The 82,107-nt window shown below is 71.3% G+C and carries 75 protein-coding genes and 1 tRNA gene; 65 read left to right on the top strand and 11 right to left on the bottom strand.

All coding sequences use genetic code 11. The annotated features are described in order from the left end of the window. Together SOM11_RS12995 and SOM11_RS13000 are read right to left on the bottom strand one after the other, a co-directional pair. On the bottom strand, positions 1–2,081 hold a 2,081-nt coding region (locus tag SOM11_RS12995), incomplete at its 3' end, for a TPM domain-containing protein (protein WP_320478297.1). Positions 2,082–2,187: 106 nt separating this feature from the next. Beyond that, positions 2,188–2,595, bottom strand: a complete 408-nt coding sequence (locus SOM11_RS13000; RefSeq protein ID WP_192058155.1) for a hypothetical protein — start codon at positions 2,593–2,595, stop codon at positions 2,188–2,190. A 70-nt stretch (positions 2,596–2,665) separates the two neighbouring features. Here SOM11_RS13000 and SOM11_RS13005 point away from each other — a divergent pair, with 70 nt between their 5' ends. The 3 genes from SOM11_RS13005 (at position 2,666) to SOM11_RS13015 (ending at position 4,514) form a co-directional block, all read left to right on the top strand. Then, positions 2,666–3,550 carry an EamA family transporter gene (locus tag SOM11_RS13005; protein ID WP_320478298.1) on the top strand — a complete coding sequence of 295 codons (885 nt, stop codon included), beginning with the start codon at positions 2,666–2,668 and terminating at the stop codon, positions 3,548–3,550. Positions 3,551–3,645: 95 nt separating this feature from the next. Further along, a complete protein-coding gene (locus tag SOM11_RS13010; RefSeq protein WP_192058151.1) occupies positions 3,646–3,861 on the top strand; it encodes a hypothetical protein in 216 nt (71 codons plus the stop codon). 86 nt (positions 3,862–3,947) lie between these two features. Then, positions 3,948–4,514, top strand: coding sequence for a recombinase family protein (locus tag SOM11_RS13015; protein ID WP_192058148.1), 567 nt, complete (start codon positions 3,948–3,950; stop codon positions 4,512–4,514). 17 nt (positions 4,515–4,531) lie between these two features. On the opposite strand, the gene SOM11_RS13020 is transcribed toward SOM11_RS13015, so the two are convergent. Next, positions 4,532–4,606: transfer RNA gene (locus SOM11_RS13020), tRNA-Arg, on the bottom strand. An 89-nt stretch (positions 4,607–4,695) separates the two neighbouring features. Here SOM11_RS13020 and SOM11_RS13025 point away from each other — a divergent pair. Together SOM11_RS13025 and SOM11_RS13030 are read left to right on the top strand one after the other, a co-directional pair. Next, a complete protein-coding gene (locus SOM11_RS13025; RefSeq protein WP_320478299.1) occupies positions 4,696–5,364 on the top strand; it encodes a pyridoxal 5'-phosphate synthase in 669 nt (222 codons plus the stop codon). 74 nt (positions 5,365–5,438) lie between these two features. Further along, positions 5,439–6,197: a gamma-glutamyl-gamma-aminobutyrate hydrolase family protein gene (locus SOM11_RS13030; protein WP_320478300.1), complete on the top strand. Its 759-nt coding sequence runs from the start codon at positions 5,439–5,441 to the stop codon at positions 6,195–6,197. Between the two features lie 37 nt (positions 6,198–6,234). On the opposite strand, the gene SOM11_RS13035 is transcribed toward SOM11_RS13030, so the two are convergent. Continuing rightward, positions 6,235–6,888, bottom strand: a complete 654-nt coding sequence (locus SOM11_RS13035; protein WP_320478301.1) for a hypothetical protein — start codon at positions 6,886–6,888, stop codon at positions 6,235–6,237. 144 nt (positions 6,889–7,032) lie between these two features. On the opposite strand from SOM11_RS13035, the gene argS reads away from it, so the two are divergent. The 21 genes from argS to SOM11_RS13140 all read left to right on the top strand — a co-directional run bounded on the left by argS (position 7,033) and on the right by SOM11_RS13140 (position 29,249). After that, on the top strand, positions 7,033–8,697 hold the full coding sequence (gene argS / locus SOM11_RS13040) for an arginine--tRNA ligase (RefSeq protein WP_320478302.1): 1,665 nt from the start codon (positions 7,033–7,035) through the stop codon (positions 8,695–8,697). Next, on the top strand, positions 8,694–9,446 hold the full coding sequence (locus tag SOM11_RS13045; protein WP_320478303.1) for an LmeA family phospholipid-binding protein: 753 nt from the start codon (positions 8,694–8,696) through the stop codon (positions 9,444–9,446). Before argS ends, SOM11_RS13045 begins: the two co-directional genes overlap by 4 nt. Positions 9,447–9,526: 80 nt before the next feature. Next, the gene (gene lysA, locus SOM11_RS13050) at positions 9,527–10,930 is read left to right on the top strand and encodes a diaminopimelate decarboxylase (protein ID WP_320478304.1); all 1,404 of its coding nucleotides are present in this window, start codon (positions 9,527–9,529) and stop codon (positions 10,928–10,930) included. Positions 10,931–11,021: 91 nt separating this feature from the next. Further along, complete coding sequence (locus SOM11_RS13055; RefSeq protein ID WP_192058133.1) at positions 11,022–12,356, top strand: homoserine dehydrogenase; 1,335 nt, start codon at positions 11,022–11,024, stop codon at positions 12,354–12,356. Further along, positions 12,356–13,438: a threonine synthase gene (thrC, locus tag SOM11_RS13060; RefSeq protein WP_192058130.1), complete on the top strand. Its 1,083-nt coding sequence runs from the start codon at positions 12,356–12,358 to the stop codon at positions 13,436–13,438. The genes SOM11_RS13055 and thrC overlap by 1 nt, the downstream gene beginning before the upstream one ends. Then, the gene (gene thrB, locus SOM11_RS13065) at positions 13,435–14,388 is read left to right on the top strand and encodes a homoserine kinase (RefSeq protein ID WP_320478305.1); all 954 of its coding nucleotides are present in this window, start codon (positions 13,435–13,437) and stop codon (positions 14,386–14,388) included. Before thrC ends, thrB begins: the two co-directional genes overlap by 4 nt. Before the next feature lie 255 nt (positions 14,389–14,643). Further along, entirely contained in the window at positions 14,644–16,965 is a 2,322-nt protein-coding gene (rho, locus tag SOM11_RS13070; RefSeq protein ID WP_320478306.1) for a transcription termination factor Rho, read from the top strand. Positions 16,966–16,967: 2 nt separating this feature from the next. Further along, on the top strand, positions 16,968–18,050 hold the full coding sequence (prfA, locus tag SOM11_RS13075) for a peptide chain release factor 1 (protein ID WP_192058124.1): 1,083 nt from the start codon (positions 16,968–16,970) through the stop codon (positions 18,048–18,050). Continuing rightward, on the top strand, positions 18,047–18,937 hold the full coding sequence (gene prmC / locus SOM11_RS13080) for a peptide chain release factor N(5)-glutamine methyltransferase (protein WP_414655466.1): 891 nt from the start codon (positions 18,047–18,049) through the stop codon (positions 18,935–18,937). Before prfA ends, prmC begins: the two co-directional genes overlap by 4 nt. Before the next feature lie 38 nt (positions 18,938–18,975). Next, on the top strand, positions 18,976–19,653 hold the full coding sequence (locus SOM11_RS13085; protein WP_192058122.1) for an L-threonylcarbamoyladenylate synthase: 678 nt from the start codon (positions 18,976–18,978) through the stop codon (positions 19,651–19,653). After that, positions 19,650–20,930 (top strand): MraY family glycosyltransferase, encoded by a 1,281-nt coding sequence (locus SOM11_RS13090; RefSeq protein WP_320478307.1) that lies wholly within the window; start codon positions 19,650–19,652, stop codon positions 20,928–20,930. The genes SOM11_RS13085 and SOM11_RS13090 overlap by 4 nt, the downstream gene beginning before the upstream one ends. Then, complete coding sequence (locus SOM11_RS13095; protein WP_192058120.1) at positions 20,927–21,355, top strand: hypothetical protein; 429 nt, start codon at positions 20,927–20,929, stop codon at positions 21,353–21,355. The genes SOM11_RS13090 and SOM11_RS13095 overlap by 4 nt, the downstream gene beginning before the upstream one ends. Positions 21,356–21,561: 206 nt before the next feature. Further along, positions 21,562–22,368, top strand: a complete 807-nt coding sequence (gene atpB / locus SOM11_RS13100) for a F0F1 ATP synthase subunit A (protein WP_192058118.1) — start codon at positions 21,562–21,564, stop codon at positions 22,366–22,368. Positions 22,369–22,424: 56 nt separating this feature from the next. Further along, positions 22,425–22,658, top strand: a complete 234-nt coding sequence (gene atpE / locus SOM11_RS13105) for an ATP synthase F0 subunit C (RefSeq protein ID WP_043594505.1) — start codon at positions 22,425–22,427, stop codon at positions 22,656–22,658. 20 nt (positions 22,659–22,678) lie between these two features. Continuing rightward, positions 22,679–23,239, top strand: coding sequence for a F0F1 ATP synthase subunit B (locus SOM11_RS13110; protein WP_192058115.1), 561 nt, complete (start codon positions 22,679–22,681; stop codon positions 23,237–23,239). 2 nt (positions 23,240–23,241) lie between these two features. Beyond that, positions 23,242–24,036 (top strand): F0F1 ATP synthase subunit delta, encoded by a 795-nt coding sequence (locus tag SOM11_RS13115; RefSeq protein ID WP_192058113.1) that lies wholly within the window; start codon positions 23,242–23,244, stop codon positions 24,034–24,036. A 61-nt stretch (positions 24,037–24,097) separates the two neighbouring features. Then, on the top strand, positions 24,098–25,735 hold the full coding sequence (gene atpA, locus SOM11_RS13120; RefSeq protein WP_320478308.1) for a F0F1 ATP synthase subunit alpha: 1,638 nt from the start codon (positions 24,098–24,100) through the stop codon (positions 25,733–25,735). A 43-nt stretch (positions 25,736–25,778) separates the two neighbouring features. Beyond that, the gene (locus SOM11_RS13125; RefSeq protein WP_192058110.1) at positions 25,779–26,678 is read left to right on the top strand and encodes a F0F1 ATP synthase subunit gamma; all 900 of its coding nucleotides are present in this window, start codon (positions 25,779–25,781) and stop codon (positions 26,676–26,678) included. Between the two features lie 39 nt (positions 26,679–26,717). After that, the gene (atpD, locus tag SOM11_RS13130; protein ID WP_192058108.1) at positions 26,718–28,178 is read left to right on the top strand and encodes a F0F1 ATP synthase subunit beta; all 1,461 of its coding nucleotides are present in this window, start codon (positions 26,718–26,720) and stop codon (positions 28,176–28,178) included. 2 nt (positions 28,179–28,180) lie between these two features. Beyond that, on the top strand, positions 28,181–28,441 hold the full coding sequence (locus SOM11_RS13135) for a F0F1 ATP synthase subunit epsilon (protein ID WP_192058106.1): 261 nt from the start codon (positions 28,181–28,183) through the stop codon (positions 28,439–28,441). A gap of 22 nt (positions 28,442–28,463) precedes the next feature. Next, positions 28,464–29,249, top strand: a complete 786-nt coding sequence (locus SOM11_RS13140; protein ID WP_320478309.1) for a YaaA family protein — start codon at positions 28,464–28,466, stop codon at positions 29,247–29,249. Here the strand turns inward: SOM11_RS13140 and SOM11_RS13145 are convergent. Further along, the gene (locus SOM11_RS13145) at positions 29,219–29,779 is read right to left on the bottom strand and encodes a methylated-DNA--[protein]-cysteine S-methyltransferase (protein ID WP_192058103.1); all 561 of its coding nucleotides are present in this window, start codon (positions 29,777–29,779) and stop codon (positions 29,219–29,221) included. The two genes, SOM11_RS13140 and SOM11_RS13145, sit on opposite strands and share 31 nt — an antisense overlap. A gap of 169 nt (positions 29,780–29,948) precedes the next feature. Between SOM11_RS13145 and SOM11_RS13150 the strand changes: the two genes are divergently transcribed. The 9 genes from SOM11_RS13150 to SOM11_RS13190 all read left to right on the top strand — a co-directional run bounded on the left by SOM11_RS13150 (position 29,949) and on the right by SOM11_RS13190 (position 46,271). Next, positions 29,949–30,455: an FHA domain-containing protein gene (locus tag SOM11_RS13150; RefSeq protein ID WP_320478310.1), complete on the top strand. Its 507-nt coding sequence runs from the start codon at positions 29,949–29,951 to the stop codon at positions 30,453–30,455. Beyond that, on the top strand, positions 30,452–31,252 hold the full coding sequence (locus tag SOM11_RS13155) for a PP2C family protein-serine/threonine phosphatase (protein WP_192058099.1): 801 nt from the start codon (positions 30,452–30,454) through the stop codon (positions 31,250–31,252). Before SOM11_RS13150 ends, SOM11_RS13155 begins: the two co-directional genes overlap by 4 nt. A 100-nt stretch (positions 31,253–31,352) precedes the next feature. Beyond that, a complete protein-coding gene (locus SOM11_RS13160) occupies positions 31,353–32,876 on the top strand; it encodes a serine/threonine-protein kinase (RefSeq protein WP_320478311.1) in 1,524 nt (507 codons plus the stop codon). Further along, positions 32,873–38,725, top strand: a complete 5,853-nt coding sequence (locus SOM11_RS13165; RefSeq protein ID WP_320478312.1) for an Ig-like domain-containing protein — start codon at positions 32,873–32,875, stop codon at positions 38,723–38,725. Before SOM11_RS13160 ends, SOM11_RS13165 begins: the two co-directional genes overlap by 4 nt. A gap of 19 nt (positions 38,726–38,744) precedes the next feature. Continuing rightward, entirely contained in the window at positions 38,745–39,716 is a 972-nt protein-coding gene (locus SOM11_RS13170) for an AAA family ATPase (RefSeq protein WP_192058093.1), read from the top strand. Then, positions 39,713–41,107, top strand: coding sequence for a DUF58 domain-containing protein (locus SOM11_RS13175; protein WP_320478313.1), 1,395 nt, complete (start codon positions 39,713–39,715; stop codon positions 41,105–41,107). The genes SOM11_RS13170 and SOM11_RS13175 overlap by 4 nt, the downstream gene beginning before the upstream one ends. Beyond that, positions 41,104–43,458, top strand: a complete 2,355-nt coding sequence (locus tag SOM11_RS13180) for a DUF3488 and transglutaminase-like domain-containing protein (RefSeq protein WP_320478314.1) — start codon at positions 41,104–41,106, stop codon at positions 43,456–43,458. Before SOM11_RS13175 ends, SOM11_RS13180 begins: the two co-directional genes overlap by 4 nt. Positions 43,459–43,517: 59 nt before the next feature. Then, the gene (locus tag SOM11_RS13185) at positions 43,518–45,281 is read left to right on the top strand and encodes an FHA domain-containing protein (RefSeq protein WP_320478315.1); all 1,764 of its coding nucleotides are present in this window, start codon (positions 43,518–43,520) and stop codon (positions 45,279–45,281) included. 105 nt (positions 45,282–45,386) lie between these two features. Continuing rightward, positions 45,387–46,271 carry a hypothetical protein gene (locus SOM11_RS13190; RefSeq protein WP_320478316.1) on the top strand — a complete coding sequence of 295 codons (885 nt, stop codon included), beginning with the start codon at positions 45,387–45,389 and terminating at the stop codon, positions 46,269–46,271. A 3-nt stretch (positions 46,272–46,274) separates the two neighbouring features. Here the strand turns inward: SOM11_RS13190 and SOM11_RS13195 are convergent, their stop codons facing one another. Beyond that, positions 46,275–47,327, bottom strand: a complete 1,053-nt coding sequence (locus SOM11_RS13195; protein WP_320478317.1) for an asparaginase — start codon at positions 47,325–47,327, stop codon at positions 46,275–46,277. Positions 47,328–47,372: 45 nt separating this feature from the next. Here SOM11_RS13195 and SOM11_RS13200 point away from each other — a divergent pair, with 45 nt between their 5' ends. The 20 genes from SOM11_RS13200 (at position 47,373) to rbfA (ending at position 68,667) form a co-directional block, all read left to right on the top strand. Beyond that, complete coding sequence (locus SOM11_RS13200) at positions 47,373–47,852, top strand: OsmC family protein (protein WP_192058082.1); 480 nt, start codon at positions 47,373–47,375, stop codon at positions 47,850–47,852. 202 nt (positions 47,853–48,054) lie between these two features. After that, positions 48,055–48,621 carry an FKBP-type peptidyl-prolyl cis-trans isomerase gene (locus SOM11_RS13205; RefSeq protein ID WP_192058080.1) on the top strand — a complete coding sequence of 189 codons (567 nt, stop codon included), beginning with the start codon at positions 48,055–48,057 and terminating at the stop codon, positions 48,619–48,621. Between the two features lie 31 nt (positions 48,622–48,652). Further along, positions 48,653–49,666 carry an FKBP-type peptidyl-prolyl cis-trans isomerase gene (locus tag SOM11_RS13210; protein WP_320478318.1) on the top strand — a complete coding sequence of 338 codons (1,014 nt, stop codon included), beginning with the start codon at positions 48,653–48,655 and terminating at the stop codon, positions 49,664–49,666. 106 nt (positions 49,667–49,772) lie between these two features. Then, positions 49,773–50,849 carry a 1-deoxy-D-xylulose-5-phosphate reductoisomerase gene (dxr, locus tag SOM11_RS13215; RefSeq protein WP_192058076.1) on the top strand — a complete coding sequence of 359 codons (1,077 nt, stop codon included), beginning with the start codon at positions 49,773–49,775 and terminating at the stop codon, positions 50,847–50,849. A 138-nt stretch (positions 50,850–50,987) separates the two neighbouring features. After that, entirely contained in the window at positions 50,988–52,322 is a 1,335-nt protein-coding gene (locus SOM11_RS13220; protein WP_243215118.1) for a M50 family metallopeptidase, read from the top strand. Between the two features lie 41 nt (positions 52,323–52,363). After that, positions 52,364–53,512: a flavodoxin-dependent (E)-4-hydroxy-3-methylbut-2-enyl-diphosphate synthase gene (ispG, locus tag SOM11_RS13225; protein WP_182501110.1), complete on the top strand. Its 1,149-nt coding sequence runs from the start codon at positions 52,364–52,366 to the stop codon at positions 53,510–53,512. A 230-nt stretch (positions 53,513–53,742) separates the two neighbouring features. After that, positions 53,743–54,666, top strand: coding sequence for a MetQ/NlpA family ABC transporter substrate-binding protein (locus SOM11_RS13230; protein ID WP_243215117.1), 924 nt, complete (start codon positions 53,743–53,745; stop codon positions 54,664–54,666). 79 nt (positions 54,667–54,745) lie between these two features. Continuing rightward, positions 54,746–55,783: a methionine ABC transporter ATP-binding protein gene (locus tag SOM11_RS13235; protein WP_320478319.1), complete on the top strand. Its 1,038-nt coding sequence runs from the start codon at positions 54,746–54,748 to the stop codon at positions 55,781–55,783. Between the two features lies 1 nt (position 55,784). Then, complete coding sequence (locus SOM11_RS13240; protein ID WP_192058070.1) at positions 55,785–56,444, top strand: methionine ABC transporter permease; 660 nt, start codon at positions 55,785–55,787, stop codon at positions 56,442–56,444. Between the two features lie 91 nt (positions 56,445–56,535). Next, positions 56,536–57,567 (top strand): MoxR family ATPase, encoded by a 1,032-nt coding sequence (locus SOM11_RS13245; RefSeq protein WP_320478320.1) that lies wholly within the window; start codon positions 56,536–56,538, stop codon positions 57,565–57,567. 5 nt (positions 57,568–57,572) lie between these two features. After that, positions 57,573–58,460, top strand: a complete 888-nt coding sequence (locus SOM11_RS13250; protein ID WP_243215116.1) for a DUF58 domain-containing protein — start codon at positions 57,573–57,575, stop codon at positions 58,458–58,460. After that, positions 58,447–58,929, top strand: a complete 483-nt coding sequence (locus SOM11_RS13255) for a hypothetical protein (protein WP_320478321.1) — start codon at positions 58,447–58,449, stop codon at positions 58,927–58,929. The genes SOM11_RS13250 and SOM11_RS13255 overlap by 14 nt, the downstream gene beginning before the upstream one ends. Further along, on the top strand, positions 58,920–59,921 hold the full coding sequence (locus tag SOM11_RS13260; RefSeq protein ID WP_243215114.1) for a vWA domain-containing protein: 1,002 nt from the start codon (positions 58,920–58,922) through the stop codon (positions 59,919–59,921). The genes SOM11_RS13255 and SOM11_RS13260 overlap by 10 nt, the downstream gene beginning before the upstream one ends. Continuing rightward, positions 59,918–60,982, top strand: a complete 1,065-nt coding sequence (locus SOM11_RS13265; protein WP_320478322.1) for a VWA domain-containing protein — start codon at positions 59,918–59,920, stop codon at positions 60,980–60,982. The genes SOM11_RS13260 and SOM11_RS13265 overlap by 4 nt, the downstream gene beginning before the upstream one ends. Then, positions 60,979–61,803, top strand: a complete 825-nt coding sequence (locus SOM11_RS13270) for a hypothetical protein (RefSeq protein ID WP_320478323.1) — start codon at positions 60,979–60,981, stop codon at positions 61,801–61,803. The genes SOM11_RS13265 and SOM11_RS13270 overlap by 4 nt, the downstream gene beginning before the upstream one ends. Before the next feature lie 44 nt (positions 61,804–61,847). After that, positions 61,848–63,611 carry a proline--tRNA ligase gene (locus tag SOM11_RS13275; RefSeq protein WP_320478324.1) on the top strand — a complete coding sequence of 588 codons (1,764 nt, stop codon included), beginning with the start codon at positions 61,848–61,850 and terminating at the stop codon, positions 63,609–63,611. A 156-nt stretch (positions 63,612–63,767) separates the two neighbouring features. Continuing rightward, entirely contained in the window at positions 63,768–64,757 is a 990-nt protein-coding gene (gene nusA / locus SOM11_RS13280) for a transcription termination factor NusA (RefSeq protein WP_192058055.1), read from the top strand. A 110-nt stretch (positions 64,758–64,867) separates the two neighbouring features. Further along, a complete protein-coding gene (locus tag SOM11_RS13285; protein ID WP_192058053.1) occupies positions 64,868–65,170 on the top strand; it encodes a YlxR family protein in 303 nt (100 codons plus the stop codon). A 75-nt stretch (positions 65,171–65,245) separates the two neighbouring features. Then, on the top strand, positions 65,246–68,047 hold the full coding sequence (infB, locus tag SOM11_RS13290; protein WP_192058051.1) for a translation initiation factor IF-2: 2,802 nt from the start codon (positions 65,246–65,248) through the stop codon (positions 68,045–68,047). A gap of 101 nt (positions 68,048–68,148) precedes the next feature. Continuing rightward, a complete protein-coding gene (gene rbfA / locus SOM11_RS13295; protein ID WP_320478325.1) occupies positions 68,149–68,667 on the top strand; it encodes a 30S ribosome-binding factor RbfA in 519 nt (172 codons plus the stop codon). Here the strand turns inward: rbfA and SOM11_RS13300 are convergent. Further along, on the bottom strand, positions 68,664–69,533 hold the full coding sequence (locus SOM11_RS13300; RefSeq protein WP_320478326.1) for an A/G-specific adenine glycosylase: 870 nt from the start codon (positions 69,531–69,533) through the stop codon (positions 68,664–68,666). The genes rbfA and SOM11_RS13300 overlap by 4 nt on opposite strands. Before the next feature lie 71 nt (positions 69,534–69,604). On the opposite strand from SOM11_RS13300, the gene SOM11_RS13305 reads away from it, so the two are divergent. The 9 genes from SOM11_RS13305 (at position 69,605) to SOM11_RS13345 (ending at position 77,519) form a co-directional block, all read left to right on the top strand. Then, a complete protein-coding gene (locus SOM11_RS13305) occupies positions 69,605–70,165 on the top strand; it encodes a hypothetical protein (protein WP_192058043.1) in 561 nt (186 codons plus the stop codon). A gap of 43 nt (positions 70,166–70,208) precedes the next feature. After that, positions 70,209–71,111 (top strand): tRNA pseudouridine(55) synthase TruB, encoded by a 903-nt coding sequence (gene truB, locus SOM11_RS13310; RefSeq protein WP_192059191.1) that lies wholly within the window; start codon positions 70,209–70,211, stop codon positions 71,109–71,111. Beyond that, a complete protein-coding gene (locus tag SOM11_RS13315; RefSeq protein WP_192058041.1) occupies positions 71,108–71,476 on the top strand; it encodes a hypothetical protein in 369 nt (122 codons plus the stop codon). Before truB ends, SOM11_RS13315 begins: the two co-directional genes overlap by 4 nt. Before the next feature lie 58 nt (positions 71,477–71,534). Continuing rightward, complete coding sequence (locus SOM11_RS13320; protein ID WP_192058039.1) at positions 71,535–71,948, top strand: hypothetical protein; 414 nt, start codon at positions 71,535–71,537, stop codon at positions 71,946–71,948. Further along, complete coding sequence (locus tag SOM11_RS13325; RefSeq protein WP_320478327.1) at positions 71,948–72,892, top strand: bifunctional riboflavin kinase/FAD synthetase; 945 nt, start codon at positions 71,948–71,950, stop codon at positions 72,890–72,892. The genes SOM11_RS13320 and SOM11_RS13325 overlap by 1 nt, the downstream gene beginning before the upstream one ends. 109 nt (positions 72,893–73,001) lie before the next feature. Continuing rightward, on the top strand, positions 73,002–74,669 hold the full coding sequence (locus tag SOM11_RS13330) for an SDR family oxidoreductase (protein WP_414655467.1): 1,668 nt from the start codon (positions 73,002–73,004) through the stop codon (positions 74,667–74,669). A gap of 78 nt (positions 74,670–74,747) precedes the next feature. Beyond that, on the top strand, positions 74,748–75,332 hold the full coding sequence (locus SOM11_RS13335) for a GDSL-type esterase/lipase family protein (RefSeq protein ID WP_192058033.1): 585 nt from the start codon (positions 74,748–74,750) through the stop codon (positions 75,330–75,332). A 74-nt stretch (positions 75,333–75,406) separates the two neighbouring features. Beyond that, positions 75,407–75,772, top strand: a complete 366-nt coding sequence (locus SOM11_RS13340) for a DUF6804 family protein (RefSeq protein ID WP_243215195.1) — start codon at positions 75,407–75,409, stop codon at positions 75,770–75,772. 115 nt (positions 75,773–75,887) lie between these two features. Continuing rightward, a complete protein-coding gene (locus SOM11_RS13345; RefSeq protein WP_192058030.1) occupies positions 75,888–77,519 on the top strand; it encodes a stealth conserved region 3 domain-containing protein in 1,632 nt (543 codons plus the stop codon). Between the two features lie 105 nt (positions 77,520–77,624). Here the strand turns inward: SOM11_RS13345 and SOM11_RS13350 are convergent, their stop codons facing one another. Then, positions 77,625–78,101: an NUDIX hydrolase gene (locus SOM11_RS13350; RefSeq protein WP_320478328.1), complete on the bottom strand. Its 477-nt coding sequence runs from the start codon at positions 78,099–78,101 to the stop codon at positions 77,625–77,627. Between the two features lie 38 nt (positions 78,102–78,139). Here SOM11_RS13350 and SOM11_RS13355 point away from each other — a divergent pair, with 38 nt between their 5' ends. Continuing rightward, positions 78,140–78,964, top strand: coding sequence for an oxygenase MpaB family protein (locus SOM11_RS13355; RefSeq protein WP_320478329.1), 825 nt, complete (start codon positions 78,140–78,142; stop codon positions 78,962–78,964). 517 nt (positions 78,965–79,481) lie between these two features. Here the strand turns inward: SOM11_RS13355 and SOM11_RS13360 are convergent. From SOM11_RS13360 to SOM11_RS13370, 3 genes are all read right to left on the bottom strand, one after another. Next, positions 79,482–80,465, bottom strand: a complete 984-nt coding sequence (locus SOM11_RS13360) for a phosphodiesterase (protein ID WP_192058024.1) — start codon at positions 80,463–80,465, stop codon at positions 79,482–79,484. 226 nt (positions 80,466–80,691) lie between these two features. Next, positions 80,692–81,867, bottom strand: coding sequence for an alcohol dehydrogenase catalytic domain-containing protein (locus SOM11_RS13365; protein WP_320478330.1), 1,176 nt, complete (start codon positions 81,865–81,867; stop codon positions 80,692–80,694). 131 nt (positions 81,868–81,998) lie between these two features. Continuing rightward, positions 81,999–82,107 (bottom strand): 50S ribosomal protein L27 (locus SOM11_RS13370; RefSeq protein ID WP_320478333.1); only part of this gene is annotated, 109 nt, incomplete at its 5' end.

Here is an 82,107-nt window from a genome sequence, read left to right on the forward strand (position 1 = left end):
CCGGGCCAAACCCGCCCCCCGCCGGACCGCCTCCCCCCACCGCCGCCACCGCCGCCGCCGGCACCGCCTCCGCCGAAGCCGCCGCCACCGCCTCCGCCGAAGCCGCCGCTGCGGCCGCCGAAGCCCCCGCCGCCGCCGAAGCCGCGGCCCCCGCCGCCCCCGCCGCTGAAGAGCCCGCCGATGATCAGTCCGGTGACGATGCCGCCGAGATCCGCTCCGCCCGACCCGCGGCCCCCGCCGCCGCCGTAGCCGCCACCCCCGCCGAACGGCGAACCCTGCTGGTACGACGAGACGTCGGACGCGGCCTCGCTCGAGGCCGCCTCGGCGGCCTGGTTGGCCAGGTGGGCCTCGCCGAGGGCGGCGTCGCGGTCGACGGTGGCGAGCGAGACGGCGGTGGCCAGGTGCCGCTCGGCCTCCGACAGGCGCGTCCGGGCGCCGGGCCCCACGGCACCGCGGCGGGTCTCGATGAAGTCGCGGGCGGCGCTGATCCGACTGCGCCCGGACAGCAGGGCCTGATCGAGCGCCGCCTGGGCCCGACGCCGAGCGGTCTCGGCGTCGCGGACGGCCGCGAGGGCCGCATCGACCCGGGTGTCGGCGTCGTCGAGCCGGGCGAGCACGGCCAAGGGGTCGGCGGGGTTCTCCGCGGCGAAGCGGAGGGCGGCGTCGACCGTCGTGACCGTCGCCGCGAGGTCCACCCCGCGGGGAGCGGCCGAGGGCTCGAGGGCACGGGCCGTGTCGAGATCGGTGCGGAGCTCGGCGGTCAGAGCGCCGATCCGGCTCTGAGCCGTCGCCAGCGAGTCTCCTGCACGATCGACGGCGTCGGCGAGCTGGTCGACCTGCCCGAGCGCCTGTCGTCCGGCTCGGATCCGGGCGACGGCCTGGCCGGTCTCGCCCGCCGAGAGATGGGTGCGGGCGGCCTCGGCGCACTCGTCGACGAACTCGAGCAGACGCTCGGCCTGATCGACGTTGCCGGTGATGGTGGCCACCGCTGTGGGGGAGTAGGTGCGCGACAACGCGGCGAGCGTCGCACGCGTCTCGCCCAGCCGGGACCGGCGCTCGTCGCGTGCTCCGGTCAACGCGGCGGCGTCGGCGGGCGCGTCGTCCTCGGCACGTCGCATCTCGTCGAAGGCGTCGGACTGCGCGTCGAGCGCCGTGCCGGCCGACTCGCAGAGCTCGACGATCCGCAGCGTCCACTCGCGACGCTGCTCGGGGCTGTCGGGGACGTGGTCGTCCAGTCGCTGACGGAGCTCGAAGGCCTCCCGCGCACTCGATCGGGCCGATTCGAGGGCCTCGGCGAACGGCCGGGCCGCCTGGTCGCCGAACTGGGCGGCGGCGAAGCCGACCTCCTGGGCCCCGGCGGTGATCTCGTCGTCGAGGGCGACGAGCAGGCCCGCCGCCCGACGCTCGATGTCGTCCTGCTCGGCACGGGCCGCGGCGAGGGCGCGGTTGCGCCGGCGGCGGCGGGCGATCGCGACGGCGACGACCACGGCGATCACGACGAGGGCCAGCACCCCCAGGGTCCAGAGCAGCCACGTCGCGTCGCCGCCCCCGGACGAGCCGTCGTCGCCGCCCGACCCCGACCCCGAGCCGTCCGCCGCGATGGCGTCGGCGAGCGAGGTCGCCGCCCCGGCCCAGTCGCCGTCGCGCAGCTCGGGCACGAGCACGTCGGTCTCGAGGGCGGACTGGTCCGCGGCGGTGATCGACGAGCCGTCGGCGACCGAGAGGTCGTACAGGCGGTCGTCGATCGCCACGGAGAGCAGCACGTCGTTGACGCCCAGCTGATTCTGCTCGGCCGTCGCCCGACCCCAGGCGGCGCGGTCGGAGGGTGACGTGAACGAGTCGACGTACACGACGAAGAGGTTCGTGCCGTTCTCGGCCGCGAGCGAGTCGAGCGACTGCTCGACCCGCTGCTCGTCGGCGTCGGTCAGCACGTCGGCCTGGTCGACGACGTACGCGCCGGCGAGATCCACCGGCGCCACCGCCTGCGCGGCCGTGGCGCCGACGAGCGTCCCTCCGAGCGCCAGAGCACCCGCCAGAGCGATGCCCGTCATGATCCGACCACTCCGTGCGACGACGCCCACGACTCTCCCCTCGATGATGGGGCCGAGTCTAGTGACGGGCACCGACACGTCGCCCGGGCGACGGCCGGGGGCGGTCACGCCGTGTCGAGTGCGCGCCGCGCCGAGATCACTCGACGAAGAGCAGGGCGACCGAGGCGACGGCGCACACGGCGCCGACCGAGAGCAGCACGCCCCCGGCCAGACGGAACGCGTGTCCGTCCTCATGCGGGGTGTCCGTTCGCACCGAGGAGGGGCGGCGAGGGTCGTAATGGACCGTCAACTCGGTCTCCACGGGCGTCTCGATGGCGTAGTCGGCGAACTGGGTCTCGTGCAGGTCGCCCCACGAGTCCATCCAGCGCGCCGTCGCGACCCGCGCGTAGTCCGGAGCGGGGATGACGACGGCGACGGTCTTCTCGTACCGACGGGCCCGGCGTCTCGAGACCGCGGCGGCGATCGAGAACGGCGTCCCCGCGATGAACCCCAGCCAGCCGAACATCTCGACGACCGACGAGATCACGGGCAGGGCGTCGGACATGCCACGATCGTAGTGCCGCACCGCGGCGCAGGCCCCCGAGGCCCCCGTCCGTCCGTGAGGAACCCCCGCCGTGAGTCGATCCCCCCTCGACGTCGTCCCCGCCCCGATCCTGGCGGTCGGGGCCATCGTCTCGGTGCAGTTCGGCGCCGCCCTCGCGCGGACCCACTTCGACGCCGTCGGCCCTCTCGGCGCGGCGGCCCTCCGCCTCGCCTTCGGCGCCGTCATCCTGCTCGCCGTCTTCCGCCCCCGCGTCCGCGGCTGGGACACCCGCACGTGGCTGGGCGTCGTCCTGCTCGGTCTCGCGCTCGCCGGCATGAACTCGCTCATCTACCTCGCCATCGACGTCGTCCCGCTCGGCGTCGCCGTCACGCTCGAGTTCCTCGGCCCGCTCGTCGTGGCCCTCGTGCAGACGCGACGCTGGCTCGACGCCGGCTGGGCGGTGCTCGCCCTCGGCGGGGTCGTGGTGCTCGGCTCCGATTCGAGCGGCGCGATCCCCGCGCTGGGCGTCGTGCTCGCGCTCGGCGCCGGGGCCTTCTGGGCGGGCTACATCGTCGCCAACGCGAACCTCGGGCGCCGCGCCGACTCGCTCTCCGGGCTGGCCGTCTCGATGCTGGTCGCCGCCGTCGTGGTGGTGCCGTTCGGCGCGGCCGACGCGACCGCCGCCGTGATGGCCGACCCGCGCCTCCTCGGCGTCTTCCTCGTCGTGGCTGTCGCGACGTCGGCCGTCCCCTACGCGCTCGAGATGGTCGCGCTGCGGCGACTGCCCACCCGGGTCTTCGGCGTGCTGTCGAGTCTCGGGCCCGCGATGGCCGCGCTGGCCGGGCTGGTCGTGCTCGGTCAGGGGCTCGGCGCCCGCGAGCTGATCGCCCTGTCTCTGGTGACGGCGGCGAGCGTCGGGGTCACCGTCACGGCGCGTCGACGGGTGGTCGTGGTGGCCGAGCCGCCACCCGCATGACGTTTTCCGGATGATCTGTACCCCACTCACGGGGTACGGGCGTACTCTCGCCTCATCGGACCAGAGTCGGTCCGAGGCAAGCGAGGAGGAACACCATGGGAGCCGTTCTCGAGAAGACGTCCCGGGCAGAGGTCGTGCCCCTGGGCGACGGGTATCACCGTGTGTCCACACCCACCGCCGGCGTGATCGGCTTCGTGCACGAGTCCGAGGGTCGCTTCGAGGTCCTGCGGGGTCGGGTCCGCACGGCGACCCGTGCCGAGGGCGTGTACCGCACGCTCGACGTCGCGGTCATCGCGCTCACCTACTCCTGATCCGCACGTCGGCGGTGCCCACCGGCACCGCGTCCGAACCACGGCCCCGCCTCGGCGGGGCCGTTCGTCTCTGAGAGGGGTCCGTCATGGCGGTGATCGGCTACGCCCGCATCTCGGACGACGACCCGGCCCCCGACCGGCAGCAGGCGGTGCTCGAGGCGGCGGCGTGCGAGCGCATCTACATCGACCGGGCCACGGGGCGTCGCGAGCGCCAGCCCTATCTGGTCGACGCGCTGGCCTCGCTCCGTGACGGCGACGTCTTCGTCGTCACGCGGCTCGACCGGCTGGGCGGCTCGGTGGCGGCGCTGCTCGATCTCGTGGCGGGGCTCGACGACCGCGGTGTCGCCTTCCGATCGCTCGACGACGGCATCGACGAGATCGGCCCCTGGGGTCGGTTCTTCTTCCGCACGGCGTCGGCGCTGGCCGGTCACGAGCGGTCGCTCGACGCCGAGGCGGGTCTGGCGGCGACGAGGCGCCGTCGGGAGGCGCGCGAGGCGATGTCCCGCAGCCGTCAGACCCTGAGCAGTCGCCGGCTGCGGATCGCCCGGGTGCTGCTCGCCGACGACATGCCGATGCGCGACGTCGCCCGCCATCTCGACGTGCCCGAGCGCGTTCTCCGGCGCGGACTCGACGATCACGAGGCGGATCAGTAGTCGACCGTGCGGTTCTGTGGTGCCCCCAGAAGGATTCGAACCTTCGCCCCTGCCTCCGGAGGGCAGTGCTCTATCCCCTGAGCTATGGGGGCTCGGGACGTCGTCCAGGTTAGCAGCCATTCCGTGCGCCTCCCGACGCCGCTCCCGGTCGCGCCGCATCCCCGGGGAGCACGCTGGTGCCATGAGCACCGACGAGTCCGCCCCGACCCTCCGCGACCGGCTGCGCGAGGCGAAGCCGCCCCACCCCGACGTCCCGGCCCTCGACCCCGGGGCCGCGCCGGACGACCCCCGCGAGCTCGTGGTCGAGTGGCTCGTCGACGCCGTCGAGGCCGGTGTCTCGCAGCCGCAGGCGATGACGCTCGCGACGGTCGACGCCGACGGCGCGCCGGAGTCCCGCGTGGTGCTGCTGAAGGACGTCGACAGCGCCTTCTGGTTCGCGTCGTCCTCGCTCAGCCCGAAGGGGCGGCAGATCGAGGCGGAGCCCCGCGTCGCCCTCTCGTTCTTCTGGTCCGAGCGGGGTCGGCAGATCCGGGTGGGCGGCCGTGCCGTCGCCGGGCCGCGCGAGGTGAGCGAGTCCGACTTCACCTCGCGGCACCCCGCCTCGAGGGCCGGCGCCATCGCCCTCCCGCAGAGCAGCGTGATCGACGATCCCGAGGAGGCGCGGCGCGCGCTCGACGCCGCCCGTGCACGCATCGACGAGAACCCCGATTTCGCCCCCGACGACTGGACGGCCTACCGGGTCGAACCCGAGTCCGTCGAGTTCTGGCAGGCCACGAGCGGCCGCGATCAGGTGCGTCTGCGGTACGACCGCGACGGCGACGGCTGGACCCGCGCCTCCTTGTGGCCCTGATCCGGCCGGGTTCGAGGGCGTAACGCGGCGACACGGAGCTCGCACCCCGGCCGGGCGGCGACGACGATGGGTGCATGCCCTCCGAGCCCCTCCGCCTCGCCGTCGTCGAGGTGACCCGCCACCGCCCGCACGCTCCGCGCTACGACGCGTACGTGCAGACGATGGTGGCCCGCGCGCTCGGCGACGCGGCCCGCGGCGGGTGGGTGGCAGAACGGCTCGCCGCCCGCGATCTCGGGGCGGACGCCCTCCTCCGCGAGACGTCGCGGGCCGACGCCGTCGTCGTCCTCGGCGGGGAGGACGTCTCGCCCCACCTCTACGGCGCGCAGGGCGGCTACCCCGGCGAGGGGCCGCACGACATCGTCGCCGACGAGGCGCAGATCGCCCTCGTGCGGCGGTCCCTCGAGACGCTGACGCCGGTGCTCGGCATCTGCCGCGGCCACCAGATCGTCTCCGTCGCCCTCGGGGGCACGCTCGTCCAGCACCTGCACGACGAGAGCGGACTGCATCGCACCGGGGGAGTCCCCGCCGATCTGTCGATGACCGACCACGCCGTCGCGATCGAGCCGACGAGCCGGCTCGCGGGCGTCCTGGGCACGACCGCCGTCGTCCGCAGCTCGCATCACCAGGCCATCGGTCGACCCGGCGACGGTCTCGTCGTCGTGGCGCGTTCGGCCGACGGCACTATCGAGGCCGCCGAGCACGAGCATGCGCCGATCACCGGGGTCCAGTGGCATCCGGAGGACCCGGGCGCCGATCGGGCCCAGCTGCCCGCCCTGCTCGCACGGCTGCGGCACGAGGCCCTGGCGAACCGCACGTCCGTCCGCGCCGCCTAGGCCGCCCCCCGCGGGGTCCGAGCCGAGGAGGCGCGGGTCAGCCGGTCGCGCCGGTCGCCTCGAGCGCCGCCACCACCTGCGCGGCCATCGGCTCGGCCGAGCCCGGCTCGACGAACGCGGTCGACTCGAGCACGACGTCGTAGGGGAGGGGGAACAGCTCCGCGCGGCCGACGCCCCGCTCGACGTCGAAGTAGCCCTCGACGCCGTAGGTCGGCACGGAGTTGCTCGAGGCGACGAGGTCGTTCGCCAACGAGGTGAGCCCGGCGTCGTCGTACTGCGCGACCCCGAGGGTGATGGTCTCGTTCGCGGCGTCCGTCCAGGCGCAGAGGGTGCCGTCGGCCGCGGCGATGCGTCCGAGCGGGGGTGTCGTGGCGCTGTCGGCTGCGTCGGCGTCGTCGGCGGCGGGCTCCGGTGCCTCCGCGGCGGTGAGCCCCGGGTAGAGCGCGGACAGGGAGGCGGGGTCGACGAGACTCGCGCAGTCCAGATCGACCGGCGTGCTCACCAGCGTCGGGGGCGTGGCGGTCGGGGACTCCTCGGGTGCCGGGTCGGCGGACGCGGCGGCGGACGACTCGGAGGTCGGGGCCCCCGTCGGCGGGGCCGCCGAGGTGCAGGCCGCGAGCGGCAGGGCGGCTGCTCCGACGACGGCGGTGAGGGCCAGGCCCCGCAGGAAGCGGTGATGGGTCGACGTCATGACCACCATCCTCTCCGACGCAGGCTATGGATGCCATCGGACGCCGTGGGGCACGGCCGGGCGACGCCGTGTGCCGTCGGATGCCGTCCGATGCCGGACGGCGCCCGGCTCCCCGTCCGTCGTCTGACGGTAAGATCGTCGCTCGTGACTCCCGCCGAACTCTCCTCGTCCCTCCTCGCCGTCGTCTCGGGTGTCCTCGAGCGTCGCGGCCTCGCCGACGAGGTCGAGGTGACCCCGGCCGACGTCGTGCTCGAGCGCCCGCGCAATCTCGACCACGGCGACTGGACGAGCAACGTCGCCATGAAGTTCGCCAAGCGCGTCGGGACGAACCCCCGCGAGCTGGCGACCGAGATCGCCGGCGAGCTCGCCGAGGTCGACGGTGTCGCCGACGTCGACGTCGCCGGCCCGGGCTTCGTCAACATCCGTCTCGACGCCGCGGCCGCGGGTGCTCTCGCCAAGGTCATCGTCGAGCAGGGCGACTCGTTCGGCCGGGGCGACTACTACGAGGGCGTCACCATCGACCTCGAGTTCGTCTCCGCAAACCCGACCGGCCCGATCCACCTCGGCGGGGTGCGCTGGGCGGCGGTCGGCGACAGCCTCGCCCGCGTCTTCCAGGCCCAGGGGGCGCTCGTCACCCGCGAGTACTACTTCAACGACCACGGCGGTCAGATCGACCGGTTCGCCCGCAGCCTCCTGGCCAGCGCACTCGGCGAGCCCACCCCCGAAGACGGCTACGGCGGTCTCTACATCGGCGACATCGCCGCCCGCGTCATGGCCACCCACGACGGCGACGTCCGCGAGCTCCCGCGCGCCGAGGCACAAGAGGTCTTCCGCTCGGTCGGCGTCGACTTCATGTTCGCCGACATCAAGAAGTCCCTGCACGACTTCGGCGTCGACTTCGACGTCTACTTCCACGAGAACTCCCTGCACGAGTCGAAGGCCGTCGAGCGGGCGGTCGCGCGCCTCCGCGAGCTCGGTCACATCTACGAGGCCGAGGGCGCCACCTGGCTGAAGACCAGCGACTTCGGCGACGACCGCGACCGGGTCGTCATCAAGACCGACGGCGAGGCGGCCTACATCGCCGGCGACCTGGCCTACTACCTCGACAAGCGCGAGCGGGGCTTCGAGCGCAACCTGATCATGCTGGGCGCCGACCACCACGGCTACGTGGGTCGCATGATGGCGATGTGCGCCGCCTTCGGCGACGAGCCGGGCGTCAACCTCGAGATCCTCATCGGGCAGATGGTCAACCTGCTCCGCGACGGCGAGCCCCTCCGCATGTCGAAGCGCAACGGCACCGTCGTCACGATGGAGGACCTCGTCGACGCCGTCGGGGTCGACGCCGGTCGTTACTCGCTCGTCCGCAGCCCGGTCAACAGCTCGATCGACATCGACCTCGATCTGCTGACCCGACGCAGCAACGACAACCCGGTCTTCTACGTCCAGTACGCCCACGCCCGCACCCGTGCGGTGGCCCGCAACGCCGAGGCCGCCGGCGTCACCCGCGAGGCCTTCGACGCGTCGCTCCTCTCGCACCCGACCGAGGCCGCCCTGCTCGGCGCGCTCGCCGAACTGCCCCGCGTGGTCCGCCAGGCCGCCGAGCTCCGCGAGCCGCACCGCGTCGCGCGCTACGTCGAAGAGCTGGCGGGCACGTACCACCGCTGGTACGACTCGTGCCGGGTGACGCCGCTCGGCGACGAAGAGGTCACCGATCTGCACCGCACCCGGCTCTGGCTCAACGAGGCCGCCGGTCAGGTCATCCGCAACGGCCTCGGGCTGCTCGGCGTCTCCGCTCCGGACCGCATGTGACCGCCTCCGACGGTGCGGCGGCAGCGCGACCGGGGCGTCGCCGCGGTCGCGTCGTCGTGATCGTCGCCCTCGTCCTGGCGGTGCTCGTCGGGCTCGTCGTCGTGGCCGACGTCGTCACCCGCGACGTCATCGAAGACCGCGCCTCGGCCGAGATCGAGACGACCTCGGGCATCGCGGGCGTAGAGGTCGACATCCACGGCACGTCGATGCTCTGGCAGCTCGTGTGGGGCAGCCTCGACTCCGTGACGCTGTCGTCGGGCTCCGAGTCCGAGCCCCTCCGATTCCGGGTCGACGTCGTCGACGTCCCGACCGATCTCGTCGGAGCGACCGGCGCGGCGACGGGCACGGTCTCGGCCGACGCCGCGACGGTCAACCGTCTCGACGGCATCCGCGATTCAGGAGGCGCGGTGACGTTCGGCGACCGCGAGGTCACGTACACGAAGAGCTTCGCGGTGCCGATCATCGGGGACGTGCCCGTCGACGTCTCCGCCTCCGCCGCCGTCGCCGACGCGGGGCGGGCGATCGCGTTCACGCCGACCGCGGCCTCGCTGCCCGACACGTCGCTCCGACTCGACCTCTCGAGGTTCCTCGGCGACTTCGCCACCACGGTGTGCGTGGCCGAGTACCTGCCGACCGGTGCCGCGATCACGGCGGTCGACGTCGCACCCGGTCGTGCGTCGATCGACCTGTCGAGCCCCGGTCTCGACCTGTCCGAGCCGGTGCTCGACGACGAGGCCACCTGCTCGTGACCGACCGAGCCAGCCTCGCGCCGCCCCCGCGGTCGGTAGGCTCTGACCACATCCCGCCGTCCCCGAACACCGAGGTGCCCGTGTCGTCGAATCCCCTCGCCCCCGCCTGGCTCCAGGTCCCGGCCGAGCCCAACGCCCTCGACGCGTCCGTCTGGTCGCGCACGGCGGCCCGCGACGAGTCCTCGGGCGAGATCACCCTCGGCGGCGTGACCGTCGGCGAGCTCGCCGCCCGCTACGGCACCCCCCTCTACGTCGTCGACGAGGCCGACGCCCGAGGCCGTGCCGCCGAGGCCGTCGAGTCGTTCGGTCGCGAGTTCGGGCGCATCGGCACCACGGTGTCGGTGTACTACGCGGCGAAGGCCTTCCTGTCGGTGGAGATCGCCCGCTGGGTGGCCGCGGCAGGCATGCGCGTCGACATCTGCACCGGCGGCGAGTTCGCCGTCGCCCGAGCGGCCGGGGTCGACCCGGCGCTGATGGGATTCCACGGCAACAACAAGTCGCTCGGCGAGATCGACCGCACGGTCGCGGCGGGCATCGGCGTCATCGTGCTCGACAACGCCGACGAGGTCGTCCGCGTTGCCGACGCCGCCGATCGCCACGGGGTGGTGCAGGCCGTCCGGCTGCGCGTCAACTCCGGCGTGCACGCGTCGACCCACGAGTACCTCGCGACGGCGAGGGAGGACCAGAAGTTCGGGGTGCCCCTCGCCGACGCCCCCGAGGTCGTCGCCGCCGTCCGAGGGCGCGCGTCGCTGAGGTTCCTCGGTCTGCACTCGCACATCGGCTCGCAGATCTTCGGCAGCGACGGCTTCGCCGAGGCCGCGTCGCGCCTGCTCGGCGTCCACGCCGACCTGCTGCGCGACGGCGACGTGCCCGAGCTGAACCTCGGCGGTGGGTTCGGCATCGCCTACACGAGCGCCGACGACGCCCGTCCTCTCACCGAGCTGGCCGCGGCGCTGGCCGACATCGTCGACCAGGAGTGCCGCCGACTCGGCATCCCCGTCCCGGTGATGGCCGTCGAGCCGGGTCGCTCGATCATCGGGCCGTCGGGCACGACCCTGTACGAGGTCGGCACCGTCAAGGACGTCCTCGTCACCGCGGACGACGGCTCCGGTCAGGCCGTGCGGCGCTACGTCAGCGTCGACGGGGGGATGAGCGACAACGCCCGGACGGCCCTCTACGCGGCCGACTACTCCGTCGCGATCGCGAACCGCGCCTCCTCGGCCGACCCGGTGCTCGTCCGCGTGGCCGGCAAGCACTGCGAGAGCGGCGACCTCGTCGTCCTGGCCGACTACCTGCCGGGCGACGTCGCCCCCGGTGACCTGGTGGGCGTGCCCGCGACGGGCGCCTACTGCTGGAGTCTCGCGAGCAACTACAACCACGTCGGGCGACCGCCCGTGGTGGCCGTCGTCGACGGGGAGTCGCGGGTCATCGTCCGCGGCGAGACCGAGGCCGACCTCCTCGCCCGAGACGCCGGTCTCTCCTGAGACGCCCGTCGGGCCAGTCCGCCGACGCCACCGCACCTCCCGCACCGAACCGGGCCCGCCGATGCGGGCCCACCCATGAGAACGGAACGCCATGATCGAATACCGCAACGTGAGGGTCGCCCTGCTGGGAGCCGGCTCGGTGGGGTCCCAGGTGGCCCGGTTGCTCCTCGAGCAGGCGGACGACCTCGCCGGGCGCGCGGGTGCGGGGCTCGAGCTCGTCGGCATCGGCGTGCGCGACGTCGACGCCCGCCGCGACGTCGATCTGCCGCGGGAGCTGCTGACCACCGACATCGACTCGCTGATCCTCGGCGCCGACATCGTCGTCGAGCTCATGGGGGGCATCGAGCCGGCGCGGACCCACATCCTCAAGGCGCTCGGCTCGGGCGCCGACGTCGTGACGGGCAACAAGGCGCTGCTGGCGAGTCACGGCCCGGAGCTCTTCGAGGCGGCCGAGCAGGTCGGCGCGCAGCTGTACTACGAGGCGGCCGTGGCGGGTGCCATCCCGATCATCCGACCCCTCCGCGACAGCCTGGCCGGCGACCGGATCGTGCGGATCATGGGCATCGTCAACGGCACGACGAACTTCATCCTCGACCGCATGGACACCGACGGCGACACGCTCGAGGCCGCTCTCGCCACGGCCACCGAGCTCGGCTACGCGGAGGCGGACCCCACCGCCGACATCGAGGGCTACGACGCGGCGCAGAAGGCCGCCATCCTCGCCAGCCTCGCGTTCCACACGACGGTGCCGCTCGATGCCGTGCACCGCGAGGGCATCACGCGCGTCACCCACGAGCAGGTCGTCGCCGCGCGCAAGGCCGGCTACGTCGTGAAGATCCTGGCGATCTGCGAGCGTCTCGTCGACACCGACGGGGTCGAGGGTGTCAGCGCGCGCGTCTATCCCGCGCTCGTGCCGCTCGGGCACCCGCTCGCCGCGGTGCACGGCGCGAAGAACGCCGTCTTCGTCGAGGCCGAGGCCGCCGGAGACCTCATGTTCTACGGTGCGGGCGCCGGCGGCGTCGAGACGGCGTCGGCCGTGCTGGGCGACCTCGTGTCGGCCGCTCGCCGCCACGTCATCGGCGGCCCGGGCGTCGCCGAGTCCACCCACGCGAACCTCCGGGTGCTGCCCATCGGCCACGTGACCACGCGCTACCAGATCACACTCGACGTGGCCGACCAGCCCGGTGTGCTCGCCGAGGTCGCCGGCGTGCTCAGTCAGCACGGGGTCAGCGTCCACAGCGTGGAGCAGACCGGGGGAGTCCGGCCGGAGGCGGCACCCGGCGACGACGACACCCCGGCCACCGCTACTCTGATCATCGGCACGCACCGTGCGCTCGAGTCCTCTCTCGCCGCGACGGTCGAGGCCTTGGAGGAATCACCGGTCGTGAACACCGTCACGAGCGTCCTGAGAGTCGAAGGAGCCTGATGGCCCACCAGTGGCAGGGTGTCCTGCGCGAATACGCCGACCGTCTCGACATCAGCGAGTCCACCCCGATCGTGACCCTGGGCGAGGGCGGCACTCCGCTCATCCCGGCCCCCGCGCTGTCGCACCGCACGGGCGCGAAGGTCTACGTCAAGTACGAGGGCATGAACCCCACGGGCTCGTTCAAAGACCGCGGCATGACCATGGCCATCTCGAAGGCTGTCGAGCACGGCGCCAAGGCCGTCATCTGCGCCTCGACCGGCAACACGTCGGCGTCGGCCGCCGCTTACGCGGCGCACGCCGGCATCACGGCGGCCGTGCTGGTGCCCGAGGGCAAGATCGCCATGGGCAAGCTGAGCCAGGCCGTCGCGCACGACGGTCAGCTGCTGCAGATCCAGGGCAACTTCGACGACTGCCTCGACATCGCCCGCGATCTCGCCGAGAACTACCCCGTGCACCTGGTGAACTCGGTCAACAACGACCGCATCGAAGGCCAGAAGACCGCGGCCTTCGAGGTCGTCGACGTGCTGGGCGACGCACCCGACTTCCACTTCATCCCCGTCGGCAACGCCGGCAACTACACCGCGTACACGCGCGGCTACCGTGAAGACCTCGAGGCGGGTCGCGCCACGCGTCTGCCGCGCATGTTCGGCTTCCAGGCCGCGGGCTCCGCGCCGATCGTCGCCGGCGAGGTCGTCAGGTCGCCCGAGACGATCGCGAGCGCGATCCGCATCGGCAACCCCGCCTCCTGGCAGCTGGCGCTCGAGGCGCGCGACCTCACGAACGGCTGGTTCGGGGCGATCACCGACGAGGGCATCCTCGCGGCCCAGAAGATCCTCAGCGCCGAGGTCGGCGTCTTCGTCGAGCCCGCCTCGGCTATCAGCGTCGCCGGTCTGCTCGAGCGCGCCGACGCCGGGGTCGTCCCGGCGGGGTCGACGGTCGTGCTCACGGTCACCGGTCACGGGCTGAAAGATCCGCAGTGGGCCCTCCGTCGGGCCGACGGGTCGACCGTCGAGCCGACGGTCGTCGCGAGCGACACGGCCCGTGTGGCCGAGGTGCTCGGGCTCGTCCCGGCCTCTGCATGAGCTCCGCCCCGGCCGAGAGGTCGGTCCTCGTCAGGGTGCCGGCGACGTCGGCCAACCTCGGCCCCGGCTTCGACACCCTCGGGCTGGCGCTGTCGCTCTACGACGAGCTGATCGTCACGACGACCGCCGGCAGCGGAGTCGATGTCAGGGTGACCGGAGTGGGCGCGGGCGAGGTCCCGACCGACGCCTCGCACCTGGTCGTCCGCGCGATCGCGGCGACCTACGCGTCCGTCGGGCGCGACCTGCCGGGTCTCCGACTCGACGCCCGCAACGTCATCCCGCACGGCCGGGGGCTCGGGTCGTCCGCCGCAGCCATCGTGGCCGGCATCATGGCGGCGAAGGGCCTCCTCGAGGGCGAGGTCGAGTTCTCGTCGTCCGACCTCCTCGCGTTGGCGGCCGAGCTCGAGGGGCATCCCGACAACGTCGCGCCCGCCCTCTTCGGTGGTCTCACGATCGCGTGGACGACGTCGACGGGCCCCGCTCACAAGCGACTCCTGGTGCATCGAGGCGTCTCGCCGGTCGTGTTCGTGCCCGAGACCACTCTCTCGACGAAGCTCGCGCGCAGTCTGCAGCCCGCCTCGGTGCCCCACGAGGACGCCACCTTCAACGTCTCCCGGTCGGCCCTGCTCGTCGCGGCCCTCGTGCAGAGCCCGGAGCTCCTGCACGCCGCCACCGAAGACCGCCTCCACCAGAGCTACCGGGCGAGCGCCATGCCCGAGACCGACGCCCTCATCCGTCTGCTCCGCGACGCGGGGCTGGCGGCCGTCGTGTCCGGCGCCGGGCCGTCCCTCCTCGTGCTCGGCAGCGACCCGGCCCAGCGCCTGTTCGCCAGTGATCTGGTGGCCGAGCACGGCGTGTCCGAGTGGCGCGCGTTGATGCTGGCCGTCGATCTCAAAGGTGCTACAGTCGTAGCGCACCCGGTAGAAAACTCAGATTTCCTGGGCATCTAGCACCGTTCGAACCTCCTCCCATCGACCTCGGGTCGATGCGATCCGATTCGGGCCGCATGGGGTTCCACGTCTTCGAGTCCCCGGGTCGCAACCATCCCGTAGTGCACATCTAGCAGTGTCCGCCTGCCGATCCGGCAGTCGTGCACCGCACCTCCGAGATCCTCTCCTGCAGCGATTCTGCGCAGGCGAGAGGCAGCGGGGTGTGAGCAGCTCTGCCCCGCCGTTCCGAGCGGGGGAGCGAAAGGAAACCATCCAGTGACCGACGTCAGCAACTCCGCGTCCACCGACCGCACCACCGAGCTCGGCGCCATGCGCCTGCCCCAGCTGCAGGCACTCGCCTCGTCGCTCGGCATCAGCGGTCTCTCCAAGCTCCGCAAGGGCGACCTCGTGGCCGCCATCGCCGCGACCGAGGCCAGCGCCTCGACCGGCACCGTCGAGGCCCCCGCCGTCAGCGAGACCGAGATCCCCGCGGCCGCCGAGAGCATCGACACCGTCGACCCCACGACCGAGGCGGCTCAGCCGACCCTCGACGTGGCACCCGCCGCCGAGGCGCCCGCCGTCGAGGCTCCGTCGTCCGTCGCCGTCGAGGCTCCGGCCGCTCAGGCACCCGCCGCCAAGCGTCGCGGTTCGCGTCGTGCGTCGTCAGCCGCCGGCGCCCCCGCTCAGCGCGGGGCCGTCGACCACGTGAACGCCACCGAGACCGGCACCGAGCCGATCGTCGAGAGCACCGAGGCTCCCGTCGAGACCGCCCCCGCCGTCTCGGGCGCCGACCAGGCATCGTCCGCGACCGCAGCCGCGGCGACCACCGCCGAGTCGAGCGCGGCGCCCGCCGTCGCAGCCGACGAGACCCCCGCCGAGCGCCCCACGCGCAGCCGCCGCGGCTCGCGTCGCGCGACCGACGCCAGCGTGGCCGCCGCGCAGGCCCCCCAGCAGGACGACGCAGCGCAGGCTCCCGGCAGCGCCCCCGAGGCCGGCACCGCCGCGCAGGGCGTCACGGACGGCGCCGAGCAGCAGAGCGGTGCCGAGCAGCAGGGCTCCGACGAGCAGGGCGGCGACCAGCAGAACGGTCAGCAGGGCGGCGGGCGTCGCAGCCGCAACCGCAACCGCGGCGACCGGAAGAACGGCCAGAACGGCCAGCAGAACGGTCAGAACGCTCAGGGTGGTCAGCAGAACGGCCAGAACGGCCAGGCCGACGCCCCTCGCGTCGACGAGCAGCCCAAGCAGAACGGCGCCGACAAGAACGACGGTGCACGGGGCGACCAGCAGTCCGCGGGCGCTCAGGGCAACGGGCCCCAGGGCAACGGCCAGCAGAACGACGAGGGCGGCCGTCAGGGCCGTGGTCGTCAGCGTGATCGCAAGCGCGGTCGCGGCGCCACGCAGAACGACGAGTTCGAGCCCGAGATCACCGAGGACGACGTCCTGATCCCCGTCGCGGGCATCCTCGACGTCCTCGAGAACTACGCGTTCGTCCGCACGACGGGCTACCTGCCCGGCGCCAGCGACGTCTACGTGTCGCTCGGTCAGGTCAAGAAGTACTTCCTCCGCAAGGGCGACGCGGTCGTCGGCGCCATCCGCCAGCCCCGTGAGGGCGAGCAGGGTCAGGGCCGTCAGAAGTACAACGCCATCGTGCGCATCGACTCGATCAACGGCCAGCCCGTCGAGGAGGCCGCCAAGCGCGTCGAGTTCAACAAGCTGACGCCGCTCTACCCGCAGGAGCGCCTCCGTCTCGAGACCGAGCCGCAGAAGCTGTCGACGCGCATCATCGACCTCGTCGCGCCCATCGGCAAGGGTCAGCGCGGTCTGATCGTCTCGCCGCCCAAGGCCGGCAAGACGCTCGTGCTGCAGGCGATCGCCAACTCGATCGCGAAGAACAACCCCGAGGTCCACCTCATGGTCGTGCTCGTCGACGAGCGCCCCGAAGAGGTCACCGACATGCAGCGGACGGTCAAGGGCGAGGTCATCGCGTCGACGTTCGACCGACCCGCCGAAGACCACACGACGGTCGCCGAGCTGGCCATCGAGCGTGCCAAGCGCCTCGTCGAGCTGGGTCACGACGTGGTCGTGCTCCTCGACTCGATCACGCGTCTGGGTCGTGCCTACAACCTGTCGGCCCCGGCCTCTGGTCGCGTTCTCTCGGGCGGCGTCGACTCGTCGGCCCTCTACCCGCCGAAGCGCTTCTTCGGTGCCGCTCGCAACATCGAGAACGGCGGCTCGCTCACCATCCTCGCGACCGCGCTCGTCGAGACCGGTTCCAAGATGGACGAGGTGATCTTCGAGGAGTTCAAGGGCACCGGCAACATGGAGCTCCGCCTGTCGCGTCACCTGGCCGACAAGCGCATCTTCCCGGCCGTCGACGTCAACGCGTCCGGCACCCGCCGTGAAGAGATGCTCCTCAGCCCCGAGGAGGTCAAGATCACCTGGCGTCTGCGCCGCGCCCTCGCCGGTCTCGACCAGCAGAAGGCCCTCGAGATCGTGCTCGGCAACCTCCGCGAGACGCAGAGCAACGTCGAGTTCCTCGTGCAGGTCCAGAAGTCGGTCCCGGCGAACGGCCACGACAACGGCCACAAGGAGCACTAACAGTGTTCGAGTCGGTGGCGGTGCTGCTGGCCGAGCACGACGCTCTGCAGACCCAGCTCAGTGATCCCGCCGTCCACGCCGATGCGGCGCGGGCCAAGAAGATCAACCGGCGCTACGCCGAGCTCAGTCGGATCGTGGCGGCGCACACGGCCTGGCAGCAGGCCGGCGACGACCTCGAGGCGGCGCGCGAGCTCGCCAAAGAGGACGCCGCCTTCGCGGACGAGGTGCCGGCCCTCGAGCAGGGGCTCGACGAGGCTCAAGAGCGCTTGAGGCGCCTCCTGATCCCTCGCGACCCCGACGACGGTCGCGACGTGATCATGGAGATCAAGGGCGGCGAAGGAGGCGCGGAGAGCGCTCTGTTCGCCGCCGACCTCCTGCGCATGTACCTGCACTTCGCCGAATCGCGCGGTTGGAAGACCGAGATGATCCAGAGCGACGACTCCGACCTGGGCGGCTACAAGAACGTGCAGATCGCGATCAAGTCGAACGCGAGCGACCCCTCGCAGGGCGTGTGGGCGCACCTGAAGTACGAAGGCGGCGTGCACCGCGTCCAGCGCGTGCCGGCCACCGAGTCTCAGGGCCGCATCCACACGTCGACCACGGGTGTCCTCGTGTTCCCCGAGGTCGATGCGCCCGAAGAGGTCGACATCAACCAGAACGACCTCAAGATCGACGTGTACCGCTCGAGCGGCCCCGGCGGGCAGTCGGTCAACACGACCGACTCCGCCGTCCGCATCACCCACCTGCCGACGGGCATCGTCGTGGCGATGCAGAACGAGAAGAGCCAGCTGCAGAACCGCGAGGCCGGCATGCGCGTCCTCCGGGCCCGCATCCTGGCGCGCCAGCAGGAGGAGCAGGCGGCGATCGCCTCCGACGCCCGCAAGAGCCAGATCCGGGGGATGGACCGCTCCGAGCGGATCCGCACCTACAACTTCCCCGAGAACCGCATCGCCGATCACCGCACCGGGTACAAGGCCTACAACCTCGACGCCGTCATGGACGGCGCTCTCGGGGCGGTCGTCGACTCGTGCATCCAGGCCGACGAGGAGGCCCGACTGGCCGAGATCGGCGACACCGCGTCGTGAGCGACACCGTCTCGGGCGCCTTCGCGACCGTGAGCACCGTCGACGCGGCCCTGGCGGCCGCCGAGACGGTCCTCACGGCGGCGGGTGTCCCGAGCCCCGCCGTCGACGCCGAGCTGCTCGTCGCTCACGTCATGGATCTGGGTCGCGGGGTCGTCCGGGCCAAGGCGGTGACACGGGCGCCCCTGGCGGAGGACGTCGTCGACGCACTCGCCGCGCTCGTCGGGCGCCGCGCCTCCCGCGAGCCCCTGCAGCACATCACGGGCACCGCCGCGTTCCGGGGGATGACCCTCGCGGTCGGGCCCGGCGTGTTCGTTCCCCGCCCCGAGACGGAGGGCGTCGCGCAGATCGCCATCGACGCGCTCCGCGCGGTCGCGTCCCCCCAGCCGATCGCCGTCGATCTCGGCACCGGCAGCGGGGCGCTCGCTCTCGCGCTCGCCACCGAGGTGCCGCACTCCCTCGTCTCGGCGGTCGAGCTGTCGCCCGAGGCAGCCGTCTGGACCCGCCGCAACATCGCCTCCGTCGGCGCCGAGAACATCCGACTCGTGGAGGGGGATCTCGCCGACGCGCTGCCCGAGCTCGACGGCTCGGTCGACGTCGTGGTCTCCAACCCGCCCTATGTGCCGCTCGGCATGATCCCGCGCGACCCCGAGGTGCGCCTGCACGATCCGGCGCTCGCGCTCTACGGGGGCGACGACGGGCTCGTCGTGGTCCGCTCGCTCTCGCTCACGGCACGTCGCCTGCTGCGACCCGGGGGAGTCCTCGTGATCGAGCACGGCGAACTCCAAGGAGGCGCGATCCGGGCGATCCTGCAGGCCGACGGATGGCGCGGGGCCACCACCACGACCGACCTCACGGGGCGCGACCGCGCGACCACGGCGGTGCGCTGAGCGGGCTCTGCGGTCCGTCGCACTACTATCGACAGGTCATGGCCTCTCTCTACGACTGCTCCGTCGACTCCGAACTGCTCGCCGGCATGCGCTTCGCGCGCGCCGCCATCGGGCGCGGTGAGCTCGTCGTCCTGCCCACCGACACGGTCTACGGCGTCGGCGCCGACGCGTTCGACCCCGCCGCGGTCCAGCGCCTGCTCGACGCGAAGGGTCGCGGGCGTCAGTCGCCGCCGCCCGTGCTGATCAAGGGGCTCGACACGCTCGCGGCCCTCACCGAGTCCGTCCCCGACGTCGTGCGGCCGCTGCTCGACGAGTTCTGGCCCGGGCCGCTGACGGTCATCTTCCGCGCGCAGCCCTCCCTCACCTGGGACCTCGGCGAGACCCGAGGCACCGTCGCCCTGCGCATGCCGAGTCACCCGCTGGCCCTCGAGCTGCTCGAAGAGACCGGCCCGCTGGCCGTCTCGAGCGCGAACCTCACGGGTCGGCCCGCGGCGACGACGGCGGCCGATGCCCGCGACATGCTCGGCGACTCGGTCTCCGTCTACCTCGACGCCGCCACCGTCGGATCGGACTACGAGCGGCGCCCGGGGGCGAACACCGGCTCGACGATCGTCGATGCGACCGCCGCCGAAGACGGCGTCCTCCGGATCGTCCGGCACGGCGTGCTCGCCGACACCGAGATCACGCGCGTCGTCGGAGTCGACGCGATCGCGTGAGGTACTACCTGCTCGCGATGGCCATCGCGGCGGCGGTCAGCTTCGTCATGTCGGTGGTGGCCTGGCGGGTCGGCCTCAAGTACAAGATCTATCCCACCATCCGCGAACGCGACGTCCACAAGACGCCGACCCCTCGACTCGGCGGCGTCGCGATGTACGCCGGCGTGGTCGTGGCGCTGCTCTCCGCCTGGCTGATCTTCCCGCTCATCTCCGGTGTCGACTACTTCCGCCTCGTGTTCGCCGACGCCGGTCCGCCGCTGGCGATCATCGCGGCGGCGACGATCATCGTCGTCATCGGCGTGGTCGACGACCTCTACGACCTCGACTGGATGACGAAGCTCGCCGGGCAGATCATCGCAGCGGGGGTCCTGGCCTGGCAGGGCGTCCAGCTGGTCTCGCTTCCCCTCGGCGGCAGCCTGGCCATCGGCTCGCCCTACATGTCGCTCATCCTCACCATCCTCGCGGTGGTGCTCGTGATGAACGCCGTCAACTTCATCGACGGACTCGACGGTCTGGTCGCCGGGGTGGCCATCGTCGCCAACGGCGTGTTCTTCGTCTACAGCTTCGTCATCTCGATCACCATCGGTCAGACCGAGTACTTCAACCTGGCGGCGCTGATCTCCGCCGTGCTGATCGGCGCCTGCCTCGGCTTCCTGCCGCTGAACTGGCACCCCGCCCGACTCTTCATGGGCGACGCGGGCGCCCTGCTGACGGGGCTCCTCATGGCGACGAGCGCCATCTCGGTGACGGGTCAGATCGACCCGGCGCAGATCTCACGGACGGCGCTCCTGCCGGCCTTCATCCCGATCCTGCTCCCGTTCGCCATCCTCATCGTGCCGCTGCTCGACTTCGGGCTCGCGGTCCTCCGCCGGGTGAGCGCCGGCAAGTCTCCCTTCAGCGCCGATCGGAAGCATCTGCACCACCGCCTCCTCGACATGGGCCACTCGCATTTCCAGGCCGTCCTGATCTTCTACGCCTGGACGGTCGTCGTCGCCGTCGGCTGCCTGATGTTCCTCTTCGTCAAGCCCACGTACTTCGTCATCGTGTTCCTCTGCGTCGGGCTCGTGGCCTGCACCGCCGCGACGCTCGCGCCGCTCAGCCGACGCAAGCGCGTCGAGATGGCCGTCCAGACGACCCCGCGTGACGATCTCGAGGTCAGCGCATCCGGTCGCTTCGACCCGCTCGACGAAGCGGCCTCCGCGCTCGACCCCGCCGACACCGACACGGCCGCACAGGCCGCCGTCCCGGAACTCTCACCCCCGAAGGAACGACCATGAACGACGCCCGATCGATCTTCGTGCAGGTGCTGCGCTACACGGCCGTGCTGGCCCTCGTCATCGCCGTCGTCGGAGGAGGCGCGGGTTACCTCGCCGCCGGCACCGACGGCCTGTACAGCGCCCTGCTCGGAACAGCCCTCGCCGTGCTCTTCGCGGGCATCACGGCCGCCAGCATGCTCGTGGCGATCCGCTTCGAGCTCGCCGCCTTCTTCGGCATCGTGATGGGCGCGTGGCTCCTCAAGCTCGTCATCTTCATCGTCCTCCTCGTGCTCGTGCGCGATCAGCCGTTCGTGGACGACGTGGTGCTGTTCCTGTCGCTCGTCGTCTCGATCATCGGGACGCTCGCGATCGACGCCCTGGTGGTCGTGAGAGGGCGTCTGTCGCACGTGAGCGACGCGTCGCTGCCCCCGGCGCCACGCGACTGACAGCAGACCCTTGCAGACCTGCCAGCGAACACTGCAGCGGGTGAAATAAGCTCAGCCGATTCGTCTCTGCGGTCCATACCTTGGTAGGGTTATCTCCGTTCCCCGGCCGCGATTCTCTGCGGGTCATCGGATGACAAACCCACCAATCGTCGCGACACTTCAGGGTGCTCGCCCCGACACAGGAGATAGCGCTGATAGCGAACGCTGTGAACCTGCTCTCCGCCGCCGATGCCGGCCACGGAGACGGGGGATTCCACGCCCCGACTCTTGACGAGTTCTTCCCGCCCGCCATCTTCTTCGAGGGCACGCCCTTCGAACTGAACCGCATCATGCTGGTCCGCCTCTTCGCGATCGCCGTCATGCTGCTGCTGTTCTGGCTGGCTCTCCGCAAGGGCCGGCTCATCCCGTCCCGTGGGCAGAGCATCGCCGAACTGGGCCTCGACTTCGTCCGCATCCAGATCGTCGAGGAGATCCTCGGCGAACGACTCGGTCGCAAGTACCTGCCGATCCTGGCCGCGATGTTCTTCGGCATCTTCGCCATGAACATCACCGGCATCATCCCGGGGCTCAACATCGCCGGCACGTCCGTCGTCGCCATGCCGCTGCTGCTGGCCGTCGTCGCGTACATCATGTTCATCTACGCCGGCATCCGCGAGGCGGGTACGGGCACGTTCTTCCGCAACGCGCTCTTCCCGCCCGGTGTCCCGTGGCCGATGTACATCCTGCTGACGCCGATCGAGTTCATCAACATCTTCATCGTGCGTCCGATCTCGCTCGCCCTCCGACTCCTGTTGAACATGATGGTCGGACACCTCCTGCTGGTGCTCTGCTTCGCGGCGACGCACTTCTTCTTCTTCAGCATGAGCGGCGGGTTCATGGCCTTCGGCGCCCTGACCCTCATCGGCGGCTTCGTGATGACCATCGTCGAGATGGCCGTCGCGATCCTGCAGGCCTACGTCTTCACACTCCTCGCCTCGGTCTACATCCAACAGGCTGCGGCGAAAGAACACTAAGAACGACGACGGCGTCCGTCGACCGACGGACACCGCCCAACCGGAAGGAAACACAAGTGGACACCACCACGATCCTCGCTGAGATCAACGGCAACATCGCGACCGTCGGCTACGGCCTCGCTGCGATCGGCCCCGGTATCGGTATCGGCATCGTCGCGGGCAAGACCGTCGAAGCCATGGCTCGTCAGCCCGAGCTCGCCGGCCGCCTCCAGGTCACCATGTTCCTGGGTATCGCATTCACCGAGCTGCTGGGCTTCATCGGCCTCGCCGCCGGCTTCATCTTCTCCTGATCAGTTAGGACGACACACCGATGATCGAGACGATCCTCGCGGCCGAAGGCGGCGCGCCCGAAGGGGCTGCCATCTTCTTCCCCGCCGATTACGACATCCTCTGGTCCCTCGTCGTCTTCGTGGTCATCGCTGCGTTCTTCGGGATCTTCGCGATCCCCAGGTTCCGCAAGATCCTCGACGAGCGCGCCGAGAAGATCGAGGGTGGCATCAAGCACGCCGAGGCCGCTCAGGCCGAGGCCGCCGTGGCCCTCGACGAGTACAAGAAGCAGCTCGCGGACGCTCGGGCCGAGGCTGCGCGCATCCGTGAGGCGGCGCGTGCCGAGGGCAACGAGATCCTCGCCGAGATCAAGCAGCAGGCTCAGGCCGACGCCGATCGCATCACAGCATCTGCACACGCCCAGATCGAGGCCGAGCGCCAGGCCGCCGTGGCCTCCCTCCGGGCCGAGGTCGGATCGCTCGCGATCGACCTCGCGTCGGGTGTCATCGGCGAGTCGCTCAACGACGACGCCAAGGCGTCGGCAGTCGTCGACCGCTTCCTGGCCGACCTCGAAGCCGACCAGAACGCTAAGGCGGGCAGCTGACGATGGGTTCCATGTCCCGAGAGGCCCTCGGGTCGGCACGGTCCGTCCTCTCCGATCTGGGTGGGGCGGCCGACCTGGCCACCGGCGAGCAGCTGCTCGACGCTGGCCGGGTCATCGGCGGCTCGGTGCAGCTGCAGGCCTACTTCGCCGATCCGTCGACAGACGTCGTCGTCAAGAAGCAGCTCGTGGACCGGCTCTTCGGCTCGTTCTCCGAGGCGGCAAGGGCCCTGCTCGTGTCGGTCGTCGGCAGCCGGTGGTCGTCGTCCCGCGATCTGCTCGCCGGCATCGAAGAACTCGGGTTCCGGGTGATCGCACTCAGCGCCCCCGGCGACAGCGGCATCGAGAACGAGCTCTTCGCGTTCGACGCCGTCGTCCGATCCGACGCTCAGCTCGAGCTGGCCATCGGAACCAAGCTCAGCGACGCGTCGTCGAAGGCGGGCCTCGTCCAGCGTCTGCTGGGCGACAAGGCGAGTCCTCAGACGCTCGCCATCGTGTCGCACCTCGTGCGCCAGCCTCGCGGTCGGCGCATCGGCGAGCTGCTCCGCACGGCCGCCGACATCGTCGCCGACCAGTCCGACCAGCTCGTGGCCACCGTGACGAGTGCGACCCGGCTCGACTCGTCGCACGTCGCTCGTCTCGAGGCGGGGCTCGCGCGCCAGTTCGGGCGTAATCTCCGCATCAACCAGGTCATCGACCCGGCCATCATCGGCGGTCTGCGTGTGCAGGTCGGCGACGAGGTCATCGACGGGACCGTCGCTACGAAGCTGAGTCTCCTCCGACTCCAGCTCGCCGGTTAGACGCGACCTCCCCCACACAGACTCGAGGCCTCCTGAAGCCTCGCTACGAATAGGAATCACAATGGCAGACATCAAGATCAGCCCCGATGAGATTCGCGACGCGCTGAAGGACTTCGTCTCGTCGTACGACCCGTCGAAGGCCTCCACCACGGAGGTCGGCCACGTCACGGACGCCGCCGACGGCATCGCGCACGTCGAGGGTCTCCCGGGCGTCATGGCGAACGAGCTCATCCGCTTCGCGGACGGCACCCAGGGCCTCGCCCAGAACCTCGACGAAGACGAGATCGGCGCGATCGTCCTCGGCGAGTTCTCCGGCATCGAAGAGGGCATGGAGGTCACCCGCACGGGAGAGGTCCTCTCGGTCCCCGTCGGTGATGGTTACCTCGGCCGCGTCGTCGACCCGCTCGGCGCCCCGATCGACGGACTCGGCGACATCGCGACCGAGGGTCGTCGTGCTCTCGAGCTCCAGGCTCCCGGCGTCATGCAGCGCAAGTCGGTCCACGAGCCCATGCAGACCGGCATCAAGGCCATCGACGCCATGATCCCCGTCGGCCGCGGCCAGCGTCAGCTGATCATCGGCGACCGCCAGACCGGCAAGACCGCCATCGCCATCGACACCATCATCAACCAGAAGGCGAACTGGGAGTCCGGCGACGAGACCAAGCAGGTGCGCTGCATCTACGTGGCCATCGGTCAGAAGGGCTCGACGATCGCCTCCGTCAAGGGTGCGCTCGAAGAGGCCGGCGCCATGGAGTACACGACCATCGTCGCCGCTCCCGCGTCCGACCCCGCCGGCTTCAAGTACCTGGCGCCGTACACGGGCTCGGCCATCGGTCAGCACTGGATGTACAGCGGCAAGCACGTCCTCATCATCTTCGACGACCTGTCGAAGCAGGCCGAGGCGTACCGCGCCGTGTCGCTCCTGCTGCGTCGCCCGCCGGGCCGCGAGGCGTACCCCGGCGACGTCTTCTACCTGCACTCGCGTCTGCTCGAGCGTTGCGCGAAGCTCTCCGACGAGCTGGGTGCCGGTTCGATGACGGGTCTGCCCATCATCGAGACCAAGGCGAACGATGTGTCGGCGTACATCCCGACCAACGTGATCTCGATCACCGACGGTCAGATCTTCCTGCAGTCCGACCTGTTCAACGCGAACCAGCGCCCCGCCGTCGACGTCGGCATCTCGGTGTCGCGTGTCGGTGGTGACGCTCAGGTCAAGTCGATCAAGAAGGTCTCGGGCACGCTGAAGCTCGAACTGGCGCAGTACCGGTCGCTCGAGGCGTTCGCGATGTTCGCATCCGACCTCGACGCTGCCAGCCGTCGCCAGCTCGCCCGTGGCGCGCGTCTGACCGAGCTGCTCAAGCAGCCGCAGTACTCGCCCTACCCCGTCGAAGAGCAGGTCGTCTCGATCTGGGCCGGTACCAACGGCAAGCTCGACGAGGTCCCCGTCCCCGACATCCTCCGGTTCGAGCGCGAGCTGCTCGACTACATGGGTCGCAACACCGACGTGCTGAGCAGGCTGCGCGACACGAACGTGCTGAGCGACGACATCGTCTCGGCCCTCGACTCGGGCATCGACTCGTTCAAGCAGGAGTTCCAGACGGGTGAGGGCAAGCCCCTCGCCTCCGTCGGGCGCGAAGAGTTCACGGCCACCGACGCCGACGACGTCAACCAGGAGAAGATCGTCAAGACGAAGCGCTGACGCGCTCTTCGACGATCACGACTGACGAGACAACAGGAGAACAATGGGAGCCCAACTCAGGGTCTACCGACAGAGGATCCGCTCGGCGCAGACGACCAAGAAGGTCACGCGCGCCATGGAGCTCATCTCCGCGTCGCGCATCCAGAAGGCGCAGGCGCGGATGAAGTCCTCGGGTCCGTATTCGCGGGCCATCACGCGGGCGGTGTCGGCCGTGGCGACGTTCTCGGACGTCGATCACATCCTCACCACCGAGCCCGCGACGATCGAGCGCGCTGCGATCGTCGTCTTCACGTCCGACCGTGGTCTCAACGGCGCGTTCAGCTCGAACACGCTGAAGGAGAGCGAGCAGCTCGCCGAGCTGCTGCGCAGCCAGGGCAAGGACGTCGTCTTCTACATCGTCGGTCGGAAGGCTCAGAACTATTTCGCCTTCCGCAAGCGCGATGCGGAGCAGATCTGGACGGGCAACACCGACCAGCCCGAGTTCGCGACGGCGAAGGAGATCGGCGACGCGGTCGTCGGCAAGTTCCTCACCGAGGCGGCCGAGGGCGGTGTCGACGAGATCCACATCGTCTACAACCGCTTCGTGAACATGGTCAGCCAGGTCCCCGAGGTCGTCCGGCTCCTTCCCCTGGAGGTCGTGGAGGGCATCGAAGAGCCTGCTGACGACGAGGTGCTCCCGCTCTACGACTTCGAGCCGGATCCGACGGAGGTGCTGGACGCGCTTCTGCCCGTCTACATCGAGAGCCGCATCTTCAACGCCATGCTGCAGTCCGCGGCTTCCGAGCACGCGGCGCGTCAGAAGGCCATGAAGGCGGCGAGCGACAACGCCGACACCCTCATCCGCGACTTCACCCGTCTGGCGAACAACGCCCGACAGGCCGAGATCACGCAGCAGATCTCCGAGATCGTGGGCGGCGCCGACGCCCTCAGCTCGGCCAAGTAGATCTGCACCCCAGTTTCATCATCCGAAGAGAGAGAAGCCATGACTGACACCGCAACCGCGCCGGTCGCGACCGAGTCGGCTCCCGGCGTCGGGCGAATCGCCCGGGTCACGGGCCCCGTCGTCGACATCGAGTTCCCGCACGACGCCATCCCGGGCGTCTACAACGCGCTCAAGACCACGATCACCATCGGCGACACGACCAGCGAGCTGACGCTCGAGGTCGCGCAGCACCTCGGTGACGACCTCGTCCGCGCCATCGCGCTGAAGCCCACCGACGGTCTCGTCCGTGGCCAGGACGTCACCGACACGGGCGGCCCCATCTCCGTTCCCGTCGGCGACGTCACCAAGGGCAAGGTCTTCAGCGTCACGGGCGACATCCTGAACCTCGAGGGCGACGAGCAGATCGAGATCACGGAGCGCTGGCCGATCCACCGCAAGCCCCCGGCCTTCGACCAGCTCGAGTCGAAGACGCAGCTCTTCGAGACCGGCATCAAGTCCATCGACCTCCTGACCCCGTACGTCCAGGGTGGGAAGATCGGCCTCTTCGGTGGGGCCGGCGTCGGCAAGACCGTCCTCATCCAGGAGATGATCCAGCGCGTCGCACAGGACCACGGTGGAGTCTCCGTGTTCGCCGGTGTCGGTGAGCGGACCCGCGAGGGCAACGACCTCATCGCCGAGATGGAAGAAGCGGGTGTCTTCGACAAGACGGCCCTCGTCTTCGGCCAGATGGACGAGCCGCCGGGAACGCGCCTCCGTGTCGCCCTGTCGGCGCTGACGATGGCGGAGTACTTCCGCGACGTGCAGAAGCAGGACGTCCTGCTCTTCATCGACAACATCTTCCGCTTCACGCAGGCCGGCTCCGAGGTGTCGACCCTCCTCGGTCGCATGCCCTCCGCCGTGGGCTACCAGCCGAACCTCGCCGATGAGATGGGCGTCCTCCAGGAGCGCATCACCTCGACCCGTGGACACTCGATCACGTCGCTGCAGGCCATCTACGTGCCTGCGGACGACTACACCGACCCGGCCCCGGCGACGACCTTCGCGCACCTCGACGCCACGACCGAGCTCTCCCGTGAGATCGCATCGCAGGGTCTGTACCCCGCGATCGACCCGCTGACCTCGACCAGCCGCATCCTCGACCCCCGCTACCTGGGCGATGCTCACTACAACACGGCCATCCGCGTGAAGGCGATCCTCCAGAAGAACAAGGAGCTCCAGGAGATCATCGCGATCCTCGGTGTCGACGAGCTCTCCGAAGAGGACAAGATCACCGTCTCGCGCGCCCGTCGCATCCAGCAGTTCCTCTCGCAGAACACGTACATGGCGAAGAAGTTCACGGGTGTCGAAGGCTCCACCGTGCCTCTGAAAGAGACCATCGAGTCGTTCACGGCCATCGCCGACGGCGAGTTCGACCACGTGGCGACCCAGGCGTTCTTCAACGTCGGCTCGATCTCCGACGTCGAAGAGAAGTGGGCTCAGATCCAGAAGGAGAACGGCTGATCGTGGCTGCTCTCTCAGTGAGCGTCGTCTCGGCCGACCACGAAGTGTGGTCGGGCGAGGCGTCGTCGATCGTCGCTCGCACCGCCGAGGGTGAGATCGGGATCCTCCCGGGTCACGAGCCCATCCTCGCCATCCTGGCCACGGGTCAGGTGCGCGTCCGGTTGTCCGACGGCACGACCGTCGAGGCCACCGCCGACGACGGGTTCCTGTCCGTCGAGAACGACACGGTCACCGTCGTCGCGCGCAACGCGCAGCTCGTCTGACCCGTTCGTCCTCCGCTACACCGTGCTGTTCCTGCTGCCCCCGTCCGAGACGAAACTCGACGGGGGCAGCAGTGCGTCCAGGCTCGAACTCGACGGCCTCGCCTACCCCGGCCTGACCGGCGTGCGTCGTGACGTGATCGGGCGCCTGTCGCTGTTGGCATCCGACGACGTCGCGGCCCTCTCCGCTCTCAAACTCGGCCCCCGGCAGCTTCACGAAGTCGTCCGCGATCGCGAGATCGAGACCTCTCCGACCATGCGCGCACTGAGCCGATACACGGGTGTGCTGTTCGACCCTCTCGATGCCGCGCGCCTGTCTCCGGCCGCCTGGCAATGGGCCCACCGCCACATCCTCGTGCACTCGGCGCTCTTCGGACCGGTGCGTGCCACCGATCTCATCCCCGCGTACCGGCTGTCGCACGACTCCCGACTGCCCGGTGCGTCGCTCCGATCGACCTGGCGCCGACCCGTCTCGGAGGTGCTCGACGACGCCGGCGAATTCGTCGTCGACCTGCGCTCCGAGGGGTACGTCGGGCTCGGGCCCGCGGGCGACCGATCCACCTACATCCGGGTCGTCTCCGACGCAGGCGGTCGTCGGCGGGCGCTGAACCACTTCAACAAGAAGTCGAAGGGGCTTCTCATGGCGGCGCTCCTCGCCAATCGACCGACGCTCGAGACCGCCGTCGACTTCTTCGACTGGTGCCAAGACAACGAGATCGTCGTCGAACCCGGCCACGAGACCCTGCTCGTCGCCGAGACGCTGCTCGAGCGGGAGTCCGTTCAGGTGACCGGCACCGGGCCCTCCCGATAGACGATCCCCTCATGACGGAGCAGCCACTGCTTCGTCTCGACTCCGCTCCCCACCGTGTATCCCGTGACGCCGCCGGTGCGCCCGAGGACGCGATGGCAGGGGATCAGCAGGGGCAGGGGGTTCGCCGCGACGGCCCCGCCGACGGCGCGACCGGCCTGCGGGCTGCCGATCACACCGCCCAGGCGGCCGTAGGTCGTCGTCTCGCCCCACGTGACGTCCGTCAGCGCCGACCATATCGAGCGCTGGAACATCGTGCCGGTCATCCGCAACGGCAGATCGAACCGCCGACGGTGACCGGTGAAGTAGTCGCCGAGCTGACGTCGGGCAGCATGCAGCAGAGCGTCCGGTCGTTCGTCGAGATGATCGTGGGGGAGCGGCCCCGTTCCGGCGACGACGACGCGTTCGACGGCGAAGTGCCGGGTGACGATCTCGATGCGGCCGATGGGGCTGTCCAGTCGGACGAAGCCGACGTCGTCCTCCACGCGGTCGTCGTCCGGTGGGAGCGGAGGCACGAGGACGAGGTCAGGCATGGCGTCACCGTAGGAGGCGCACGAGCTCGCGGGGCGGGACGCGGGCGGGGGTGTGGACGGATCGCGTCGATCGGCGTCGGTGGAGGAGACGACCCGGGGCGCGACCGGCGCTAGCGTGTCTGACGAGGCGACCCGCGCCTCCTCGGCTGCCCGACGGAAGGACGACCGCGTGCGATCCGACGATCCCGACCGGGGCGAGCGCCTCGACGACACCGTGCTGTCCCGGCTCGACGACACGGTGCTCCGACGCACCGACCGTCGAGGGTCCGCGGCGGTCGGTGCCGAGACGCGGGCGCCGGCGCCACGCCGCCTGTCGGGCGTCGTGATCGGGGACAGCGTCTTCCGGCTGGACGGACCCGTGATCGTGGGCCGCCGCCCCACGGCTCCCCGGGTGGTGCGCGGAGCCGCACCCCGGCTGGTGTCCGTCCCGTCTCCGACGCACGAGGTGTCGGGCAGTCACGTGGAGTTCCGGCAGGACGGCGACGTGGTGGTGGTCACCGATCTGCGGTCGACCAACGGCACGACCGTGAGGTCGCCGGCGCGGCTTCCGGTGAGACTTCGGCAAGGCGAGTCGACCGTGGCGGTTCCAGGCACGATAGTTGACCTAGGCGACGGGAACTCCCTCGAGATCGTCGCCCCTCTCAGATCAACCGCTCAGGAAGAACCCCACACGTGACAGAGCTCGGCCGCCCGACGACCGCCCACACCGTGACCGTCGGCGACGACTCGGTCGTCCTCGACTGGGCCGGTGCGACCGACGTGGGGCGCAGGCGGGCCCACAACGAAGACAGTCTTCTCGCGGAGTCGCCGTTCTTCGTCGTCGCGGACGGCATGGGCGGGCACAGCGCCGGCGACGTGGCGAGCGACGCCGTCGTGCGCCGCATGCTCGAGGTGTCCGAGGGCGCGACGGCCTCGACCGACGACGTCGAGGAGGCGCTGCGCCGTGCGACGGCGGACATCGCTGTCGCGGCGGAGGAGACCGAGCTCGGCGTCGGGACGACCGCGACGGGCGCCGTGCTGACGCACGGCGACGAGGGCTTCGAGTTCACCGTCTTCAACGTCGGCGACTCGCGCGTGTACCTCCTGCACGAGGGACGGCTCCACCAGGTCACCGTCGACCACTCCGTGGTCCAGGAGATGGTGAACGCCGGTCTGCTCAAGGCGGAGGACGCCGAGGGCCACCCCGACAGCAACGTCATCACCCGCGCCGTCGGGTTCGACACCGACCAGGAGCCGGACTACTGGCGGGTGCCCGCCCGACCCGGCCTGCGCCTCCTCGCCTGCTCGGACGGGTTGACGAAGGAGCTGTCCGGTCAGCGCATCGAGGAGATCCTGGTCGACGTGAGCGATTCGCTCGCGGCGGCCGGCGCACTCGTCGATGCCGCCGTCGAGGCCGGTGGGCGCGACAACGTCACAGCGGTGGTCATCGACGTCCGTGCCGCGAGCGAGGCCGTCGGCGCGACCGACGAGTGACCCGGGTCGCGGTCCACCGCGTCGAGGTTCATCGATCCCTCCCCAGAAGTGGGGGAGGGCGCGGCACCCCACGGAGTCGCCGCTCGTGGCGAGAGGCCCGGTGGCGACACCTACAATCGATCGCGCCGACCCGACGTCGGCCCACCTGACCGAACGACCGACCTTCGAGGAGGCCGACGTGGCGCGACGACTGCCGTCCCAGCCCCCTGTGCTGCCCGGTTTCACGCCGGTGCGGGTGCTCGGCTCGGGCGGCTTCGCCGACGTGTTCCTGTACGAGCAGAACATGCCGCGTCGTCAGGTCGCGGTGAAGGTCATGCTCAGCGAGGTCGTCGACGACCGCGTGCGTCAGATGTTCCAGGCCGAGGCCAACCTCATGGCGCAGCTCAGCGCGCATCCGTCGATCCTCACCGTCCACCAGGCGAGCGTGTCCGCCGACGGTCGGCCCTATCTCGTGATGGAGCTCTGCTCCTCCTCGCTCAGCGATCGCTACCGAAAAGACCGCATCCCGGTGGCGGACGTCCTCCGCATCGGCGTCAAGATCGGCAGCGCCGTCGAGACCGCGCATCGACAGGGTGTGCTGCATCGCGACCTCAAACCGTCCAACATCCTGACCACCGCCTACGGGCATCCCGTCCTGTCCGACTTCGGCATCGCCGCGTCGCTCGGCGAGAGCGAGCCGAACGACGTCGTCGGCATGTCCATCCCCTGGTCGGCACCCGAGGTCCTCCTGGACGAGACGGGCGGCACCATCGAGTCCGAGGTCTGGTCGCTCGGGGCGACCGTCTACTCGCTCCTGGCCGGACGCAGCCCCTTCGAGATCCTCGGCGGGGAGAAGAACACCGCGTCCGATCTGATCGCGCGGATCGACAAGGCCCGCCTCGCGCCCACCGGTCGGACGGACGTGCCGGCGAGCCTCGAGCGCGTCCTCGCGACGGCGATGTCGAGACGCCCCCAGCAGAGGCCGTCGAGCGTGCTCGAGCTGATCCGGGAGCTGCAGCGGATCGAGAGCGAGATCGGCGTCGCGCAGACCCCGATCGAGGTCGCCGTCGACGACTGGGCGCTCGCGACCGTGGCGGACCTCGAAGGCCGGACGCGCCTCCGGGGGGCCGCCCCGGCGGTGTCGGCGAGTCGTCGCCGCCGACGACGGCGCGTGACCGAGGCTCAGGCCCGGGCTGTCCACGGTGGCGACACGGTCGGGGACCGCGCCGTCTCCCGAGGGGTCGCGACGAGGACGGGCCGCGAGGGGCGCAGCAGGACGAGGGGCGCGATGGTGGGGCTGCTGGTGGCCGTCGCGGTCGGCGTCATCGCTCTGGGGGCGGCCGCCACGCTGGTGCTGGTGCGATCCGACCCGGACAGCATCCCGCGGGTGGTCGACGTCGAGGCGGAACGGGACGGCGAGACCGTGACCTTCCGCTGGGACGATCCGGGCCTGCGGGCCGGCGACCTGTACGTCATCGAGACCGACACCGCCGGGAGGGCCGACACCAGCCAGCAGGCGGGCGCGAGCTTCATCGTCGGCGACGCGGCCGACCGTTCCGAGGTCTGCGTGACGGTGAGCGTCAATCGCGCCGGCCGCACGGGCCAGCCGAGCGCGGAGACGTGCGCGTCGGGGGAGGGCGGATGAGTCGTCTCGGCGCCTGGATGCGATCGCATCGATCGGCGGTGGCCACGGGTGTCAGCGGGCTCGTCATCGTGGGACTCGTTGCGGGCGTGGCCCTCGTCGGGCCGGGGTACGAGCAGCAGCGCCTCGACCTGGACGACGGCACCGTCTGGGTGGCGAACGGCTCGCGGACGGCGATCGGCCGCGCCAACCCCGACGTGGGGGAGCTGAACTCCGCCGTCCGGAGTCAGGGTTCGGATCTCTCGGTCGTGCAGACTCCGACCGCCGTCGTGCTCGTCGACCGCACGAGCGCGACGGCGGGGATCGTGGACCCCGCGACCGCCACGGCGGATGTCAGCGTGCCGCTGCCGCCCGAGAGCCCCGAGGTGCTGCTCGTCGGCGATCGCGCCGTCGTCCTGTCGGGGGGCACGGGCGAGGTCTGGTCGACGCCGGCGGCCGAGCTCGACTCGTTCACGAGCGACGCCGCCGCCGACTTGAGCCTCGGGGGCGACCTGGTGGCCGGCACCTCACCCGAGGGAGGGATCGTCGTGTTCTCGGCCGAGAGCGGGATGGTCTCTCTGGTCGACTCCGGCCAGGGGCTCGACGTGACGTCGACGCAGGCCGTCGAGACGACCGGCGAGGGGCCTTACCAGGTGGCGGCCGCCGGCTCTCACTGGGCGCTGCTCGACACGGTGTCGGGCGAGCTGACCGTCGACGGACGCACGGTGGAGGTGCCGGGCGGCGGAGATGGAGTCTCCGCCCTGCAGACCGGCGGCGCCGCCGACGATGCGTTCGTCGTCGCCACGCCGAGCGGTCTCTCGTCCGTGCCGTTCGCCGCCGACCGCGTCGACGAGCTCGTCTCGGGTCGAGACGGGACGCCGGCACGACCGGTGGTCGTCGACGGATGTCTCCGGGCAGCCTGGTCGGACGGGACGGAGTGGAGCGACTGCTCGTCGTCACGCGGCGGTCTCACCGCACTCGAGGGGGTGCCCTCCGACGCGGGTCTCGTCTACGACGTGAACGGACGCCGGGTCGTCTTGAACGATCCGGTCACCGGTCGCAGCTGGGCGGTGCAGTCGGGCGGCCGACTCATCGACAACTGGGACGACCTGCTCGAACGCGACGAGATGCGACAGGACGACGAGGACGACGTCGGCGACGACACGCTCGAGCTCGACCCCGACCAGAAGGCGCCGGTCGCCGCCGACGACGACTTCGGAGCCCGCGCCGGTCGCGCCACGAGCCTCCCCGTGCTGCTCGACGACTACGACCCGAACGGCGATCCGCTGTCGATCGACACGGTCGAGGGCCTCGACGACGCGGCCGGACGGGTCGACATCGTCGACGACAGGCAGCATCTGCTCCTCACCCTCGACGACGCCGCGAGCGGCGTGCTCGTCTTCGACTACACGATCTCGGACGGGAGGGGCGGACGGGACACGGCGACGGTCACCGTGACGGTCCGGTCGCCCGACGAGAACGGTCCGCCCGAACAGCGTCGATCGTCGGAGGCGGTGGTCGCGTCGTCGGGTCGGGTCACCACGCCGGTGCTGGGCGACTGGGTGGACCCCGACGGCGATGCCTTCTATCTGACGTCCGCCTCGGGCGAGGGCGGTGTCTCGTCCGCACCGGACGGCGACGTCGTCTACCAGGACAGCGGCGCCGGGGCGACGACCACGGACGTCGCGCTCACGGTGTCCGACGGGCGCGCCGAGGCCAACGGCGTGCTGCGCATCACCGTCGCGGCGGCGGGGGACACCCCGCTGACGACCGACTCCTTCTCGGTCCAGGCCTACGCGGGTCGGCAGACGACGATCAGGCCCCTGGCCTACGCCGAGGGAGGCACGGGCCCGGTCTCGCTGAACAGCGTCCCGGCACAGGAGGGCGCGGAGATCGCTCCGAGCTACGACGCGGGGACGCTGCTCTTCACGAGCGACGAGGTCCGGACCCACAACCTGGAGTACACGGTCACCGACGGCGACCAGACCGCGAGCGGGACCATCCGCGTGGAGGTGCTCTCGCCGCCCGACGTCAACAGCGCACCCGTGACGACGCCCAAGACGGTGTTCGTCGAGACGCTCAGCAGCGAGACCGTCGATGCGGCCGGGACCGATCGTGATCCCGCCGGGAACGTCCTCCTCGTGACCTCGGTCTCGCAGGCGCCCGAGTCGACCGGGCTCCGAGTCGAGACGATCGACCAGCGTTACGTCCGGGTGACGCTGACCAGACCCCTCGACGACGGTCCCGTCGAGCTGTCGTACACCGTGACGAACGGGCTCGCCTCCGCGGTGGGGAGCATCACCGTCGTGGAGATCCCCCGCCGCTCGCAGACCCAGCCGCCGGTCGCCACCGACGATCAGGCGACTGTCCGTGCGGGAGACGTCATCGACATCGACGTCCTCGCGAACGACGAGCAGCCGAACGGCGACGAGGTCTCGCTCGGGCACGACCTCCGTCGCCCGGTGCCGGAGGGTGGCGGTCTGCTGTTCGCCTCGGGTGACCGACTGCGCTACCTGGCCCCCGAGACGCCGGGCATCGTGTCGGCCGTCTACACGGCGGTCGGCGAGGACGGCCAGACCGCCGACGCCCAGGTCACCATCACGGTCCGGGAGTCCGATGCGGCGACCAACGCGCCGCCCGTGCCGGAGACCGTCACCGCACGCGTCGTCGCGGGCGAGACGGTCCGCATCACCGTCCCGCTCGACGGCATCGACGCCGACGGAGACAGCGTGCAGCTCGTCGGGATCGGCAGCAACCCCGACAAGGGGGCCGTGTCGATGTCCGGTCCCGATCGTCTCGACTACGAGGCGGGCCCGTACGCGGCGGGCACCGACACGTTCGAGTACTCGGTGGTGGACGGCCTCGGGGCGCGAGCCACCGGCGTGGTGCGCGTCGGAGTGTCGGCCAGGGCGGACGGCTCCCGGGCCCCCGTCGCCGTGGAGGACGACGTCACGATGCGACCGGGCGGTTCGATCACCGTCCGGGTGCTCGACAACGACTCCGACCCCGACGGCGGAGATCTCTCGGTCACGGGCGTCGAGTCGAGTGATGAGACGGTCGATGCCGTGGTGGTCGACGACGAGCTCGTCACGGTCACGCCGCCGTCGACGCCCGGCAGCTACGGCGTGGTGTACGAGGTCGAGAACGCGCGCGGGGGGTCGAGCTCGAGCTTCGTCACCGTGACCGTCGATCCCGACGCTCCGCCGAACCCCCCGCTCGCCGACGACACCGTGCTCGACCTGCGCGACATCCGCGGTCGGGTGTCGGTCGACGTCGACGTCCTCGCGAACGTCTTCTCCGCCGACGTCCCGACCTCCCGGCTGGGACTCGGCGTCGAGACCGGCTACGACGGGACGGCCGAGGTGACGGAGGCCAGGCGCCTCCGGATCACGGTGACCGACGCGAGTCAGATCGTCCCGTTCTGGGTGTCGCACCCGGCCGACCCCGACGTCCGGTCGCTCGCCTTCGTGCGTGTCCCCGGCTTCGACGACGCGCTGCCTCAGCTCGACCGCTCCGCCCCGTCGCTCTCCGTCGTGAGCGAGAGCACCCTCCGCATCGATCTCGAGGACTACGTCATCGCGGCCGGAGACCGGGGCGTCCGGCTGACCGATGCGGGGTCCGTCCGGGCGACCCACGCGAACGGCGACGACCTCGTGGTCGACGACACGACCCTGAGCTTCACCTCGGCCGATCTGTTCTTCGGGGTCGCCTCCGTCTCCTTCGAGGTCACGGACGGCCGCGCGGCCGACGACCCCGAGGGTCGGACGGCGACCCTCGTGCTGCCCATCACGGTCACGCCGCGCGACAACCAGCCGCCGGTGTTCACCGGGACGTCCCTCGACCTCGAACCGGGGGAGTCGCGTTCGATCGACCTCTCGAGGGTGACGACCTACCCGTACCCCGACGACGTCGGCGAGCTCCGGTACGAGCTGGGACGGGCGTCCGGGCCGGGGTTCTCCTTCGATCTCACGGGACGCGAGCTGACGGTCACCGCCGCCGCGTCGACGGTCGAGGGCACCACGCGCACCCTGCCCGTATCGGTCTCCGACTCCGCGGCCGTCGGGCGAGGAGGCGCGGTGCGGCTGTCCGTCGTCGGCTCGACCCGGCCGCTGGTCGCCCCGGCCGCCGACTCGGTCGTGGTGGCTCGTGGCGGGGCCGCCACGGTCGACGTGCTCGCGAACGACGAGAGCCGGAACCCCTTCCCTGGGCAGCCCCTGCGCGTCGGCGGGATCCGCGGTCTGGGCGGCGCCTCGCTGCCGGCCGGCGTCGCCGTGACGCCGAGCGACGACGGGCGGACGTTGGCGGTGCGCGTCGCCGCGACGGCCTCGCCGATCGACGCCAACATCCAGTACCAGGTGGTGGACGCGACCGGTGATCCCTCGCGTGCCGTCTGGGGCAATGTCACGGTCTCCGTCCAGGACGTCCCCGACACCCCGGTGGCACCCGTCCGTGTCGGGGACTCCTCGGGCGGCCGGCTGACGCTCTCGTACGCTGCGCCGGCGTCGAACAACTCCCCTCTGACCGGCTTCCGTCTCACGGGCGTCGGATCGGCCGGCTCGGTCTACACGAGGGACTGCGGCGTGTCGACGGTCTGCACCCTCACCGACCTCGATCCCGAGCAGACCTTCCGGTTCTCCGTCGTCGCCGCCAACGCCGTGGGCGCCTCGGAGCCCAGCGCCTCGAGCGACCCGTACCGTGCCGACTTCGTACCCGCGGCTCCCGGTGACGTGCAGGTGTCGCCGTCGACGACGGCGCCCGGGGTCCTCGACGTCCGATGGGCCGCCGTGCCGCGACCGGCCGGAGGGACCGCCGTGACGGGCTACACGGTCGAGATCACGGGCGACGGGGCGCCGGGCCCGCAGTCGACGACCTCGACGTCGGCGTCCATCCCCGGCCTCGTGCCGGGAGCCCGCTACGACGTACGGGTCTTCGCGACCAACAGGGCGCAGGTCGCCGACGCGTCCGACTGGTCGCGGAGCAGCGCGGTGCGGGCCGCCGCCGTCGGCGTCCCCGGCGCCTTCGCCGTCCGGGCCGGCGCCACGACGAACCAGGTGTCGATCTCCTGGACCGTGCCGGGCGCGGCCGGAGGGTCGGCTCCCCGCTTCGACGTCTACCGGTCGACGTCCGCGACGACGGTCACCGGGTGCTCGGCGACCGGCACCCGAGTGGCGCAGGGCCTCTCGTCGACCACCTACAGCGAGTCGCCCGACCGGGACGCCACCTACAGCTACACGGTCGTCGCGTCGAACGGGATCTTCTGCTCGAGCGCCGGCGCGACTGCGGAGAGCGTGACGCCGCCGGGTCGTGCCGAGGGATCGGTGGCCGTCGAGTACCGCGGCCCGGGGGGTCTGTTCAAGGCGCGCGTCCAGGGGCTGTCCGCACCGGGAGCCGTCGACTCCTACCGGTACCGGCTCGGTTCCGGCGAGTGGCGTCCCGTGCCCGCCGACGGCTTCATCACCGACGACAACGGGAACGGCGTGCCCCTCAGCGTCACCCTGCAGGCCTGCCGCACGGGTCAGACCCGCGACGAGTGCGGTCCCGCCTCGGCCGCGACGAGCGCGACCCCGGTCGACACGAGGGCCGTCGTGTCCTCCTGCACGGTCGGCGCGCCCCTGGGAGCGTCGGAGCCCCGCAACGTCGGCACGCCCGTGACGTCCGTCGTCGTGACGTTCGCCGGGCCGGGCTTCCCCGGGGGAGTCTCGAGCGACCCCGAGGGGATCGCCTACGGTTACAGCAGCGTGGTCCCGGACGGCGCGACCTCCGTGTCGGTCAAGGCGACCGTCGACGGTCACACCGACCCCGAGTCGGCGACCGCGCTCTGCGATCCCGCGCCCGGGCCCGCGTCGACCGACCCGACCGACCCCACCCCCTGACGAGAGAGCGAACGATCGCATGAGCATGACCCCCGAGCAGGCCGCCTGGTTCTCCGACGTCTTCGGTCGCCTGGTGGCCGGCGTCGACCAGGTGCTGCTCGGCAAGTCGTTCGTGGTCAGGCTGTCGTTCACGGCGATGCTGAGCGAGGGGCACCTCCTCCTCGAGGACTTCCCCGGAACGGGCAAGACGTCCCTCGCCCGCGCGATCGCGCAGAGCGTGCAGGGCACGAGCAGCCGGGTCCAGTTCACGCCCGATCTGCTGCCGGGTGACATCACCGGGGTCAGCGTCTACGACCAGGGGCGCAGGGAGTTCGAGTTCCATCGGGGTCCGATCTTCGCGAACGTGGTGCTGGCCGACGAGATCAACCGGGCGAGCCCGAAGACGCAGGCGGCCCTGCTCGAGGTCATGGAGGAGGGGCGGGTCACCGTCGACGGCGTCAGTCACGACGTCGGGCGCCCCTTCATGGTCATCGCGACGCAGAACCCCATCGAGCAGGCGGGAACGTACCGGCTCCCCGAAGCGCAGCTGGACCGCTTCGTCATGAAGACCTCCATCGGGTACCCGGATCACGCGGCGACGGTGCGGATCCTCGCGGGATCGGCGACCCGGGTCCACGAGGGGTCGATCCCACCCGTCGTCCGGGCCGACGTCGTCACCGAGATGGCGCTCCTGGCCCGCACCGTGCATGTCGAGCCGAGCATCAACGACTACGTCGCCCGGCTGGTCGAGGCGACCCGGGCGGCCGACGAGGTCCGGCTCGGGGTCAGCGTCCGCGGCGCACTCGCCCTGGTGCGCTGCGCCAAGACCTACGCGGCGTCCCAGGGGCGCCACTACGTCGTGCCGGACGACGTCAAGGCCCTCGCCGAACCCGTCCTCGCGCACCGCATCGTCCTCGACCCCGAGGCCGAGTTCGACGGCGTCACCCCGTCGAGCGTGATCGGCCAGCTGCTGCTCGAGACGCCCCCGCCGGCCGAGCGGAACACCGTGTGAGCGCGACCCCGACCCGAACGAGCCGTCGCGGGCGAGGCGACGCGGGCGTCGACCATCGACTCCCCGGGGCGACCGCCGGCGTCACCGAGGCGCGCACGCGCATCGTTGGCGGACGCGTCGGTCCCGGCGCCGGTGCCGTGCGCGCGGCGGCCGAGGCGGCCCAGGCCGTCCGCCGCGCCCTGTCGGGGGCCGGACGCGCCGTGTCGACGCTCGTGACCCCGCTCGGCTGGTCCGTGCTCTGCGTCGTCCCGCTCGGTCTCGTCGCCGGCTACGCCCTCGGGTGGACCGAACTGCTCGCCATCGCCGTGGCCGCCCTCGTCATGCTCGTCCTCGCGGCCCTCTCGCTCCTCGGCCGCACCGCCTTCGAGGTCGCGGTCGTGCTCCCCGACGACCGTGTGTCCGTGGGCCAGCCGCTGACGGGCGAGCTGCGGGTGGCGAACCCCACGCGGCGTCGCGTCGTCGGAGCGACCGTCGAGATCCCGGTGGCCGACGGACTCGTCGAGCTGCACCTCCCCGGGCTCCGCGCCGGCGGGTCCGTCCACGAGCCGTTCAGCGTCCCGACGTCGCGCCGCGGTCTCGTCCGGGTCGGTCCGGCGCGCACGGTGCGGGGCGACGCCGTCGGGCTCGTGCGTCGCGAGATCGAGTGGACCGACGCCGCCGAGGTCTTCGTGCACCCGACCACCGTCGGCATCCCGAGCACCAGCACGGGGTTCGTCCGCGACCTCGAGGGCAGCCCCACCCGCGATCTCGCGCCCGACGACCTCTCGTTCCACGCGATCCGCGAGTACCAGCCCGGCGACGAGCGTCGTCACATCCACTGGCGGTCGACGGCGAAGACCGGCACGTTCATGGTCCGCCAGTTCGAGCAGAGCCGCCGGTCGCACCTCGTCATCGCCTTGAGCCTCGCCCTCGACGACTTCGCCGACCCCGAGGAGTTCGAGCTCGCGGTCAGCGCCGCGGGGTCCCTCGGCGTCCGGGCCATCCGCGACGCGCGCGACCTCAGCGTCGTCGTCGGCGAGCGCACGCCAGACTCCGCCCGACGCCGCGCCGTCGCCGTGCGGACGCTCGACACGGTCACCCGGGGCCGGCTGCTCGACGGTCTCGCCGTCGTCGAGGCGTCCGAGTCGGCTCCGACGATCGCCGACGTCGCCCGGGCGGCGGGCGGTCAGGCGACCGGCGTCTCCGTCGCCTTCCTGGTCGTGGGGTCGACGACGACGCTCGCCGCACTGCGGTCCGCCGCCGTGCGGTTCCCGCTGGGCGTCGAGGTCGTGGCGATCGTCTGCGATGCGGAGGCGGTCCCGGGGGTGCGGCGGCTGACGGATCTCACGGTGCTGACGATCGGCTACCTCGACGACCTGCGGCAGTCCCTGGCCAGGGCGGCGGCCTCGTGAGCGTCGACCCGGCGGGCCGCGGACCGGCAGCCGGACGACGGGCGGGAGCAGCTCGGCGACGGCCCCGCGCCTCCTTCGTCGCCGCCGTCGCCGGGCTCCACGCCCTGTCGATGCTCGTCGCGACGTCCACTCTGTGGCCGGTGTACCAGAGCTCCGCATTCGTCGTGCTCGTCGTGGTGACCATCGCGGTCGGAACAGCCGTCGCGGTCGGCGGGGCCGTGCTGCGCGCGTCCAGCCTCCTCGTCCTGATCGCGACGGTCGTCGTCTTCCTGCTGCTCGGCGTGCCGCTGGCCGTGCCGTCCCAGACGGTCTGGGGCGTCGTCCCCACGGTGGCCGGTCTCGTCGACCTCGTCGGCGGCACGGCGCTGGGGTGGAAGCGGCTCGTGACGATCGGACTGCCGGTCGGCAGCTACGAGGCCCTCCTCGTCCCCGCCTTCGTGCTCGTCCTGCTCGCGACCGTGATCGGGCTGAGCGTCGCCCTCCGGTCGCGGCGGGGCGAGCTCGCCGTCGTCGCCCCGATCGTCGTCTATCTGGTCGGCATCGTGCTCGGACCGAGAGACGCCTGGCTTCCCCTCGGCACCGGGCTCGCCCTCCTGGCCTCGTGCGTGGGGTGGTCCCTGTGGTGGCGCCTCCACAGACGTCGGGTCGCTCTGGCAGCGCTCGCAGGAGGCGCGGAGGCGGTCCGCGCGTCGGGTCACCGGACAGTCGCTGCGCGCGCCGTCGCCGGCTCCATCGTCACGCTGCTCGTCGCCGGCGTGGTCGCCTCGGCGGTCGTCGTCGCCGCGCCGCCCTCGTCGCCCCGGACGGTCGCCCGGACGGTCGTCGACCCGCCCTTCGATCCGCGGAGTCTCGTCAGCCCCCTGACCCGTCTGCGGGTCTACGAGCAGCAGCCCGCCGTCGACCAGACCCTCCTGACCGTCCGCGGCCTCGGTGCCGGGCAGCTGCTCCGTCTCGCGACGCTCGACACCTACGACGGCGTCGCGTACACGGTCGGCAGCTCCGAGGTGTCGAGCGAGTCCGGATCGTTCGATCGGATCCCCTCGACGGTGGACCAGTCTGGTGTCGAAGGCCGGCGGGTCGAGCTCTCCGTCGAGGTCGGCTCGTACCGGGGGGTCTGGCTGCCGACGGTCGGTCGTCTCGAATCGATCGAGTTCGGCGGCGACGACGCCGCGACGCGGCCGACCGGACTCTTCTACAACGACGTCAGCGGGGCGGCCGTCGTCGACGGCGGACTCGACGCCGGAGACACCTACCGTCTCGACGCGGTGCTGCCGACGGGGCCGGACGTCGACCGGCTGGCCGATCTGACGCCCGGCTCGGCGAGCGTGCCGGAGCCCGTCGCAGTCCCGGACGAGCTGACCGACGCGCTCGCCGCCGACGTCCGAGGCGTCGACGGCCCGGGTGCCCGGCTCCAGGCCGCTCTGTCGGCACTCCGTGACGACGGATACATCTCGCACGGCGTCTCCGACGACGAGCCGCCGAGCCGTTCGGGTCACGGCTCCGAGCGTCTGGCGCAGCTCTTCACCGACCCGGTCATGATCGGCGACGCCGAGCAGTACTCGGCCGCGGCCGCTCTGATGGCCGGCGAGCTGGGGTTCCCCGCGCGCGTCGTGATGGGATTCGCGCCCGACGTCGGTGAGGCGACCGACGGCTCGGTGTCCGTGACAGGAGCCGATGTCACCGCGTGGATCGAGGTCGACACGCGGGAACACGGCTGGGTCGCGCTCGATCCCGTCCCCCTCGATCGCCCTATCCCCGACGAGCGGGTCCTCGATCCGAACCGACTGCAGCGCCCGGAGTCGGTGGTGCAGCCGCCCCTCCGGGAACCGCAGCTGCGCGACGAGCAGGCCCCGCCGCAATCCGACCAGGAGACGCCGGAGGCGCCACCGGCCTGGCTGGCTATCGTCCGGCTGGTCGTCCCCATCGTCGGCGTCGTCGCTCTCGTCCTGGGACTGCTCGCCTCGCCGTTCCTCGCGATCGTCGCGGCCAAAGCACGTCGGCGTCGTCTTCGTCGTCGGCATCCGGACCCCGCGGTCCGGATCGCCGGCGGGTGGCGTGAGTTCCACGACGCCGCTCTCGATCACGGAGTCGAGATCCCCGCCTCGGCCACCCGGAGCGAGGCGGCTGAGATCGTCGGGGGCTCGCGTCCGACCGTGCTCGCACGGGTCGCCGATCGTGCGACCTTCGCTCCGGCCGAACCGGCGGCGGAGGACGCCGATCGCGTCTGGGTCGCCGTCATCGAGATGAGGAGGGCCTTCGACGCCCGGGCGACGAGATGGCGGCGGGTGGTGGCAGCGGTCTCGTCTCGTTCACTCCGCGGATACCATGGCCGGAAACGTCCCGAACGCTAGCTAGAGGTCTCTTCCGCATGCAGTGCCCCACCTGTGCCAGTCCGTTGCCCGTCGGCGCGATGATCTGCGGCGAGTGCGGCCGTACGCTCTCCGGTGTCGACACCTCGGGTCCCGCCGGGCCTCCTGTCGCCGACCCGGCGGACTCCCGCCCTCCTGCCTGGCGGCTGCAGTCGCCTGCGCGTCCGGCCGCTACGGATCGTCCCTGGTGGGTCCACGACACGACGGCGGATGCCCTCGACGAGGCCCCGTCGGTCTCCGACGACCTCGCTCCCTCGGCGTCGGACCCGGTGCCGGTCTGGCGCGACGGCTCTCCGGAGGCGTCCGCCGACCGTGAGGCGGAGCATGCGGCGGCGAGTGCCGCAGCGGCCGCGGAGGACGCCGCCGCCGCGACAGCGTCGGAGGAGTCGCGACAGGCAGGCGGTCCGAGCGCCGTCGGCGGCGGTGCCGCTCCGGTGACGCCCCGGCCGGCGCCTCTTCGCGAGCCGTCGCCTCGTGGCGACGACGCCTCACGTCCGCCGACGGCCCCGCTCTGGACGGCGTCGTTGACCCCGGTGTCCTCTCGGACGGATGTCCCGGTCGTCGACGGAGGAGGCACCGGTGGCGCCGTGGCCTCGTCGCCTGGGGAGTCGTCCGACGCGGACTCCGCCACGAGCGACCCCGCGGACGCGCCGGAGATCGAAGCGACGGAGATCGGGGGAGCGGCGCCGGAGTCCGCCCCCGTGTCCGCCGATGCCGGCAGGAGCGGAACGACCGGCGACGTCGCGGACGTCGCGTCCGACGACGCCCCGTCCGAAGCCCATCCGACCGGCATGACCGCCGCTGACGCCGCGGACGACACCCCGGCCGCCGCCGACCCGGCTGACGACCGGTCCGTCGACGCCGGCTCGCCCGTCGCGAGCGCCCCCGGCCTCGGTTCCACCGGTGCGCATTCCACCGACGACCGCCCGGTGACGGACGACGTCGTCCCCAGGCCGGGGGACACCGTCCGTGTCGAGCCGATCGCCGATTCCACCCTCAGCCCGCGGGACTCCGGCGCCGCCCCCGTCCCCCTCGTGGAGCCGGGCACCGCTTCCGCTGCGGAGCGATGCACGGAATGCGGCGCCGAGATCCACGAGGACGACATCTTCTGCGGCGTCTGCGGCGCCGTGGTGGCCTCCGTCGCGTTGTCGTTCACGGGGCCGATCGTCCCGCTCTCGCGACGGAGCCCGCTCGACGGCGACGATCGCCCCGCCGAGGTCGTCGTCGCCCCTGAGATGCGGTCCGCCCTGGTCGACGGCCCGTCCCGGGCCGACCAGCCGGAGCAGCGGTCGGAGCCGCAGCAGCGGTTCGAGCCGGAGCAGCAGCAGTCCGAGCCGGAGACGGACCACGCGCGTCCGTCCACGCAGCATCTGCCGCCGGTACCCGAACCCGCCTGGGGTCCCCGACGGCCCGCCGCGCCGACAGCGGCCGACGACGAGGACGTCGACGAGACCCGCCTGGTCCGTCGCGGACCGACCGGATCGCCCTTCGTGCTGCAGTTCAGCACCGGCGAGAGCTTCACCGTCGACGGTTCGGGGCTCGTCGGGCGGGCTCCCACCCCGCAGCCCGGGGAGTCCTTCGATCAGCTCGTGCGCATCGTCGATCCGGGCCGGTCGGTCTCGAAGACGCACCTCGAATTCGGTCAGGACGACGGGCACCTCTGGCTCAGCGACCGCTGGTCGGGCAACGGCACCATCGTCCGTCCGCACGGCGAACCCGCCCGCAGGCTGGAGCCCGGCACCCGGGTGCGGGTGAGCCGGGGGAGTCGCGTCGACATCGGCGAGCAGTTCTTCGTCGTCGGCTGACCCCTCCCCGGCGCCGACCCCTCCCCGGCGGCGCCGACCCCGCGGTTCTCCACAAGCGCTCTCCGACAGCGCCCGCGGAGGCGGGGCCGCGTGGTCTCGTGAAGTGTGAGCCTCGCCGAACACCCGCCTCCTCGACGGACGATCGTGCTCCCCGCCGTGCCACCGCGGCCCCGGGCCAGGCGTCCGCCGGTGCACGCGGCGGGCGTCGCGATCGTCGCCTCGATCGTCGTCGGCGTGAGCGGCTCGGTGCCGGTGACCGCGGTCGCCGCATCGGCCGTCGCCGTCGTCGCAGCGGTCGTCGGCGTCTGGTCGGTCGTCGAACTCGTCGGCGCCCCGGCTCGGATCCGACACGGGCGGCGCCGCTTCGAGGAGGCGATCGCCTCCGTCGAGCGGACGATCCGCGAGCTGCACAGGCTCGAGCTGGCCGAACTGCATCAGAGGTTCCCCGGCAGCGCCGCCGTGGCTCGGGCCGGTCGTGACGTGATCGACGCGACCTCCGGTGCCGGGGCGACCCGCGCCTCCGGGGCGACGCCGTACCTCGTCCTGGGCCGGGGCGCCGTCGAGAGCTCCCTGCGGACGACGACGCCGCCCGAACCGCGAGTCCCGGTTCGACGCGTCGGGTCAGCCGACGATCCGGCGGCTCTGGCCGACATCCGACGACTCGTCGACGAGGCGGCCACGCTCGCCGACGGTCCGCTCTGCGTCGAGGCGCGCGGCTCCGTCGGGATCGTCGGGCCGATCGTCCTGGCGCGGGCGGCGGCCCAGGGGTATCTCCTGCAGGCCCGCCGACTGGGCGCGGCCTCGCTCGAGGTGCGTCATGGTCGGACGAGCGCCGACGTCGGACGGGTCGACGTGCTCGTCGTGATCGGGGCCGATGCCAGGGCGCAGGTCGTCAGGCGCGACGGCCGACCCTGCCGGGTGGCGGTCGATCTCGACCTCGTGTCGATCCGCGACCCCGTCGACGGGTGGCGGGGAGCGGGCTCGTGCTGACCCTCAGGCCCGTCCGCCGACGAGTGCGTCCGAGAGGCGGATGCGACCGACGTCGCGGCCGGCGCCGAGCACGCGCTCGCTCGTCGCCTCCACGACGGATCCGGCGGCGTCCGCATCGACGGCGCCCTGGCCGACGAGCAGATGCAGCGCCACCATCGTCGCGGCCCGCAGATTGCCGTCGAGGATCTTCACGGCCGTACCGATGCCGTCGAGGGTGCCCATCACCAGGACGCCCTCCGCTCCGAGCTTCGCGAAGAGCCCGAGCTCGTCGATGGCCACCGTGTTCGCCCGGCCCGGTCCGTCGAGGGCCCAGGCATCGGCGAGCACGGCCTCGACCAGGAGGCGCGCATCGGGGTCGCCGACGGACGGCGTCGACCCGGTGCCGGTCGGGACACCCGCCGAGCCGGCCACGACCGCCACGGCACGGGCGAGCCCGGCGATCGTGGTCGCGAACACGGGTGCGCCGCAGCCGTCGACGCCGGCGTGGTCGACGACCTCGCCGGTGAACTCCGAGACGGTCTCGCGTGTCGCGCGCTGCAGCGGGTGGTCCAGATCGGTGTAGGTGGTCGGGTCCCAGCCGTTCTCGGCGCAGGCCAGCAGGAACGCCGCGTGCTTGCCCGAGCAGTTCATGGCCATCCGCCGTGCCCCGTCGGCACGGCGTGCGCTCGCGCGGTCGCCCGGCCAGTCGGGCGGGCAGAGCAGGTCGTCCTCCGAGCTGCCCGAGCGTGCGAGCAGCTCGGCCACCACGGCGAGGTGCTCGGCTGTGCCCGCGTGGCTCGCGGTGGAGAGGACGGCCTGGGGGCCGGCGAGGGCCACGCCGGACCGCATGACGGTCAGGGCCTGCAGCGGCTTGAGGCACGAACGCGGGTAGATCGACGCACCGACGTCGCCGACCTCCCTCAGCACCGATCCCGCGGCGTCGACCACGATGCCCGCCCCGAGGTGACGACTCTCGTCGAGACCCGATCGCGTCAGGACGGCCAGCTCGACGCTGCCGTCGACCGTGAGGGGTCTGCGGGTGGACGACGATGGGGCGAGGAGGCGCGGGTCGGTCATGATGGGGAGTGTACCGAGACCGTCGGCACCGACCGAGGAGGACCCATGCTCGACCACGACTACGCCGTCGACCTGCGCTGGACGGGAGCCCGGGACGTCGGGACGGTCTCGTACCGGTCGTACGGGCGCGACAACACCCTGAGCGCCGACGGCAAGCTGCACGACATCGCCGCGTCCGCCGACCGGACGTTCCACGGCGACGCCGACCGCTGGAACCCCGAGGAGATGCTGCTCGGCGCGCTCGCGCAGTGCCACCTGCTCAGCTACCTCCACGTCGCCGCCACCGACGGGGTCGTCGTCGTGGCCTACGAGGACGCCGCCGTCGGTCGCATGACCCAGACCGCCGACGGCGGGGGCCGCTTCACCTCGGTCACGCTCCGCCCCGTGGTCACGGTCGCCGAGGCGGGAATGGCCGACCGCGCCCTGGCCCTGCACGCCGACGCCGCTCGCAAGTGCTTCATCGCTTCGTCCGTCGCGTTCCCGGTCGACCACGAGCCGCGCATCGTCGTCGCCTCGCAGCCCTAGCCGCGCACCCCTGGCCGCGCGGCTCCAGCCGCGCAGTCGCGCAGTCGCGCAGCCGCGCACCCGCGCAGCCGCGCACCCGCACAACCGCCCACAGCCGCGAACGGCTCCCAGGCGCCCCGTCGGGAGCGTGCGGCACAATGGTCGTCGTCGCGGCGCCGTCACCGGCACCGTCCGATCCCCGCCCACAGACCGAGAGATCCCCATGCGCCGTCCCCTCGCCCTCCTCGCCGTTCCCGCCCTCGTGTTCGCGCTCGCCGCCTGCGGCGGCACCGACGCTGGTGAGGAGTCCAGCGCCGGCGGCGCGGCGACGCCCAGCGCGTCGGCCACCTCCGAGGCCCCGCTGCGCGCCACGGGCGAGCCGCAGGACCCGACGCCCGGGTTCCCGACGGTCGAGCTCGCCGACGACGGCGCGCCCACCGTGACCGTCCCCGAGACCGACCCGCCGACCGACCTGCAGGTCGAGGTGCTGAAGAAGGGCGACGGCCCCGTCGTCGAGGACGGCGCCACGGTCACCGTCCAGTACGAGGGCGTCGTCTGGCAGACCGGCGAGACCTTCGACTCGAGCTGGCAGCGCGGCGAGCCCGCCACGTTCGGCACGGGTCAGGTCATCACCGGCTTCGCCGAGGGCATGGTCGGTCAGACCGTCGGATCGCAGACCATCGTCTCGATCCCGCCGGCCGACGGCTACGGCGACAACGTGCCCCAGGGTGCCGCCTTCACGGCGACCGACACCCTGGTGTTCGTGATCGACATCCTCGCCGTCTCCTGACCCGGCGCGCCCCCGTCCCCGGCTGCCCGTCGTGACCGACCCCGCCCGCGCCTCCTCGGCCCACCCGTCCGCTCGGCGGATGTCGAGACGCGCGGCGGCCTGGGCGGTGCCCGTCGTCGCCCTGCTGCTCGCGGGCTGCACGACCGATGCCGAGCCCGCACCGACCGACCAGCCCTCGACGTCGGCGGCTCCCACCACCTGCCTCGAGTCCGGCCCCGAGTCCGACTCGATCGAGGTCGGCGGCGTCTTCGGCGAGAAGCCGACCGTCGAGCTGCCGTCGCCGGTGACGGCCGAACGCAGTCAGCAGACCGTCGTCGTGCCCGGCGACGGGCCGACCACCGAGGTCGGCGACGTGGTGCGGGTGGCCATCACGGTCTTCGATGCGCAGTCGGGCGCCGAGCTGAGCACGGCGGGTTACACGGGCGGGTCGGGCGAGCAGCTCACGATCAGCGGCGACTTCTACGTGCCCGGCATCGAGGGGGCGCTCTCGTGCGCGCAGGCCGGCTCCCGCACGGTCACCGTCGCGTCGGCGGCCGACATGCAGCCCGGCTCGCCGGGCACGGACGCACCCAACCCCGCGGCGATCATCGTCGTCGACACGTTCTCGATCGTCCCGACCCGTGCGACGGGTGAGGCGCAGCCTGCCGAGCAGGGCTTCCCCGAGGTGGCCCTGGCCGACGACGGTCGCCCCACGGTGACGATCCCCGACGCCGACCCGCCGACCGACCTCCGCATCGAGGTGCTGAAGAGGGGCGACGGCGAGATCGTCCCCGACCCCGCGAACGTCACCGTGCAGTACCAGGGCGTCAACTGGCGGACGGGCGAGGTCTTCGACGAGAGCTGGGGCCGCGGCACCGTCGCGACGTTCTCGACCGACCAGGTGGTGTCGGGCTTCGCCGAGGCGATGATCGGCCAGACCGTGGGGTCGCAGGTCGTCGTCATCGTGCCGCCCGCCGACGGCTACGGCGAGGAGGGCGAACCGGGCTCCGGCATCGAGCGGACCGACACCCTCGTGTTCGTCATCGACATCCTCGCCGTCGCCTGAGCACCAGCCCGATCGGCCGGCACCCACCACCCCCGACCCGCAGCACCCCCGACGCCCCGACGCCCCGACCCGCCGAGCCCGGGCGCCTCGGGCCTAGGGTGGCCTCATGCGACGCATCACCATCCTCGGCTCCACCGGTTCGATCGGCGTCCAGGCGCTCGACGTGATCGAGAAGAACCCGCAGCTGTTCGACGTGGTCGGTCTCTCGGCCGGCACCAACCGGGCCCTCGTCGCCGAGCAGGCCGCCCGCTTCGGCGTCGAGCACGTCGCCCTCGGCACCGACGAGTCGGTCGCGCTGGTCCGCGACGTCGAGGCCGACGTCGTGCTGAACGGCATCACGGGCTCCGTCGGCCTCGCGCCGACCCTGGCCGCGCTCGACTCGGGGGCGACGCTCGCCCTGGCGAACAAGGAGAGCCTGATCGTCGGGGGAGACCTCGTCCGCGAGCGGGCCCGACCGGGCCAGATCGTGCCGGTCGACTCCGAGCACTCGGCGATCGCGCAGGCCCTGCGCTCCGGTGCGTCGTCCGAGGTCAGACGCCTGGTGCTGACGGCGTCGGGCGGGCCCTTCCGGGGTCGCTCGCGGGCGTCGCTCGCCGACGTCACGCCGGCCGAGGCCCTGGCCCACCCCACCTGGGACATGGGTCTGGTCGTCACGACCAACTCGTCGACGATGGTGAACAAGGGTCTCGAGGTGATCGAGGCGCACCTCCTCTTCGACGTCGACTACGACGACATCGACGTCACCGTGCACCCGCAGTCGATAGTGCACTCGATGGTCGAGTTCGTCGACGGCTCGACGATCGCCCAGGCGTCGCCGCCCGACATGCGACTCCCGATCTCGCTCGGTCTGGCGTGGCCCGACCGCGTCGCCGGGGTGGGTCGACCCCTCGACTGGACCACCGCCTCCTCGTGGACCTTCGAACCCCTCGACGCCGAGGCGTTCCCCGCCGTCGAGCTCGCGAAGCAGGTGGGTCGGGCGGGCGCGACGTTCCCGGCGGTCTTCAACGCCGCGAACGAGCAGGCCGTGCTGGCGTTCCACGAGGGTCGTGTGGGGTACCTCGGCATCCTCGACACCGTCCGCGAGGTGGTCGACCGGCACGACGCGGGCCCCAGCACCCTCGAGGGCGTGCTCGAGGCCGAGCGCTGGGCGCGCGCCGAGGCGGACGCGCTGCTCGCCGGCTAGCCTCCGCCCGTCCAGCGGGGCGAGGCAGGGCGAGGGGAGGCGGGGCGAGGCGGAGGCGAGGAGGCGCGGCGCGAGTTCCCAGCATCGCCAGGGCGGTCCCGTGGTCGCTTCCCGGCTCGGCACGGCTACCCTTGCCCGGTGCTCACCGTTCTGCTCTTCATCGTCGGCGTCCTGATCATGGTCGTCGGCCTCGCCGTGTCGATCGCCCTGCACGAGGTCGGTCACCTCGTCCCGGCGAAGCGGTTCGGCGTCAAGGTCGGGCAGTACATGATCGGCTTCGGTCCGACCCTCTTCTCGCGGACGAGGGGCGAGACGCAGTACGGCGTCAAGGCCCTGCCGCTCGGCGGCTACATCTCGATGTCGGGGATGTTCCCGCCGGCGAAGAACGGCGAGGCCGGTCGGGCATCCAGCACCGGGTTCTTCCAGACGCTCGTCCAGGACGCCCGGACGGCCAGCGCCGAGACCATCGACGAGGGCGACGAAGAGCGCACGTTCTACCGGCTGCCCGTCTACAAGCGGGTCATCATCATGCTCGGCGGGCCGACCATGAACCTGCTCATCGCGGTCGTGCTGTTCGGCGTCGTCCTCTGCGGGTTCGGGGTGGCGCGCGAGAGCACGACCGTGGGTCTCGTCAACGAGTGCGTCCTCCCCGCGGGGTCGACGGCGACCTCGTGCCCCGCCGACGCCACACCGGCGCCCGCGTTCGCGGCCGGCCTCCGCAACGGCGACCGCATCGTGTCGATCGACGGCGAGACCATGAGCGACGGCGACCAGATCGCCGCCGTGCTGCGCGACTCCGCCGACACGACCCTCGACGTGGTCGTCGACCGCGACGGATCCGAGCAGACGCTCGAGGTGACCCCGACCCTCTCCGAGCGGTACGTCGTCGACGAGAGCACCGGTCAGTACGAGGAGGCCGCCGACGGCACCCCGGTGACGCGCGAGGTCGGCTTCGTCGGCATCGGGTTCGCGACCGAGACCGCGCGGCAGCCCGTGACCGCCGTGCTGCCCGCCGTGTGGAACAACGTCACGCACGTCGTCGACCTGATCATCCACCTGCCGCAGCGACTCGTCGGCGTCGCCGAGGCGGCCTTCGGCGGCGGGGAGCGCGACGCCAACGGGCCGGTCAGCGTCGTCGGCGTGGGGCGGATGGCCGGCGAGATCGTCAGCCTCGACTCGGTGCCGATCGTCGACCGGGCCGCCTACGTGGTCAACCTGCTCGCGAGTCTGAACGTGGCGCTCTTCGTCTTCAACCTCATCCCGCTGATGCCGCTCGACGGCGGTCACATCGCCGGCGCGCTCGTCGAGGCCGTCCGCCGGGGCTTCGCGAAGCTCTTCCGCCGACCCGACCCCGGGCCCGTCGACACGGCCAAGGTGATCCCGTTGACCTTCGCCGTCGTGATCCTCCTCGGGGGCATGAGCGTGCTGCTCATCTACGCGGACATCGTGAACCCGATCGATCTGTTCGGCTGACGGTCACTCGGCGCCCAGCGCCGAGGTTTACGATTGGGCTCGTGCCAGCAGTCAATCTCGGAATGCCGAAGGTCCCCGAAGTCCTCGCCCCGCGCCGCAAGACGCGGCAGATCAAGGTGGGCAAGGTCCTCGTGGGCGGTGACGCCCCGGTCAGCGTGCAGTCGATGACCACCACGCCGACGCCCAACATCAACGCCACGTTGCAGCAGATCGCCGAGCTCACGGCGAGCGGCTGCGACATCGTCCGTGTCGCCGTGCCCAGTCGCGACGACGCCGAGGCCCTTCCGATCATCGCGAAGAAGAGCCAGATCCCTGTCATCGCCGACATCCACTTCCAGCCGAACTACGTGTACCAGGCGATCGACGCCGGGTGCGCGGCCGTCCGGGTGAACCCCGGCAACATCCGCAAGTTCGACGACCAGGTCGGCAAGATCGCGGCGGCGGCGAAGGCGGCCGGTGTCTCGATCCGGATCGGCGTCAACGCGGGGTCGCTCGAGCCGAGCATCCTGCAGAAGTACGGCAAGGCCACCCCCGAGGCGCTCGTCGAGTCCGCCGTCTGGGAGGCCTCGCTCTTCGAAGAGCACGACTTCCACGACTTCAAGATCTCGGTCAAGCACAACGACCCGATCGTCATGGTCAAGGCCTACCGTCAGCTCGCCGAGCGCGGCGACTGGCCGCTGCACCTCGGCGTGACCGAGGCCGGCCCCGAGTTCCAGGGCACGATCAAGTCCGCCACGGCGTTCGGCATCCTGCTGGGCGAGGGCATCGGCGACACCATCCGCGTCAGCCTCAGCGCCCCGCCCGCGCAAGAGGTCAAGGTCGGTCTGCAGATCCTCCAGTCGCTCAACCTGCGCGAGCGCAAGCTCGAGATCGTCAGCTGCCCCAGCTGCGGTCGGGCCCAGGTCGACGTCTACAAGCTGGCCAACGACGTCACCGACGGCCTCGAGGGCATGACCGTGCCCCTGCGCGTCGCCGTCATGGGCTGCGTCGTGAACGGCCCGGGCGAGGCCCGCGAGGCCGACCTCGGCGTCGCCTCCGGCAACGGCAAGGGCCAGATCTTCGTCAAGGGCGAGGTCATCAAGACCGTCCCCGAGTCCGAGATCGTCCAGACCCTGATCGACGAGGCGAACCGTCTCGCAGCCGAGATGCCCCCGGGCGAGACCGGGTCACCGCAGGTGCTGACCGTCTAGACGCGAGCCACGGGGTGCCAGGCGCCCCTGCCGAGGAGGCGCGGTGCAGGTCGACCTGCACCGCGCCTCCTCGGCGTCCCGGCCCGGCGACGCCACCGCTCGCCGTCGCATGTGTCGCCGTGTGACCCCCGCGTGGGCGGGTGCCGCCCCGGTGCGTCATCATGGATGTGCCTCGATGGTCCGCACAGCAGCCGGCCTCGGGGCTTCCCTGTGCCATCGAGAGGATCCCCATGACCGACGCCACCCCCCTGATCGACGCCCCGAAGAAGGGCCCGGGCCGCCTCATCGCGATCATCGTCGTCGTCGTGCTCGTGCTGGCCGCCGTCGGGATCGGCTTCGCCGTCTCGCGGGGCGGATCGGGCGACGAGACCGTGCGCATCGGCGTCGTCGGCAAGAGCGACCCGTACTGGCAGACGTTCGTCGACGCGGCCGCCGACGAGGGCATCGACGTCGAGCTCGTCGACTTCGGCAGCTACGAGCAGCCGAACCCCGCGCTGACCGAGGGCGAGGTCGACCTCAACCAATTCCAGCACATCGTGTACCTGGCGCAGTACGACGTCGCGGCTGACGCGGACCTCGTGCCGATCGGCTCGACGGCCATCTACCCGCTGCCGCTGTACTCCGAGCAGTACACCGACGTCAGCGACTTCCAGAAGGGCGACACCATCGCCGTCCCGGACGACGCCAGCAACCTGGCGCGGTCGCTGCTCGTGCTCCAGTCGAACGGCCTGATCGAGCTGAAGGGCGGCGGCGACGCCTTCTCGGGCATCAACGACATCGACACCGAGGCCTCGACCGTCCAGGTCACGCCGGTCGCCGCCGACCTGGCCGCCACGTCGCTCCCGGACTTCGACGGGGCGATCATCAACAACGAGTACGCCACGAAGGCCGGTCTCTCGTCGGAGGACGTCATCGCGCAGGACGACCCCAACGACCCGGCAGCGCTGCCCTACGTCAACGTCTTCGCCGCCCGTGAGGCCGACGAGGACGACGAGACCTACAAGAAGCTCGTCGAGATCTATCAGGACACCCAGTCGGTCACCGACGGCGTCGTCGAGAACTCGGGCGGCACCGCCGTGACCGTCAAGGTGCCGGTCGCCGACCTCCAGTCGTCGCTCGACGACACGCGAGAGCTCGTCGAGCAGAACGGCTGACGCCGCCCTCGACCCCGTCCGACCCGTGTGCCGTTCCGGTGCGCGGGTCGGCTCCGTTCCCCCCGTGACGAGGAGACCCATGCCCGCCATCACCCTGACCGACGTCGTCAAGACGTATCCGCCCCGAGAGAAGGGCGCGGCTCCGCTGACGGCGGTCGACGGCGTCAGTCTCGAGATCGCCGACGGCGAGATCTTCGGCATCATCGGGTACTCGGGGGCGGGCAAGAGCACGCTCGTGCGACTGATCAACGCCCTGGAGCCCACCACGAGCGGGCGGATCGAGATCGACGGGTCGCCGATCACCGGTCTGTCCGAGCGGCAGCTCCGGGTGAAGCGGGCCGGCATCGGCATGATCTTCCAGCAGTTCAACCTCTTCTCGTCGAAGACGGTCTGGGGCAACGTCGAGTTCCCGTTGAAGGCGGCGGGCGTGCCGAAGGCCGAGCACCAGCGGCGGATCAGCGATCTGCTGCACTTCGTCGGGCTGGCCGACAAGGCACACGCCCGCCCCGATCAGCTCTCGGGCGGGCAGAAGCAGCGCGTCGGCATCGCCCGGGCACTGGCGACGTCGCCGGGCATCCTGCTCGCCGACGAGGCGACCAGCGCCCTCGACCCCGAGACCACCCAGGAGGTGCTGGGGCTGCTGCGACGCGTCAACGCCGAGCTCGGCATCACCATCGTGGTGATCACCCACGAGATGGACGTCATCAAGTCGATCGCCGATCGGGTCGCGGTCATGGACAGGGGCCGCGTCGTCGAGATCGGCGAGACCTTCGACGTGTTCTCGTCGCCGCGCGAGACGTCGACGAGGCGGTTCGTGTCGACGGTGGTGGCGGGCGCCCCCGCCGGAGACGAGCTCTCGGCGCTGCGCGCCCGGCACCCCGGTCGACTCGTGACCGTGCGGGTCTCCGAGGGCGGGGTCGACCAGGGGCACGTCTTCGGCGTGCTCGCGCGGCACTCCGTCGCGTTCGAGATCGTCTACGGCGGCATCGACGAGATCGCCGGTCGCACGTTCGGCACGCTGACGCTCGCCCTGTCGGGGGCGCCCTCGTCGGTCGACGACGCCCTCGCCGAGCTCGGACCGGCCGCGACCGAGCTCGCGACCCCGGAAGGACGCTGACATGGACTCCCTGATCGAACTCCAGCCCCTGCTCTGGCAGGCCGCCTACGAGACCGTCTACATCGTCGCGCTGACCCTGCTCTTCGGCGGCATCGGCGGACTCGTGCTGGGTCTCGCCCTCTATCTGACGCGCGGGGGAGCGCTGTTCGCGAACCGGGTCGTCTTCGGCGTGCTCAACGTGGTGGTCAACGTCTTCCGTCCCATCCCGTTCATCATCTTCCTGGCCGCCGCGCAGCCGCTGGCCCGGGTGGCCGTCGGCAGCGGGGTCGGCAACGCGGCGATCATCTTCACCCTGTCGCTCGCGGCGTCGTTCGCGATCTCCCGCATCGTCGAGCAGAACCTGCTGACGGTGCAGCCCGGTGTGATCGAGGCCGCCCGGGCCGCCGGAGCCGGACCGTTCCGCATCATCCGGAGCATCATCCTGCCCGAGGCGCTCGGGCCGCTGGTGCTCGGCTACACGTTCATCTTCGTCGCGCTGGTCGACATGTCCGCGGTCGCGGGCTACGTCGGCGGCGGCGGACTCGGAGCCTTCGCCCTGCTCTACGGCTACCGCCAGTTCGACCCGGTGGTCACCTGGGCGGCCGTCCTCCTGATCATCGTGCTCGTGCAGCTGGTGCAGTTCCTCGGGAACACCCTCGCCCGCAAGGCGCTGCGCCGCTGACCCGGCGGGTGTCGGAGGCGTCCCGTGGCGGTCGTCCGCGACCGGTGATCCACCCGGCGGGCATGTCGGCGGCCTGGTTTACAGTGGGCGGGTGACGGACACGACGACGCCCCCGCCTCCTGCTCCCGCCCGGGGTCCGATCGCTCCGGCCGAGCTCGAGCGGGCCCGGGACGTCGTGGGGGCCGTCTCGAAGGCGTTCTCCCGCAAGGTCGTCGGGCAGACGTCGCTCCGCGACACCTTGCTCATCGCCCTGCTCACGGGCGGGCATGTGCTGCTCGAGAGCGTCCCGGGTCTCGCCAAGACGACCGCCGCGCAGACCCTGGCGCAGTCCGTCGCCGCGAGCTTCACGCGTATCCAGTGCACACCCGATCTGCTGCCCAGCGACATCACGGGCACGCAGATCTACGACGCCCAGCAGTCCACCTTCGTCACGCGCCTGGGGCCCGTCCACTCGAACTTCGTCCTCCTCGACGAGATCAACCGCTCGAGCGCCAAGACCCAGAGCGCCATGCTCGAGGCCATGCAAGAGCGGCAGACGAGCATCGGCGGCGTCGTGCACAGGCTGCCGCATCCGTTCCTGGTGCTGGCCACCCAGAACCCCATCGAGCAGGAGGGCACGTACCAGCTGCCCGAGGCCCAGCTCGACCGGTTCCTCCTCAAAGAGGTGCTCGACTACCCGTCACCGGCCGAAGAGGCCGAGATCATCCGTCGCATCGAGGCGGGCGTCTACGACGAGGCGACACCCGAGCCGCGATCCGGGGTCTCCCTCGACGACGTCGTGTTCCTGCAGGGGCTGGCGAGACGGGTCTACGTCGACCCCTCGATCGTCAACTACATCGTCCAGCTCGTCTACGTGACCCGCCACCCGCAGCAGTACCTGCCGGGCAGCCTCGCCGACTACATCGAGTTCGGGGCGAGCCCCCGCGGCAGCATCGCGTTCACGCAGGCCGCGAGGGCGCTGGCCCTGCTGCACGGCCGCGACTACGTCATCCCCGAAGACGTCAAGCACCTCCGCCACGGGGTGCTGCGGCACCGCGTCATCCTCGGCTACGAGGCCGCCGCCGACGAGATCGCGCCCGAGACGATCATCGACGCGGTCTTCGCCGCCGTCCAGACCCCCTGACGACCGTGCCCAGCCTGCTGCTCCGGGTGCGGACCACCATGTCCCTCCGCGCGCACCGTCGATCGCTCGATCTGCTCGAGGGCGGGTACGCGTCGATCCATCACGGTCGCAGCCACGACTTCGACGATCTCCGCGCCTACGTGGCCGGCGACGACGTCAAAGACATCGACTGGAAGGCCACGGCGCGGCACGGCGAGCCGCTGGTCAAGCGGTACATCGCGAGTCGCCGGCAGCATCTCGTGCTCGTCGTCGACACCGGGCGCAACATGGCGGCGACCGCGGCCGGCGGCGAGACGAAGCGCGACATCGCCGTCATGGCGGCCGGCGCCCTCGGCTACATCGCCGCCTCGCACGGCGACACGGTCTCGCTCGTCGCCGGCGACGAGTCGGGCACCCGCGCCTTCCCGTCGGGCGGCACGGAGGCGCACCTCGAGATGCTGCTGAGGCAGATCGACCGGCGCGTGTCGCTCGACTCGGCGCGCAGCGATCTCGTCGGGGTGCTCGACTGGGTCGCGCGTGGCATCCGCCGGAGGTCGATGCTGCTGGTCGTCACCGACGACGTCCCCCTCGACGACCGGCTCTCCCGGCTGCTCCGACGTCTCCGGGCGCAGCATGAGATCGTCTGGCTGACGGTCGGCGACGCCGACCTGATGACCCGGGGCGGTCGCGCGTCCGAGGTGTTCGACGTCCACGAGATGGCCGGTCTCCCGGCCTACCTCCGCGAGAACCGCGAGCTGCGGGTCGAGTTCGACCGTGCCGACGAGACCCTGCACGACGAGACCGAGCGCGGGCTCCGCGCGCTCGGCATCAGCAGCGAACGCGTCGGGAGCCGTGCCGAGGTCGTCGCGGCCCTGTTCACCCTGATCGAGAAGCACCGCCGTGCTCGACGATAACGGCTTCTTCGGCCCGTACCAGTACCAGGGTTGGCTGCTCTACGCCATCGTGGGCGTGCTGCTGCTGGCACTGATCGCCGGCTGGTACGTGTTCGTCGTGCGCTTCTCGGCCCGGCGGCTCCCTCCGGAGGCACGGCTCGCCCTCCGGGGTCGGCCCGCGGTCGATCTCCCGTCGCTGCGAGCCCGCTACCTCGGGTTGATCGACGACGTGGCGATGGCGTCCGAGCGGGGTCAGCTCGACGAACGGGCCGTCCATTCGCGGTTGAGTCTGCTGCTCCGGTTCTTCGTGCACGAGACCGACGGCGTCGACACGCACGTGATGACCCTGGCCGACCTCCGCGAGACGGAGCTGCCACGGCTGACCGGCGCCGTCGAGCAGTTCTACCCGCCGGCCTTCCAGCGCCTGCACCCGGGGGACCCGGCCCGGGCCCTCGAGACCGCCCGAGAGGTCGTGCGGACGTGGGGCTGATCTTCTGGTGGATGCCGCCGGTGCTGCTGGTCGTCGTGGCGGTCGCGGCCGTGCTGGTGGTCCGCCGTCGGCGCGGCGACCGCGATCGGCTGCGGCGCCTCGGCACACCCGTGGCGCACGGCGAACGCCTCACGCGCCTCCCCGTCTACCGCCGTCTCGTCGCCCGCTACCGGCTGGTCCTGATCGCGACCCTGGTGGCCCTCGTCGGGCTCGGCGGGGTCGCGGCGCTGCTCGCGTCGCGCGTCTCGAGCGTCGACGTCGTCGAGCCCCCGTCGTTCAAGCGGGACATCGTGCTCTGCCTCGACGTCTCGGGGTCGATGACCGAGGTCGACTCGCAGATCGTCGAGACCTTCGGTCGGCTGGCGGAGGGGCTCGACGGCGAGCGGATCGGACTCTCGCTGTTCGACAGCTCGTCGGTGACGGCCTTCCCGCTGACCGACGACTACGACTTCGTCCGCACCCAGCTCGAGCTCTACCGCCAGTCGTTCGACACCGTCGGAGAAGAGGGCACGCGGTACTGGTCCGGCACCGACCTCGGCGAGGGGGCCAGTCTGATCGGCGACGGTCTGGCTTCGTGCGTGCTCGGCTTCGACGACGACGGCGAGAGCACCAGACCCCGCTCGGTCATCCTCGCGACCGACAACTACGTCAACGGCGAGGCGCTCGTCACCCTGCCCGAGGCCGGCGAGCTCGCGACCGACCGCGACGTCCGCGTCTACGCCCTCAACCCGGCCGACTACTCGACCGACGCCGTCGCCGATCAGGTCGCGACCGAGCTGAAGACGACCGTCGAGGCGACCGACGGCGCCTACTACGCCCTCGACGACGACACGAGCGTCGCGAGCATCGTCGAGCAGATCGACGCGCGCGAGGCCGGCCTGTTCACCGGCGCCCGGCGCCTCGTGGTCACCGACGACCCCGTCGGTCTCGCGATCGCCGGTCTCGTGGCGGCGCTGGCCGCCCTGGTGCTCCTCTGGCGGGTGCGGCTGTGACGTCGATCGTCTTCGACCCCGTGCTGCCGACGTGGCTGCTGGCCGTCGCCGGGGTCCTCCTCGGCGGGTTCGCGGTCTGGCGTCTCGCGGCCGAGCGGCGCGGTCGTCGGCTCGCAGCCGCCTGGGCGCGCCGCCTGGCCGTCGTCGGTCTGCTCGTGGTGATCGCGGCGCGGCCCGGGCTGCCCGGCGGGTCGGCGCAGGCGTCGTCCGCCGACCTCAACGTCTTCTTCGTCGTCGACACCACGTCGAGCATCGCCGCCGAAGACTGGGGCGACGGCGAGCCGAGACTCGACGGCGTGCGCGCCGACGTGACGGCCATCGCCGAGCAGCTGGCCGGCGCCCGGTTCTCGCTCATCTCGTTCGACAGCACCGCCGTGCTGCGGACCCCGCTCACGGACGACGCGGCGGCCGTCGTGACGGCCGTCGAGGTCATGAACCGCGAGATCACGTACTACTCGACCGGCAGCTCGATCAGCGAGGCGAACGACCTCCTGGCCGAGCGTCTGGCCGAGGCACGCGAGACCGACCCCGGACGCGCCAACGTGGTCTACTACCTGGGCGACGGCGAGCAGACCGCCGACGCCGAACCCGAGTCGTTCGACGAGGCCGCCGGCGACGTCGACGGCGGAGCGGTCTTCGGCTACGGCACCGACGAGGGCGGGCGGATGAAGGTCTTCGACGGCTACGGCGACGACTACTCGGCCGACGAGTACATCGTCGACGGCACGCGGGCCGGTTCGCCCGACGCGGTGTCCCGCATCGACGAGGAGGCGCTGGGCGCCATCGCGACGCAGCTCGGCGTCCCGTACGTGCACCGTGACGCCGCCACCCCGGTCGATTCCGCCGTCGCCGACGCGCGCGACGGGCGGGTCACCTCGACCGACGCCCGCGCCGAGAACGTCACCGAGCTGTACTGGATCGCCGCGGTGCCCCTCTTCCTGCTGGTGCTCGTCGACATCGCGCTCGTGCTGCGCGCGCTCGGCGAGATCCGCGGGGGGCGGCGGGACGAGCCGACCCGCGCCTCCCCGGCTCCGGTCCCGTCGACGAGGTCGAAATCATGACGGCCCTGCTCGGGCCGCCGCCCGTCGACGACCACGGCCCCTCGACGCTCGACGACGCCAGGATCACCGCCTACCGACGGAGACTCCGACGACGACTGCTCGGCTGGTCGCTGCCTGTGGTGCTCGTGGTCCTGCTCGTCGCGCTGAAGCTGCTCAGCATGCCCGTCTTCGCGGGGCTGACGCAGTGGGCCTACGACGACCGCGCCTACGAGCGCAGCACGACCCTGAGCGAGCCGCTCGGCGTCGCGAACCTAGTCGAGCCCTGGGTGCACCACTTCGACCGCGGCACCGGCTACGCGCAGATCGGCGTGCTCGACGTCGCCCGGCGCGAGTTCGGCGCCGCGCTCGAGCTGGCACCCGACGACCCGACCATCTCGTGCGTCATCCGCACCGACCTCGTGCTCACCATCGAGGCGCAGGGCGACGCGGCGCTGCTCGAACTCCGGTACGACGACGCCGAGGCGCTGTTCCTCGAAGGGGCGAAGGCCATCGACGAGGCTCCCGAGGGCTGCTTCCAGCCCCCAGAGCAGCAGGGAGCGCCCGACACGTCCGAACCGCTCGAGGAGGCCGACGGCCGTCTCGGCGAGAAGGAGCAGGAGGCGCAGCGCGAGCAGCAGGGCGGCGACCCGCAGCAGGGCGACGAGGGGGAGCCCGAGGGCGGCGACGCCGACGAGGGGGACGGAGGCGGCAGCGGGTCCGCCGACCCCCTCGACCGCTTGCGCGAGCAGGGCGAGCAGAGCCAGCGCGACCAGCAGCAGGAGAACGACCGTCAGCGGTACTACGAGCAGAACCCGGGGGAGTACGACGGGCGACCCTGGTGAGCCCCGACCGTCGCCGCCGCCGGGTGCGCCCCTAAACTGGAGCGGTGTCCACACGCCTCTCCCAGCTCTTCGTCCGCACCCTCCGTGAAGATCCCTCCGATGCCGAGGTGACGAGCCACCGGCTCCTCGTCCGCGCCGGCTACATCCGACGCCAGGCCCCGGGCGTGTTCGCCTGGCTGCCGCTCGGTCTCCGGGTCAAGGCCAGGATAGAGGCCGTCATCCGCGACGAGATGACCGCCGCCGGCGCTCAGGAGGTGCACTTCCCCGCTCTGCTGCCGCGCGAGCCCTATGAGGTCACCGGCCGCTGGGTCGAGTACGGCGATGCGCTGTTCCGCCTGAAAGACCGCAAGGGGAGCGACTACCTGCTCGCGCCGACGCATGAAGAGGCCTTCACGCTGCTGGTCAAAGACCTCTACTCGTCGTACAAGGACCTGCCCCTGACGCTCTTCCAGATCCAGGACAAGTACCGCGACGAGGCGCGTCCGCGTGCCGGGCTCCTGCGCGGTCGCGAGTTCACCATGAAGGACGCCTACTCGTTCGACGTGTCCGACGCCGGTCTCGACGCGAGCTACCAGGCCCAGCGCGACGCCTACGAGCGCATCTTCACGCGACTCGGTCTCGAGTACGTGATCGTCAAGGCCGACGCCGGGGCGATGGGGGGCTCGCGCAGCGAGGAGTTCCTGCACCCGACGGCCGTCGGCGAAGACACCTTCGTGCGCTCCGCAGGCGGCTACGCGGCCAACGTCGAGGCCTTCACGACCGTCGTGCCCGAGTCGATCGCCCTCGAGGGGCTGCCCGAGGCGCGCGAGCTCGAGCCCGCCGACACGCCGACGATCGCGTCGCTCGTCGACCAGCTCAACGAGAGCCACCCCCGGGCCGACGGCCGTGACTGGACGGCGGGCGACACGCTCAAGAACGTCGTCGTGGCGCTGAGTCACCTCGACGGCTCGCGCGAGCTCGTCGTCGTCGGGCTGCCCGGCGACCGCGACGTCGACATGAAGCGACTCGAGGTGACGTTCGCACCGGCCGAGGTCGACGCGGCGGGCGACGCCGACTTCGCGAAGAACCCCGTCCTCGTCAAGGGTTACCTCGGCCCGCAGGTGCTCGGACTCGAGTCGGACTCGGGCATCCGCTACGTCGTCGACCCCCGCGTCGTCGAGGGCTCCGCCTGGGTCACCGGGGCGAACCGCCAGGGCGTGCACGTCTCCGGTCTGGTCGCCGGTCGCGACTTCACCCCCGACGCCGTCATCGAGGCCGCCCAGGTGCGCGAGGGCGACCCCGCCCCCGACGGCTCCGGTCCCATCGAGACGGCGCGCGGCATGGAGATCGGCCACGTCTTCCAGCTGGGTCGCAAGTACGCCGAGGCGCTGGGGCTCAAGGTGCTCGACGAGAACGGCAAGCAGGCCACGGTGACGATGGGCTCGTACGGCATCGGCGTGACCCGCATCCTGGCCGTCATCGCCGAGTCGAACAACGACGAGAAGGGGCTCGTCTGGCCCGCGAACGTGGCGCCCTTCGACGTCCACGTCGTCGCGACCGGCAAGGACCCGGTCGTGTTCGAGGTCGCCGAGAAGCTCACTGCCGATCTCGAGGCGCATCGACTCGACGTCCTCTACGACGACCGCCCCAAGGTCTCGCCCGGGGTCAAGTTCGGCGACGCCGAGCTGCTGGGCGTCCCGCAGATCGTCGTCGTAGGACGCTCCGCCGGCGAGGGGATCGTCGAGCTCTGGGATCGCCGCACCGGTGAGCGGACCCCCGTGCCCGTGGCCGAGGCGGTCGCGACCCTCTCGGCTCCCCGCACCGTCTGAGCGGCGGTCGACCCGCGCCTCCTCGGCTCCGAGCCCAGGAGGCGCGGGTCGACCGGGCCGGCCGTCCCGCGGTCGCCCCTCACTCGGGTACCGTAGGGGGATGCTGTGTGCGCCACCGCGCGTGCAGCCTGCAGATCTGAATAGTGGAGGCCCTCAGTGGACATCGACCTGAGTGTGCTGCGCCTCATGGAGCGCGAGCGTGAAATTCCCTTCGACGAGCTCGTGGGCATCATCGAGCAGGCCATCCTCACGGCCTACCTGAAGCACACGGACCAGCCCGAGAGCCGCGTTCCGGCTGCTCGCGTCGAACTAGACCGGAAGACCGGCCACGTGTCCGTCTTCGCCATCGAGCGCGACGAGGAGGGCGAGGTCGTCGGCGAGTCCGTCGACAGCCCGAGCGACTTCGGTCGCATCGCCGCGTTCGCCGCCAAGCAGGTGATCAACCAGCGTCTCCGCGACATCGGCGACGACAAGGTGCTCGGCCAGTTCAAGGGCCGTGAGGGCGACATCGTCGCCGGTGTCATCCAGCAGGGGCCGAACCCCCGCATGGTGCACGTCGACCTCGGCACCATCGAGGCGATCCTGCCGCCCGAAGAGCAGGTGCCGGGCGAGAAGTACGTGCACGGGTCGCGCATCCGCGTCTACGTGACGGGTGTGAGCAAGGGCACGAAGGGGCCGCAGATCACGGTCTCGCGCACGCACCCGTCGCTCGTCCGCAAGCTGTTCTCGCTCGAGGTGCCGGAGATCGCGAGCGGCGTCGTCGAGATCGTGTCGCTGGCGCGCGAGGCCGGTCACCGCACCAAGATCGCCGTGCGCGCCACCGAGGCCGGCGTCAACGCCAAGGGCGCCTGCATCGGCGAGATGGGCGCGCGCGTCCGTGCCGTGCAGACCGAGCTGAACGACGAGAAGATCGACATCGTCGACTACTCGAGCGACCTGCCCGTCTTCGTGGCCAGCGCCCTGTCGCCGGCCAAGGTGTCGTCGGCGTTCGTCATCGACAAGGCGACGAAGGCCGTCCGCGCGCTCGTGCCCGACTACCAGCTCTCGCTCGCCATCGGCAAGGAGGGCCAGAACGCCCGCCTCGCCGCGAAGCTGACGGGCGCGCGGATCGACATCCAGCCCGACAGCATCCTCGAAGACGACTGAGCGGATGGCGATCCGGTCACACGGATGAGCCGTCCAGCCCGACAGCATCCTCGCCGACGACTGAATCGCCGAGACCGTGCGTCTCGTATCCGACGACCCGAGGGGGTAAGGTGGATCCCGTCAGAACGTGCATCGGTACTCGAGCGCGCGCTCCGCGATCCTCACTCGTGAGGGTCGTCGCCCGAAACGGACGCCTCGTGGTCGACCCGACCGCGTCGCTCCCCGGGCGGGGTGCGTGGTTGACGCCGTCGATCGACGCGTTCGAGTCGGCAGCGAAGCGCAGGGCCTTCCGCCGTGCACTCCGCCTCGACTCCGAACCCGACATCGACGAGCTCCGCGCCTATTTCACGCGGATCACCGCTGCACGACCAGTAGCCACGACAGAACAGGCTGAACGGCACATGGACAACTAATGAGCGGCTCGAAATGAGACCCGTCCAGAACTGAAGGCTCTTCCCGTCTCGGGAGGAGCCCGAGACAGGAGAACTGTGGCTAAACCACGCGTACACGAGATCGCCAGCGAGCTGGGGATCGACAGCAAGACCGCACTAGAGAAGCTCAAGGAGATGGGCGAGTTCGTCAAGGGGCCGTCCTCCAGCGTCGAGCCCCCCGTGGCTCGCAAGCTGCGTCAGGCGTTCGCCGGCGCCGCCAAGCCCGCCGCCACGCCGGCTGCATCCTCGGCCGCACCCGCTGCACCGGCGGCCCCCAAGGCTCCGGCCTCGTCGGCACCCAAGCCCGGCGGTCCCCGCCCCGCTGCCCCCAAGCCCCCGGTGGCCGAGCCCGAACCGGCTGCCGCCCCGGTCGCCGAGCCCGACGTCGAGGCTGCTCCGGCGCCCGTGGCCCCGCTGACCGTCGCCGAGCGCCAGGCTCAGGCCGAGGCGCAGCGCGCCGCAGCCGCTGCGGCGAAAGACGACACGGCCGCACCCGCCGCCGACACCGCCACGCCCGGTGCCGCCGGCCCCAAGCCCGGCGGACCGCGCCCGGGCGCACCCCGTCCCGGCAACAACCCGTTCGCGAGCAACCAGGGCATGGGTCGGCCGAGCGCCCCCCGTCCCGCAGGCTCCGGTGCGGCCAGCAGCATGCCGCGTCCCGGTGGCGCAGCGGGCCCGCGCCCGATGGCTCCGCGTCCCGGCGCCCCTCGTCCCGGTGCACCCCGCCCCGGCGTCGGTGCCAGCCCCCGTCCCAACGGCTTCGGCCAGCGTCCCGCCGGTGCGGGTGCCCGTCCCGGCGGTGCCGGTGGCGGGTTCCAGCGTCCCGGTGGCGGCGCTCCCGGCGCTGCAGGCGGATTCCGCCCCGGCTTCGGCCCGCCCCGTCCCGCCGGTGGCGGCGGCGGTCGCGGTCGTGGTCCCGGTGGCGGCACGGCCGGTGCCTTCGGTCGCGGTGGCGGCAAGAGCAAGGCCCGCAAGTCGAAGCGGACGAAGAGGGCCGAGTTCGAGATGCGCTCGGCTCCGTCGCTGGGTGGCGTCAGCGTCCCCCGTGGCGACGGCAGCACGATCGTCCGTCTCCGTCGCGGCGCCTCGATCAGCGACTTCGCCGACAAGATCGACGCGAGCCCCGGCAACCTGGTGACCGTCCTCTTCCACCTCGGTGAGATGGCGACGGCGACCGAGTCCCTCGACGAGGCGACCTTCCAGGTCCTCGGCGAAGAGCTCGGCTACAACATCCAGGTCGTCTCGCCCGAAGACGAAGACAAGGAGCTCCTCGAGGGCTTCGACATCGACCTCGAGCAGGAGCTCGAGGACGAGGACGAGTCCGTCCTGCAGATCCGTCCTCCCGTCGTCACGGTCATGGGTCACGTCGACCACGGTAAGACGCGACTCCTCGACGCGATCCGCAACGCGAACGTGGTCGCCGGCGAAGCCGGTGGCATCACCCAGCACATCGGCGCGTACCAGGTCTGGGCACCGCACGAGGGCGTAGAGCGCGCCATCACCTTCATCGACACACCCGGTCACGAGGCGTTCACCGCCATGCGTGCCCGTGGTGCGCAGGTCACCGACATCGCGATCCTCGTGGTCGCGGCCGACGACGGCATCATGCCGCAGACGGTCGAGGCGCTGAACCATGCCCAGGCAGCCAACGTGCCGATCGTGGTCGCGGTCAACAAGATCGACAAAGAGGGTGCGAACCCGGCCAAGGTGCGTCAGCAGCTCACCGAATACGGCCTCGTCGCCGAGGAGTACGGCGGAGACGTCATGTTCGTCGACGTGTCGGCGCGCGACAACAAGAACATCGACGCGCTGCTCGAGGCCGTCCTCCTCACGGCGGACGCCGGTCTCGACCTGCGGGCGAACCCCGACAAGGACGCCCGTGGTGTCGCGATCGAGGCCCGTCTCGACAAGGGACGCGGTGCCGTCGCGACGGTGCTCATCCAGTCGGGCACGCTGCGCGTCGGAGACGCCATCGTCGCCGGCACGGCCTACGGCCGCGTCCGAGCGATGATGGACGAGAACGGCGAGGCCGTCCTCGAGGCCTACCCCAGCCGCCCCGTGCTGGTGCAGGGTCTGTCGAGCGTCCCGCGAGCCGGTGACACCTTCCTCGTCACCGAGGAGGACCGCACGGCCCGCCAGATCGCCGAGAAGCGCGAAGCCGTCGAGCGCAACGCCTCGCTGGCCAAGGCCCGCAAGCGCATCTCGCTGGAGGACTTCACCCGCGCACTCGAAGAGGGCAAGGTCGAAGCGCTCAACATCATCATCAAGGGCGACGTGTCGGGTGCCGTCGAGGCGCTCGAGGAGTCGTTGCTCAAGATCGAGGTGGACGACAGCGTGCAGCTGCGCATCATCCACCGCGGTGTGGGTGCGGTCACCGAGAGCGACGTCAACCTGGCGACCGTCGACAACGCGGTCATCATCGGGTTCAACGTGCGACCCGACACGAAGGCTCGCGAGCGCGCTGCTCGCGAGGGTGTCGACGTCCGCTTCTACTCGGTCATCTACGCGGCGCTCGAAGACATCGAGAACTCGCTCAAGGGCATGCTCAAGCCCGAGTTCGAAGAGAAGCAGTCCGGTGTCGCCGAGATCCGCGAGATCTTCCGCTCGTCGAAGGTCGGCAACATCGCCGGTGTCATCGTCCGCTCCGGAACGATCACCAGGAACGCCCGGGCCCGGGTCATCCGCGAGGGCGTCGTCGTCGGCGACAACCTGGCGATCGACTCGCTCCGTCGCTTCAAGGACGACGTCACCGAGGTCCGTACGGACTTCGAGGCCGGTATCGGTCTCGGCAAGTTCAACGACATCCAGATCGGCGACGAGATCGAGACCATCGAGATGGTCGAGAAGCCGCGGGTCTGACCCCCGGCGTCATCGCAGCACACGAGGCCCCGCTCCGACTACGGTCGGGGCGGGGCCTCACCCCTCTCGCCACGACGGCGAACAGCACGAAGGAGCTCACAATGGTCGACGCGCAACGCGCCCGCAAGATGGCCGACCGCATCCAGGAGATCGTCGCCCGACGTCTCGAACGCGGCATCAGAGACCCCCGCCTCGGATTCGTCACGATCACCGACGTCAAGGTGACCGGCGACCTGCAGCACGCCTCGATCTTCTACACGGTCTACGGCACCGACGAAGAACGTCGCGACACCGGTGCCGCACTCAAGTCGGCGACCGGCATGCTCCGCAGCGAGGTCGGCAAGAACATCACGGCGCGGCTGACACCGAGCCTCGAGTTCATCCTCGACGCCCTGCCCGAGAACGCGGCCTCGATCGACCGTCTCCTGCAGGAGGCGCGACAGCGTGATCACGAGAGCCAGACGATGGCCTCGTCCGCGGAGTTCGCCGGTGACGCCGACCCGTACGTGAAGCCCCGCGATCTCGACGACGACGAGGACGACCTCGACGCGGACCACGAGGAGGCGGCCGTCACGCCGACCTCGGGCGACCCCGACGAGTCCGACGCCCCGAACCGCTAGTCGGCGAGGACGTAGCCCTCGTCGGACGACCCCGTGGCGAGTCCGTCACGGATCAACCCGGCGAGGGCGCGTTCGCGTTGCGCCGCGTCCGCCCAGACGGCGTCGAGCTCCGTCTGCGACACGGGTACGTCGCTGGCGCGCAGCTCGGCCATGATGAGGCCCCGGACCTGACGGTCCGAGCCCTCGAACCTCGCCTGGCCCCGGAGGCGCGGGCCGACATGCTCCGGACGTCCGGCCAGCACCCACGCGCACCGGTCGACCAGGGGGCACACGTCGCACCGGGGCGAGCGCGCCGTGCAGACCAGCGCACCCAGCTCCATGACTCCTGCGCTGACGACCCGCGCCTCCTCGGTGTCCTCGGGCAGCTGCGCCTCCATGAGGGGGAGGTCGCGACCGGCCTTCGGGGCCCACGGTTCGGCGAGTCCCTCGACGGCACGGGCGAGGACCCTCCTGACGTTCGTGTCGACCACCGGATGGCGGTGTCCGAAGGCGAACACGGCGACGGCACGCGCCGTGTAGTCGCCGACTCCCGGCAGCGCGAGCAGGGAGGGGACGTCTTCGGGGACGACGCCGTCGTGGCGCTCCACGATGGCGACGGCCGCGGCGTGGAGGGCCAGCGCCCGGCGGGGGTAGCCGAGTCGATCCCACGCGCGGACCGCCTCCGACGCGGGCGACGCGGCGAGATCGCGAGGCGTCGGCCAGCGCTCGAGCCACAGCTCGAGGCGAGGCACGACCCGGGCCACGGGCGTCTGCTGCAGCATGATCTCGCTGACGAGAGTGCCCCAGGCGGTGAACCCGGGGCGGCGCCACGGAAGATCGCGACCTTCGACTCGGAACCACGCGGCGACGGCGGGGGAGATGCTCACCGGACGAGCCTACGTGCGTCGGCGCACGGCGGTCCCCGCTCGTTGTCGGAGGTGCGGCGTAGCGTGGACGCATGACGACCAGATGGGCTCCGGCCAAGAAAGACACCCTCCGCGAGCTCGCGGCCGAGATCGTGCACAACTACGGCCGCGGCCGGGTCGTCGTCGCCGTCGACGGCGACACCGCCGGTGCCCCGGGGGTGGGCCCCTTCGCCGACGACCTCGCCGAGGCGATCCGCGAGTCCGGTCAGACGGCCTTCCGCGCCTCCCTCCGGGCCTTCTCCCGACGACCGGCATCGGCGCCGCGCGACGCCGAACCCGAGCTCGACGAGAGCGTCCTGCGTCGAGTGCTCGTCGAGCCGTTCCTCCTCGGTGGCAGCACGGGCTGGGTCGAGGCGGCCTTCGACGCCGAGGCGGATCGCGCGCTCGAGCCCACCTGGGTGACGGGTCCGGCCGACGCCGTCCTGGTGGTCGACGGCACCGACATGAGCCGCCCCGGGTTGTCGGGCATCTGGCACTACCGGGTGTGGGTGTCGGTGGGCGACGCCCGCACGGCGGGTCGTGCCACGGCCTCCGCCGTCGTCGGCAACGACGATCCGGAGCATCCGCGTCGACGATTCGACGACGCATGCTGAGCGCGGTGCGGCACGGGGCCGCCTCGACCTGCGATAACGTCGTCTGGTGAACAGCGGCATCCTCCTCGTCGACAAGCCGCAGGGCATCACCAGCCACGACGTCGTCGCCCGGGTACGACGCGCAGCGGGAACCCGCAAGGTGGGCCACGCCGGCACACTCGACCCCCTGGCCACCGGTCTGCTCGTCGTCGGTCTCAATTCGTCGACCCGGCTCCTGACGTTCCTCGTCGGTCTCGACAAGGGCTACGACGCGACCATCCGCCTCGGCGTCTCGACCACCACCGACGACAGCGAGGGCGACGTGATCGGCCGTGCCTCCGCCGCGTCGGTCACCGATGCCGCGATCGACGAGGGCGTCGCAGCCCTCACGGGTCCGATCAGCCAGGTGCCGACCACGGTCAGCGCCATCAAGGTCGACGGTCGCCGCGCCTACGACCTCGCCCGCGAGGGCGTCGAGGTCGAGCTGAAGGCTCGCGACGTGACGATCTCCGAGTTCACCGTCCTCGACCGGCGAGAGACCGTGGTCGACGGTCTGATCGTCCGCGACCTCGACGTGCGGGTGTCGTGCTCGTCGGGGACGTACGTCCGGGCGCTGGCCCGAGATCTCGGCGCGGCACTCGGCGTCGGCGGGCATCTGACGGCGTTGCGCCGGACTCGCGTGGGGCCGTTCGACGTGACCCGCGCCTCCGTCCTCGAGGGCATCGACGTCGCACCCGCCCTGCTCGCGCCGGCGGACGTCGCCGAGACGCTGTTCCCGGTGTGGCGCATGACCGCCGACGAGGCGACCGACCTGGGCCACGGCAAGCGCGTGGCCCTCGCACTCGACGACGCCGACGGGCCGATCGCGGCCCTCACGCCTCACGGCGCTCTCGCCGGGCTCGTCTCGGTGAGCGGCGGGCGTGCGAGACCCATCGTCAACTTCCCGAGCGACGAGGTCGTCCTGTGATCGAGTGGTTCACCTGGGTGCAGGTCGTCGTGGCCTGCGTGGCGGGCATCGTCTGCCTCGTCGCGGGCTTCTCGGGGCGTCTGCCGAACGACATCACCGTCGGGGCGACCGCGCTCGTCCTGGTGCTGCTCCTCGTGCAGCTGGTGGTGGCGATCGTCGCTCCCTTCGCCGGCAACGATCCGACCGGCAACGTGGTCGAGTTCTACATCTATCTGATCTCCGCCATCCTGCTGCCGCCGTTGGCCGTCGTGTGGGCGCTGGTCGACCGTTCCCGCTGGAGCAACGTCGTCCTGGCCGCCGCGGTCTTCGCCGTCGCGGTCATGGTCTACCGGATGCTCCAGATCTGGACGGTGCAGACGGCATGATCTCCCTCCACCCTCCCCGGTCGTCGAACGGCGACCCCGAGTCATATCCTTGGTCGTGATGGACACTCAGAAGTCAACGCGCGCGGTCGGTGTCGGCCGTGTGCTGATCGTCGTCTACGCCGTGCTCGCCCTAGCAGCGACCGGGCGTTCGGTCTTCCAGATCCTCGAGCAGTTCTCCGAGGCCCCGCTCGCCTACACGCTGAGCGCCCTCGCGGCCGTCGTCTACATCGTCGCCACCGTGTCGCTGATCACCCGCGGCCGGACCTCGTACGCGGTCGCGTGGGCCACGATCGCCTTCGAGCTCGCCGGCGTGCTGATCGTCGGCCTGCTGACCACCCTCGACCCCGAGCTCTTCCCCGACGACACCGTCTGGTCGTTCTTCGGTCGCGGGTACGGCTTCATCCCGCTCGTCCTCCCCGTGCTGGGCATGATCTGGCTGGCTCGCACGAGACCCCGCGGCGGCTCCCGCTGATGGAGTTCTACGGATCGGCGGCCGACGTCCCCGAGGGGTTCGGACCGAGCGCGGTGACCATCGGCAAGTTCGACGGCGTGCACGTGGGTCATCGAGCGGTCATCGACCTGCTCGAGGAGGTCGCGGCCGCCGAGGGGCTGACGGCCACCGTCGTGACCTTCGACCGCCACCCCCTCGCCGTCCTCCAGCCCGACCGGGTCCCGACGGCTCTGGTCAGCAACCGTCAGAAACGCGAGCTGCTCGACGCGGCCGGGGTGGCGGCGACCCTGATGCTGCCGTTCGACGACGAGCTCAGGGCGCTCACGCCGACCGAGTTCGTCGACCGGATCCTCGTGGGCGCCCTGCACGCCCGGGTGGTCTTCGTCGGCGACGACTTCCGGTTCGGCGTCCGGGGGAGCGGCTCCGTCGCGACGCTCCGTGAGCTGGCCGGGTCGCGGGGCTTCAGGGTCGTGTCGATCGACGACGTGCGTCCTGCGGGCGGGCGCCGCGCCTCCTCGACCTGGATCCGCGAGCTGCTCGACTCGGGGCGCGTGCGCGAGGCCGGTCATCTGCTCGGGCGCGAGCCGGCAGTCCGCGGCGTCGTCGTGCACGGCGAGCAGCGCGGCCGCGAGCTGGGGTTCCCGACGGCGAATCTCGCACCGTTCAGCGAGGGGTTCGTCCCCGCCGACGGGGTCTACGCCGCCCGGGTCGTGATCGACGGGGTCACCTACCCCGCGGCCGTGTCGGTCGGCAACAACCCCACCTTCGACGGCGTCCCCGCCAAGCAGGTCGAGGCGCACCTGCTCGACGTGACCCTCGACCTCTACGGTCGAGAGGCGACGGTCCACTTCGTCGACTGGGTGCGCGGCAACGTCCGGTTCGACGGACTCGACGCCCTCATCGAGCACATCGCCGCCGACGTGAGACGGACGCGCGAGATCCTCGGGGTCCCCGCCCCGGCCTGATCGGCGGTGGCGCGTCTGCGCGCCACGCCGGCGTCGGATCGGCTCCGTCGGCCGCGACGCCCGCGTCAGCTCAGCCGGCCGCGTCGGCCCGATCGTCCGAAGCCGGTCGATGCTCGCTGTCGGGGGTGCGGCGTACGGTGGGGCCGTGCCAGAGAATCGAGCCCCCGACGTCCCCCCGTCCGACGACCCGACCGACGTGGACGGCGCCGTGGCGCGACGACGCGTGCTGGTCACCGGGGCGACGGGCTACATCGGCGGTCGCCTCGCGCCGCGACTCGTCGAGGCCGGGGCGGACGTCCGCGTCCTCGTCCGCTCTCCCGAGAAGCTGGTCGACGTCCCCTGGGCCCGACATGTCGAGATCCTCCAGGGCGACCTCACCGACCCCGCCTCGGTCGCACCCGCGATGGCGGGCGTCGACGTCGTCTACTACCTCGCGCACGCCATGGGCGGCAAGGGCGACTTCGGGCAGGCCGAGTCGCAGGCCGCTCACACGGTCGCCGACGCGGCGGCGGCAGCCGGGGTGGGGCGCATCGTCTACCTCGGCGGTCTGCACCCCGACGGCGAGCTGTCGAAGCATCTCCAGTCGCGGAAGGACGTCGGCGACATCCTGCTCGCGAGCGGCGTGCCGACCGTCGCGCTCCAGGCCGGCGTCGTGATCGGGTCGGGCTCGGCCTCGTTCGAGATGATCCGCCACCTCACCGACGTGCTCCCGTACATGCCCGCGCCCAAGTGGGTCCGCAACCGCATCCAGCCGATCGCGGTCCGCGACGTGCTGCACTATCTGCTCGGTGCGGCCGACGTTCCGTCCGACGTCAACCGGACCTTCGACATCGGCGGGCCGGACGTCCTGCGCTACGGCCAGATGATGAACGGCTACGCGCTCGAAGCGGGGCTGAAGCAGCGCCCCATCGCGTCTCTGCCCGTGTTCACACCGTGGCTCGCCTCGCAGTGGGTCAACCTCGTCACCCCGGTGCCGCGTGCGCTGGCCGTGCCGATCATCGCATCCCTGCAGTACGACTGCGTCGTCCACGAGCGCGACATCGACCGCTACATCGCGCCGCCGTCGGCCGGTCTGCTGCGTTACCGGGTGGCCGTCCGTCTGGCCCTGCAGCGCGAGAAGGACGGCGACGTCGAGACGAGCTGGCAGGACAGCAGCGTCTCGGGGGCCCCGAGCGATCTGCTGCCGAGCGACCCCGACTGGTCGGGCCACACGGTCTACACCGACGATCGCGAGACCGAGACGTCCGCGCCGCCGGCCGAGCTCTGGCGCGTCGTCGAGAGCATCGGCGGCGAGAACGGCTGGTACTCGTTCCCGCTCGCGTGGGCCGCACGGGGTTGGATGGACCGCCTCGTGGGCGGGGTGGGCCTCCGGCGAGGCCGTCGCAGCCAGACGACCCTCCGCGTCGGCGACGCGCTCGACTGGTGGCGGGTCGAGAAGCTCGAGCACGGCACGCTGCTGCGACTGCGCGCCGAGATGAAGGTCCCGGGAGGCGCGTGGCTCGACATGACCGTCACCCCCGTCGACGGGGGCGGTTCGCATTACCGCCAGCGTGCGGTGTTCTTCCCGCAGGGGCTGGGCGGGCGCCTGTACTGGTTCGCCATCCTGCCGTTCCACGGGGTGATCTTCTCGGGCATGCTCAAGCGCATCACCGCCACAGCCGAGAGGGACGCCGCCGAGCGGTCCGTGGCTCCTGCCGGGGCGACGACCTCGGCGACCGCTGCGTCGTCCGTCCCGGCATCGGCTGCGGGGCCGGCCGACGCGACCGGCGTCGCGTGAGTGCGCCGCGCCTCCTTGTCGCTTCCCAGCGGTTGCTGACACCATGGGCCGACAGTGCTTTGTACAGAGAGGTCGGACATGTCGAACGATGAGAAAGTGGTGTTCGTCGGAGACGACGTCACCCGGGCCGGAGACTGGGGCACCTGGTTCCCCGGAGACGACGTCGTGAACCTCGGTGTCGACGGCGACACCACGGCCACACTGGCCGAGAGGGTCGATCAGATCGTGGCGGCGCAACCCGACTCGGTGGTCCTCCTCATCGGCACGAACGACTTCACCGCCCGGCGGTCCGTCGAGCAGGTCGTGCGCGGGGTCGAGAGTCTGCTCGTGACCCTCCGGCGGGAGCTGCCGGGCAGTCGACTGCTGCTGCAGTCGATCCTGCCTCGCGGGGCCGAGCTCGCGCCGCGCATCCGCGACGCCAACCGGCACCTCCGTCAGTTCTCGTCCACGGTGAGGGCGCAGTACCTCGATCTCTGGCCGGCTCTCGCCGACGACGCGGGCGAGGCGATCAGGCCCGAATTCACGACCGAGAACGGGCGGCTGACCCCTGAGGGGTACGAGGCCTGGCTCGACGAGCTGCGACCGGGTCTCGAGCGTCTGCGCGACGAACCGCCGATGAGTCGGCCGCTCAGCGTGCTGAACATCCCGTACGACATCGACTGAGTTCCGGCACGGGGCGCCCGATAGGCTCGGTCGGTACGCCCGCAGGCCGTCTGCGGTCCATCGAGAGGTCTTCCGTGCCCACGCCCACCGCACCCGCATTCACCCGCCCCGCCTTGGCCCCCGGCCTGCTGGGGGCGTTGGCGCTCGTCGTCGGGGTCGTGCTGCTCGACTCGGGGCTGTTCATCGGCTTCCGCTACGTCGTGTCGATCCTGGCGTTGATCATGCTGGTCTTCGCCGTCCGCGGCCGTACCTGGTGGGCGACGCCCCTCCTCGCGGCCGTCGCCGTCATCTGGAACCCGGTCGTCGTGATCCCGATCACCGGTCAGCCCTGGGCGGCGCTGCAGTTCGTCGCCGCGGGGGTGTTCATCGCGGTCGGCGTCGTCGTCAAGGTGCCGACGGACGAGGCCGGCACGACCGGCCGGGCCGCCACTCGTCGCTGACGGCAGGCCCGCCCGCGGCGGTCCGCCGAGCGGAGTGCGCGAGCTACCGCTAAAATCAAATGTTCCCCCAGGGTGCAGCGGCCTACCCGAGGCCCGCACGGAAGGTTGAGTCTGAATGGTCACCGAGATCACCGGTACGACGGAGAGTCCGCTCCTGACCCCTCGTCCCCGATCCGGTGGTCTCGATCGCGACGACATCGTGCTCCGCAAGGGGCAGTTCACACTGCTGAACGGCCATCTGACGCCGCAGCAGTCGATGATCGAAGACCTGCTGTACCTCCGTCGGGTCCTCGACGAGGCAGACGTGCCCTACCTCCTCGTGCGGGGCAACGACATCCGTCCGGTGATCGCGATCGACATCGTGCACCGTGAGGCCTTCGTCACGGCGATGGTCGAGGCGTCCGCGAGCGAGCCGTTCTACGCGAAGGCCGGCAAATCGCGGGCGGTGCTGGTCGTCGAGGGCGGTCTCGACGTCGAGGCCGAACGCATCTTCAAGATCTACCGGCCGAGGGTCGAGCCCATCGGCCGTCTGCGCTACGGTGCGGGCACGGCCGTGCAGGTCGAGTTCTGGATCGTCACGGACGACGAGATCCTGGCCCCGACCGAGAACGCCCTGATGCGCACCGCCCTCCCGCGCGACGAGGCCGTCGAAGGCACCGTCGAGCGCTTCGGGCTCGAGTGGCCCACCCTGGCGCACATGTTCGACGACCACGCGACGGACATCACGTTCGAGATCGACCTGATCTTCTCCTGGGTCGACGGGAACTCCGTCGAGTACCAGCGGGCCCGTGCAGCTCAGGCCAAGCGGCACGTCGTGGGCGAGGGAGACGACGCCCCGGCTCGGTTCCGCCAGATCGACGAGCTGAAGTACGCGCTCCGTTCGGTCTACATGTTCGCCCCCTGGGTTCGCACCATCTACATCGCCACCGATTCGCCCGTCCCCGAGTGGCTCGGCGACCACCCGCGGGTGCGCGTCGTGCGCAGCGAGGAGTTCTTCTCCGACCTGTCGTATCTGCCGACCCACAACTCTCAGGCCGTCGAATCGCAGCTGCACCACATCGAGGGTCTCAGCGAGCACTTCCTGTACTCGAACGACGACATGTTCTTCGGTCGCCCGGTCGCGCCGTCGATGTTCTTCTCACCGGGGTCGGTGACGAAGTTCATCGAGGCCGACACCCGCATCGGCCTCGGGCTGAACAACCCCGAGCGCAGCGGCTTCGAGAACGCCGCCCGGGTCAATCGTCGTCTGCTCCAGCAGCGTTTCGGACGCGTCACCACCCGGCACCTCGAGCACACGGCCGCGCCCCTCCGACGCAGCGTGATGTACGAGCTCGAGCACGAGTTCGCGGCCGAGTTCGCCGCGACGGCCGCGAGTCCCTTCCGGGCGAAGGAGAACATCTCCGTCACCAACTCGCTGTACCACTACTACTCGCTGATGACCGGGCGGGCGATCGTCCAGGAGAACGCGCGCGTCAGCTACATCGACACGACGATGGTCTCGGGCCTCGCCTCGTTGTCCGACCTCCTCAAGAAGCGGTCCGACGACTTCTTCTGCCTCAACGACGGCAGTTTCCCCGAGGTCAGCGACGAAGAGCGCACCGCGACGGTGACGGACTTCCTCGAGCGCTACTACCCGTTCGCCGCCCCATGGGAGCAGGCCGAGATGGATCGCGTCGCTCGCGAGAGCGCCGAACAGGATCGTCGTTCGCTGCGCGCAGGCGGAGTGCAGGGCAGCCTCGAGGGCTGAACGTCCCGGCGGGTCTGCTGGGTCTGCGGGGGTCTGCCGCGCCTCCTCGGCTCCCACGGGGGTCGCGGGTCGCTCGAGCGCCCTGCGCGTCTCGGGTGGCTCGGGTCAGGAGGGCGTCGTGCCGAAGCGCGCGGCGACCTCGTCGGACAGCGCGGCCTCGATGCGCCGGGTCATCTCGGTGCTCATCGGGGGAAGCGCCGTCGTCGAGAACCAGCGCGCCTCGGTGTTCTCGCCGTCGGCCGGGTAGGGTTCGCCCGCTTGGTGGCTCATGACGAACGTGTGGTCGATGTACTGGGCTCGGTCGCCGTTGCCGTAGACGATCTCGTCGGTCACGCCGACGGCGGCCAGACGCTCGGGCACGGCCACGACGCCGGCCTCCTCGAGGGTCTCTCGGACGGCCGCGTCGGCGGGGTGCTCACCCGGATCGATGATGCCCGTGACCGGCGTCCAGGCGCCCGTGTCGGCACGACGGACGAGCAGGATGTCGTCGCCGCGGACGACGACCGCCGTCACCCCCGAGAGCCACAGCCGTTCGGTGCCGATCTTCTCTCGGAGGGACAGGACGAAATCGGGCGTCGACATGGGAGAACCCTACCGAGGGCGGCCTCTAGGCTGACCGCATGAGGCTGCCCTGGACACTGCGCGGAAGCGATGTGCGGACCATCGGCGACATGGCGGGGGAGTCCGTGCTGCTCGCCGGGGGCGGGCGGGCGATCCTGCTGCAGCTGGCCGACCCTGCCGTCGGGCATGGCGTGGCCGATCACAGCGACTTCGTCGACCGGCCCCTGTCGAGGCTGCACGGCACGATGACCTACCTGTACGCCGTCGTCTTCGGCTCGCCCGCGGAGCGCGCGCATGTGCGCCGTGAGGTCGGACGGGCGCATCGACCCGTCCACGCCGACGGCAGCCAGGGGGTCCGCTACGACGCCTTCGACCCGGCATCGCAGCTCTGGGTGGCGGCGACCCTCTACGACTCGGCCATGACGATCTTCGAGCAGGTGCACGGCCCCCTGACTCCCGAGGTCGCCGACTCGGTCTACCAGGAGTACGCCGTCGTGGGGACGGCCTTGCAGATGCCCCGCGAGCTCTGGCCCGCCGACCGCGAGGCCTTCGCCCGGTACTGGGCTGGGGCGGTCGACGCGCTCGTCGTCGACGACGTCACTCGCGGCGTGGCCCGTCAGCTGCTGCACCCCGTCAACGTGCCCTGGTGGCTCCGCGTGCTCATGCCGGTGGCGCGGTGCGTCACGCTGGGGTCGCTGCCCGAGTCCGTCCGGCTCCGGTTCGACCTGCCGTGGAGCGCCCGGTCCGCCCGTCGGTACGCGCGGGTCATGGGCGTCGCGGCGGTCGTCGTGCCGCATCTGCCGCCGCGACTGCGCCATGTGCTCCGCGACGGGTATCTGCGGCGGATGCGCGCCGCCATGGCGTCCGCGCCGCCCCGGGGCTGAGTTCCGAGATCTGAGTCTCTATGTCTGAGGCCCGAGATCTGAGGCCGGAGATCTGAGGCCGGAGACACCCGGGGCCGCGCGTCGGGCCGGGCGTCGGGCCGCGCCTTGGGCCGCACTCCCGTACCGCCCGACGCCGCGCCCACCGTCGGTAACTCCTGGCTTCTGCACCGTTCGGCTGATGACCACCCCCGTTCAAGGGCGCGGTCGGGCGACACACGCGAGGATGAGGAGTTGCCGACGCGGGGCGCGTCCCGCCGCCTGCGCAGATCTCGTGTTCGGATTCAGCACGTGTGTGGTCGCGCGCTGTCGGTAACTCCTCACGCGTGAAGACGTTCGCGACCCGGCCCGCGCATCCTCGGGGCGGGCGACTCGCGGCGACGCACAGGTGAGGAGTTGCCGACATGCACCGCGGCTGCTCGCGTTCTCGACCAGCACCGACCGGCACCGGCCGGCACCGGCCGGCACCGGCACGAACCGAACCGACGCGACGAGGCGCCCCAGGCGCCCGGCGCCGCCGCTACAGGGTGTCGATGGGCCCGGTGAGGGCGTAGTCCTGCCGAGCAGGCGCGGCGAGCGGCAGCGGCACGGGTGCGGTGTCGGTCGCCCGGTGGCGCGGTGCCGCCGGGGCGATTCGCACCCCGGCGAGGGCCAGGCGTTCGGCCACCACGTCGGCCGGGACGCGTTCGCCGACGGTCTCGTAGGTGCCGATCGGTACGACCGAGTGCACCACCGAGCCCTCGTACACGTGCACCAGGTTGAACGACTGGGCGCCGTCGCGTCCGCGGGTGCCGCCGCCCGCGGCGTTGAGATCCTGCGTGTAGCAGGTCGCCGAGGCCACGGAGACGGGGATCCCCGCGAAGACCGTGTTGGTCGAGTAGTGCAGGTGCCCGGCGATGATCGACCGCACGTCGCTGCCTTCGACGACCTCGGCCAACGACGCCTGGTCACGCAGCTCGACAAGGGCGGTGAGGTCTTGCACGCTCGGCACGGGCGGGTGGTGCATGGCGATGATGGTGCCGTCTGGGGCGTCGGTGCTGAGCTCCTCCGCCAGCCAGTCGAGCTGCTCGCCCGACAGCTCGCCGTAGTGGTGCCCGGGCACGGTCGTGTCGAGGGTGATGATCCGCAGACCGTTGACGTCGTAGACGAGGTCGACCGGTCGCTGCGACGGCAGCTGGCCGAAGAGCTGCTCCCGGAAGGCCCCGCGCTCGTCGTGGTTGCCCATCGCCCAGATGACCTGGGCGCCGAGGCGGTCGGCCATCGGCTGGACGAGCTCGCGCAGCTTCCGGTAGGCGTCCGGCTCGCCTTTGTCGGCCAGGTCGCCCGTGAAGACGATCGCCTCGGGGCTGTTTCCCGAGGCCTCGATCTCGGCGACGATCTGCCGGAGACGGGCCTCGCTGTCGACGGCCCCGTAGAGGTCGCCGTCACCGCCGACGAGATGCGTGTCGCTGAGGTGCAGGATGAAGTGGTTCGGCCTGGGGTGTTCGGCCGTCCGGAGATCCATGGTTCTCTCTTCGATGTCGCCGACGGGGGCTCGGGACGAGACCCTCGTTGTTGATTCGACACTAAGTCCATCACTGGATTGCTCCGAATGTCATGAACGCAGGTGCGCGTTTCGATGAACTGTCGGCTAACTCGTCGTATTCCCGTCGGCCGTCCACGCACGGACGGCACCTCACGACCCGAGGAGGCGCGGGTCGTGAGGTGCCGTCGATGTCAGGACCTGCAGGTCAGGGCTTCAGGACCACCTTGATGCAGCCGTCGTCCTTCTGCTTGAACAGCTCGTACATGGCGGGGGCCTCGGCGAGCGGCACGGGGTGCGTGACGAGGTCCATCGTGCCGAGCGGGTCGGCCGGGTCCTCGACGAGGGGCATGAGGGTGTCCATCCACCGCTGCACGTTGCACTGGCCCATCTTGAGGGTGATCTGCTTGTCGAACAGCGTGAGGAACGGCGTCGGGTCGGCGGTGCCGCCGTACACGCCGCTGAGCGACACGGTGCCGCCGCGGCGGACGATCTCGAACGCGAGGTGCATGGCGCCGAGGGCGTCGAGGCCGGCCTTCTGCAGGACGGCCTGGCCGACCTTGTCGGGGAGGACGGCGGCGAACTTCTGCACGGCGGTCACTCCGCCGTGGTCGTGGGCCTCCATGCCGACGGCGTCGAGGACGGAGTCGGGCCCGCGGCCGTCGGTCATCCCCGACACGACGTCGGCGATGTCCTTCGTGAGGTCGAGCACTTCGACGCCGTGGCGCTCGGCCATGGCGCGGCGCTCGGGGACGGGGTCGATGCCGATCACGCGGTAGCCGCGGTGCACGCCGATGCGGGACGCGAACTGCCCGACCGGTCCGAGTCCGAGCACGACGAGCGTGCCGCCCTCGGGGACCTGCGCGTACTCGACGCCCTGCCACGCGGTGGGGAGGATGTCGCTGAGGAACAGGTACCGCTCGTCGGGCAGGTCGTGCCCGACCGTGACGAGGTTGGCGTCCGCGAGGGGGACTCGCAGCTGCTCGGCCTGCCCGCCGGGCACCTGGCCGTAGAGCTTGCTGAAGCCGTACAGGGTCGCGCCCGAGCCGTACTCGGTGACCTGGGTCGTCTCGCACTGCGAGAAGAGCCCGCGATCGCACATGAAGCAGTCGCCGCAGGCGATGACGAACGGGACGACGACGCGGTCGCCGACCTTGACGCGTCCGACGGCGGATCCGACCTGGGTGACGACACCCATGGTCTCGTGTCCGAGGACGTCGCCCTTGTCGAGGTACGAGTCGAAGACGTCGTAGAGGTGCAGGTCGCTGCCGCAGATGGCGGCGGACGTCACCTTGATGACGGCGTCGGTGGGGTCGATGATGCGGGGGTCGGGGACGTCCTCGACCGAGACTTTGGTGACCGACTGGTAGGTGAGTGCTCTCATCCTCCCCGTTTACGCGCCGCGGCACACAGCGACCTGGCAGAGGGGTACAGGATCGTCCTCCATCGTGCCGGGATGCGGAACGGGGCGACCGGACCGAAGTCCGATCGCCCCGAGGCGCGTGCTGCCGAGACCTACGCGGTGACGGCGGCGACGATGTTGACGACCTTGCGGCCGCCCTTGTTGCCGAACTCGACGGAGCCGGGTGCGAGGGCGAAGAGGGTGTCGTCGCCGCCGCGGCCG

It is taken from the genome of Frigoribacterium sp. CFBP9029 (genome assembly GCF_034045305.1).
In the GTDB taxonomy this organism is placed as follows: Bacteria; Actinomycetota; Actinomycetes; order Actinomycetales; family Microbacteriaceae; genus Frigoribacterium.

Coding starts and splice junctions, on each gene's coding strand:
- SOM11_RS13235 (WP_320478319.1), top strand. CDS start 54,746: ATGCCCGCCATCACCCTGACCGACGTCGTCAAGACGTATCCGCCCCGA.
- SOM11_RS13165 (WP_320478312.1), top strand. CDS start 32,873: ATGAGTCGTCTCGGCGCCTGGATGCGATCGCATCGATCGGCGGTGGCC.
- SOM11_RS13195 (WP_320478317.1), bottom strand. CDS start 47,327: ATGACCGACCCGCGCCTCCTCGCCCCATCGTCGTCCACCCGCAGACCC.
- SOM11_RS13125 (WP_192058110.1), top strand. CDS start 25,779: ATGGGAGCCCAACTCAGGGTCTACCGACAGAGGATCCGCTCGGCGCAG.
- SOM11_RS13240 (WP_192058070.1), top strand. CDS start 55,785: ATGGACTCCCTGATCGAACTCCAGCCCCTGCTCTGGCAGGCCGCCTAC.
- SOM11_RS13205 (WP_192058080.1), top strand. CDS start 48,055: ATGCGCCGTCCCCTCGCCCTCCTCGCCGTTCCCGCCCTCGTGTTCGCG.
- SOM11_RS13055 (WP_192058133.1), top strand. CDS start 11,022: ATGATCGAATACCGCAACGTGAGGGTCGCCCTGCTGGGAGCCGGCTCG.
- SOM11_RS13355 (WP_320478329.1), top strand. CDS start 78,140: ATGAGGCTGCCCTGGACACTGCGCGGAAGCGATGTGCGGACCATCGGC.
- dxr (WP_192058076.1), top strand. CDS start 49,773: ATGCGACGCATCACCATCCTCGGCTCCACCGGTTCGATCGGCGTCCAG.
- SOM11_RS13365 (WP_320478330.1), bottom strand. CDS start 81,867: ATGAGAGCACTCACCTACCAGTCGGTCACCAAAGTCTCGGTCGAGGAC.
- SOM11_RS13000 (WP_192058155.1), bottom strand. CDS start 2,595: ATGTCCGACGCCCTGCCCGTGATCTCGTCGGTCGTCGAGATGTTCGGC.
- rbfA (WP_320478325.1), top strand. CDS start 68,149: ATGGTCGACGCGCAACGCGCCCGCAAGATGGCCGACCGCATCCAGGAG.
- SOM11_RS13335 (WP_192058033.1), top strand. CDS start 74,748: ATGTCGAACGATGAGAAAGTGGTGTTCGTCGGAGACGACGTCACCCGG.
- SOM11_RS13035 (WP_320478301.1), bottom strand. CDS start 6,888: ATGACGTCGACCCATCACCGCTTCCTGCGGGGCCTGGCCCTCACCGCC.
- thrB (WP_320478305.1), top strand. CDS start 13,435: ATGAGCTCCGCCCCGGCCGAGAGGTCGGTCCTCGTCAGGGTGCCGGCG.
- SOM11_RS13145 (WP_192058103.1), bottom strand. CDS start 29,779: ATGCCTGACCTCGTCCTCGTGCCTCCGCTCCCACCGGACGACGACCGC.
- SOM11_RS13305 (WP_192058043.1), top strand. CDS start 69,605: ATGACGACCAGATGGGCTCCGGCCAAGAAAGACACCCTCCGCGAGCTC.
- SOM11_RS13200 (WP_192058082.1), top strand. CDS start 47,373: ATGCTCGACCACGACTACGCCGTCGACCTGCGCTGGACGGGAGCCCGG.
- SOM11_RS13170 (WP_192058093.1), top strand. CDS start 38,745: ATGAGCATGACCCCCGAGCAGGCCGCCTGGTTCTCCGACGTCTTCGGT.
- SOM11_RS13185 (WP_320478315.1), top strand. CDS start 43,518: ATGATCTGCGGCGAGTGCGGCCGTACGCTCTCCGGTGTCGACACCTCG.
- SOM11_RS13330 (WP_414655467.1), top strand. CDS start 73,002: ATGCTCGCTGTCGGGGGTGCGGCGTACGGTGGGGCCGTGCCAGAGAAT.
- SOM11_RS13230 (WP_243215117.1), top strand. CDS start 53,743: ATGACCGACGCCACCCCCCTGATCGACGCCCCGAAGAAGGGCCCGGGC.
- SOM11_RS13350 (WP_320478328.1), bottom strand. CDS start 78,101: ATGTCGACGCCCGATTTCGTCCTGTCCCTCCGAGAGAAGATCGGCACC.
- SOM11_RS13115 (WP_192058113.1), top strand. CDS start 23,242: ATGGGTTCCATGTCCCGAGAGGCCCTCGGGTCGGCACGGTCCGTCCTC.
- SOM11_RS13085 (WP_192058122.1), top strand. CDS start 18,976: ATGGCCTCTCTCTACGACTGCTCCGTCGACTCCGAACTGCTCGCCGGC.
- SOM11_RS13110 (WP_192058115.1), top strand. CDS start 22,679: ATGATCGAGACGATCCTCGCGGCCGAAGGCGGCGCGCCCGAAGGGGCT.
- SOM11_RS13010 (WP_192058151.1), top strand. CDS start 3,646: ATGGGAGCCGTTCTCGAGAAGACGTCCCGGGCAGAGGTCGTGCCCCTG.
- SOM11_RS13270 (WP_320478323.1), top strand. CDS start 60,979: ATGACGGCCCTGCTCGGGCCGCCGCCCGTCGACGACCACGGCCCCTCG.
- SOM11_RS13030 (WP_320478300.1), top strand. CDS start 5,439: ATGCCCTCCGAGCCCCTCCGCCTCGCCGTCGTCGAGGTGACCCGCCAC.
- atpA (WP_320478308.1), top strand. CDS start 24,098: ATGGCAGACATCAAGATCAGCCCCGATGAGATTCGCGACGCGCTGAAG.
- SOM11_RS13360 (WP_192058024.1), bottom strand. CDS start 80,465: ATGGATCTCCGGACGGCCGAACACCCCAGGCCGAACCACTTCATCCTG.
- thrC (WP_192058130.1), top strand. CDS start 12,356: ATGGCCCACCAGTGGCAGGGTGTCCTGCGCGAATACGCCGACCGTCTC.
- atpD (WP_192058108.1), top strand. CDS start 26,718: ATGACTGACACCGCAACCGCGCCGGTCGCGACCGAGTCGGCTCCCGGC.
- SOM11_RS13320 (WP_192058039.1), top strand. CDS start 71,535: ATGGACACTCAGAAGTCAACGCGCGCGGTCGGTGTCGGCCGTGTGCTG.
- SOM11_RS13345 (WP_192058030.1), top strand. CDS start 75,888: ATGGTCACCGAGATCACCGGTACGACGGAGAGTCCGCTCCTGACCCCT.
- SOM11_RS13095 (WP_192058120.1), top strand. CDS start 20,927: ATGAACGACGCCCGATCGATCTTCGTGCAGGTGCTGCGCTACACGGCC.
- SOM11_RS13015 (WP_192058148.1), top strand. CDS start 3,948: ATGGCGGTGATCGGCTACGCCCGCATCTCGGACGACGACCCGGCCCCC.
- SOM11_RS13025 (WP_320478299.1), top strand. CDS start 4,696: ATGAGCACCGACGAGTCCGCCCCGACCCTCCGCGACCGGCTGCGCGAG.
- SOM11_RS13325 (WP_320478327.1), top strand. CDS start 71,948: ATGGAGTTCTACGGATCGGCGGCCGACGTCCCCGAGGGGTTCGGACCG.